This window comes from Kitasatospora sp. NPDC098652 (assembly GCF_044760155.1).
Classification (GTDB): Bacteria; Actinomycetota; Actinomycetes; order Streptomycetales; family Streptomycetaceae; genus Kitasatospora.
In genome coordinates this window covers 98,506-213,848 of record NZ_JBIWAQ010000003.1, presented here as the reverse complement: position 1 = coordinate 213,848, position 115,343 = coordinate 98,506, and the positions used below count along the sequence as shown (strand labels likewise).

Below are 115,343 nucleotides of genomic sequence, written 5' to 3'. Positions count from 1 at the left end.
GCCTGGAACCTCATCGGCGGCAGTGCCAACACCATCAGCAACGCCGCGGACGGCCTGGCCGGCCACACCTGGGGCAGCTCGCGGGACGCCGCGTTCCAGCGCGCGATCGACAACGCCAGCTCGCACTTCAACCGTTGCGCCCGCTGCACCCACTACGTCTGCGGCCGCTGCTTCAACCCGGAGCAGGGCCTGTGCTTCGGCTGCGCCCCGGACACCGCGGCCGAGGCGGCCGCGGCCCAGCGGCGCGGCCTCAACGACATGGTGTCGGACCGGGCGTACCAGGTCGGCCAGGAGTCCGGCGCGAAGTACGACGTGCGGACGCCGCGCCAACTGGTCTGCCCGCAGTGCCACACGGAGACCCACGGCACGCCGTTCTGCCCGGGCTGCGGGTTCAAGCTGGCGCAGCCCGTCCAGTGCGGGCAGTGCCACCAGGATGTGCCCGAGGGGGCGGCGTTCTGCCCGTCCTGTGGGACGAGGCGCTGAGCGGCCGTCAGTCGACGCGACGGGGCGCCCGCCGGCCGGTGAGGTCCGCGGGCGCCCCGTCGGTTCGTCCGGGGGCCGCCGGTTGCGGGACGGCCCCCGGGAGGGCGGCTCAGCCGTACGACACGTTGGCGCACGGGTCGTCGTCGGCCGAGCGGGCGGTTCCGCTGACGCTGCTCGGCAGCGGGGCCGGGGCGGCGGGCGCGCCGGGGGTCGAACCGGTGGCGGGGGCCGGGTTGGCGGCGGCGAAGTCGCGGCCGAGCACCACGCTCAGGCCCTTGCCGCCGGCCTGGACGCTCGCCCCGGGGAAGAGCTTGGCGACGGCCTCGGCGTTGCCGCGCTCGCCCGCGCCGTACTCGACCACGGTGGTGCTGCGGGCCTTGCCGGCCGCGTTGCCGACGGCGGTGACGGTGTAGCCGGCGGCCTTGACGGTCTCCGCGCCCTTGCTGCCGACGCCGCTCTCGCCGGTGCCGTTGAGGACGGCGACCTTGATGTCCGCGTTCTTGGCGGCCGCCGTCGGGGAGGGCGTGGCCTCGGCCGCGGGCGGGGTGCTGGGGGCGGCGGAGCCGGTGGCGGCCGGGCTCTGGGCGCTGGCGTCCTGGCCGTCGATGGTGTGGTCGGCCTTGAGCGCGGCCCAGAGCTGGTCCACGTCGGGGTGGACCAGGGCGACCCGGGGGCCTTCGTAACGCCACGGCGCGGTGAGGAACTTGACGTCGTGCAGGTCGACGTCCTTGATCGACATGGCGAAGGACATCAGCTTGGCGGCCGAGCCGAGGTCGGGGTCGACGGTCAGCGACTTGGTCGCCGCGTCGGCGAGCGGCAGCAGGGTGGTCGGGTCCATGCCGCGGGACTTGACCTCCTTGATGAGGGAGGAGAGGAAGGCCTGCTGGCGCTTGGTGCGGCCGATGTCGGAGCCGTCGCCGATGCCGTGCCGGACCCGGACGAAGTCCAGTGCGGACTGGCCCTCGACCTTCTGCTTGCCCTTGGCGAAGATGACCTTGCCCTTGCGGCCGAGGTTGGGGTTGAGATCCCCCTCGTAGACGTTGTTCGGCAGGCAGACCTCGACTCCGCCGACCGCCTTGGTCATCGCGGCGAAGCCGCCGAAGTCCACCACGATGGTGTGGTCGACGCGCAGGTTGGTGAGCTTCTCGACGGCGTTCTGGGTGCAGGCCGGGTTGCCCTGGTCGGTGTTGCCGACCGAGAACGCGCTGTTGAACATCACATTGGTCTGTTGCTTGCTCCACTTGCCGTTGGGCAGCTTGCACGGCGGGATGTCGACCAGGGAGTCGCGGGGGATCGAGATGCCGACGGCGTGCTTGTGGTCGGCGTAGATGTGCAGCAGGATCGCGGTGTCCGAGCGGGCGCCTTCGTCCCCGCCGCCGCCCAGGTCGCTGTTGCCGTTGCCGCGACTGTCCGAGCCGATCATCAGTACGTTGACCGGGGTGCGCCCCTGGGCGTCCGGGGCGGCCGCCTCGGGGCGGTCCTTGCTGAGGGCGTCGCGGTCGAAGGTGGTGATGTTGCTGTTCAGGCGGTAGTAGACGGCGCCGCCGGCGAGGACCAGCAGGGCGGTGCAGCCGGCCGTCACCCAGAGCACCTTCTGCTTGGTGCTGCGCTTGGGCTTCCGCCTGGCCCGGCCGGCGGGGCGGGCGTCGGGTATCCCCTTGCCCGGGCCGTCCTTGGCCGGGCGGTCCTTGGCCGAACGGTCCTCGGGGGAGCCGTCCCTGCTCGAACCGTCCGCGCCCGTACCGGGTTTGCGGTTCGCCGCTCTGCGTCCACCGGCCCGGTGCGACGAATTCTCGCTCTCGGTGGAACCCCTGCGACCCGACACGGCGTCATCCTCCACAGTTGCCACGGAACCCCGACGGAGCGGTGGCTTGCGTGGTCCTGGGTCGGAGTCGGATCCGGGTCGTCCCGCCGCTAAACTTTTACACCGCTGTAGAACTTCCAGAGGAGCATACTAGGCGCAGATGAGAAAAATACTGGTCAGACCATGAGAGAAGGTCGACCGGGTCTCATCTCCGTCGCTCCGTACCCGTACGAGGAGCACGATGACTCACCGGATCGCACGTTCGATAGCCGGCGTCCTGGTGGCACTGCTGGCCGCCGTCGGCCTCAGCGCCGCGGCATCGAGCGCGACGGCGGTGGCCGCACCCCGGACCGCCGTGAGCGGCACGGCCGTTGCCGGCGGACCGGCGGCCGGGACCGCCGCCGCCCAGGGCGCGCAGGACCGGCAGGTCGCGCAGGTCGCGCAGGTCGCGCACGTCGGGCAGGTCACGCAGGTCGCGCACGTCGCGGCCAAGGAGGAGAAGAAGAAGTCCGGCTTCTTCGCCAAGCTCGGCAAGTTCCTGCTGGTCGTGGTCATTCTGATCATCCTGTTCATCATCCTGGTGATCTGGGGCATCGTTCACCTGGTGCGGAAGCTCTTCCGCCGTCGCTGAGTCGGTTCCGGGGCGGCCCGCCCGGGTGCCGACACGGCGCCGGGGCGGGCCACCCGGCTGTGATTGGCCCTGTCCCGCCCGGCCGCCGCGCCCCAGGATGGGCGGCATGAGCGAATTCCCCCGGAACCCCGCCGCCGACGCGCTGCGCCCCGAGAGCCGGATCGTCCACCCGCCGCTGGCCGGACTCGGCGGCGCCCGGCCGATGGGCATCCCGCTGCACCAGGGCCACCTGTACGCCTTCGAGACCAGCGAGGCGCTCACCGCCTCCTTCACCGGCCCCGACGGCGCGTTCGTCTACAACCGCTACGGCAACCCCACCGTCCGCTCGCTGGAGGACGCCGTCGCCGACCTGGAGGGCGGCACCGGGGCGCTCGCCACCGCCTCCGGAATGGGCGCGATCAGCACCGTGCTGCTCGCCCTGCTGCGCTCCGGCGACCACCTGATCGCCCAACGGAGCCTGTACGGCGGGACGTTCGCGCTGCTGGCCGACCTCGCGCAGCGGTGGGGCGTCGAGGTCACCCACGTCTCCGGCTCCGACCCGGACGAGGTGGCGGCGGCGCTGCGGCCCACCACCCGGCTGCTGCACCTGGAGACCGTCTCCAACCCCACCACCCGGGTCACCGACCTGCCCGGGCTGATCGCCGTCGCCAAGCGGGCCGGGGTGCTCAGCGTGGTCGACAACACCTTCGCCACCCCGCTGCTGTGCCGCCCGATCGAGCACGGCGCGGACGTGGTGGTGCACTCGGCCACCAAGTACCTGGGCGGGCACTCGGACGTGCTGGCCGGGATCGCGGTCTTCGCCGACCCCGAACTGCACCGGAAGGTCTGGCACCACGGGACCGAACTCGGCGCCAGCGCCGACCCCTTCGCCGCCTGGCTGACCCTGCGCGGCCTGCAGACCCTGGCGCTGCGGGTCCGCCGCCACTGCGACACCGCGCTCGACCTGGCCACCCGGCTGGCCAGCCACCCGGCCGTGGACGCCGTCCACTACCCGGGCCTGCCCGACCACCCCGACCACGAACTCGCCCGGCGCCTGCTGCCCGACGGCCACGGCGGCGTGCTGGCCTTCGACCTGGCGGGCGGCCGCGAGGCGGCCCGGGCCTTCACCGAGTCCGTCCGGCTGGCCGCGCTGGCACCCTCGCTGGGCGGCGTCCACACCCTGGTGGTCCACCCCGCCAGCACCTCGCACCGGCAGCTGTCGGACGGGGAGTTGGCGGCGGCGGGCATCGGCCCGGGCACGGTGCGGGTCTCGGTGGGCATCGAGCACCCGGAGGACCTGTGGGCGGACGTCGAGCAGGCCCTCGCGAAGGCCGGGTGAGGCCCGACCTGGTGGGGCGGTAATCCCGGTGGGGCGGTAATCCGGGTGCGGGGATCGTAGCCGGCCGGGCATGATCCGGCCCATGGGAACGGACATCCGGGGCTTCGTGGAGTGCCGCACCTGGGCCCCGGCCTAGGGCGCGTCTTGTGGATCAGGCCAGGCCCGCGACGCCAGGGCACGCACCTCGCCGCGTTGTCGTCGGTCGCCGATGGCCCCCAGCCTTCGGCCGGGAGGTGCCCCCACCGCATGGACTCCCTCCTCCGCCTTGCGATGCACGCACCCTGACGCCGCGGTCTGGTCCGACCTGATCCACAAGACGCGCCCTCAACCCCGGGGAGCGGGCCTGGCAGGCGGCCGTCGACCTGTCCCTGCTCGGCCCGACCAGGGACTACGCCGCCTTCGCCTGCCTCTTCGGGGTACGGGACCCGCACGGCCACTGGCGGCCGGTGGTCGGCGCCCGCGGCCTGCCCGAGGACGCCTCGGCCACCACCCGGGCCGGGCACGCCTCCTGGGGTCCGGCGGCCTTCGGCGCCACCTGGCTGGGCTGGGACGAGGTGCTCGCGGTGGACTGGGACGAGCCGGCGCTGCCCCGGGCGACCAGGATCGCCCGGTACCGGCGGCGGCCCGACGGCTCGCTGGATCCGGTCCGGCGGGAGGACTGGAGCCGGGCCTTCGCCCGGGCCGCCGGGATCGACAGCCGGACCTTCGACTTCGGGCGGCTCGGCGAGCACTGGGCCGAGGGCACCGAGTGGGACACCGGCCCGCTGGTCTTCCGGGCCGAGCGCGACCGGCGCCGCGACGCCGTTCCCGCCGACGGGCCGTGGCGGCCGGTGTGGACGGTGCTTCGCACCCTTGCCGAGGTGCACGGGGAGCAGCACGTCCGGCTGGTGGTCTGGTTCGAGGAGTAGCCCGGCGGGCCGGTGGTCCGGCTCGAGAAGTGGTCCGGTTCGAGAGCTGGGCGGGCGGGCCGTCAGCGGGCCCTGGGCCGGGCGGCGAGCAGGGCGATGTCGTCCTCCGCGGCGGGCGCCGGGGGCGGGGCGAGGGAGTGCAGGACGGCGTCGAGGAGCTCGTCGAGGTCGCCGGTGGCGGGGAGCCTGAGGGCGGCGAGGCGCTCCAGCGAGGTGTCGATGTCCTCGTGCCGACGCTCCACCAGGCCGTCGGTGTAGAGCAGCAGGGTCTGCCGGGGGTCGAGCGGGTGGGTGGACTGCTCGTAGCCGCCGAAACCGGTGCCGAGCGGCGGGCCGGTGGGAACCGGCAGCAGCTCGGTGGGGTGGTCCGGGGTGATCAGGGCGGGCGGCAGGTGCCCGGCGCTGGAGAAGGTCCAGCGGGCGCGGCCGGGGTCGGCGAGGGCCAGCAGGCAGGTCGCCGGGCGGGCGGTGTCGTCGGCGGAGATCACGGTGTCGAGCTGGCGCAGGATCCGGTGCGGGGGCAGGTCCATGGTGGCGATGTCGCGCAGCGCCGAGCGGTAGTGGCTCATGTCGACGGCCGCCTCGACGCCGTGCCCCATCACGTCGCCCATGGCCAGCAGGGTGCGGCCGAAGGGCAGTCGGACCGTCTCGTACCAGTCGCCGCCGACCACCGAGCTGCTGCCGGAGGGCAGGTAGCGGGAGGCCAGTGCGAGGTTCTGGTGCGGGTTGCCGGGCTCGCTCAGCAGGGCTCGCTGGAGTTCCAGGGCGATGCCCTGGGAGCGGGTGTAGCTGCGGGCGTTGTCGATGCCGGTGGCGGCGCGGGCGGCGAGGTCGCCGAGCAGGGTGGCCTCGTCCGGGGTGAAGGCCGGGGTGGCGGCGGTGCGGCCGAGGGTGAGCACCCCGACCAGGCGGCCGCGGGCGGAGAGCGGCAGGACCAGCAGTGAGGCGGTGCCCGCCGGGCAGGCGTCGGCGGGGCCGGGTTCGGTGAGCACGGCGACGCCGCCGGCCAGGCCGCGGGCCGCGGCCGAGCCCTCGCGGTGGCGCACGGACTCGCCGGGGCGGGCCAGTTCGGCGAGGGCGGCGTCGAGTCCGGGTACGGCCCGGACCGCGGCGCGGTGCAGCCGCTGGGCGCCGGCCCGGCCCGGGCGGGCGGGCTCGGCCTCGGGCGGCAGCACGTCGACGACGGCGAGGTCGGCGAGGGCGGGCACGGTGAAGGCGGCGAGTTCCGCGCAGGTGGTGCCGATGTCGAGGGTGGTGCCGATCCGCTCGGCGGCGGCGTCCAGCAGGGCGAGCCGGGCGCGGGCGTGGTCGAGTTCGCGCAGCTGTTCGCGGGCCGGGTCGGGGTCGTCCAGGACCGCGACGATCACGCCGGTGGTCCGCCCGCCGTTCCGCAGCGGCCGGTAGCGCACCCGTAGTCCGGGCGGGACGGGGGCGTCCGGGCCGTCGGGACCGCCGCTGACGTGCTCGCGGTCGCGGCCGTCGGCGAGGACGCGGCGCAGGGTGGCGACGGCACCGGCGAAGGGGGTGGCCGCGGCGGCGCGGCCGAGCAGGTCGGCGCGGCGCAGGCCGGTGACGGTGGTGAACGCCGGGTTGAGGTAGTGCCAGCGCAGCTGGTCGTCGAGCAGGGCGATGCCGACCGGGGCGGTGGCGAGCAGTTCGCGGAGCAGGTCCGGGTCGCTACCGGGGGGCTCGTCGGTGGGGTACTCCATGCCTGGGTTCTGGTTGCCGGGGCTCTGGCTGTCGGGATTCTGGCTGCCGGGGTTCTCGATGTCACGGCCCGGGCGTCCGAGGCGGTCACTGCCGGTGATGGAGGCGAGGCGCGCGGCCAGGGCTGCCGCGGTCGCCGTCAGGGAGCGGGCGTCCGGGGGTGGGGTGCCCTCTGCTCGGGGCCCGTGCCGGAAGTGCATAGCCCCATGATCACGCGCCGGAGCGCGGCACGCCTACAACTGGGTGAAACCTTGACCGCTCGGAGACGGTGTCGTAGCGAAGAGCGAAGAGCGAAGAGCAAGGAGCGCAGCGCGGCCGGTTGCGTGCGCGCACACACACTTGTAGAGTGCGTGCACACGCACACAGTAATCGACCCGCCCGGAACGCCCGGCGGTCGCGAGGAGGGCCCGCATGGCAGTCACCCCGATGAACGGCACCCGGATCGTCCTGATCACCGGCACCTCCTCCGGAATCGGCCTCGCCGCCGCCGTGGCCGCCGCCCGGGCCGGCTTCCGGGTGGTCGCCACCATGCGCGACACCGGCCGGGCCGGGAACCTGCTGCGCGCGGCGGAGGAGGCGGGCGTCGCCGAGCGGATCGAGATCGAGCGGCTGGACGTCACCGACCCGGCCTCCGTCGCGCACTGCCTGGACGTCGTCCTCGACCGGCACGGGCGGCTGGACGCCGTGGTCAACAACGCGGGCGCGGGCTTCGTCGGCACCGTCGAGCAGGACGGCATGGCGCCGGTGCGCGCCGCCATGGAGGTCAACTACTTCGGCGTGGTCGAGGTGACCAGGGCCGCGCTGCCGCACCTGCGCGCCGCCGGCGGCCGGGTGGTCACCGTGACCAGCGTCGGCGGGGTGGTCGGACAGCCCTTCAACGAGGCCTACTGCGCGGCCAAATTCGCCGTCGAGGGCTTCATGGAGTCGCTGGCACCGGTCGCCGCGGCTGTCGGGGTGGCCGTCAGCGTGGTCGAACCGGGCGCGGTGGCCAGCGAGTTCATCGGCAACCAGGGCATCGACGTGCCCGCGCTGGTGGCCGCCGCCGGCCCGTACGGCCCCGCCCTGGAGGCCTACGTCGACCGGACCTTGAAGGCTTTCGGCGGTGCCCAGACGCCCGAGGAGGCGGCCGCGCCGATCGTCGACGTGCTCACCGCCGAGCGGCCGCCGCTGCGGGTGCAGACCTCCGAGGCGGCCCGGGCCTTCGTCGGGGTCAAGCTGGCCGACCTGGACGGGTCGGCGGTGGGGGCGATGACCGGCGGCTGGGTCACGACCGGCGGCGCCTGACCGTCGGGCGTGGGTCGCCGGGCTTGTGTCCGGGCGGCGCGAGCGGGCGTTCGGGCGGCGCGGGTGGTCGTCCGGGTGGGCCTCCCGGCGGGTCCGGGCGGTGGGTCGTGGGTGATCACCGGTCATACTTGGGCGGCGGCGCCGGGGCCGTCGGCGGCGTCGGCCGCGGGCAGCCCCGCCCGTGCAGGACAGCCCGTCAGCAGCCCAGACCGGAGGAACCGATGAGCCCCCACCAGCCGACCAGTCGTCCGGCGGCAGGGGCTCCGGGGGTGCCGTGGAACCGGCAGCGGCAGCGCAGCAACAACGAGTGGCTGCTGCTGGAGCTGCTGCGCACCGGCGGCGGCACCTCGCGCGCCCAACTGGCCCGGGACACCGGCCTGTCCAAGCCCACCGTGTCCGCCGCGCTGGCCGACCTGGAGCAGGCCGGGCTGGTCCGCGAGGCCGGGTGGGTGGCGCCGGAACGGGGCCGCACCGCGGTGCTCTACGAGGTCGACCCGACGGCCGGTCACGTGCTCGGCGTGGACGTCGGCCGGGCCCGGCTCCGGGTCGCCGTGGCGGACCTGGCGGGCACCGTGGTCGCCCGGCGGGACGTGCCCAACCGGGGGCGGACCGCGGACGCCGTCGCGGACGCCGTGGTCGCCGCCGCGTGGGAGGCGACCGCCGAGGCGGGCCTGGCCGCCGGGGACCTCGTGCACGCGGTGATCGGCACGCCCGGGGTGTGGGACGAGGAGCGGCGCGGCCTGCGGTACGCCACCAGCCTGCCCGGCTGGGGCCGGCCGGGGCTGTTCGACCGGATCGGCGAGGGCCTGGGCACGGCCGTGACGGTCGCCAACGACGCCAACCTGGCCGCGCTCGGCGAGTACACCCTGGGGGCCGGGCGCGGCAGCCGGATGTTCGGCTACCTGCTGGTCGGCACCGGCCTCGGCGTGGGGGTGGTGAAGGACGGCGAGCTGCTGCTCGGTGCGCACGGCGCGCTCGGCGAGATCGGCCTGGCGCCGCTGCCCGCCGGCCCGGGCGAGCCGGCCGTGGCCACGCTGGAGCAGGAAGCGGCGGCGGACGCGGTGGTGCGCGCCGCCCGGGAGTTCGGGCTGGCGGGGAAGGGCCGGAGCCGGCTGACGGCCAAGCAGGTCTTCGAGCGGGCCCGGGCCGGGGAGGACGCGGCCCTGCGGGCGGTGGAGTGGGAGGCGGACCGGCTCGCATACGCGGTGGCGGTGCTGTCCGCCGTGCTGGACCCGGACCTGCTGGTGCTCGGTGGGGGAATCGGCAGCAGCGCGGACCTGCTCCTGGAACCGCTGGAGCGGGCCCTGCGCCGCTTCGCGCCGATGCCTCCGACGCTCGCCCCGAGCCTGCTGGGGGAGGAGGCGGTGCTCCTCGGCGCGGTGGCCACGGCGCTGGAGACGGCGCGTCCCGATGTGTTCGAGCGCCGGACGGCGGAGCTGTGAGGGTGGGCGCTGTGAGGGCGGGGGCCGTGAGGTGGGCGCTGTGAGGCGGGGGTTGCGCGGTGGCGGCTGTGAGGCCGGGGCCGGTGGGTGCGGTGGAACCCGCCGGCCCCGGGCGGGTCAGCCGGTGGCCAGGGTCAGGCCGTAGGTGTCGAGGATCGGGTTGACCGGCTGGAAGTAGGTCTCGCCTCCGGAGGTGCAGTCGCCGGAGCCGCCGGAGGTCACGCCCTGGGCCTGGTCGCCGGAGATGAACGAACCGCCGGAGTCGCCCGGTTCGGCGCAGACGTCGGTGCGGGTGAGGCCGTAGACGCTGCCCTCCTGGTAGTTGACGGTGGCGCCCAGCTCCTGGACGGTGCCGCAGTGCCAGCCGGTGGTGGAGCCGGAGCGGCAGACCGAGCCGCCGACCGTCTGCTCGGACGAGCCGCCCACCGTGACCGCGCCGCCGGCGTAGTCGTTCACCTGCGGCTGGGCCGTCCAGTCGGATCCGGCCGCCACCCAGGAGTAGTCGTTGCCCGGGAAGGTCGAGCCCTGGAAGGTGTCGATCGAACTGCCGTCGGAGGCCGTGGCGTTGGAGCCGGGCTGGCCGCAGTGACCGGCGCTGACGAAGCCGGGCTGGCCGTTCTGGGTGACCGGGAAGCCGATCGAGCAGCGGGCGGCGTTGTCGATGTAGTACGCGTCCCCGCCGTGCAGGTCGGCGAGCGGCCGGGGAGCGGCGGTGGCCCGCTCGACCCGGACCAGGGAGCGGTCCACCCCGGCCCGGTCCAGGAAGGCCCCGGTGCGGACGTCGTCGGCGGACCGCACCACGACGGTGTTGGCTCGGACGTCGACGTACCAGAGCGGGGTGGCGTCCGGGGCGGCGGCCCGGGAGGCCCGGTCGAGCGCGTCCTTGGCCCGGTCCAGGGACGCCAGCGAGTGCCGGACGACGGTGGCCCGGCCGCCGTGGGCGGTGATGGTCCGGGCGGCCGAGGCGTCGGTGGTGGCGACCACCAGCTCGGCCTGCGGTCCGTCGATCCAGGCGCCGGCCCAGCGGTCGCCGAGCGTCTGGGTGAGGGCGCGCTGGACGGCGGTGGCGCGGCCCTCGCGGGCGATCCGGTCGGCGGCGGCCTGCGGGGCGAGCCCGAGGTCGCGCTGCATCGCGTGCAGCAGGGGGGTCGGTACGGCCGCGGTGCGGGTGGGGGCGGCGGCCAGGGCGGCGGCTATGGACGGGTCGTCAGCGGGGGCGCTGACGGCGGGTGCTGCGGTGAGCGCGACGGTCGCGAAGGCTGCGGCGACAGCGAGCGCACGGATCCGGAGCATGGGGTCTCCTCGTTCGGCGTGGGGGTTGCCGGAACCGTAGCGAGCTGATTGGCATGTTCGGAACATGTCGTAACGCCCCGCGCTCCGGTGCTATACCCCTGCGGGCGTTCGGGGCGGTGGCCGGTCGCGTCGGGTGGTCGCGTCGGGTGGTCGCGTCGGGTGGCCGCGTCGGGCGGTCGGAAGATCTCGATCCGCCAACGAGTGGGGAAACCGTGCTCACGGCGTGTGCAGGTTCTGCTTGAATCGCACGCCTCACCCGTACGGACCCACGGAACGGAGCGTTCCCCCTTCATGGCTTCACCGATATCCGGGCGTCGCAGGACGGCCGGCCTGGCGGGATTCGCCGGACTCGTCCTCACCGTCGCTCTGGCGCTGGCCGGTTGCGACCCGTCGGCGGCGGACACCACGCCGACCTCCTCCCCGAGCGTCGCGGCCACGCCGAGCGCCGCCGCGCCCACCTCGGCCGCGCCCGCGAGCCCGACGGTCCCGGCGCCGCCGGTGGTCACCCCCTCGGCGCCGCCCGTCGCGACCGCCCCGCCGCCGTCCGCCCCGCCCGCCGCGCACCCGCAGACGCCGTCCGCCAAGCCGCAGCCCAAGGTGACCACCGCCCAGCCGCCGAACGACCCGCAGTCGCAGCACACCCAGGCGGCGGGCGGCACCGAGTGCGAGATCCGTTCCAACGCGGGCAACTGCTACGCGGCCGGGCAGTTCTGCCGCAACGACGACCTGGGCCGGAGCACCCACGACGCGAACGGGCGGATGATCTACTGCCGGATGGTCAGCGGAAAGCCGCACTGGCAGGCGTGAGTCACCCGCCGAGGGTGTCCCAGAACAGGTGCTCGTAGGCCTGGAGCAGCAGGCCGTACTCCCGGGCGGCGGCCAGCGTGCGGTCGTCCAGTGGGTCCGGCCCGAGGGCGTCGGCGGCCTGTTGCTCCAGTTCGGGCGCCGGCTGGGCGAAGAAGTCGAAGAAGGCGCAGGCCTCGTCGGAAAAGCCGTGGTGGCGGCGCAGCGCCGCGGCGATGGTGGCGCAGTAGCCGCCCCAGGCGGCGAAGTTGGCCACCAGGGCGGTGGCCGCGGCCGGCGGCGGGGCGTTCAGGGCGAGCCAGGCGAGGTAGGACGGGTAGGCCTGGCAGCCGGGCAGCGGCACCCGGGCGTCGACCGCCCGGCGGTCCAGGCCGCAGGCCGCGGCGAGGGCGGGCAGGGTGCGCAGTGCGGCGCTCTCGCCCTCGGCGAGGGTGACGAGCCAGGCGCCGAGCGGCCGGTCGGCGCAGCGGGTGGCGAGCAGCAGCAGGCTGCGCCGGTCCGAGGTGATGATCCGCTGTTGCTGGGCGGCGAGTTCGGCCACCGCGGAGAGCGGGGCGGTGCCGTCGGCGAGTGCGGTGACCAGGGCGGGCGCGGTGTCGCCGGGGGCCAACTCGGCGCGCAGGCGGCGGATCTGGTCGAGGATCGGATGGTTCACCGGTGCCTCCGGGGTGCGGTTCGGTCCGGTGCCCATTCCTACCGGTTGCGGGCCTCGGGGCGGTGGCGACAGGCCGGGGCTCCGGGATGGGGGCTCCGGGGGGCTCCAGGGTGCTCGGGCGGTGCGGGTGCCGGGGGCGCCCGGTGGTTCGGCGCCCCCGGTCCGGGTGGCGGGCGGTGCGGGGGTCAGGCTCCGGCGCAGGCCTTGGTCAGCTCGCCGGCGGCGTCGCCGATCGGCCCGAAGTCGGGCTCAGTGCCCTTGGAGACGGCGGTCTGGGCGTTGTCCACGGCCTTGGACAGCTTGTCGGCCGCCGCGTCCACCTTGCCGTCGCCGTCCTGGCGGATCTTCCTGACGTCCTCGACGATCTTCTTGAGGGCCGTGCCGGTGTGTTTGCGCCGGCTCTCGTCGGTGATCTGGCCGACGTTGAGCGCGGAGTCGGTGAGGTCCTGGACGTCACCGGTGAGGCTGATCGCCCGTTTTCCGCAGTCGAGGGCCTGGTCGGTGTTCTTGCACGCGGTGAACAAGGGGGCCGCCACGAGCAGAACGAGCGCGGTGGCGGCCAGGCGGTACGGGTTCTTCGTCATGTCTGTATCCCTCCCGCGTCTAGAACGCCCCGTGCTCGTGCGGCGGTTCCGGTGCGACGGGTGAACGGTCGGGAAAGAGGCAACTACGGATGAGGGGTTGACGGACCGTCAGCTCAGGCGGTTCTGCCGGTGGAACCGGTCCTGCCGGTCCTGCCAGTCCTGCCAGTCCCGCCACGCGGTCGGCGGGAGCAAGGTGCGGCTGCGGGACAGGAGTTCGTACAGGCCGGGCCCGTAGCGGGCGGCCAGCTCGGCGTTGTGGACGAACACGTCGAGCTCGTTGGCGGCCGTGATGGCGAGGAAGGCCCGCAGGTCCTCCTCCGGCGGGGTGTGGTCCTCGCCGGTGAACCGGTCGTGGAACAGCGGCGCTTCGTCCCGGCCCAGGCGCGGGTAGACGGCGGACCGGTCGCAGCTGGCGTACAGGTAGACGATCGCCTCGGCGCGGTCGCCCAGGAGGTCGACCAGGGTGGTCCGTTCGTCCAGGGTGAGCAGGGCGCCGTCGAACCCGTCGGTCCCGTACGCGGCGTGGCAGAGCCCGGCCACCTGGACGGCGGAATCGGTGCCCCAGTCGGCCAACCGGGCCGCCACCCGGGTCAGGTGGTCCAGCAGGGTGCCGCCCGGGTGCGGGATCCGGTCGGCCTCGTGGGAGCGCAGGAACTCCTCCACGTGGCTCCGCGCGGGAGCGGTGCGGCGGTCGGGTGATGTCACCTGACGAGTTCTACTCCTGTGCCGGAGCGCCCCACAACCGGGGCCGACCGTGAGGTCTCTCACGCCCGTCATCGGCCCACGCGGCGTTTCGACGACGGGAGTTCGAGGCGTTTCTAGGCGTTGCGTACCCGCTAGGCCGTTTCTGGTCTAGTGTGCCGTTGACTGACGCGCAGTGGGCGCGGATGGCGAAGACCGTACAGAGCCGTGTTCGCGGCTGCGGTCGACCCTTTTGGCGATCCACGAGGCCGTGTTGGGCCAGCTACTGTTACCGGGGCCATGCTCGTGCGGGAGGCCGCCACCGGTGTTCCGGTGGCGGCCTCCCGGTGTCGGCTCGGGTCAGCGGAGCTGGAAGAGCGCGGTGTGGGTGGTGCCGTCGTTCAGGCCGAGGGTGAAGGTCCGGCAGGTGCCGCTCCAGGCCTTGTCGGTCTTCCAGACATAGGTGTAGGTGCCGCTGGCCGGGTCGTACTGCAGGGTGCTGTTGCCGGCGGTCTGGGCGGGGACGGGTGAGCCGATGGCCGCGCCGGTGGTGCAGTCGGTCTGCTGCACGGTGGGCTGGCCGGTGGCCAGCACGCCGAGGCCGCGGTCGCCGCCGAGGCCGAACTGGATCGGGACGGCGCGTCCGGCCTTGATCGCGTTGACGGCCGGCGGGTTGGCGACCGGCGCCTGGAAGCCGCTGAACGGGTAGACGTAGCCGTACTGCGCGGCGGTGCTGGTGCCGCCCGGGGTGGTGACGGTGACGCCGACCGCACCGACGCCGCTCGCGGCGGGGGCGGTCGCGGTGATCCGGGTGTCGGTGTCGACGGTGAAGGCCGCCGCCGGGGTGGAGCCGAAGGTGACGGCGGTGGCTCCGGTGAAGTTGCTGCCGGTGATGGTCACCGTGTTGCCGCCCGCCAGCGGCCCCTGAGCGGGGGCGACGCCGGTGACGACCGGCGCGGGGGCCTGGTAGGTGTAGGCCCCCGCGGTTGCGGTGCGGCCGCGGGCGGTGAGGGAGACGTTGGCGGTGCCGGCCGCGTGCGCGGGGGCGGTCGCGGTGACAGTGGTGTCGTTGACGACGGTGAAGCTGCCCGCCGGGGCGCCGTCGAAGGAGACGCCGGTGGTGCCGTACAGGTGGCTGCCGGTCAGGGTGACGGTGGTGCCGCCGGTGGTCGGGCCGTGGTCGGGGGCCAGGCCCGTGACGGCGGGCGGGACGGGGGCGTCCAGCGCGATGTCGTAGCCGCCGTAGCCGGCGGGGGCGGTGGCGGCGACGGTGTTCGTCGCGGTGTCGAGCGTGGTCATGACGCCGGCGGAGGGGCTGCTGATGTAGGCGTGGGCGCCGTCCGGGGAGATCGCGATGGCGTACGACCACTTCTTGGTCGGGATGGTGGCGACCACGGTGTTGGTCGCGGTGTCGACCACCGACACCGAGTTGGTCTCGTTGGCGGTGTAGACGTAGTTGCCGTCCGGCGTGACGGCCACGCCCTGCGGGAAGACGCCGACCGTGACCGTCGCGGTGACCGTCGCGGTGGCGGTGTCGATCACCGAGAGGGTGTTCCTCTTGGAGGTGGCGTACACGTGCGCGCCGTCGGGGCTGACCGCCAGCCGCTGCACGTTCTGGACCGGGACGGTGGCGGTGACGGTGTCGCTGGCGGTGTCGACCACCGACACCGTGTTGTTGCGGGAGCTGGTGACATAGAGTCGGCCGCCGTCCGGGGAGATCGCGACGCCTGCCGGGTCGGCGCCGGTCGCGAGGGTGGCGGTGACCGTCCCGGTGGCCGTGTCGACCACCTCCACCCCACCCTCCTGGTAGGTGACGTAGGCGTGGGCGCCGTCCGGGGAGAAGACCACCGGCATCGGAGTGTGGCCCGCGCCGAGCTCGACGGTACCGGTGACGGTGTTGGTGGTGGTGTCGATCACCGAGATGTTGTGGACGAAGCGGCCGCTGACCCACACCTGCTTGCCGTCCGGGGTGACCGCCACGTTCTGCGGCCCGCCGTCGACCGGGATGCTGGCGACCGTCGACCCGGTCGCCGGGTCGAGGGCGGTGACGGTGCCGTACCCGAAGTTGGTGATGTAGAGCAGCGGTGCGGGCTCGGCCGCCGCGTGCGCGGGCACGGCCGGCAGCACCGCGCCGACGGCCCCGAGGACCACGATCGCCAGCGCCGCCCCGGCGCTGCGCCGCAGGCGGCCTTCGGGTACCGGGCGTCGGCCAAGGGCCATGAGCGTGGGTTCCACCTCTCGGAGGGGTCCGATCGGATTCAATCGTTCCGATTCAACTCATGCTATTCACAACCTTTCTGATGTCACATCAGTTGTCATATTCTGTTCATGGCATGGACTTTAATTGATCAAATGAGGCCGATCTTGACTGGCGGGCAGCCGCGGTACCGCGCCCAGGGTCGACCCCGCGCAGTCCACCGCCCCGGCGAGCGTGTACCGCAGTTCCCCGGTGCCACAGGGGATCACCTCGGGTCCGTTGCTCGGCCGGGACGGCGGGTGCCGGCACCCACCCGGGCGCCGGGATTTCGGGGCGGGTCGAAGCAGCCGCTCCGGCCGGGTAGGGGGCCGGTTTGGGTCTGTCAGTCCTGCGGCCTGACCTCGGTCAGGGCCGGCGGCCAGTCGTCGGGGATCTCGTTGGTCTGCGGGGCGTACAGCCGCAGGGTGACGGAGAACTTGCCGCTGGTGGGGATCGGGAGCCAGTTGGTCCTGGGCAGGGAGTCGTCCTCGGGCGCGACGGCACTGAGGTAGAGGGTGGTCGCACCGGTGTCCGGGTCGGAGCACGGCGGGGTGAAGTGGCCGACGGCGTAGATCTCGGCGGGGTTGGCGACGAGGAAGGACTCGGCGTCGTAGGCGGTCAGCGACCAGAAGGCGTTGACGGGCGGCAGTTGGCCGGCGGGGAAGGTGAGGGTGTAGCGGATCGGCTTGCCGGTGCTGTCGGTCGACTGCCCGCCGGTACTGGGGTAGAGGGCGTCCTCGGGCAGGTTGGCGCCCAGGCCGATCAGGGCGACGTAGGCGCGCTGCACGTAGTCGGTGCCGTAGTAGCCGATGTCGGTCTTGGCGAAGGCCCAGCCGTTGATCGGGTCGGGCCCCTGGTGCTGGGTGATGATCGTGAGGCCCTCCTCCTTGGCCCGGTCCAGGACCTGGGCGTCGGGGAGCCTGGCGGGGTCGTAGGGGTAGACGCCCAGCTCGGCCAGGGTGGCGCTCATGACCGGGTCCGCCGGGTTGAGCGGGGTGCTGGGCAGCAGCTCGATCAGCCGGGCGAAGAAGTCGGGGCCGCTGAGGGCGTTGATCAGCTCGGACGGCGGGGCGGTGGAGACGGCGGGGTCGTAGGTGCCGTCCGGTGGAACGTAGGTGCCGTTGTCGGGCCAGGCGCTCAGCGGCAGCAGCCGCATCAGGTCCTGGTACGCGGTGACGGCGCTCACCTGCTCGTCGTCCAGGCCGAACAGCTCGATGCGGCCCAGCAGCCAGACGGTGTCGGTCTCCATGGGCACGTGGTGCACGTCGTCGGGGAGTTCGCCCTCCCAGCCCGGTCCGGTCAGCGCGTAGGCGTAGACCTCGGCACCGGAGGACGGGTCGGTGGTCGGGGTGCCGAGCGGGGCGATGCTGCTGGGCGACTTGAACGAGGTGTTCGACCAGGCGTCCATCAGCTGCATCAGCCAGTAGCGGCCGGGTTCCATCACCGGCACCGCCAGCACCATCGGCTCGGCTGCCAGGTCGATCCATGCCAGCGAGTAGAGCGTGTCCACGTTGGGGCGGACCACGTCCTTCATTTCGGGTGTGGGCGGCGCGGTCCACTGACAGAACTGATTGGTGGGTGCCTGCGTCGCGTTCACCTTGACGGTGTTCGTCTGCAGTTGGCGGGTCAGCTCCATCATGATCAGCGCGTAGCCGAAGACGTAGACGTCCGTTGCCGCGGCCTGATCGCGGTGCTGGTGCTCGGGGTGGGGCGTTGAGGCCATGCCGTCGTCCCTTCCGGTGTGTTGGAGCAGCGACGCTAGTGCCCGGTTCGTGGCAGCCGCAGCGAAGGATCAGGCCAAGGTGAAGGCCCTTCACAATTGGAGTCCAACGCTCCTCACTGCCCGCCAGTCACAGGGGACACAGCCCGGCATCGGGGGCCCGGGGCGTGGCATACGCCGCAGGCCCGTGCCGAACTGCGCAGACGACTGGGCGCCTGACGGAGCGTCCGCTCGGCACACTCCGCCTTTGCCCGGCTGTCGAATGGCGCTATCCGATCGGTGTACGGCGACGCGGAGGGCCGGAGCAGTGGGGGTCCTTGCTACTCCGGCTGGTCGGCCGGCTGCGGGATCACCGTCCGGATATTGCGTCGCCGCAGGTGCTCGCGGATGGCCCGGGACGAGTAGGCACGATCGGCCAGGACCACGATGGGCCGGGTGCGCGGCCTGCCGACCGGCCTCGGCACGAGCAGGGCAGCCATGACGTGCTCGAACGCAGGTGCGTCGCCGGCCTGGCCGGGTGTGAGGAAAAAGCACAGCGGGCGGCAGCGGCTGTCCGCGGCGAGGTGGATCTTGGTGGACAGCCCGCCACGGGAGCGTCCGATGGCGTGGTGGGCAGGCTCGTCGGCCGGTGCCTCTTTTTGCGGGCCCCGGTGGCGTTCTGGCGGGCGCGGACGATCGTGGAGTCCACCGAGACGACCCAGTCCAGGTCGCCCTCGGCGTCGGCCTGGGCGAGCAGGGCGGTGAAGACCCGCTCCCAGGTGCCATCGATCGCCCAGTTCCGCAGCCGGGTGTAGATGCCCTTCCACGAGCCGTACTCAGCGGGCAGGTGAACCCACTGCGAGCCTGTCTGGAACTTCCACGCAATCGCGTCGATCACCTGCCGGTGATCGCGCCACCGCCCGCCCCGTTTCGGCGTCCGGTCCGGCAACAACGGCTCTATTCGCTCCCACTGCGCGTCAGTTAACGGCACACCAGACTAACGATCAGATGATCCGAGAGAAACTGCCCAGGAGAGCTCGCGCACCAGCCGGGCGATGGTCGGGGTGGGGACGGAGTGGGCCTCGGCGGCCCGGAGCACCGCGCCGCCGATCGCGTCGAGCTCGGTGGGCCGGCCCGCCTCGACGTCCCGCTGCATCGAGGACCTCATCCCGGCGGGGACCCGGTCGAAGGCGGCGAGCAGCGCCCGCGCGTCCGCCGGGGCGCCGACCGCGTCGGCGACGGCGGTGATCTCGTCCAGGACGGCGAGCAGTTCGTCCCGGTGCTCGGCGCGCACCACGCCGATGCCGTCGGCGTACCGGGTGGTCAGCAGGGCGAACGGGGCGAGGAAGGAGAGCTTGCTCCAGAGCATCGCGGTCTCGTCCTCGCGGAGCGTGACGTCCAGCCCGGTGTGCCGCAGCCGCTCGGCGAACTCCGCCACCGGACCGGCGAGTTCCACGGCCGCGAACGGGCTGGTGTGCTCGATCCGGCCCGGCGCGGTACGGGTGGCCTCGACCCGGATCGTGCCGGCCACCACCTGCCCGGCCGGGTAGCGCCCGCGCAGCAGCGCCATGTGGTCCAGGCCGTTGAGCAGCGGCACCACGATGCCGGTGCCGAGCGACTTCGGTGGCATCCGGTCGAGTGCGGCGGTCAGGGCCGTCTCCTTGACGGTCACGAAGGCGGCGTCGACCGGTTCGCCGAGCTCGGTCGCGGCCTCGACCCGGGCGGTGAACTCGCCGAACTGGGTGCTGCGCACGTGCAGTCCGTCCCGGGCCAGGACGGCTGCGGTCCGCTCACCGGCCAGGCAGATCACGCGGTGGCCGTCGCGCGCGAGCAGCCCGGCGATCAGGCCGCCGACGCCGCCGGGGCCGAGGACGGCGACGGTGAGGGGGGTGGTGGTCATGCTGACTCCTTCGTGGGGTGGGAGGGGTTGGTGACCGGTGGGTGAGCGGGGTGTTCGGGGGCGGGGGTCGACTCCGGGGAGTTCATCGGGCGGCCTCGGTGGCGGTGGTGCGGTGGAGCGAGACGAAGTCGAAGTGGTAGGGCGCCTCGTGGCGGGCCTTGCGGCCGGGGGCCGGGCGGGGCGGGCGGCCGCCGCTCGCGTGGAGGTAGAGCTCGTGGTGGCGCAGCGTGCCGTGCTCCGGGTCCGGTACCGGCAGGCCCTGGGCGCGCAGAGCTTCGGCCAACTCCCGGGCAGGCCAGCCGAAAACGTCGATCCCGAGGTAGCCGACCGGGCAGGCGGGCCGGTCGTCGTACCGGTTCAGGCCCACCGAGACCCCTTCCAGGCCGCCGTCCTCGCCCCCGGACAGGGTGACGCCCACCCCGGGGAGTCCGAAGCCCAGGGCCCAGCTGGTGCCGCAGACGAAGGTCGGGTGCACCCCGTCCGGCAGCAGCTCGCCGTGCGGGGCCAGCAGCGCGCGCACGGCCTCCTCACCGAGGCCGAAGCGCAGTTCGGGCAGCGGGGCGGGCAGGCGGACGCCTCGGCCGGGCAGCAGGTCGATGGTCACCCGATCATGATTCCTCCTCGGCCCCGCCGACGGGAGTCCGTTCCGCCGTGGCGGGCGTCACGGAGCGCGAGCCGGCTAGGGTCGGTGCGGGGAGGCGGAGGCGGAGGCGGTGCGGGCCCGGGACGCGGAGGCGGTGCGGGCGGTGCTCGGCGCCGGGGCCGACCCCGACGCGCGGGGTGGGGACGGGTTGCCGGCGCTGTGCGCGGCAGTGGCCGGCTTCGACCACGCGGTGGCCCACGGGGCTCACCGTCCGGGCCGGGCAGGGGCCGTGCTGACGGTGCTGGAGTGGAGCTTCCGGATCGTCACCCCGGTCGACGAGCTGGTGGCCAGGGCCGTGCGGCAGCCCGACGACCTCCACGCCGACGGGGCGGAGTGCCGCTACGTCCTCGCGCAGCGGCCCGGCAGGCCGACCTGGGAAGCGGTGACGGCGCACCGCCGGCACCCGGACCCGCGCCACCGCCGGTTCGTGGCCTCCTTCCTGGCGACCAACCGGACGGTGCGGTCGGCCCCGTTCCCCTCCTTCGAGGACGAGGAGGCCGAGCTGCTCGCCGCCTGGACGACGGAGGAGACCGACGGAGAGCAGCTCGCGGAGGTCCTCCAGGCGCTGCTGATGCGCGACCACCCCGGGGGGATGGAGGGCCTGACGCTGCGCCACGCCGACCACCCGGCGCGGGAGGTGCGCACCCTGGTGACGCACTGCCTGGGGGTCGGCGGGCAGCCCTTCCCGGCGGAGGTCACCGCCTGCCTGCTCCGGCTCGGAGGCAGTGGAGCGGGTCGGGGCCGTCCCCTGGCACGAGTACCGGCACGACCATGGGGCCAACGCGATCTGGGCCTGGCGGACACAGGCTGGGGCCGAGGGGGCGTAGCACCACCTCCGGGGTTCGGTTTTCCGAACCCCGGATTGGGGTGCCAGCACAATCGACCCGGTCGTCCCGGATGTCCAGGATTGGGAGCATGAACGGGATCACGACAGCCGCCGACCGGGCGGCGCACAGCGGGGTGACGGAGGCGGCGCTCAGTGGCGAGGGGCTGCACCGCGAGTACGGGCGGGGCGCGGCCGCCGTCCGGGCGCTGCGAGGGGTGTCCGTGGCCTTCGCGCCGGGCACCTTCACGGCGGTGATGGGGCCTTCGGGCTCCGGCAAGACCACCCTGCTGCACTGCCTGGCAGGGATGGACCGCCCCACCCGGGGCACCGTCCGCTGGGGCGGTACGGAGGTGTCCGGCCTGCCCGAACGGCGGCTCGCCGAGCTGCGGCGCACCAGGGTGGGGTTCGTCTTCCAGGCCTTCAACCTGATGCCCGCGATGACGGTCGCGCAGAACGTCGAACTGCCGGGGCGGCTGGCCGGGCACCCGCCGGAGCGGGCCCGGGTACGGGAGGCGCTGGCCCGGGTCGGGCTGGCCGGGCGGGAGCGGGACCGGCCGGGCCGGCTGTCCGGCGGCCAGCAGCAGCGGGTGGCCATCGCCCGCGCGCTGGCCGCCCGGCCCGAGGTGCTGTTCGCCGACGAGCCCACCGGTGCGTTGGACCGCGCGACCGGGCGCGACGTCCTGGACTTGCTGCGCGCGGGCGTGGACGAGGACGGGCGGACGTGCGTGATGGTCACCCACGATCCGGTGGCCGCCGGCTACGCGGACCGGGTGCTGCTGCTGGCGGACGGCCTGCTGGTGGACGAACTGGACCGGCCGACGGCAGCGCAGGTCGGCGAGCGGCTCAGCAGGTTGGGTGGGTGAGGGCGATGCGTGGCGGTTCCGTGCCGACCCTGGCGGTCGGTCAGATCAGGCGTCGGCCGGCGGCCTTCGCCGGGCTCGCGGCGGCGCTGTTCCTGGCGGTGGCGGCGGTGACGCTGTTCGGTTCCCTGGTTGCCGCCCAGGTCACGGCGCCGGCCCCGGTGGCGCGGGCGGCGGTGACCGGGCCCGGGCTGCTGGTGATCGCCGGAGCCTTCGGTGAGATCGCCGTCCTGGTCGCGCTGTTCGTGGTGGTGAATGCGCTCGGGTTCACCCTTCGCCAGCAGCACCGCGACCTCGCCCTGCTGCGCACGGTCGCGGCGACGCCCCGCCAGATCCGGCGGCTGGTGCGCCTCCAGGTCACGGTGACAGTGCTGGCGGCGGCCGTTCCGGGCGGTGCGGCGGGCCACTTCGCCGCCCGGGCCTTCCTCGCCGCGCTGCAGCGGCGCGGGATGGCCGCACCCGGGCTGTGGATACCCGGGACACCGGTGCCGGGGCTGATCGCGCTCGCGGTCGCGCTGCTGGTCGGCCTGGCGGCCACCGGGCTCACGGTCCGGCGGATCACCCGGCCCGCCCCGGCGGCCGCGCTGACCGACAGCGCGGTCGGGCAACGGTGGACGGGCGTGCTGCGGCTGCTGGTCGGCGGGGCGGTGCTGGTGGGCGGCGGCCTGCTGCTGCGGCTGGCCGGCAGCCGACCGGCCGAGCAACTGGACAAGGCGGGGCAGGCGGCCCTGCTCGGCGCTCTGGTGCTGCTGGTCGCGGTCGCCCTGCTGGGGCCGGTGCTGGCCCGGCTGCCGGTGGCGGTGCTCGGTGCCCCGGTCCGGGCGCTGCTGCCCCGGGTCGGCTGGCTGGCGGACGCCAACCTGCGCGGCTACGCGGTCCGGCTCTCCTCGGCGGTGGTCCCGGTCGCGCTGCTGGTGGGGCTCTCGGCCACCATGCTGATCATGACCGGCACGGCGGAGCGGGCGGCCCTGGCGACCGGGGCCACGACCAGCGTCACCAAGGCCAGCGACGTCTGGCTGCGGCAGGCGGAGCTGGGCCTGCTGGCCGGCTTCGCGGCGGTCTCCACGGTCAACACCCTGGTCGCGCTGACCGCCGACCGCCGGCGCGAGTTCGCGCTGCTCCGGCTGGTCGGGGCGACGCGGCGGCAGCTGCTGCGGATGCTCCTCGTCGAGGCCGTCCTGACCACGGCGGTGGGCGTGCTGCTCGGCGCGGCGGTGGCGGCCGCGGCGACCGGGGCGTTCAGTCGGGCGGTCACCGGGTCGCTGCTGCCGGTGGTGCCGGGGGCCGCCTGTGGCTGGGTGGTGGCGGGCGCGGCGGTGCTGACGGTACCGGGGATCGTGGGCACCGGGCTCTGGGCGATCGGCGGGCGCGCGGTGGAGGAGGTGGGCGGTGAGCGGGGGTGAGCGGGGGTGAGCGGGGGTGAGCGGGGGTGAGTGGGGGTGAGTGGGGGTGAGTGGGGAGACGGACGGTTGCGGGCGATCGAGGACGGCTTCGGGCGGCCGAGGAGGGCCGAGGACGGCTGAGGAGGGCCGAGGGCGGATGAGAAGTGCAGAGGTGAGAGGAGGTTCGGGGCCGTGAGGTGGCCTGCGGTGAGGGAGGGTCCGGGCGTGCGGCGGATCCGGTGGCGGCTGAGGGATGCTGGGGGTCGGTTGATCGGTGAACGGTGGGGCACGTGGTGACTCGGTGGCGGCGCGGACTGTCGGTGCGGGGCGGTGAGGTGGCGTTCGCCGTCCTCGGACTGCCGCTCGGAGTACTGGGCGGTGTCTACGCGGTGGCCGTGCTCTACGCGGGCGCCCTGCTCTCGCTCACCGTCCTGGGGCTGCCGTTCGTCGCGGCCGCCCTGGCCGGGGCACGCGGGATCGGCGGGCTGCACCGGCGGCTGGTCGGGCGGCTGTTGGGCGAACGCGTGGCCGCGCCACCGGCGTCGGCGCACCCCTCGGGGCTGCTGGCCCGGGGGCGGGCCGTACTGACCGACCCGGTCGCCTGGCGGGCGCTGCTCTACCTGCTGCTCCGGCTGCCGCTCGGCGTGCTCGGCTTCCTGACCGTGGTCGGACTGCCGCTCAGCTCGGTGTGGCTGGCGGGCTTTCCGCTCTGGGTACGGCTGTTGGAGCCCGGGCCGCGACCGGTCGACTGGCTGGACGTCGCCGGGCCGCCGGTGGGCCTCGCGGTGCTGGCCGTCGTACCGGCCGTACTGCGGGCCCTGAGCCGGGCCAACCGCGCGCTGGCCCGGGCGCTGCTCGGACCGGTGCGCTCGCAGCAGCGGGTGCGTGAGCTGGAGCACGCCCGCGCCACCCTGCTCGCCGAGAACACGGACCGACTGCGGCGGCTCGAACGCGACCTGCACGACGGCACCCAGGCGCAGTTGGTCGCGCTCGCCATCACCCTCTCGCTGGCGGACGACGCCCTCGGTGATCCGGAGGCATCCGGGGTCGGGGTGGGGACCGGTGCCGGTGTCGGTGCCGACCTCGGGCGGCTGCGCACCCTGGTCGACCGGGCGCGCGGGCAGACCGACGACACCATCACCGGGCTGCGCCGGCTGACCCGGGGCATCCACCCGGTGGCGTTGGACGGCGGCCTGGCCGAGGCGCTGCCCGCGCTGACCGCCACCTCGCCGGTGCCGGTGACGCTCCGGCTGGACCTGCGGGAGCGCCCGGCGGAGGTGATCGAGCGCGCGGTCTACTTCTGCGCGGCCGAACTGCTCAGCAACGTGGCCAAGCACAGCGGGGCCCGGGCGGTCGAGTTGACGGCGAGTGCGGTCGACGGCCGGGTCCGGCTGACGGTCCGCGACGACGGGCGCGGGGGCGCCGGGATCGGTGCGGGGACGGGGCTGGCCGGGCTCGCTGAGCGCCTCGCGGCGGTGGACGGGAGGCTGCGGGTGGACAGCCCGCCCGGTGGGCCAACGGTGGTCACCGCGGAGCTGCCGAGCAGGCTGTGAGGCCGCCCGTACGGCGGTGGGACGGGCGGTGTGCCGGGCGGCGCGTCCGGCGGCGTGCCGGGCAGCTCAGGCCCCGGTCTCGGCGAGGTAGGCCAGGACGGCCTTGACCCGGCGGTTGTCCGCGTCCGTCGCGGGCAGGTCGAACTTGCCGAACACGGCGGCCACATGCTTCTCCACGGCGCGCTCGGAGACCACCAGCCGTCCCGCGATCGAGCGGTTGGAGTGGCCCTGGGCCATCAGCTCCAGCACCTCGCGCTCGCGGGGGGTGAGCGAGTCCACCCGGTTGCGCCGTCCGCCGTGCATCAGCCCGTTGACGATCTCCGGGTCGAGCGCCGTGCCGCCCGCGGCGACCCGGTGCAGCGCGTCCACGAACTCGGAGGTGCGGGCCACCCGTTCCTTGAGCAGGTAGCCGATGCCGGCGGCGCCGTCGGCCAACAGCCGGGCGGCCCAGGCGGTCTCCACGTGCTGGGAGAAGACCAGGATGCCGACCCCGGGTGCGGTGGCCCGGATCTCGACTGCGGCCCGGATCCCCTCGTCGGTGTGGGTGGGCGGCATCCGGATGTCCACCACGGCCACGTCCGGCCGGTGCTCGGTGACGGCGGCGACCAGTTCCGGGGCCGTACCCGCGGTGGCGACCACCGCGCACCCGCGGGCGGTCAGGAGCTCGACCATCCCCTCGCGGAGGATCACCGAGTCCTCGGCGAGGACGACGCGGAGCTGCTTGTCGATCATGACGCCATTATCCGGACCGTCCGGGTGGACGGTGGGGCCGGGTGCGGAACAATATCTACAGCAAGGCTGGACAGTTTGGACTGATGAAATTACCGTGGAGTGGTGACCGAGAAACGAACCGCCCCAGCCGTTCCGGAGCCCCCGGCTGTTCCGGAGACCCCAGCCGTTCCGGAGGTCCCGGTCGACACGGCCGCGCTGGCCGCCCGGGAGCTCCGGGCCGTGTTCAGCCGGCTGCGCCGGACCCTCAAGGAGAAGGGGCAGGGCGCCACCGGCCTCACCCCCTCCCAGACCGCGGTGCTCAACCGCCTGATCACCGACGGGCCGGCCTCCGCGAGCGCGCTGGCCGCCGCGGAGCGGGTCCGGCCGCAGTCGATGGCCGCGACGCTGGCCGCGCTGGAGGCGCACGGGCTGATCGCCCGCCGTCCCGACCCCGAGGACGGGCGCCGCCAGGTGGTGGACCTGAGCGTGACCGGGCTGGAGTGGATCGCGGACAGCCGCCGGGCCCGTGAGGAGTGGCTGGCCCAGGCGCTGCAGCAGGAGCTCACCGAGGCCGAGCGCGCCACCGTCCTGGCGGCGCTGCCCCTGCTGGACCGGCTGAACCGGCGATGACCGGCCCGTCGACGTTGCTGGCGCGGCTCCGCTCCCGGCGCCAGGGCACGGAGCGGGCGGCGGAGCCGTCGGCCTCGGCCCGGGCAGGAGCGCCCACCGGGGCCGACGGGCAGGCCGCGCCCGGCGACGGCTTCGACCGCCGACTGCTCGCCCCGATGGTGCTGGGCTCGGTGCTCAACCCGATCAACTCCTCGATGATCGCGGTGGCCCTGGTGCCCGTCGGCACCGCCTTCGGGGCGCCGCCCGCCGAGACGGCCTGGCTGGTGAGCGGTCTCTACCTCGCGACCGCCGTCGGCCAGCCGGTGATCGGCCGGCTGGTGGACACCTACGGGCCGCGCCGGCTCTACCTGGCCGGGACGGCGCTGGTCGGCCTGGCCGGACTGGTCGGCGTGCTCGCGCCCACCCTCGGAGTGCTGGTCGTCGCCCGGGTGCTGCTCGGGATCGGTACCTCCGCCGCGTATCCGGCCGCGATGCACCTCACCCGCAGCGAGGCCGAGCGGACCGGGCGGGACAGTCCCACCGGGGTGCTGACGGTGCTCGCCGTCGCCAACCAGACCATCGCCGTGATCGGGCCGACGCTCGGCGGCCTGCTGATCGGGTTGGGCGGCTGGCGGGCGATCTTCGCGGTCAACGTCCCGCTGTCGCTGGCCTGCCTGGTGCTCGGGGCCGCCCGGTTGCCCGCCGCCGCCCCGCGCCGGGACGCCGGGGAGCGCTTGGACCGGTCCGGGATCGCCCTGTTCGCCGTCCTCCTGCTGGCGCTGATGCTGTTCGTGATGCGGCCCGGGGCGGAGCGCTGGTACCTGCCGGTGCTCGCGGTCCTGGCCGGTGCCGGATTCGTCTTCCGGGAGACCAGGGCCCGCAGCCCGTTCATCGACCTGCGGGCCCTGGCCGGCAACCCTCCGTTGATCGCCACCTACCTGCGCCAGGTGCTCGGCTACACGGCGAGTTACGCCTTCCTCTACGGCTACACCCAGTGGCTGGAGCAGGGGCGGGGTCTGAGTGCCGCGTCCGCCGGGCTGGTGCTGCTCCCGCTCTCGCTCACCGCCCTCACGGTCTCCGGTGTGACCGGTCGCCGTGCGGCGGTGCGCGGAAAGCTGGTGGTCGGCGCGGTGGTCCAGATGGCCGCCTGCGCGGCCCTGTTGACGGCGGGGTCGGCGAGTCCTCCGGTGCTGCTGATCGCAGTCGGGGTGCTGGCGGGCATTCCGCAGGGGCTGATCGGCCTCGGCAACCAGACCGCGCTCTACCACCAGGCCGACCCGGCCGCCATCGCCTCCGCGGCCGGGCTGTTGCGGACCTTCATGTACCTCGGGGCGATGGCCGCCTCGGCCGCCAACGCGGCCTTCTTCCCGCACGGCGCCACCACGGCCGGGCTGCACCACCTCGCGCTGTTCATGTTCGGCGGTGCGGCCCTGCTCTTCCTCCTCGTCCTCCCCGACCGCTCGCTCGGCCGACTCGGAAGCACTGTCTCCCAAGGGAGTTGACGAACAGTCGACCCGTAGGAGCAGGCCTGTCCGGCCCGTCCGATCCGCAGTCGGACGGGCCGGACAGGCCGGACGGGGCGCGCCCGGGCCGTGCCGAGGGCCCGCGGGTCAGGGCCGGTCGGGTCGGCCGGTGAGGATCGTGGTGAAGATCGGCTCGCCGTGCTGGTGCCCGGTCACGGTGGTGGTCAGGGCGTCCGGGTCCTCACCGGGGGTGTGCCGGGCGGTGACGGTGGTGGGCGCGTCGTGCTCGGCGTAGCGGTGGAAGGTGGTGGCCGCGGCGGTGACGGTGACCGGGGCGGCGAGGGCGTTGGCGGCCTGGCGGGCGGCCTCCAGCAGCACCATGCCGGGGATGTGGTCGCCGGCGTGGTCGAACAGGATCGGGTGCCGGAGGTCGGGGGTGAGGTACCAGGCGCCGGGGGTGCCGGTCGGGGTCAGGACGACGTCGCAGGGCCGGGCCCGGCCGACCAGGGCCGGTGGCAGGCGCCGGTCGTCCCCCGCCGCAGCCGCGACCGGTATCGGGCCGCTCGCGGGGCGCGCGCCGCGCAGCCGGCGGTAGGTGGAGTCCGGCACGGTGGTGAAGCGGGCCTCGCCGGTCGCGGCCAGGTGGGGGCCTCGGCGGACGGTTGCGGTGAAGGTGAAGTCGATCGTGCTGCGGGTGCGCCGGGGCCGGGGGAGGAGGCTGGCCTCGATGGTGAGGTCGGTGGGTGTCGCCCCGATGGACAGCCGGTGGGCGCGGGCGGTGTAGTCGAGGTTCCACATCAGGAATCGGTGGTCGAGCGGGATGTCGTACCGGCTGTGGGCGAGGTAGAGCCCGGCTTGGCGAACCGTTTCGGCGGCGAGCATCGGGTCGTACCGGGTTCCGTCCGGGGTGCTGAAGAAGGTGTGCGCCCGCGGCCACTGGGCGGTGACGGTGAACGCGGTGTCGCCGAGCGGCTCGCTGCCGGTGATGAAGACCTCGGCGTGGCAGGCCCGGTGGACGTACTCCTTGGCGACGGTGCTGGTCAATCGGGGTGCCGGGGCGGCCGGAACGGCCGGGCGGCTTGGCTCGGGGGGCGTGCCGAAGGCCGCGGTGGCTGGGGTGAGGACAGCGGCGGCCGGGGTGAGGACACGGGCGGGGTGAGCGAGCAGGGACATGGGGGAGTGCTCCAAGGGACCGGGGTGGGCGGGGCCGGCTGCTCAGGGCTCGTGGGGGTACGCACCTGCCGGTCCGTTCGTCGGGGAGCCGGGACGAAGGTGCGTCGGCGGCCGAGCGCAGCCGTGTCAACGTCGGGGTCGTCCGTCCGCGCCCGACCGCTGACCTAGACGGTCAGCACACGGCCGTTCACCTGCGGTGATGCCGACGACCCGGGTTGACGCCTCCATCATCACAAGCGCTGGGCGCAGGGGCGTCACCGGCTCGGGCGGCGCTTGCGGTGACGGACGCGGGAGCCAGGCCGGCGCCCGACCTGTCACGGGGCCGTCAAACGGCCGATCGGAAAGCCCAGTTGCCGCGCCGTACCACCCGCTCGACGGGTGTGCCGGCGTTCGGGCGCCGGATAGACTTCGGCACTTCCCGCCCCACCTCACGGCCCCGCTGCCACCGAGACGATGCCACCCGGAGAGCAGAGAGCAGAGAGCAGAGAACAGAGGGCATCGAGCAGAGGGCACAGAGCAGAGAGCAGGCCTTCGTGAACCATCCTTCGACCACGTCGCCCGGCGGACTGCTGGTCATCGGCAGCGCCGCCCCGGCCGACGTCTCCGGCGCGGGGCTGTGCACGGTCGGCTACGACGGCACCGGCGCCATGAGCCTCCTCCGCAGACTGCCGCTCGACCACCCTTCCTATGCGGCCGTCGACCCGACACGCGCCGTCGTCCACACCGTCCTGGAACAGGCGGTCGGACGGGTCGTCTCCCTCCGGACGGACTCCGGGGCCGAGGGCGAGGGGCCGCCCGCCGCCGCTGCCAGCGGTGGTGCGGGCCCGTGCCACCTCGCCGTCCACCCCAGCGGTTCGCACGTCTTCGTGGCCCACTACGGCGACGGCGTCCTCTCGGTCGTCCCCATCGGCGCCGACGGCACGGTCGCCACCGACGAGCCGGTGCAGACCATCCGGCACCCGGGCCGGGAGGCCTCCGGGGACCTGCTCACCTCCCCGCACGCCCATATGGCGGCCCCCTCGCCGGACGGGCGGTTCCTGCTGTGCACCGATCTCGGTACCGACCGGGTGTACGTCTACGCCTTCGATCCGGACAACGGCCCGCTCAGCGCCCACCGGACGGTGCAACTGCCGCCGGGCAGGGGCCCCCGGCACCTCGTGTTCCACCCGTCGGCCCGGTACGCCTACGTCCTGAACGAGCTCTCCTCCACCCTCACGGTGTGCACCTGGGACGCGCTCTCCGGCCGCCTCGAACCGTTCGCCGAGGTCGAGACCCGACAGGATCCGGGCGCGCCGAACGCCAACTCCGCCGCCGCTGTCCGGATGTCCGGCGACGGCGGTTTCCTCTACACGACCAACCGCGGCGACGACGCGATCTCGGTCCACGCCGTCCGCGATGACGGCGCCTCCGTGGAGCTGCTCACCGCCGTTCCCTGCGGCGGGACTTGGCCGCGCGACATCGCGCTCACCCCGGACGGCCGGCTGCTCTTCTGCGCCAATCAGCGCTCCGACACGGTCACGGCCTTCCACCGCGACCCGTCCACCGGCCGGCTGAGCCCGGCCGGGGAGCCCCTGGTGGTCACCGAGCCCACGTCCGTCCTGCCGATCGCCCGCTGAGCGGAGGCCCGAGGTGCCCGGCGCGCGTGAGCCGTCGGGCACCGGCAGTTATGTGAGCGTTCCCATGTGAGCGCTCTCAACATCTTGACACCCTCCGGCCGCAAGCCCCAGGATCGCCCTGTGAACCTGTCAGACAGCCAGACAGCAGGGTCGGCCCCCCGGCGCGTGAGCGCGATGGAAGCAGTGTTCGGCCACCTGCGCAGCGCCATCGAGCGCGGCGAGTACGTCGTGGGGGACAAGCTCCCCTCCGAAGCGGAGCTGTGCCGGACCCTGGAGGTCAGCCGGCCCGTGCTGCGGGAGGCGCTCCGGGCGCTCCAGGCCATGGGTCTGACCGTCTCGAAGACCGGCAAGGGCACCTTCGTCGTGGCGAACACGGTCGAGGACCCGACCTTCGGCGACTACGCAGCCAGCGACCTGCTGGAGGTGCGCCGGCACGTCGAGATCCCGGTCGCCGGGTACGCGGCGCTGCGCCGCACCCCGGAGGACCTGGACCAGCTGGCCCACCTGCTCGACCGGATGGAGCGGGAGACCGACACCACCGCGTGGGTCGCCCTGGACACCGTCTTCCACCTGGCGGTGGCCGAGGCCTCCCGCAACCCGGTCTTCCGTCGGGTCATCGAGGAGATCCGCGACGCACTGGCGCGTCAGTCGGCATTCCTCAACGAGCTGGGCGATCGACGCGAGCAGTCCAACTGCGAGCACCGGGCGATCGTCGAGGCGCTGGTCGACGGTTCCGAGCCCGACGCGGTAGCGGCGATGTCGCACCACCTTCACCGCGTCGAGGCGACCCTCACCGACATCGTGCACCCCAGGCGCACGGAGACCCCCATGGAAGGCAGAGCTGAGGCGTGAGCGAGCAGTTCCTCGAAGACGAGAAGCGCCCCACGACCCCCAACGCCCCTACCACCCCCACGGCCCCCACCACCCCCACGGCCCCCACCACCCCCACCACCCCCACCACCCCCACGGCCCGGCACGTCGACGCCGGTGACGCCGGCTACAGCAAGTCCTTGAAGCCCCGGCACGTCAACATGATCGCCATCGGCGGTGCCATCGGCACCGGCCTGTTCCTGGGCGCCGGTGGCCGCCTCGCCGACGCCGGGCCCTCCCTGTTCGTCGCGTACGCCGTCTGCGGCGTCTTCGCCTTCCTCGTCGTGCGCGCGCTCGGCGAGCTCGTCCTGTACCGCCCGTCCTCCGGTGCCTTCGTCTCGTACGCCCGGGAGTTCCTGGGGGAGAAGGGCGCGTACACCGCGGGCTGGATGTACTTCCTCAACTGGGCGACCACCGGCATCGCCGACATCACCGCCGTCGCCACCTACACCCACTACTGGCACCTGTTCTCCGACATCCCGCAGTGGGTGATCGCGCTCATAGCCCTGGCCGTGGTGCTGACGGTGAACCTCATCTCGGTGCGGATCTTCGGCGAACTGGAGTTCTGGTTCGCCATCGTCAAGGTCGGCGCGCTGCTGGTCTTCATGGGCATCGCGATCTTCCTGCTGGTCACCCAACACCCGGTTGACGGCGCCGTTCCCGGCCCGTCCCTGATCACCGACAACGGCGGGATCTTCCCCAACGGCCTGATGCCGATGCTGCTGATCATCCAGGGTGTCGTCTTCGCCTACGCCTCCGTCGAACTGGTCGGCGTCACGGCCGGGGAGACCGAGAACCCCGAGAAGATCATGCCGAAGGCGATCAACTCGATCATGTGGCGGGTGGGCCTGTTCTACGTCGGCTCGGTCGTGCTGCTGTCGATGCTGATGCCCTGGAACCGGTACAGCTCCGGCCAGAGCCCGTTCGTGACGGTGCTGTCCCACATCGGCGTGCCGGCGGCGGGCAGCGTGATGAACCTGGTGGTCCTCACCGCGGCGATGTCCTCGCTCAACTCCGGCCTCTACTCCACCGGCCGCATCCTGCGCTCGATGGCCGTGAGCGGCTCCGCCCCGCGCTTCACCGCCCGGATGAGCCGCAGTCAGGTGCCGTACGGCGGCATCCTGCTGACCAGCGGCATGTGCGTCCTCGGCGTGGGCCTCAACTACGTGGTGCCCGCGGACGCGTTCGAGATCGTGCTCAACTTCGCGGCGATCGGCATCCTCGCCACCTGGGGCATGATCATGGTCTGCCACCTCTTCTTCTGGCGGAAGACCCGGGCCGGCGAACTGGCCCGCCCCTCCTACCGGCTGCCGGGCTCGCCCTGGACCGAGATCGTGACGCTGGCCTTCCTGGCCACCGTCCTGGTCCTGATGTACGCCGACGGCGGCGCCGGACGCACCACCGTGCTCTGCGTACCACTGATCGCCGCCGCGCTGGTGGCCGGCTGGTACGCGCTCCGCCGCCGCCTCGCGCGCGACGGCGCCCGGTCCGACGGCTGACCCGGGGGGCGGCCTTCGGCGCGGGGGCGCCCCCGCGGCTGTCGAGGGCCGCCCGCCCGGCCGGCGGAGCAGCAAGCGAACCACCACCCAGCGAGGCAGTGATGCACAGAACCACCCCCGCGGACGCACCCGCGATCCGCGAGCCCCGGCACGTCCCCGTCGCCCACGTCACCCGCGGCGGCATGGTCGAGGGGGTCCACCACGGCTCGGTCGTCGTCCTCGACGCCGACGGCGAAGTCCGGTTCCGGCTCGGCGACATCGAGGTCGCCTGCTACCCGCGGTCCGCCCTCAAGCCGCTCCAGGCCGTCGCCATGGTGCGGGCCGGGCTGCCGCTCGACGGCGAACTCCTCTCCCTCGCGATGGGCAGCCACTCCGGCGAGGAACGCCACCTCGCCGGAGCCCGGCGGATCCTGGAATTCGCCGGTCTCGGCGAGGACGACCTGCGCAACGTCCCGGACCTCCCGTACGACCCCGCAGTGCGCGACACCTGGATCCGGGAGGGCCGCCCGCCCTCCCGGCTCGCCCAGAACTGCTCGGGCAAGCACGCCGCGATGCTCTACCTCTGCAAGCTCAACGGCTGGCCGCTGACGGACTACGACGATCCCACCCACCCGCTCCAGCGGGTGATCGCCGGGGTCGTAGAGGAACTCACCGGTCAACGCATCGCGCGGGTCAGCGTCGACGGCTGCGGCACCCCGCTGTTCGCCGTCTCGCTGCACGGCCTCGCCCGCGCCGCCGCCCGGATCGCCACCGGCGCGCCCGGGACGCCCGAGTTCCGGGTGGCCGACGCGCTGCGCGCGCACCCGGAGATGGCCTCCGGCGCCGGCCGGGACACGGCCGCGCTGATGCACGCGGTGCCCGGACTGCTGGCCAAGGACGGCTTCGAGGGCGTGCAGGTCGCCGCGCTGCCGGACGGCCGCGCCATCGCGGTGAAGATCGCCGACGGGGCGAACCGGGCGCGCGTCCCGGTGGCGGCGGCCGCGCTCGCCCTGGCGGGAGTCGAACCGCGGCTGCTCACCGGCTTCGCGGGCGAGCCGACGACCGGCGGTGGCCGGCCCGTCGGCGGCGTCCGGCCGGTGGCGGCGCTCGACCCGTCGGCCCTGCCCGCCCCCGTCTGACCCGACCCACCGTTCCACCGAGGAAGAGGACCGCACCCCCATGACCGCCGCCACCCGTAGTGAACACGACCTGCTCGGAGACCGCGACGTCCCCGCCGACGCCTACTGGGGCGTCCACACGCTGCGCGCCACCGAGAACTTCCCCATCACGGGCACGCCCATCTCCACCTACCCGCACCTGATCGACGCCCTCGCCGCCGTCAAGGAGGCCGCCGCCCTCGCCAACGAGGAACTCGGCCTGCTGGAGCCCGCGAAGGCCGCCGCGATCGTCGCCGCCTGCCAGGAGATCCGCGCCGGAAAGCTGCACGAGCAGTTCGTCGTGGACGTCATCCAGGGCGGCGCCGGCACCTCGACCAACATGAACGCCAACGAGGTCATCGCCAACCGGGCGCTGGAGCTGCTGGGGCACGCCAAGGGCGACTACCGGCACCTGCACCCCAACGAGCACGTCAACCTGGGCCAGTCCACCAACGACGTCTACCCGACGGCCGTCCGGATCGCGACCGTCCTCGCCGTGCGCGGCCTGCTCGACGCGATGGCCGTCCTCCAGGACGCCTTCGCCCGTAAGGCCGTCGAGTTCCGCGACGTCCTCAAGATGGGCCGCACCCAGCTGCAGGACGCCGTGCCGATGACGCTCGGCCAGGAGTTCTCGACCTTCGCGGTCATGCTCGACGAGGACCGCAGCCGGCTGGCGGAGGCCGTCGAGCTGATCCTGGAGATCAACCTCGGCGCCACCGCGATCGGCACCGGCCTCAACGCCCCGGCCGGGTACGCCGAGTCCGCCCGCCGGCACCTCGCCGAGCTCACCGGGCTGCCGCTCGTCACGGCGGCCAACCTGGTCGAGGCCACCCAGGACTGCGGGGCGTTCGTCCAGATGTCCGGGGTGCTCAAGCGCATCGCCGTCAAGCTCTCGAAGAGCTGCAACGACCTGCGCCTGCTGTCCTCGGGGCCGCGTGCGGGCCTCGGTGAGATCAACCTGCCGCCGGTGCAGGCCGGTTCGAGCATCATGCCCGGCAAGGTCAACCCGGTGATCCCCGAGGTCGTCAACCAGGTCGCCTTCGAGGTGATCGGCAACGACGTCGCCGTCACCATGGCCGCCGAGGCCGGACAGCTCCAGCTCAACGCCTTCGAGCCGATCATCCTCCACTCGCTCTCGGAGTCGATCACCCACCTGCGCGCCGCCTGCCTCACCCTCGCCGAGCGCTGCGTGGTCGGCATCACCGCCAACACCGAGGTGCTGCGCGCGAGCGTCGAGAACTCCATCGGCCTGGTGACCGCCCTCAACCCGCACATCGGGTACACGGCCGCCACCGACATCGCCAAGGAGGCCCTCGCCAGCGGCCGGGGCGTGGCCGAACTCGTCCTGGAGAAGGGGCTGCTCCCGGCCGAGCGGCTCGCCGCCCTGCTCCGGCCCGAGGTGCTCGCGGGTACCAGTGCTCCGGTGGTCTGACGGCGAGCACCGGCGCTCCGGTGGCCTGACGGCGAGCACCGCGGACGGGGTCAGGTCCGACCGGCCGGCGCCGGGATCAGCCGCACGGCCTCCGGGGCCCGGGCGTTGTGACGCTCGGTCCAGGTGGTCAGTGCGGACTGGCAGGCGTGGTCGAGGTGCCGGAGCCCGGAGAGGTCCAGCTCCACGACGCGGTCGGCGGGCAGCGCTTCCAGGGTGTCCAGGAGCTTGGGCAGCCGGAGGAAGGTGGCGTTGCCCGTCAGTCGGACCCGGACGGTGCCACCGGGCTGCTCCTCCGTCGCCACGTGCAGGCGGGACGTCTCCCAGGCCGACTTGACGACCGACAGGCCCAGGCCGATCAGCACGCCCTCGAACATGTTGACCGTGACGATGGCCACGGCGGTGGCCGCGAGGACGAGCGCCTCCGCCCGGTGCTCGCGCCACAACGGCCCGAACTGCTCGAACGGCAGGAGCTTGAACCCGGCGTGCACCAGCACCCCGGCGAGCGCCGCGACGGGGATGACGCCGAGTGCCGCCGGGAGCAGTGCGGCGAAGAGCAGCAGCCACCCGCCGTGCAGGACGCGGGACGCCTTGGTCCGGGCGCCGGCCTGGACGTTGGCGGCGCTGCGGACGATGACCGCGGTCATCGGCAGGGCGCCCAGGGCGCCGCAGAGCGCGTTGCCCGCGCCCTGCGCCATCAGTTCCCTGTCGTAGTCGGTGCGCGGTCCGTCGTGCAGCCGGTCGACGGCCGCCGCGCTGAACAGGCTCTCGGCCGAGGCGACCAGCGTGAAGGCCACGACCGTCAGGAGCAGGGCCGGGGTGAGCTGCTCGAACACCCCGCTGCCGGGCGGCTGGACGGCGTCGAGGAGGCCCTTGACCTCGACCTTCTTCAGCGGGCGGTGCAGCAGCCAGGCGGCGCCGGTGGCGAGCAGCACGGCCACCAGCGCGCCCGGGACGACCCGCACCCGGGCGGGCAGCCGCTGCCACACCACGATCACCGCGATGGTGCCGGCGCCGACCGCGAAGGAGTGGCCGGCGGCGGGCGAGGAGACGAGCCGGGCGAGCAGGCCGGGAAGGCCCAGGAGCTTGTCGATCCCGCTCGCGGGCGCCGGTTGGTCGGCCATCGCGTAGAGCTGCCCGGCGATGATGACCAGGCCGATGCCGGCCAGCATGCCCTCCACCACGGCGACGGAGATCGCGCGGAACCAGCGGCCCCAGCGCAGCGCGCCCAGCAGCAGTTGGAGCAGGCCGGTGGCGGCGACCACCAGGCCGAGGGCGGGCAGGCCGAACCGTTGCACGGTCTCGGCGACCAGGACGGTCAGCCCGGCCGCCGGGCCGCTGACCTGGAGGCTGCTGCCGGGCAGCGCGCCGGTGACCAGGCCGCCGACGATGCCGGTGATCAGGCCGAGTTCGGCGGGCACGCCCGAGGCGACGGCGACGCCGACGCACAGCGGGAGGGCGACCAGGAACACGACGAGCGAGGCGGTCAGGTCGTACTTGAGTGTGGGGATGCGCATGGGAGCCCTCATCCGGGGAGTTGGGTTGTCGGCCACTGGGTCACTTCGGGACCGTGCAACGCTCGCTCGGTACGGGGGCAGCGCGGAGCGCGGCGGCGCCGGCAGGCGGAAATCACTGCCGTGGGCCGTCGTGGACTGCCGGGATGTGGCGGGGCGGTGGGTCACCCGTCCGGGGTGTCGCCACCGTCGGTGAGCGTGCGCGCGCGGTCGGCGCCGATCAGCAGCGGAACACCTGGAGGACCGCCGCTCCGGGCTGTCTGCGCGCCCCGTACGGCGGGGCGGGGGTGCGGGCGGGCGAGGGGTTGTCGTCGTCGGCGGCTTCCTCGGCGATGGCCGGGTGCAACTCCCTTTGCTGCCGCGGCACTTCGACGGTCCGGTGGCGCGTCCAGCCGAGGCCGGGCGGGCACTCGGGGACCACCGCCTCCTCGACGAGCTTGGCCTCCGCGACCATCCGGGGGCCGGACTCCGCGCGGGTGAGGGCGGATGCGGACTGGGACAGCACCAGCAGGCCCAGCGCGGCCACGAGGGCCACGGCGGCGGCGCCGATCACCCTCCTGACCAAGGACATCGCCGTTCCTTTCCCCGCCCGTGGGAGCGCCCCTGGGAGTGTCCAGGGGACTTGTCGAACCGTCATCACTTCTGACGGATGCGGGCGCGGGACCAGTTCCGGTATGCCGTGAACGGTCGGTGAAGCATTCCGGCCGGGTGGTGGTGATCCATGAACCGGCGGGGCGGAATGCGGGCGACCGGTGAACCGGCTGTGATGTGAACGTTAACGCGTATGAATCCGCTGGTCCTTGGCAGCCGGTCGGACGCAGGACCGCGTGTCGGCCGGGGCCCTCCGCCCGGCGCCGGGTGCGCTCCGACCCGGCGCCGGACGGAAAGCGGTTCAGCGTCCGGAGATCCTCGACAGGACCGTGCGGCGCGCGGTGTCGGCGTCGTCGGCGAGCAGGGCCAGCTCGGCGAGTTCGCGGCACTGCGCGAGGGTGTGGGTGGCCAGTGCCGCGCGCAGCTCGGGGAGCGAGGCGGGCGCGGCGGACAGGCTGGTGATCCCGAGGCCGACCAGGACCAGGGCGAGCGCCGGGTCGGCGGCGGCCTCGCCGCAGACGCCGATCGGACGGCCGTGCTCGGCCGCCGAGGCGGCGGCGGTGGCGACCAGTTCGAGCAGCGCGGGCTGCCACGGGTCGAGCAGCTCGGCGAGGGTGCCGAGCGTCCGGTCGGCCGCGAAGGCGTACTGGGCCAGGTCGTTGGTGCCCACGCTGAAGAAGTCGCAGGACGCGGCCAGTCGGTCGGTCCGCAGAGCGGCTGCCGGGACCTCGATCATCGCGCCGGCCATCGGCAGGCCGTGTGCGCGGACCCGGGCGGCGAACTCGGCGGCCTCGCGCGGGATCGACACCATCGGGGCCATGACCCATACCTGTGCGGTGCTGTCCTGTGCGGCCTCGGCGATCGCGGCGAGCTGGATCTCCAGCAGGTGCGGATCCCGGGTGGCCGTCCGCAGACCGCGGACCCCCAGCGCGGGGTTCTCCTCGTCGGCGGAGCCGGCGAAGGGCAGCGGTTTGTCCGCGCCCGCGTCCAGTGTGCGGACGACCACCCGGCGGCCGGCGAAGGCCGCGAAGACCTGCCGGTAGACGGCGGCCTGTTCGGCCCGGCCCGGCGCCTCGGCGCGGTCCAGGAAGAGGAACTCGGTACGGAACAGGCCCACCCCCTCGGCGTCGACGGCGGCCGCGCCGGCCAGCTCGCGCGGCGCACCGAGGTTGACCAGCAGCGCGACCGGGTGGCCGTCCGCCGTCCGGCCCGGCCCCCGGAATCCGGCCAGCAGCTCGCGGTGCCGGCGCTCGCGCGCGGCGGCCCTCTCGACCGCTTCCGGACTCGGGTCGGGCTCGACCACGCCGTCCGCGCCGTGCACCAGGACCTGCCGGCCGTCCGCCAGGGCCGTGGCGCCGGCGCAGCCGACCACGGCGGGCACGCCGAGGGCCTTGGCGAGGATGGCCGTGTGGCTGGTCGGCCCGCCGCGGACGGTGACGAGGGCCAGGACCCGTTCGGGGTCGAGCAGCGCGGTGTCGGCGGGTGCCAGGTCGTCGGCGACCAGGACGTACGGGTGCCCGGGGTCGGGCAGGCCGGGCACGGGCAGGCCGAGCAGGTGGGCCACCCCGCGGTCGCGCAGGTCGTCCAGGTCGGGGGCGCGTTCCGCGAAGTAGCCGCCGGCGGCGGTCAGGGCGGCGCGGAAGCCGTCGAAGGCGGTGCTGAGCGCATGGGCGCCGTCGGTGCCCTGCTCGGCGAGCTCGGCGGCCCGGTCGGCGAGGACCGGGTCGGCGGCCATCATGGCCTGGGCCGCGAGCACCTCGGCGCCGGGGCCGCTCGCCCGGGCGGCGCGCTGCTCCAGGTCGGTGACGACGGCTCCGAGGGCGGCACGGACCGCGGCCGCCTCGGCCGCCGGGTCGGCGACCGCCCTCGGCGCGGGCAGCGGGACCGGGGGAGCCATCCGGGCGACCGGGCCCGCCGCGCTGCCGGTGCCGACGCCGATCCCGCGGATCGGGACGGTCATGCCGCTGCGTCGAGGTCGGAGGCGAGCAGCTGGGCGAGCGCCTGGAGCGCGTCCTCGGCCCCGTCGCCCGAGGCGGTGAGCTCCAGGACCTCGCCGGAGCGGGCGGCCAGGGCGAGGACGGACAGCAGGCTGCGGGCGTCGACCGGGGCCTGGCCCGGGCGGCCGACGGTGACCTTGACCGGCTGTCGGGCGGCGGCGGCCTGGACGAACAGCGACGCCGGGCGGGCGTGCAGACCGCTGCTGGAGCCGACGGTGACCTGGGTCGAGTGCATGGGAGTCCTTGAGGGAGAGGGTGGATGCGATCGCCGACCCGAGTGGGAGCCGGGTCGGCGGGAGGGTGGGGCACGGTGGCCCGCGCTCAGGGGAAGCGCGGGCCGCCGTGGTGGATGCCTGGTCCGCGCGGTACGGGGGCGGTCGCGGGACCAGGCAGTCTGTGGTTTCACGCCCGTTAAGGCGTTGTTTCGATTGGTTCTACGCCCGATCACGCAGGGATGTCAACACATTCGGGCATCGGCCCACGGAGTGGACGAGAGACGGAACAGCCCCTTGCTTTTCCGTCCGAAGCGCGTATGGTCGGGCTTCACCAGGCGTAAACGGACATGAAACGGACCCAATCCCACATGTACGCACCCGAGCGGCAGCAACAGATCCTCCACCTCGCCCAGGAACAGGGCCGGGTGGACGTGCCGACGCTGGCCGAGGACTTCGGTGTCACCCAGGAGACCATCCGGCGTGACCTGAGCGCCCTGGACCGGGCCGGCCTGCTGCACCGGGTGCACGGCGGCGCGCTGCCCGTCGGCGCCCTGCACCTGGAACCCGGCCTGGCCGAACGGGACTCCCGGGCCGCGGCCGAGAAGGAGCGCATCGCCAGGGCGGCCCTGGCCCTGCTGCCCGGCGAGGGCAGCGTGATCCTGGACGCCGGGACGACCGTCTCCCGGCTCGCCGGACTGCTGCCCCTGGACTGCGCCCTCACCGTCGTCACCAACGCCCTCCCGGTCGCGGCCCGGCTGGCCGACCACCCCTCGCTCGCCCTGCACCTCGTCGGCGGGCGGCTGCGCCATCGCACCCAGGCGGCCGTCGACGCCTGGGCGCTGCGCGACCTGGCCGACATCCACGCGGACGTCGCGGTGGTCGCCACCAACGGCTTCTCCCCGGAGGGCGGGCTGTCGACGCCGGACCTCGCCGAGGCCGCCGTCAAGCGGGCCATGCTCGCCGGTGCGCAACGCGTCGTCCTGGTGGCTGATTCCTCCAAGTACGGCGCCCGCCACTTCGCCCGATTCGGCTCGCTGGACCAGGTCGACGTCCTGGTCACGGACACCGGGCTGACCGACGAGCAGGCCGCCCAGATCGAGAACCACGGACCGGAAGTCATCCGCGCATGATCGTCACCATCACCCCCAACCCCAGCCTGGACCGCACCTACGAGCTGGGAACGCTCGTTCTCGGCGAGGTCAACCGAGCCGGGCAGGACCGGCTCGACCCCGGCGGCAAGGGCGTCAACGTCTCCCGTGCGCTCACCGCCGCGGGCCACCGCACCACCGCCGTCCTGCCGTTGGGCGGCCTCTCCGGCGAGCTGCTCGCCGACCTGCTGCGCCGCCAGGGCATGGACGTCGCGGCGGTCACCATCGCGGGCGACACCCGGATCAACGTCTCGATCGCCGAGGACGGCGGCAGCCTCACGAAGATCAACGCGGCGGGGCCCGAGCTCAGTGCAGCCGAGTCGGCCGCGCTGCTGGCCCTCGTCCGCGACACCCAGAAGACCGGACGGGGCACCGGGAACGGCGTCGACTGGCTGGCCTGCTGCGGCAGCCTGCCGCGCGGCCTCCTGCCCGGCTGGTACGCGGAGTTGGTCGCGCAGGTGCACTCGGGCGGCGCCCGGATCGCGCTGGACACCTCCGGCCCCGCACTGCTCGCCGCGCTCTCGGCCCGCCCCGACGTGGTCAAGCCCAACCGGGAGGAACTCGCCGAGGCCGTGGGCCGCCCGGTCGCCACCGTCGGCGACGCCGTGCACGCGGCCGGGGAACTGCGCGAGCGCGGCGCCCAGCAGGTCCTCGCCAGCCTCGGTGCGGACGGGATGCTGCTGATCGCCGAGGAGGGCAGCTGGTACGGCAGCGCACCGGTCGCCGCCGTCCGCAGCGACGTGGGAGCGGGCGACGCCTCGCTCGCGGGCTTCCTCGGAGCCGGCGGCACCGGCCCCGAGGCCCTGGCGGCGGCCCTGGCGCACGGCGCCGCCGCCGTACAACTGCCGGGGAGCGTCATGCCGACCCCGGCCGATCTGGACCGGGCCGCCGTGGCCGTGACGGCGGACATCCCGCTCGAACGACCGCTCCGCGGTTGAGATTCGCGGTTGGTTCCGCAATCGAGAACAGCCTCCTGCCGGAGGCACCCCGCCCGACCGTGTGGGACGGAACGGCGACCAATCCCGGGGGCAAGGGAACACTGTCAGGCACCAGTTGAAGGATCGACACGATGAGCGACACCAGCGGACTGATCACACCCGCACTCGTTGATCTCCACCTCGCCCCCGCGGACAAGAGCGAGGCTCTCCGCTCCCTCGCCCAGCGGTTGGTCGCCGAGGGCCGGGTGACCGACCTCGACGGCTTCCTCGCCGACGTGGCCGCCCGCGAGGCCCAGGCCCCGACCGGAATGGGGGACGGGATCGGCATCCCGCACTGCAGATCACCCCACGTGACCCAGCCGAGCCTGGCCTTCGGCCGGAGCACCAGGGGCGTGGACTTCGATGCCCCGGACGGCCGGCCCGCCGACCTGATCTTCATGATCGCGGCACCGGCCGGCGCGGACGACACCCACCTGCAGATCCTCGCCGCGCTGGCCGGTCGGCTGATGGACCCCGCCTTCACCGGGGCCCTCCGCGAGGCCGAGAGCCCGGGCGCCGTCGCGGCGCTGGTCAACGGCGAGGAGGCGCCGACCGTTGCTCCGGAGGCGCCCGCTGCTGCGGAGGCGCCCGCTCCTTCGGACCCGGCCGCTGCTCCGGAGACGGCCGCCGGCGGCGCCGGGCTGCGGCTGGTCGCGGTGACCTCCTGCCCGACCGGCATCGCCCACACCTACATGGCCGCCAAGGCCCTCGAACTGGCCGCCGCCCGGGCGGGTGTGCGGATCCAGGTCGAGACCCAGGGGTCGGCCGGGACGACGGTGCTGGCCCCCGAGGTGATCGCGGCCGCCGACGCCGTGATCTTCGCCCATGACGTCGAGGTCCGGGACCGTGCCCGCTTCGCCGGCAAGCCGACCGTCGACGTGGGCGTGAAGGCCGCCGTCAACCGCGCCGATGACCTGATCGCCCAGGCCGCCGGGCTGGTCGCCCAGGCCGGCGGAGGTGCTCGCCCCGCCACCGCACCGGGCGCCGCGGTGAGCGCACCGGCGGGTGAGCACTGGGCCCAGCGGCTGCGCAAGTACCTGATGACGGGCGTCAGTTACATGATCCCGTTCGTCGCGGCGGGCGGTCTGCTGATCGCCCTCGCCTTCGCCATCGGCGGCTACCAGATCGCCTCCGCGCCCTCCGTGCTGGGCCACTTCGACTGGACCTCCTCGCACAGCTGGGCGGCGATGCTGTTCCAGACCGGCAAGACCTCCTTCGGCTTCCTGGTCCCGATCCTCTCCGGGTACATCGCCTGGGCGATCGCGGACCGGGCGGCACTGGCCGCCGGCATCGCGGGCGGCGCCGTCTCGGCGGCGGTCGGCGCGGGCTTCCTCGGCGGCATCGTGTCGGGCCTGGCCGCGGGCTTCCTGGTGCTGTGGATGATCCGCTGGAACGTGCCGCGCGCGGTCAAGGGGATCATGCCGGTGGTGGTGATCCCGCTGCTGTCGGTGGCGGCGGTCGGCTTGCTGATGTTCGTGCTGGTCGGCTCGCCGATCGCCTCGGCGATGAACGGCCTGACCGACTGGCTGAACGGCCTCTCCGGCTCCAACGCGATCCTGCTCGGCGTGCTGCTCGGCGCGATGATGGCCTTTGACATGGGCGGTCCGCTCAACAAGGTCGCCTACACCTTCGCCGCCGGTGCGCTCACCACCGCGGGCACCACCCCGGACGCCGGCAGCCTCAAGGTGATGGCCGCGGTGATGGCCGCCGGCATGACCCCGCCGCTGGGCATGGCCCTGGCCACCGTCGTCCGGCGGCGGCTGTTCAGCCCCGAGGAGCGGGAGAACGGCAAGGCGGCCTGGGTGCTCGGCGCCTCGTTCATCACCGAGGGCGCGATCCCGTTCGCGGCGGCGGACCCGCTGCGGGTCATCCCGGCGAACATCGTCGGCAGCATGACGGCCGGCGGACTGGTGATGGCCTTCGGCTCCACCCTGCGCGCGCCGCACGGCGGGATCTGGGTGCTCCCGCTGATCGGCAGTCCGTTCCTCTACCTGCTCGCGGTCGTGGCGGGCACGGTGGTCACCACGGCCGTGGTCGTGCTGCTCAAGGGGCTGCGGAAGGACGCCGCCCCGGCGGCCGTGGACTCCACCGTCGCCGAGAAGGGGCTGGCCGGCGTCTGATCCGGCGGCCGGACCCGGACGTTGATCCGGCAGCCGGCCCCAGCGCAGCAGGGCGCCCGCTCGATGGAGCGGGCGCCCTGCTGCGCCCAGGCCGTCAGCCCGCCGGGGCGAAGCCTCCCCCGACGGAGGCGGTGCCTCCCGCCGACTGGGCCTCGACGCGGTAGCTGTCGCCGGCGGTCACGCGCACACCGGTGGCGTGGTTGTACTGCCCGGCGAACTCGTGCTGTCCCGCCGGTACGGTACGGCCGGGCTTGAGGACCCAGCGGTAGACCAGCGCGCCCCCGGACTCCTGGACGGTGACCGTGAAGTCGTCGGGCGACAGCGTCCGCCAGTTGCCGGTGTCCCGGACGCCGCCGGTCTGCACGATGCGCAGTTCGACGGTGAGCGCGGTGAGCGGCTGGCCGGTCCTGAGGATCAGGTCGTTCTCGTTCCAGTAGACGGTGCTGTGCGGGCTGATCGATCCCGCCGACCAGAGCGGGCCGTTCTGGGCCCGGGCGCTCGCCGAGGGGCTCGGGTGCGGGCTGGTCGGGGTGGTGGTGGCCGGGGCGGCGGCGGCCGGTCCCCGGGTCCCGGTGGGAGGGGGAGTCGAGGGCTCCGGCGCCGGCGGGACGGTGGGGGAGGAGGGCGCGGCCGGGGCGACCGTGGGCTCCGACGGCAGCGGGAAGTGGGCGAGCTCCGCCATGGCGAGGCTGCCGGTGGCCAGGATGCCGGCGGTGGCCAGCCCGGCGAGGGCGGCCCTGGGCCAGGACCGCAGACCCGACCGGGTGCGGTGACGGGTGGCGGGACCGGCCATGCCGCGCTGGACGCGGGCCAGCATCCTGGCGCGATCGGGCTGATGGGCCTCGGCCGCCTCGCGCAGCTGCCGGGAGATGTGCTCGTTCACCGGTTCCTCGTTCACCGGTTCCTCCTTCCTGTCGTCAGTTCGCCGACGGCTCGTTCGCCGAGCAGCTGCTTCAACTCGGCCATGGCCTTCGAGGTCTGGCTCTTCACCGTACCGACCGATATGCCCAGCGCCGCCGCGGTGTCCTTCTCCGAGAGGTCGAAGGCGTGCCGCATGACCACGCAGGCCCGCTTGCGGAACGGCAACCGGGCGAGTGCCGCGCGGACGTCCAGGACCGCCGCGACGTCGGGGCCCGAGGTCTTCTTCGGGCTGCGGGACCAGAACAGCAGGACCCGGCGGCGCTCACGGACCGCGCTGCGGATCCGCTCCCGGGCCATGTTGGCGACCACTCCCCGGGCGTAGGCGAGCGGGTGGTCGGCCGCGCGGAGCCGGTCCCAGCGTTGCCACAGGGCGACCAGGGCGTCCGAGGCCAGGTCGTCAGCCGCGTCCGTCTCGCCGGTCAGCAGATGGGCGAGACGGGCGAGTTCGGCGTAGTGGCGTTCGAAGAAGTGGTGGAACTCCGCGGACGCGTCATCGAGGAGCATGTCCCTCGGTCGCCCTCTCCCTGCAATGTGAACGTTAACAAGAGGCGTGAGCTTAGCAGGGCCCCGCCCTGGGGCCGCGTCGCGGTCGTCGCCCCGCAGGGTCGTGACCTGCGGCTGCCGGGCCGTCGGTGCGCTCAATGCCGTGCGAACTGGGCGTGGGCGGACTGCACGACGTCCGGCTGCAACGCGATCCCGTCGACGGTCAGCCGCTCGCCGTAGATGTCGGTGACCCTGATCGATCCGCCGCAGCCGCTGCCGTCGGGGGAGAGGAAGTAGTTGTAGTCGGTGCGGCTCAACCTCCGCCAGCCGCCGCCGGCCTGGACCTCCAGCGCCGCCACCGGGTTCCGGTGACCGAGCACCTGGATCCCGCACCACCACTGGCTCGACCCGGTCTTGTACCGGACGGACATGCTGTCCGGCGCCGCCGGGCTCAGCAGCGTCCAGGTGATCGGGAGGCGGCCCACGGAGAGGTCGGCGAGCTCGGCGAAGGCCTCGTGGCTGAGGTCGAGCTGCCCGGGGGCGCAAGGCAGCGGGCACTCGTTGACGATCCGCACCGTGATGCTCGCCCCGCCGGCGGAGCGGACCTGCACGTACGCCCCGCACGCGCCGGACGTCTCGTAGTCGGTGTGGTTCATCGCCGCGACCATGAGGTCGCCGGACGGCCCGAACGAGCAGGCGCCGTTGCCGTCGGCCGCGTCGTAGGAGGTCGCCACGCCCTGGTAGCTCGTACCGGGCCTGATCCGCCCGGCCAGTGATGCCGGGCCGGCGGCCGCACGGCTGCCGGCGGTCGCCGACGCGGACGCAGTCGCGGAGGAGGACGGCTTCGGGGAGGAGGACGGCTGCGCGGAGGAGGAGGCGGAGGTGGTGGCGGAGGGCGACGGCGTTCCGGCCGACGGCGACGGCGACGGCGTCGGGGCGGTGGGGGACGGCAGCGCCTCCGGGGGCGTGGCACCGTCAGGGCCGCCGGAGGCGGTCGGCACGGCCTGCCCGGTGGCTGCGACGGCCGCCGCGACGGGCTGCCCCGAGCCGCTCCCGCCGCCCCCGGTGAGCGCGAAGGCCAGGCACACCACCAGCCCGACGGCCACCAGTGCCAACGGAACACCCATGACCAGCACTCGCCCGCGCCGTGCCCGGGGGACGGCGTGCTTCGTTGCCCTCATGTCCAGAAATCCATTTCGGTAGATCGAGTCGACCTTGCACCGGTCAGTGGCCGCCGCGGGCGGAAAGGTTGCCGCCCGGTCGCCGGTTCCTCCGCGGCCCTCCCCGGCCCTCCGCAGCCCTCCACGCCCCGGGCCGCCGCGGTCAGGACGGGTCGCCGTACACCACACCGCGGCCGTAGCTGCCGAAGTACACGCGCCCGTACACGTCGGGGTCGCCCGTGATGACGTTGATGACCGCCCCGCCGTACTGGTGCTGGTCGTCGTTGATCCGGACCCAGGTCGAGCCGGCGTCGGTGGAGCGGAACAGCCCGGTGACACCCTTGACCGTCCCGCTGAGGTAGAGGGCCTGGTAGCCGGCGCCCGGTGCCGCCTTGCCGAAGCCGAGGCCGCTCGCCGCGTCCACTCCGGCGACCTTGGTGAAGCTCGCCCCGCCGTTGGTGGAGTGCTGGAGCCCGCCGTCCTTGCTCGCGATCCACAGGTCGCCCGCGACGCCCGGGACGGCCTTGAGCTGGCCCCAGGCCACGCCGGTGGCGCGGGTGGTGAAGTGCCTGCCGCCGTCGGTGCTGGCGTAGAGGGTGCCGCCGCTGAGGGCGTAGAAGGTGTTCGCCGCGGAGCGGTCGGCCACCACGGGCGCGTCCTTGGGCAGGCCGGAGACCGCCGTCCAGGACGTGCCGCGGTTGGTCGAGACGAACGGCACCTGGCCCTCCGGGGTCCACACCACGGTGGCCCCGTCCGCCGAGACGGCGGTGGAGCCGGCGGCCGCGTCGGCCGTCGGCGCCGTCGCGAACGGCGACCAGGTCGCTCCGCCGTCGGTCGAGTAGGCGCCGTGCTGCTCGCCACCGGAGCCGACCCGCACGGAGAACGACGGCTTGGCCTGGGCGAAGTCGATGCCCGTGGCGGTGGTGAACTTCGGCCCGACCAGCTGCCGGGTCGGGGACTTGGTCAGGTCGTCGTGCCGGAATCCGCTCTGGTCGCCGAGCGCGCTGACCAGCGGGAAGCCGGACGCCTTGATCAGTCCGTTGGTCGCGGTCTCCTCCACCCCCTTGGGGATGGTCCAGTGGGTGGCGCCCCCGCGGTCCGCCGCGGTCACGTCGGTGCTGCGCCACATGCCCGATCCGGTGCCGTAGAGGACGTGTCCGGAGTCGAACGGGTCGATGGCCAGCGCGCCCATCCAGTGCCCGACGCTGCCGGACCCCACGTAGGGCGCCGCCGAGGCGTCGCGCACGGCGGTCGAGCCCAGCGCCTTCCAGGTCGCGCCGCCGTCGGTCGACCGGTAGAGCTCCTCGTTGGGGTACCAGCGGTTCAGGGTGGTGACCATCACCGTGTCCGGGTGCTCGGCGTCGACCGCGAGACCGGCGAAGCCGTAGTGGCCGCTGGACGGCGAGATGTTCTTCCACGCCCCGGTGGACGGCGTGTACTTCCACACCGATCCGGCCGTCACCGGCTGCGGGCCCGGACCGTCGCTGTACGTCAGGTAGAGCGAGCCGTCGCCGGACAGCACGCCGTGGTGCGGCAACTGACCCGTCGGCTGGCCCTGCACGGCCTGCCAGGAGTTGCCGCCGTCGGTGGAGCGGTACAGGGAGGTGGACTTGTCGGCCACGCCGACGTAGATCGTCCTGCTGCCCGCCGGGCCGAAGGTCACGAAGGACAGGCCGACCCCGCTGCTCGCGCCGTCCTTGACGGGGAAGGCGCCGACCTGGCTCCACGTCGCACCGTAGTCGGTGCTGCGCCACAGGCCGTTCTTGCGGGTGCCCAGGTAGAGCTTGCTGTGATCGGACGGGTCCACCACGAGGCGCTCGCCCATCGACCGGCCGTCCTCGTTGCCGCCCAGTTTGAACGGCAGCTCGGTGCGCTGGAAGGTCCTGCCCTGGTCGGTGGAGCGCAGGATCGAGCCGTTGCCCGCCCAGCCGTTGGTGTACGTGCCGCTCGCCAGGTACAGCCGGTTCGGGTCGACCGGGTCGGTCGCCAGGCTCTCGATGCCCAGCAGGTTCCAGTCGCTGATCCAGTCGGTGATCGAGGTCCACTGGCCGGCGGCCGCGTCCCAGCGGTAGGCGCCGCCGATGTCGGTGCGGGCGTAGAGGAGGTCCTTGCGGCTGGGGTTGAAGACGAACCCGGTGACGAACCCGCCGCCGACGATCTGGGCGTTCTTCCACACGTACGGTCCGGTGGCCTGCGCGCCGTCGGTCGCGGGCATCCGCACCAGCTTCCACTGCTGGTTGGTCCCGCCCCAGCCGGGATACTGGATGACCGCCGCGCCCTGGGCGGTGGAGGCTCCGGAGACGTCCAGGACCTGGCCGCTCCTGCGGGAGGTGAAGGTGACGGCGTCGGAACCGCTCACATCGTCGATCCGCCACTGCTGGGAGGCGGCGGAACGATCCGTCTGCTGCTCGGCGGTGGCCGTCCGGTCGGTCGAATCCCCCGCTGTGCCCAGCACCTTGCCGCTGTTGCGGTTCACCAGCTCGTAGTAGCCGTCCCCGGTGGGCCTCAGCCGCCACTGCTGGTTGGCCGTCGCCTGGTCCGTCCACTGCTGGACACGGGTGCCGTCGGCGGTGGAGAAGGCGTCGACGTCCAGCACCTTGCCGCTGCGCACGGAGACCAGCCGGTAGTAGGCATCGCCGTCGACCGTCGCGGCCTGGGACTCCTCGTGGGTGAACACGAAGTACGACCCGACGGCGACGGGCACGCCGAGCAGCAGAGCGGTCGCGCTCATCGCGCGCCGGCGGTGGCGCCCACGGGCACGCCCTGCGCTGCCGGCCGCCCGGGCGCTCCGGCCGCGGCCCTCCGCCGTGGCATCCGTCTCGTTCATGGGGGCTACTCCTTGCTTCGGCCCCGCCGCCGCACCACACCCGGTCGTACGGGCGGGCGCGCGGCGGCGGCAGGCGGTGGGATCGGACGAACCGTGGGGTGTTCCGCCCTCGGTGTCGCCTGTCAGTTGCCGCCGTCGCGCGGGAGGTTGCCGCCCGCCGAAAAAAAGCTTCGACCTCGGAGGTGGGCTCGACCTCCGGCGCAGCCACCGGCCGTGGAAACCCCCGCCGACGGCCCGCGCGGTGATCGCGCACAATGGCGGTCGTGGAGGAGAGGGAGTCGGTCATGGGTATCGAGAGCCGCCCGGTGACGCTGCGGGTGATCGCCGACCAGCTGGGGCTGGACGTGTCCACCGTCTCCAGGGTCCTGAACGGATCCGAAGGCGACGGGCGGCGGGCCGCCTCGGGAACGACGGCCCGTCGGGTCCGGGACCTGGCCGAGGAGTTGGGCTACCGGCGCGATCCCGCCGCCGTCAGTCTGCGGACCCGGCGCAGCAACCTGATCGGGGTGGTGTTCGCCCGGCTGTCCGAGATCGTCGTCGCGACCATCTACGAGGGCATCGAGGAGGAGGCCGCCCGGCACGGGTTCGCGGCCTTCGTCACCAACACCCAGGACGATCCGGTCCGCCAGCGCGAGCGGATCGCGATGGTCCTCGGCCGGCGGGTGGACGGCCTCATCATCGGTGACGCGCACCTGGACGGCGCCGCCCTGGCGGACCCGGCGCTCCGGGGCACGCCGCACGTCCTGGTCAACCGCCGTACCGACGGCGGGCTTCCGGCCGTCACCTGTGACGACTACCGGGGAGGGCGCCTGGTCGCCGAGCACTTCCTGCGGCTGGGGCACCGCCGGGTCGGCTGCGTGGCGGGGGAGCCGTTCGCCAGCACCGGCACCGACCGCACCGCCGGCTTCGTCGACCGGTACGCGGAGGCCGGTCTGCCGGTGCCGCCCGAACTGGTGCGGCACTGCGCCTTCGACACCGCGGGCGGCCGCGAGGCGGCGACCGCCCTGCTGACCGCCGACGGCCGTCCCACGGCGCTGTTCGCCGTCAACGACCTGGCCGCCATCGGGGTCCTGGGAGCGGCCCGGGACCTCGGCAGGCACCCGGGGCGGGACCTCGCCGTGGCGGGCTTCAACGACACTCCGGTCGCCGCCGAGCTGCCGGTCGCGCTGACCACGGTCCGCTCGCCGATGGCGGAGCAGGGCCGGGTGGCGGTGCGGGAGCTGCTGCGCCGGATCGGCGGCGCGCCCGCCCGCTCCCGGCGGCTCGCGCCCGAGCTGGTGGAGCGGGCCTCCAGCGGAACGGCTTTCGGGCCGTCACTTCACCGGTCCAGCTGAGGAGTTCCGGCCTCTGGCGCCTTCGGTCGAACCTGCCTATCATCCAACCCAAACGATTGGGCCAAACGTTTGGGTTGTGGGGAAGTCATGTCGCAGGCGATGCCCAAGGGTGGCTCTGTGAGCGTTCACCACGTCCGCCGTTACGTTCCGCCGGCGGTCTGGAAGTGGGCCTTCATCGCCCTGGTCCTGCTCTTCTGGTTGCTGATCTACCACGGCATCCTGTGGCAGGGGCTGGTGGTCGACGCGGTCGTGCTGGGCGGCCTGGTGATCATTGGTCAGCTTCCGCCGAGCGTGGGCCTGCGGAGCGTCGAGGTGCGCCCGGAGGGCGTGCGGCTGCGCTTCGCCCGCACGCCGGACCCGATGCTGCTCGGCTGGGCCGACATCCTGGACGTCAGCTACCGCCCCGGCTACGCGGAGACCCACCGCAGCGGCCGCCGGGAGGTGTCGACGTTCCACCACACCACCGTCGCCCTGCTGGTCCGCGGGAGGGAGGAGCCACTGGTCCTGGTGCACGTCCGTCGGTCCAAGCGGCTGGCGCTGCTGATCGCCTCCCACGCGGCCCGGGCGCGCGCCCGGGCGGCCGGGCTGGAGCGCCGGGACGGCGAGGGGGTCTGACCGGCGCGGCGATGCTGTACTCGACGATTGAACAAGAGGCTGAACGCGGCAGGACGGGCACGGTGCCGCCGCACCGTGCCCGTCCTGCCGCGTCGCTCAACGGATTGCCGCGTCGCTCACCGGATCAGGAACCGGCCCGGCGCTTGTTGTAGACGTCGAAGCCCACGGCCGCGAGCAGCACCAGGCCCTTGATCACCTGCTGGTAGTCGGTGCCGACGCCGACCAGCGACATGCCGTTGTTCAGCACGCCGAGCACCAGGCCGCCGATGATCGCGCCCATCACGGTGCCCACGCCGCCGCTGGCGGAGGCGCCGCCGATGAAGGCGGCGGCGATCGCCTCCAGCTCGAAGTTGATGCCGGCCTGCGGGGTGCCGGCGTTGAGCCGTGCGGCGAAGACCAGCCCGGCCAGTGCGGCGAGGACGCCCATGTTGGTGAAGGCGAGGAAGACGACCCGCTTGCTCTTCACGCCGGACAGCTTGGCCGCCGCCTCGTTGCCGCCGATGGCGTAGGTGTGCCGGCCGATGATCGAGTTGCGCATCAGGTAGCCGAAGCCGACCAGCAGGGCGCCGAGGATCAGCAGGACGATCGGCACGCCGTGGTAGCTGGCCAGCAGCAGGGTGAACACGACCACGGCCGCCGTGATCACGGCGAGCTTGGCCAGGAACAGCCCGAGCGGGAGCACCTCCAGCCCGTACGAGGCGGTCTGCCGCCGGCCGCGCAGCTCCTGGAGGACGGCCACGGCCAACACCGCGAGACCGAGCAGCAGGGTGAGGTTGTGGTAGTTGGTGTGCGGGCCCACCTCGGGGAGGAAGCCGCTGCTGATGCTCTGGAAGCCCTTGGGGAACGGCGCCACCGACTGGCCCTGCAGCAGGATCTGGGTGCCGCCGCGGAAGAGCAGCATGCCCGCCAGGGTGACGATGAAGGACGGGATCCCGAGGTAGGCGATCCAGAAGCCCTGCCAGGCGCCGGCGAGGGCGCCGATCACCAGCGCGATCAGCATCGCCACGGGCCACGGCAGGTGGTGTTCGACCATCATCACCGCGGCGGCGGCCCCGACGAAGGCGGCCAGGGAGCCGACCGACAGGTCGATGTGCCCGGCGATGATGACGATCATCATCCCGATCGCCAGGATGAGGATGTAGCCGTTCTGCTGGATCAGGTTGGTGATGTTGAGCGGCTGGAGCAGGATGCCGTCGGTCCAGATCTGGAACAGCAGCACGATCAGCGCCAGGGCGACCAGCATGCCGTACTGGCGCACGTTGCCGCGCAGTGCGCGGGCCAGGGCGGCGCCGACGGACTGGCTCGGGTCGGGCTCGGGCCCGTTCTGGGCGGAGTCCGGGATGATCTCGGTCTGGGCCATGCCTCACACCTGCTCGTTGCTGGATGCGGCGCTCATGGTCATGAGCCGCATGAGGGATTCCTGGGTGGCGTCGGCGCGGGCGACCTCGCCGGTGATCCGGCCTTCGGCCATGGTGTAGATCCGGTCGCACAGGCCGAGGAGTTCGGGGAGTTCGGACGAGATGACGAGTACGGCCTTGCCCTGGGCGGCCAGTTCGGCGATGACGGTGTAGATCTCCGCCTTGGCGCCGATGTCGATGCCGCGGGTCGGCTCGTCGAGGATCAGCACCTCGGGCCCGGCGAAGATCCACTTGCTGAGGACGACCTTCTGCTGGTTGCCGCCGCTGAGCGTGCCGGTCCGGGTGAACACCGTCGGGGCCTTGATGTTCATGGTCCGCCGGAACGATTCGGCGACCTTGGTCTCCTCGTGCCGGTCGACCCGGCCGTACCGGGCGACCTTGCCGAGCGCGCTCAGCGAGATGTTCCGGCTGATGTCGTCGATCAGGTTGAGGCCGAAGTGCTTGCGGTCCTCGGTGACGTAGGCGATCCCGTGGCCGATGGCCTCCGGCACCGTCCGGGTGCGGATCTCCCGGCCGTGCAGCAGCACCCGGCCACCGGCCCAGCGCCCGTAGGAGCGGCCGAAGACGCTCATCGCGAGCTCGGTGCGGCCGGCGCCCATCAGGCCGGCGACGCCGACGATCTCGCCGCGCCGCACGTTCAGCGAGGCGCCGTCCACCACGGTGCGCTGCTGGTCGATCGGGTGCCGAACGGTCCAGCCGTCGATCTCGAAGGCGACCTCGCCGATGTCGGGGGTGCGCTCGGGGTAGCGGTGCTCCAGGTCCCGGCCGACCATGCCGCGGATGATCCGGTCCTCGGAGATGCCCTCCGGGCCGATCGCGATGGTCTCGATGGTCTGCCCGTCGCGCAGGATGGTGACGGCGTCGGCGACCCGGGCGATCTCGTTCAGCTTGTGCGAGATGATGATGCAGGAGATGCCCTGCGCCTTGAGCTCCAGGATCAGGTCGAGGAGCTTGCGGCTGTCCTCGTCGTTCAGCGCGGCGGTCGGCTCGTCGAGGATGAGCAGCTTGACCTTCTTGGCCAACGCCTTGGCGATCTCGACCAGTTGCTGCTTGCCCACGCCGAGGTCGGCGATCCGGGTGTGCGGGCTCTCCGCCAGGCCGACCTGGCGGAGCAGTTCGCCGGCGTGGGTGAGGGTCCGGTGCCAGCTGATGATGCCCCGGGTGGCGTGCTCGTTGCCCAGGAAGACGTTCTCGGCGATGGACAGGTACGGCACCAGGGCGAGTTCCTGGTGGATGATGACGATGCCGCGCTGCTCGCTGGCCCGGATGTCCTTGAACTGGCAGGGCTCGCCCTCGAAGAGGATCTCGCCCTCGTAACTGCCGTGCGGGTAGACCCCGCTGAGCACCTTCATCAGGGTGGACTTGCCGGCGCCGTTCTCGCCGCAGATGGCGTGCACCTCGCCGGCCGCCACGGTCAGGTTGACCTCGGAGAGTGCCTTGACGCCGGGGAACGACTTGCTGATCGACCGCATTTCGAGAACGGGTCCAGCCATGGGTGTGCGTCCGTATCGTTCGGGGCGGTGCGGCCCGTAGGGCGCCCGGGGGAGTCCGGGCGCCGCACCGCCGGTTCGGCGCGGGGCCCGTCGAGCGGGCCCCGCGGGGCTACTTGAGCTGGTCAGCGGTGTACTGGCCGCTGTCGACCAGGACCTTCTGGTAGTTGTCCTTGTCGACGCTCACCGGCTGGAGCAGCTGGGCCGGAACGACCTTCGCGCCGTTGTTGTACTGGGTGGTGTCGTTGACCTCGGGCTTCCCGCCGGTCAGCAGCGCGTCGCCCATCTGGACGGCGACCTTGGCGAGCTGGCGGGTGTCCTTGTAGACGGTCTGGGTCTGCTCGCCCGCGATGATCGACTTCACCGAGGCCAGCTCGGCGTCCTGGCCGGTGACGACGGGCAGGGACTTGGCGCTGCCGTAGCCCACGCCCTTGAGCGAGGAGATGATGCCGATCGAGATGCCGTCGTACGGCGAGAGCACGGCGTCGACGTGGGCCGAGGTGTAGGCCTTGCTGAGCAGGTTGTCCATCCGGGACTGGGCGAGGCCGCCGTCCCAGCGCAGCGTGGCGACCTGGTTGAAGTCGGTCTGGCCGCTCTGCACGACCAGCTTCTTCTGGTCGATGTACGGCTTGAGGACGCTCATCGCGCCGTTGAAGAAGAAGGTCGCGTTGTTGTCGTCCGGCGAGCCGGCGAACAGCTCGATGTTGAACGGCCCCTTGCCGTCCTTGAGTCCGAGCTTGTCGGCGATGTACCCGCCCTGGAGGACACCGACCTTGTAGTTGTCGAAGGTCGCGTAGTAGTCGACGTTCTGGGTGCCCCGGATCAGCCGGTCGTAGGAGATGACCGGAATGTGCGCGTCGGCGGCCTTCTGCAGCACGTTGGTGAGGGAGGAGCCGTCGATGGCGGCGATCACCAGCAGCTTGGCGCCCTTGGTGATCATGTTCTCCACCTGGGAGACCTGGTTCTCCACGACGTTGTCGCCGTACTGGAGGTCGGTCTTGTAGCCCTTGGCCTGGAACTCCTTGACCATGTTGTTGCCGTCGTCGATCCAGCGGGCCGACGACTTGGTCGGCATCGCGATGCCGATGAGCCCTCCCTTGGCGTCGCCCTTGGCCGCCCCGTCGCCGACTCCGTTGGCGCTCTGCCCGCAGGCCGCCAACGAGAGCGTCAGGCCCGCTGCGACGAGGCCCGCTGAAAGCTTCCGCACAGTTCCTCCATGGTGATGTTCCGCGACCGGGACAGCGCGCCCCTGACTGGGCGGCTGGGAGTGGTCGAGCGGGCCGGGGCCGGAGCGGTCCCTCGCGCGGTGGACGTTGGGGTGGCAGTAGCTCTGGCCTGGCGTGAAATGAAGTGTTAACGCTCACAACAGCGTCGTCAAGGGGCCTTGGGTCACCGTTCGGTCGCGGTGTCCCGGGGTCGGGTCCGTCCGGATACGAACGGTTGGACGAGGGTGGATCGAAGGGGCGACAAACAGGCCGTCAATGTCGATCCGGCGTCTGTCCGGAGGGCTTCCTCGTGCGGGGCGAGGACGTCGGTGGGCGTCCGCGCGGGCACGACGCCGAGGCGGCCGCCTCTCGCCGGCGGACGGGGAGCGGGCGCCGTGCGGTCCGGGGTCAGCTGGTGGCGAGGGCCGGGCCGTAGGCGTCGAGGATCGGGCTGACGGGCTGGAAGTAGGGGCGAGAACAGTCTGTTAACGCTAACAGAACATTGCCGGCTAGCTTGGCATGGCCTGGTAAAACAGCAGGTCAGAGGCGGTTTGTGGGCGTGGCGACCTGGTTGACGCGATCACGGTCCGCTCGTACGCTCCGGGGCACCGGATCCCGACGCCGTACTCCGAACGGAGCACACCGATGTCCAAGTCCCGCCTCCGCCATCCCCTCCTCCGCTCCGTCCTCGTGGGCGCGCTCGGCGCGGCTGCCGCGCTGGGCGGCCTGGTCGGCGCGCCCACCGCGCAGGCCGCGCAGGCCGACGCCGGGGGCGGGTCGTTCTCCGTGCTGACGTACAACGTCGCCGGGCTCCCGCAGCCGGTGAACAGCGCCCCCACCGAGCGGCAGAGCAGCACCACCGCCATCGGCCAGCGGCTGGGGCCGTACGACGTCGTGCACGTCCAGGAGGACTTCAACTACCACGCTGCGCTGTACGCCGCCGACGCACACCCGTACCGCACGGCGACCAGCGGCGGGGCGGGCATCGGCAGCGGCCTCAACACCCTGTCCGGACTCGCCTACGACGCCGACGACTTCGAGCGCGTCAAGTGGAACGACTGCCAGCTGGACTCCGGTGACTGCCTCACCCCCAAGGGCTTCACCTTCATGCGGACCCGGATGGCCGAGGGCGTGTACGTGGACTTCTACAACCTCCACGCGAACGCGGGCACGAACCCCGGCGACGAGACCGCGCGTGCCGCCAACCTGGCGCAGCTCACCGGCTACATCAGGACCCACTCGGCCGGGAACGCCGTGGTCGTGATGGGCGACACCAACACGCGCTACACCCGCGCCGACGACACCATCGGCGCCTTCGCCGCCGACAACGGGCTGACCGACGCGTGGGTGCAGCTCGAGCGCGGCGGCGTGGCGCCGGCCCGCGGCGCCGACCCGCTGCTGTGCGACCAGAACGCGCCCACCGACACCTGCGAGATCGTCGACAAGGTCCTGTACCGCAGCAGCCCGCTCGTCTCACTCACCGCCACCTCGTACGCCAACAAGCACGCCGACTTCCTCGACGGCTCCGGCAGGATGCTCAGCGACCACGACCCGGTCGCGGTCGGCTTCACCTGGAGCCGGAACCAGGCCTACCTGGCGAGCGAGCAGTTCGGCGGCCCGCACGGCGACTTCTACGACGACATCGACCGCGTCGCCCCCGGCGCCCGGGCCACCACCGTCAGCCTGCGCTCCGGCGCCCGGGTCGACCAGGTCGGCCTGACCCTCGCCGACGGCACCACCCTCACGCACGGGGGCTCCGGCGGCACCGCCTCCTCCCTCACCCTGGGCAGCGACGAGTACCTGAGCGCGGCCACGCTCTGCCAGGGCTCGCGCGACGGGCACACCCGCATCTTTTACGCCTCCTTCACCACCAACCTGGGCCGCTCCCTGGCCGGCGGCACCACCACCGGCGACTGCGTGACCCGCACCGCGCCCGCCGGCTGGCAGATCGCCGGGTTCCAGGGACGCGCCGGGGACGAGGTCGACAAGCTCGGCTTCCTGCTCACCCGCCGCTGACCGCCCCGAACCTCCCCGGCCCGGGCCGCCGACCGGGCCGGGGACCCTCCGTTCCCGAACACCGCTCCCGAACACCGCTCCTGAACGCGGCTCCTGAACGCGGCTCCCGAACGCCGCTCCCGAACACCGCTTCCGAACCACCGCTCCCGCCCGCCGGGCCCACCACCGCAGGAAGAACCCCATGAACGATCAGCGCACCCTGGACCGCCGCCGCTTCCTGCGCACCTCGGCGGGCACCTCGGCCGCCCTCCTCACCGGGCCCGCGGCCCTGAGCCTGCTGGGCGCACCGCAGCGGGCCGCCGCCGCCCCGGCCGGCCCCGCCCAGGGCGCCGCCTTCGTGGACTCCTACCCGACCAACACGATGGCCGACCTCACCCCGGAGGGGAACGCCGCCGTGCGCATCCTCACCGGGATGAACCGGATCTGGCACACCGGCACGTCCTGGAACGACGGCTCGCCGCTGCTCGCCGACGTCCTGCGCGCCAACGTGGACTACTGCGTGGAGGTCACCACCGAGCGCACCGAGGCCCAGGCCCGCGAGGCGTTCATCTACGACCGCCAGCACCAGAGTTACGCCGTCATCGCCGGCCTCGGCCCGCTCGCCGACCTGTACCGGACCGGCGCGCGCGCCGTCACCTCGATCACCACCGCGCCCGACACCACCCCGCCCGCCAAGGTCGACGACGCCGTCCCCGCCGACGCGCCCGCCGGCTCCGCGCTGGGCCCCGGGGCCGTCGACTCGGAACTGGGGCAGGTGGTCGCCCTCGTCAACACGCTCCGCGGACCGTACGCCTCCGGCAACCCCGCCAAGTACGCCTACCGGTACCCGCGCCCCTGGCGCCTGAACGAGGACAGCGCGGTGGTCGACACCGGCGCCACCGACGCCCTCGGCTTCCCGGTCTACGACTCGGACGTCGTCGTCGCCCCCCAACTGCTGCGCCAGCGCGGCACCTCCCCGGCCGACGACGGCGGCTTCGTGAGCGGTCACACCAACGCCTTCCACCTGGCCGCACTGGCGCTCGCGTACGCGGTGCCCGAGCGCTTCCAGGAGCTGGTCACCCGGGCCTTCGAGCTCAGCCACACCCGGATCACCGCCGGCATGCACTCCCCGCTCGACGTCATCGGGGGCCGCACGCTCGCCACCGCGCTCGCCGCCGCCACCCTCGCCGACCCGCGCAACGCCGCCCTCAAGGCCGCCGCCCGCAGCCAGGCCGCCGCGTACTTCCGGGCGAAGACCGGCACCACCGCCGACACCCTGTACGCCTACGCCCACCGGGCCGCCCCGGCCGAGGACCCGTACGCCGACCGCGAGGTCAACGCCGAACTGGTCACCCCGCGGCTGACGTACGTCCTGCGCCGCAGCGGCCACAGCGTCCCGATGAGCGTGCCCAAGGGCGCCGAAGTCCTGCTGGAGACCCGCCTGCCCTATCTCGACGCCGCCCAGCGCCGCGAGGTGCTGCGCACCACCGCCCTGCCCTCCGGCTACGTCCTGCTGGACGGCCCGGAGATGTGGGGCCGGCTCGACCTGTTCGCCGCGGCCGACGGGTACGGCGCGTTCGAGCAGGACGTGACCGTGGACCTGAACGCCGCCGAGGGCGGGTTCTGCGCGGCCGACTCCTGGCGCAACGACATCGGCGGACCCGGCGGCCTCACCAAGCGCGGCACCGGCACGCTGACCCTGACCGGCACCAACCGCTACACCGGCACCACCGTGGTGACGGCAGGAGTCCTCGCGGCCGGCTCCCGGGACGCCCTCGGCCGCGGCGGCGTCCAGGTCCGCGGCGGCACCCTGCGGGTGGACGCCGAACGGGGGCCCCTCCGGCTGCACGGCGACTATCTGCAGTCGGCCGGCGCACGCCTGGAGTTGACGCTCCACCACTGCCACGCCCCGGCGCTGACGGTCGCGGGCCGGGTGACGATAGGTCAGGGCGCGGAACTTCTCCTGCGGCCGGCGGAGGACCTCGAACTGGACGGGGACGTGGTGCTGCCGGTGCTCAACGCGCGTACCCTGCAAGGCGGGTTCGCCCGCGTCACCGTCGACACGGACGGGTACCGGGCGACGCCGCTGTACACCCGTGACGGCCTCGCGGTGCGCCTGACCCGCTGCTGAACTCACCTCCGTACCCCCGGAATCCGAGGCGGGAGCCCATGGCCGTGGCCGCGACCAGGTCGAGCCGGACGAGCGGGCCGGCGCGGTCACGGTGAGCGCAGCCCTGTTGCCGTAGTGGCGATGGGAAGCGTGTGCGGATGGCGGGTTTGTGCGGTTCCGTACGGACGGGGCGCGTCAGAAGTCTTGACGGGACACCGTCGGTGCGGGCACTGTCGCCGCTCGAGGAACTCTCCATCTCCGGCCCGGGCGGGAGGACTCTGTCCCGGGGCGGATTGTTAGCGCTAACATTCCCTTTGAGCCGCGCTCGACGACGAGCAGGGAGACAGCATGAGTGACACCACCAGGACCACCCGTGGACGGGGCGCGCTGCGCCGCCTCGGCAGGGCCGGGGCGGCTCTCGCCGTCCTCGTCGGCGCGCTGGCCGGCGCCACCGCGACGAGCGGTGCGGCCCAGGCCGCCACGCAGGGGCCGTGCGACATCTACCGCGCCGGCGGCACACCGTGCGTGGCCGCGCACAGCACCACGCGCGCGCTCTACGGCGGCTACGCCGGGCCGCTGTACCAGGTCCGGCGCGCCTCGGACCAGGCGCTGCGCGACATCGGCGTGCTGAGCACCGGCGGCTACGCCGACGCCGCCGCCCAGGACGCCTTCTGCGCGCACACGACGTGCGTGATCACCGTCATCTACGACCAGAGCGAGCGGCACAACCACCTCACCCAGGCGCCCGGCGGCGGGGCCGCGCCCGGCCCGGACAACCTCGCGGACGCCACGCTGGCGCCCACCACGCTCAACGGCCACCGCGCCTACGGTGTGTACGTCGCCCCGGGCACCGGCTACCGCAACAACCACACCTCCGGAGTCGCCACCGGCGACCAGCCCGAGGGGATGTACGCGATCCTCGACGGCACCCACTACAACGGCGGCTGCTGCTTCGACTACGGCAACGCCGAGACCAGCAGCAACGACACCGGAAACGGCCACATGGAGGCCATCTACTTCGGCAACATCAAGGTCTGGGGCTACGGCTCCGGGCCGGGCCCCTGGGTGATGGCCGACCTGGAGAACGGCCTGTTCTCCGGCGCCGACACGCGCTACAACGCCAACGACCCGACGGTGAACCACCGTTACCTCACGGCCATGGTCAAGGGAGCCCCGAACCAGTGGGCGATCCGCGCCGGCGACGCCCAGTCCGGCGGCCTGTCGACCTTCTACTCCGGTCCGCGCCCGAACGCGGCGGGCTACGACCCGATGCACAAGGAGGGCGCGATCATCCTCGGCATCGGCGGCGACAACAGCAAGAGCGCCCGGGGCACCTTCTACGAGGGCGTGATGACCGCCGGCTACCCGTCGGAGGCCACCGAGAACGCCGTCCAGGCAAACATCGTCGCGGCCGGCTACGCCAATTCCCCGGCTGCCGCCTCGGGGGCACTGCGCGGCGCCGGTTCGGGTAAGTGCCTGGACGTTCCCGGCGCCTCCGGCACCCCCGGGCTCCAGACGCAGATCAACGGCTGCTCCGGCGGGGCGAACCAGACGTGGACCCGCACCGCCGACGGCAGGCTCACCGTGGACGTCTCCGGCACCACGCTGTGCCTGGACGCGTACGGCGGCGCGACGGCCGACGGCACCAAGGTGGTGACCTGGCCCTGCAACGGCGGTGCCAACCAGCAGTGGCAGTTCAACGCCGACGGCAGCGTCACCGGCGTCCAGTCCGGCCGCTGCCTGGACGTCGCCGGGGCCGGCACGGCCGACGCCACGCCCGTCCAGCTGTGGAGCTGCTGGGGCGGCGACAACCAGAGGTGGGCGCTCGGGTAGCTCGGGTAGCACCCGCCCCCGACCGAACCCGGCCCCGGCTCCGCGCACCAGCGGGGCCGGGGCCGGCCGTCGTCCCTGTGCCGCGCCGGTGCTGTCGAGTTCGCCGCGTCGCCGGCGTCGCGTTCGCCGTGCCGTCAACCGGACGTCACCCGGTGGTGTGACCGGGACGTGACGGGGGAAGGGCGTGGGGAGCAACGCGATCATGCCCGGCGCCTTCCCCGTTCGACGAGGTCACGCTTTGGCAGTCGGGGCACCTCCGGGAGCGTCAACACGCCGCAATGGCCAGATGTGGGAGGGCCGAAGCGCCTGGTAGGAAGGGATCCGCCCGTCGCGCCGAGGGTGACGAATTGGCCTGGACCTGGTCGCGTACTGTGGTCCACAATCAGGAGGAGGGGACTGCAGTGGCAACGGACAGCACCGGGACGGAACAGCGTCAGCCCGTGATGGCGGACGTGGCGAAACTGGCGGGTGTGTCCCACCAAACGGTGTCCCGGGTGCTCAACGGCGCCCCGCACGTGAAGCCCGACACCCGCGACCGGGTGCTGGCGGCCATACGGGAGCTGGACTACCGCCCCAACTCCGCGGCCCGCGCCCTGGTCACCCGCCGCTCGCAGGCGCTCGGCGTGGTCAGCTTCGACTCGACCCTCTACGGCCCGGCCTCGATGCTGGACGGGATCGAGCGGGCCGCGCGCAGCGCCGGGTACTTCGTGACCGTGACCAGTCTGCGTTCCCTGGACGGCCGTTCGGTCCAGGAGGCCGTCGACCGGCTGCGGGACCAGGGGGTGGAGGGCGTGGTGGTGATCGCGCCGCAGACCTCCTCCGTCAGCGCGGTGGCACGCCTGTCCAGTTCCGTGCCGCTGGTCGCGGTCGGCTCGGGCGACCAGGCGCGCGTGCCCATGGTCTCGGTGGGCAACCGCTACGGCGCCGGCGAGGCCACCGGGCACCTGATCGACCTCGGGCACCGCACCGTGCACCACCTGGCCGGTCCGGTCAACTGGCGGGAGAGCCAGGACCGGGAGGAGGGCTGGCGGCTCACGCTGGAGGCGGCCGGATGCCCGGTGCCGGAGGTGGAGCGCGGCGACTGGAGCGCCCGCTCGGGCTACCAGGCAGGGCTGCGGATCGCCCGGCTGCACGAGGTCACCGCCGTCTTCTGCGCCAACGACCACATGGCCCTCGGCCTGCTGCGGGCCCTCCACGAGGCCGGCCGGGCCGTCCCGGACGAGATCAGCGTGATCGGCTTCGACGACATTCCGGAGGCCGCGTACTTCACCCCGCCGCTGACCACGGTGCGGCAGGACTTCGGCGAACTCGGCAGACGGGCGCTGGAACTGCTCGTCGCCGAGCTGGAGGGCGGCGCGCGCTCCGCACCGACCCAGCTGGAGATCAGCCCGGAGCTGGTGCTGCGGCGCAGCGCGGGACCGGCCGTGCGCCGTTGAGCCGACCCGGCGCCCGGTCCCCGAGCGCCGGGTCCGCAGACTGACCGATGCCGTCCGTCGCCTCCCTTGACATGCTGTTTGTTAGCGCTAACAATCTCTGTGAGCGTTAACAGAAACGCTCCCTTCCACTCCGCCGGCCGGGCCACCGCATCCCGCTTCCGTGAGCCCGGCCGACGGTTCCGCGTTCCGCCGCCTCATGAGGGAAAGGCGGCGGAATGAAGCCTGTCGCCGGTGCGGTCCGCCCTGCCCCGGCCGAGGACCGCACCGGCGACAGACGACGACGCAGACCCCTCCCACGAAGGATGAGCACGTGACCGTGACCCCTCCCGCCCAGGACCCCGACCGGTACGTCGTCGGCGTCGACTTCGGCACCCTCTCCGGCCGCGCAGTGGTGGTCCGCGTCAGGGACGGCGAGGAGGTGGGCACCGCCGTCCACGACTACCCCCACGCCGTGATCGAGAGCGACCTGCCCGGCACCGGCCGACCGCTCCCGCCCGACTGGGCGCTCCAGCACCCGGAGGACTGGCGCGAGGTGCTGCGCACCGCCGTCCCGGCCGCGGTCGCCGCCGCCGGTGTCGACCCCGCGCACGTCATCGGCATCGCCACCGACTTCACCGCCTGCACCGTCCTGCCGGTGCTCGCCGACGGCACCCCGCTGGCCGAGACCTCCGCCTGGTCCGGCCACCCGCACGCCTGGCCCAAGCTCTGGAAGCACCACGCCGCGCAGCCCCAGGCGGACCGGATCAACGAACTGGCCCACGCCCGCGGCGAGAAGTGGATCTCCCGCTACGGCGGGAAGATCTCCGCCGAGTGGCAGTACGCCAAGGCCCTGCAGGTCCTGGAGGAGGACCCGGCCGTCTACGCCGCCTGCGAGCGCTGGATCGAGGCCGCCGACTGGATCGTCTGGCAGCTCACCGGTGCCGAGAGCCGCAACACCTGCACCGCCGGCTACAAGGGCATTCACCAGGACGGGAGTTACCCGAGCGAGGACTACCTCGCCGCGCTCCACCCGCAGTTCGCCGACTTCGCCCGCACCCGCCTGGAGCACCCGCTCTCCCCGCTGGGCTCCAGGGTGGGCGCGCTCACCCCGCAGGCGGCGCAGTGGACCGGCCTGCCCGAGGGGATCGCCGTCGCGGCCGGCAACGTCGACGCCCATGTGGCCGCACCGGCCGCCCGCGCCGTCGACAACGGCCAACTCCTCGCCATCATGGGCACCTCCACCTGCCACGTCGTCAACGGCGCCACCCTCGCCGACGTCCCCGGCATCTGCGGCGTCGTCGAGAACGGCATCGTCACCGGCTCCTACGGCTACGAGGCCGGCCAGAGCGCCGTCGGCGACATCTTCGCCTGGTGGCTGCGCCAGGGCGTGCCCGCCGACTACCTGGCCGAGGCCGAGGCCAACGGCGAGGACCTCCACCAGCTGCTGACCCGCAAGGCCGCCGCCCAACCCGTCGGCGCCCACGGCCTGGTGGCGCTCGACTGGATGAACGGCAACCGCTCCACCCTGGTCGACCACCACCTGTCCGGCGTGATCGCGGGCCTCACCCTGGCCACCCGCCCCGAGGAGGTCTACCGGGCCCTGCTGGAGGCCACCGCCTTCGGCACCCGCGTCATCGTCGAGGCGCTGGAGCAGGGCGGCGTCCCCGTCACCGAGTTCATCGTCACCGGCGGCCTCAAGAAGAACGACCTGCTGATGCGGATCTACGCCGACGTGCTGCGCCGCCCGGTCTCGGTCGCCGAGTCCGAGCAGGGGCCGGCGCTCGGCTCCGCGATCCACGCGGCCGTCGCCGCCGGAGCCTACCCGGACGTGCGCACCGCGGCCGCCGCCATGGGCCGGGTGCGGCAGGGCGCCTACCTGCCCGACCCGGCCGCAGCCGACACCTACGACCTGCTCTTCGCCGAGTACCGCGCGCTGCACGACCACTTCGGCCGCGGCGCCGACAAGCTCCTGCACCGCCTGCGCGACATCCGCAACACCGCCCTCACCACACCGAGCGAGGCCCTGTGAACGCGACCATCGACCGCATCCGCCGCCAGGTCAGCGACCTCCACCAGGAACTGGTCCGCTACAACCTGGTCGTCTGGACGGCCGGCAACGTCTCCGCCCGTGTCCCCGGCGAGGACCTGCTCGTCATCAAGCCGAGCGGCGTCTCCTACGACGAGCTGACGCCCGGGAACATGATCGTCTGCGACCTGGACGGCAAGGTCGTCGAGGGCGAGCACGCGCCCTCCTCCGACACCGCCGCGCACGCCTACGTCTACCGCCACCTGCCCGAGGTCGGCGGCGTGGTCCACACCCACTCCACCTACGCCTGCGCCTGGGCGGCCCGCGCCGAGGCCGTCCCCTGCGTCCTCACCGCGATGGCCGACGAGTTCGGCGCCGAGATCCCCGTCGGCCCGTTCGCCCTGATCGGCGACGACTCGATCGGCCGGGGCATCGTGGACACCCTCAGGGGCCACCGCTCGCCCGCCGTCCTGATGCAGAACCACGGCGTCTTCACCATCGGCAAGGACGCCAAGGCCGCCGTGAAGGCCGCCGTGATGTGCGAGGACGTGGCCCGCACCGTCCACCTCTCCCGCCAGCTCGGCGAGCCCCTGCCCATCGCCCAGGCGGACATCGACAGCCTCAACCACCGCTACCAGAACGTCTACGGCCAGCCCCAGGGCCGGTAAGAAGGAGCCACCCCCGTGAAGAAGCCGCTGAACGGACGCCAGGTCTGGTTCCTGACCGGCAGCCAGGGCCTCTACGGCGAGCAGACGCTGCGCCAGGTCGCCGAGCAGTCCCGGCAGATCGCCGCGGCCCTGGACGGCGCCCCGGCGATGCCCGTCGAGGTGGTCTGGAAGCCCGTCCTCACCGATGCGGACGCCATCCGCCGCATCTGCCTGGAGGCGAACTCCGCGGACGAGTGCATCGGCCTGATCGCCTGGATGCACACCTTCTCCCCGGCGAAGATGTGGATCGCCGGACTCGACGCCCTGCAGAAGCCGCTGCTCCACCTCCACACCCAGGCCAACGTCGAACTGCCCTGGGACTCCATCGACATGGACTTCATGAACCTGAACCAGGCCGCCCACGGCGACCGCGAGTTCGGCTACATCCAGTCCCGCCTGGGCGTCCCCCGCAAGACCGTCGCCGGGCACGTCAGCGACCCGACCGTGGCCGCCCGGGTCGGAGCCTGGGCCCGCGCCGCCGCCGGCCGCGCCGAACTGCGCAGCCTCAAGCTCGCCCGCTTCGGCGACAACATGCGCGACGTCGCCGTCACCGAGGGGGACAAGGTCGAGGCCCAGCGCCGCTTCGGCGTCTCCGTCAACACCTACGGCGTCAACGACCTGGTCGCCGCGGTGGACGCGGCCGAGGACGCCGACGTCACCGCGCTGGCCAAGGAGTACGAGGACAGCTACCGCCTCGCCCCCGAACTGCGGGCCGGCGGGGAGCGCCACGACTCGCTGCGCTACGCGGCGCGCATCGAGCTCGGCCTGCGCGGCTTCCTGGAGCAGGGCGGCTTCAAGGCCTTCACCACCAACTTCGAGGACCTCGGCGGACTGCGCCAGCTGCCCGGCCTCGCCGTCCAGCGGCTGATGGCCGACGGCTACGGCTTCGGCGGCGAGGGCGACTGGAAGACCGCCGCCCTGCTGCGCACCCTCAAGGCGGCCTCCAGCGGCCTGCCCGGCGGGACCTCCTTCATGGAGGACTACACCTACCACCTGGAGTCCGGCTCCGAGCTGATCCTCGGCGCGCACATGCTGGAGGTCTGCCCGAGCATCGCGGCCGGGACCCCCTCCTGCGAGATCCACCCGCTGTCCATCGGCGGCCGGGAGGACCCGGTCCGCCTGGTCTTCGACGCCGAGCCCGGCCCGGCCGTGGTGGTCGGCCTCGCCGACCTCGGCGACCGGTTCCGGCTGGTCGCCAACGAGGTGGACGTGGTCGAGCCGCCGGCGCCGCTGCCGCACCTGCCGGTCGCCCGCGCGGTGTGGAAGCCGCGTCCGGACCTCCACACCTCCACCGAGGCCTGGCTGACGGCCGGCGGGCCGCACCACACCGTGCTCACCCGGGCGCTCGGCGCCGAGGAGCTCGACGACCTCGCCGAGATGCTGGGGGTGGAACTCCTGCTGATCGACGAGGACACGTCCCTGCGCCGGTTCACCAAGGAACTGCGCTGGAACCAGGCGTACCACCGCCTGGCCCAGGGGCTGTGAGGCCCGTGTCCCGAACCGACGACGCCCGCCGACCCGGCGGGCGTCGCCCGTTCACGCCGAGACCCCGCACGGAACGGAGCGGCCGCGTGCCGAGAGAAGCGCTCACATCGACGGGCGCGGTGACCGTCTCCCAGAACGTCACCGCGACGCTGCCGGACGGACGGCCCGTCACCAGCTGGACGCTGGCCGCGCCCCGGGGCTGGAGCGCCGAGGTGCTCGGTCTCGGCGCCCGCCTCCAGGCCCTGTACGCGCCGGACCGCGACGGGGTGCCGGCGAACGTCGTCCTCGGCTGCGACGGCGTCGAGGACCTGCTCGGGGAGGCGGTGTACCTCGGGGCGACCGTCGGCCGCTACGCGAACCGGATCGCGGGCGGGGAGTTCCCGCTCGGCGGTACCACGCACCGCCCGGCGGCCCCGCCCGGCGGCCACGCCCTGCACGGCGGAACGGACGGTTTCGCCTCCCGGCTGTGGGACGGCGTCGCGGTCCGGGAGGGCCGGCGGGCCGGGGTGCGGTTGCGGCTGCACAGCCCCGACGGCGACCAGGGCTTCCCGGGAGCGCTCACGGTCGAGGTCACGTACCTGCTCGACCCGGCGGGTGAGCTGTGGATCGGCTACCGCGCGACCACCGACGCCCCGACGGTCGTCAACCTCACCAACCACGCGTACTTCAACCTGGCCGGCGAGGGCAACGGCACGGTGCTGGACCACCTGCTGCGGGTGGAGGCCGGCGGGTACCTTCCGGTGGACCCGGGACTGATACCGGTCGGACCGGTGGCGCCGGTCGACGGCACGCCCTTCGACCTGCGCGAGGCCCGGCGGATCGGGAACCGCTTCGCCGAGGGGAACCGGCAGATCCTCCGGGCCGGCACGGGCTTCGACCACAACTGGGTCCTGGACGGCAACGGGTTCCGGCAGGTCGCCACCCTGAGCCACCCGGCCAGCGGGCGGCGCCTGGACTGCCTGACGACGGAACCGGGCATCCAGGTCTACACCGGCAACCACTTCGACGGCACCCTGATCGGCCGCTCCGGGCGCCCGTACGGCGCGTACGCGGGCGTCGCGCTGGAGACCCAGCACTTCCCGGACTCGCCGAACCGGCCCGAGTACCCCTCCACCGTCCTGCGCCCGGGGGAGGAGTTCCGCTCGATGACCGTGTACCGCTTCTCGGCCGAGTAGGGGTCACCCGGCCGAGGGGAAGGGGGCGGTGGGGCCGGGTGGGCCCCACCGCCCCCGTGTGGTTTCGACGCTCGCGCGTCCGGGCCTCCGGCCACTCCGGTAGGAAAGTCGGTGCAGCCGTCTTGACGGGCCGGGGCGCGCGGGTATTGACTCCGCTCACACCCAGGATCGGATCCGCCTCCCGGCGGGGCTCGCTTCGGCCTTGAATTGTTAGCGTTAACAATCCTCCGAGGACGAGCGGTGGTCCGACGGGCAGTGTGGTGGCCCACCCGGGATCGCCGCCTCTTGGGTTCCGCCGGGCGACGGTGGGGATTGCTCGCCGGTCGAGCGTAACTCCTGGCGCCCGCCGTCGGGTTGCACACGTGTTAACGACTGCCGAACCGGGTGACGGTTCCCTCCCTCCCAGACAGGAGATCTTGATGCGCAGACGACGTTCCGACCGCAGGCCTCTGACGGTGGTGTTCGCCGCGATGGCCGCGGCCGTGGTGGCGTTGGCGGCGATGCTCGTCGCAGCCCCGGCGCAGGCGGCCACCAGCGGCGCCCTGCGCGGTGCGGGATCCGGCCGGTGTCTCGATGTGCCGGGCGCCAGTCAGAGCGATGGAACGTTCCTGCAGATCTGGGACTGCTCGGGCGGGACCAATCAGCAGTGGACGCTGACCTCCGCCAGCCAGCTGACCGTGTACGGCAACAAGTGCCTGGACGTCCCGGGCCACGCCACCGCGGCCGGTACCCGGGTGGAGATCTGGTCCTGCACCGGCGCGGCGAACCAGCAGTGGCGGGTGAACGCCGACGGCAGCATCGTCGGCACCGAGTCCGGGCTGTGCCTGGACGTGTCGGGCGCCGGTACGGCCAACGGCACGGCGGTACAGCTCTGGAACTGCAGCGGAACGAGCAACCAGCAGTGGAGCGGCCTGTCCGGGACGGGCGGCACCACGTGCGCCCTTCCGTCGACGTACCGGTGGACCTCCACCGGTCCGCTGGCGGACCCGGTGAACGGCGGGGCCGCGCTGAAGGACTTCACCGACGTGGTCTACAACGGCAAGCACCTGGTCTACGCGACCTACTCCGACGGCACGTCGTGGAAGTCGATGGGATTCGCCCCCTTCACGAACTGGTCCGACATGGCCTCGGCCACCCAGACCGTCATGCCCTCGTCCGCGGTGGCGCCCCAGCTGTTCTACTTCGCGCCCAAGAACACCTGGGTGCTGGCCTCGCTGGGGTGGGGCACCGCCTGGCCCTTCACCTACCGCACGTCCAGCGACCCGACCAACCCCAACGGCTGGTCCGCTCCGCAGGCGCTGTTCACCGGCAGCCTCCCCACCGGGGGCCCGATCGACCCGACCCTGATCGCCGACGACCAGAACATGTACCTGTTCTTCGCCGGTGACAACGGCAGCATCTACCGCGCCAGCATGCCGATCGGGAACTTCCCGGGCAACTTCGGCTCCTCGTACACCACGGTCATGAGCGACACGGTGCAGAACCTGTTCGAGGCGCCCCAGGTCTACAAGGTCCAGGGCCAGAACCAGTACCTGATGCTCGTCGAGGCCCGGGACGCGAACGAGCACCGCTACTTCCGCTCGTTCACCGCCACCAGCCTGAACGGCTCCTGGACGGCGCAGGCCGCCACCGCGAGCAACCCCTTCGCCGGCAAGGCCAACAGCGGCGCCACCTGGACCAACGACATCAGCCACGGCGACCTCGTCCGCAACAACCCCGACCAGACCATGACCGTCGACCCCTGCAACCTGCAGCTCCTCTACCAGGGCAGGAACCCCTCCTCGGACGGCGCGCCCTACATCCAACTGCCGTACCGGCCGGGCGTGCTCACCCTGCAGCGCTGACCCGCGCCGTTCCAGCCGGGAACCCGTACCCGACTCCTGAGGAGCCCCGGCCGCCGGAGGTGGCGGCCGGGGCGTGGAGGGGCGGGGGTCAGGAGACGGTTCCGGTCACGCTGTTGCCGGACCTGGTGACGGTGTAGGTGACGGTGTCACCGGTCCAGAATCGGAAGGTGAAGGTCGCCGGGACGCCGTCCTTGAGGGACGTGACGTAGTCGGGCTTCAGGGTGGTGGTGTTGGCGGTGTAGTCGGCACGGACGTTGTCCATCGACTGGTACGTGGTCCAGGAGGCCGGGCCGGCGGCGGTGCCGTCCGCGTAGGTGGACTGGACGTTGGCCACCAGGGCGCCGTTGAAGCCGGTGGGGATGGTGAGCCCGTCGAGCGTCCCGGTGGCGTTGGCCATGGTCGGCTTGTCGTAGGAGCGCACGAAGAGCTTCCACGGGACGCCGTCGGAGTACCGGACCTCGAGGGTGGCGTTGAGCCCGGCGGCGCGGTTCCCGGCGAGGCGGGTGAGGGCGTCGGCGGTCAGGGTGAGCTTGTCGCCGTCGAGGGTGTAGTCGAGGTACGGGATGAGCGGGCGGTCGCCCTGCCAGAGACCGGCGAACCACTGCCCGTTGGGGTTGAGGGTGATGGTCTGCGCGGCGATGGCGCCGGACTTCGGCACGAAGATGTTGTCGGTGGAGGCGGTCCCCGAGCGGGTCCGCCAGGAGGTCTGGATCAGGTCCTTCATCTCGGGGACCATCCATTGCATGGTGTTGCGGTTCAGGAAGTCGTTGGCGGCGTCCCAGACGGCGGAGGTCATGCCGTTGCGGCGCGCCTCGTAGTTGACGTGCTCGAAGTACTTGAGCATCTCGCCGCGCTCGACCACGCCGGAGTAGGGCGAGGTGAGCAGGCCGTACTCGCCGAGGTAGACGGGGATGCCCTTGGCGACGAAGGTGTCGTGCACCCGCTTGAAGCCCTCGGTCAGGTCCGACTGGGCCTTGGCGTCGTACGTCGGGTCGTTCGCGATGTTGACGCTGAACGGGTACCAGCTGTAGTAGTGCACGGTGGCGACCAGGTTGCGGTCGTTCAGCGAGGCCATCGCGGTGGAGAGGTCGTCCAGCCAGTGCTGGGCGTTGTTGGTCTCCTCGGAGGGCAGGACGAGCAGCCGGTCCTTGTTCCCGCCGCCGGTGCCGCGCACGATGTCGCGGAACGAGGTGTTGAGCTCGCGCAGGTACTGGGTCTTCTGGGCGTCGGTCGCGGCGTCGAACTGCGGCTCGTTGATGCTCTCCATGAGCAGGGTGCGCGGCTCGTCCTTGAACGTGGTGGCGATCTGCTGCCAGGTGGCGTTGAACCTGGCCATGATGGTGTCGTGGTCGGTGGACATGTACTTGATCCACTGCCACGAGTCGTGGTGCACGTTGATCTCGACGTACAGGCCGTCCGCGAGGGCGAGGTCGACCACCTCCTTGACCCGGTTCATCCACTTCTGGTCGATGGTGTACGGGGCGGTGGTGGACTGGTGCGGGTACCAGGTGACGGGGATGCGGACGCTACGGAAGCCCTGGGCCTTGAGGCCGTCGAAGGTCGCCTTGGTGGTGAGCGGGTTGCCCCAGGAGGTCTCGTCGGGGATGGCGTCCAGGGTGTTGCCGAGGTTCCAGCTGGGCTGCATCTGTGCGACGGCGGCCATCGGGCTGCTCGGCACCCTGAGCCCGGCGGTCTCGGCTGCGGCCGGGCCCTTGTCGGCGGGGGCGGCGACGGCGGTGCCGCCGCAGAGGGCGCCGGTGGTGACCAGGGCCACCACGAGGCCGGCCGTGCGCAGGAGGCGGCGGTTGCGGGCACGTGCGGTGTGCTGGGCGTCGTTCACGATTGTCCCTCTCGTGCTTGACGGGTGGGGGAGCCCCTGACGGGTGGTCAGGGAAGCGGGAGCGGCTCGTAGTCGAACCGGTCGAAGTGGACGGTGCCGTCGGCGGCGTACATGCCGATGACCCGGCCGGTGAAGCCGCCGGCCACCTCGGTGGAGAGGTAGCGGCCGTCGAGGCTCGCGAGCACGGTGAAGGTGCCGTCGGGCTCCTCGACGCCGAGGACGACGTCGTCGGGGCCGGTGCGCGGGCCTCGCGTCTCGCGCGGCACGACGTCCACACCGAGCACCACGGCCCCGGCGGGCACGGGACGGGAGGCGACCTCGGTGCGGATCGAGCCGATCCGGGCGATCACCTTGACCTCGCCGTCGGCCGCCTCGATCTCGTAGTGGTGGTCCTCGTCCATACGGACGGCCAGGCCGCCGCGTCCCTCGGTGGGGTCGATCAGGATGCGGGCCCGGCAGCCGAGGTGCTGCTGGCGCCGGCCGACGAACACCACGTCGTTCGCGTCGAGGGAGGCGCCGGCGGCGCGCAGGGTGAGCCAGCCGGAACGTTCCTTCGTGGTGACCAGGTGCTCGGGGCGGCTCCGTACCGAGATCCACTGGGGGTGCAACTCGCTCCGGTCGAAGTCGTCCCGGGCCGGGACGGCGGGCACGGGGTGCAACGGCCAGGCGGGGAGGGGGAGTTCGGCCGGGACCCGGCCGACCACCGGCCAGCCGTCCACCCACTCGACCGGGGCGAGGAAGGTCTCCCGGCCGAGCACGTACCAGGCGGGGGTGCCGCCGCGCGGCCGCACGGCGAGCAGCACCATCCACCAGGAGCCGTCGGGCGCCTGGACGAGGTCGGCGTGCCCGGTGTTCTGGACGGGGTGGTTGATCCCGCGGTGGGTCAGCACCGGGTTGGCCGGGCAGGGCTCGAACGGGCCGGAGGGCGAGGTGCCGCGGGCGATGGAGACGGCGTGGCCGCGCTCGGTGCCGCCCTCGGCGATCATCAGGTACCAGTACGCGCCGATCCGGTACAGGTGCGGGGCCTCGGGGGCCGCGGCGTCGGGGCCGCCGGACCAGATCCGCTGCGGCTCGCCGAGGGTCTCGCCGGTGGCCGGGTCGAGGCGGACCTGGGAGACGCCCGCGACGGTGCAGTAACAGGTGCCGTCCTCGTCCCAGGCGAGGTCCGGGTCGATGCCGTGGACGCCGGGCAGCCGGATCGGGTCGGACCAGGGGCCGGCCGGGTCGGTGGCGGTGAAGAGCAGGTTGCCGTCACCGCTGACGTTGGTGACGATCAGCCAGAAGCGGCCGCCGTGGTGGCGCAGCGTCGGGGCGTAGATCCCGCCGGAGGACGGGGACTCGCGCGGCAGGCGCAGTTGGCTCGGGCGGTCCAGGGCGTTGCCGAGCTGCGTCCAGTTCACCAGGTCGCGGCTGTGGAAGACCGGGATGCCGGGGAAGTACTCGAAGCTGGAGCAGGCGAGGTAGTAGTCGTCGCCCACGCGGCAGATGCTGGGGTCGGGGTGGAATCCGGGGATCACCGGGTTGGGGAGGGTGGTCGCGGGCTCGGGCTGGACGGACACGCGGTCGGTTCCTTTCGGTGGTTCGTGGGGCGGGGGTGGTGCCCCGGGATCGCGCGGGGCACCACCGGCTCGGTGGTTCAGCCGATCGCGCAGGAGGCGCCGTTGAACCGGAAGGCGGTCGGGTTGGCGTCGCTGCCGGACCAGGTGGCCCGGAAGCCCCACTGGACGCTGCCGCCCTGCGGGACGGAGGGGTTGTAGGACACGTTCGTGGCGGTGACGTTCGGGCCGCTCTGCGACACCGAGGCGTTCCAGGTGTTGGTGATGCTGTTGTCGCCGGGGAAGGTGAAGCCGAGGGACCAGCCGTTGACCTGGCCCAGGCCGTTGTTGACGACGGTCAGGTTGCCGACCGTGACGCCCGACCACTCGTTCTTGTTGTAGACGACTCGGCAGGGCGCGTCCGTCGGGTGCATCTGGACGACCGTGATGCCGTAGGCGGGCACGGTCTGGGTGCCGGGGCTGCCGCTCTGGGCGGTGCCGATCCCGTGGGCGTTCTTCAGGTACGAGTGGACGGTCGGGGTGGCGGAGGAGGGGGTGAACCCGGTGTAGGAGAGGTTCACCGTGGCGTCGTTGTTCGGGTCCTTGTTGATCAGCATGACGTCCACGTCGCCGTCGGCGCGGCGGACGGCGTGCGCGGTGAGCAGCGAGGACGAGCTGGCGGCCTTGACCAGGGCGTCCCCGGGCCCGCCGAGCCTGCCGATCATCTGGATGCCGTAGTAGGCGGGGAAGGGCGTGTTGGCGGCGGGCTCGCAGGGGGAGCCGCTGGAGACCAGGCCGCCGTCGTTGTAGTCGGTGGCGCCCTCGACGGTGGTCACCTTGGTGCAGTCGGTGCCGTTGCGCAGGTCCCACCAGTCGACGTTGAACGCGCCGTTCTCCAGCCAGGTGAGGTAGTTGTCCGGGGCGAACAGTCCGTTGGGCGAGGTGTCCAGGTAGGCCTGGGCGTTCGCCTCGGTGACGGCGATGCCGACGTTGGGGGCGTTGGAGCCGGCGTACTGGTTGATCAGCGCGCGCACGGCGGAGGTGATGGCGGGGTTCTGGGCCTGCGGCTTGGTGAGCAGGTCGGCGGGGCTGGTGCTGGTGGGGTAGGCGTGCACGATGGCGAAGTCGATCTTCGAGCCGGCGATCGACAGGACGGTGTGGTTCCAGTCCATGCTGTCGCCCGGGCCGACCATGCCGTCCGGCCAGTAGCCGGGAGTGGTCAGGACGGCGCCGATCTTGACGTTCGGGTCGGCCGCCTTCATCGCCGAGACGTACTGCACGACGTTGTTGGCGTAGGTCGTGGCGCTCTTGCTGCTGTGGGTGTCGTACTCCCACTTGGCGCCGTACTCGCCGTTGCCGTAGACCTCGTTGCCGATCTCCCAGTACTTGACGCCGTAGCCCTTGGTGACGTTGGCGTACCGGACCCAGGCGGCGGCCTCCTGGGGGGTGCCGGAGCCGTAGTTGGCGGTGATGATCGGCTGCGCCCCGGCGGTGCGCACGGTGCCCATGAAGGCGTCGAAGCCGGTGTTCGGGGCGACGTACGCACCGTCGTCGGCCGTGCCGGTCTGCCAGTGGTAGACGTCGGAGTGGCTGCCGCCGGGGTAGCGGACGGTGTTGATGCCGGCCGTGCTGAGCAGGCCGGGGGTGGCGCCGGAGTTCATGGCGGCGTCGTAGACCGGGATGTTGACGCCGACTCCGGTGGCGGGGATGTCGGCGAGGTTCAGGGCGGCGTCGACCGACACCGACACCGAGCTCGCGCTGACGGCGGGCGGTGCGGCGGTGGCGTGCGGCGCCACGGCGGCGATCGCGCCGGTGAACGCCAGCGCCAGGGCTGCCGCAGCAGCTATGGCGCGATCATGACACGTACGGGCTGACCATTTCATGTGCGTCCCTCCAGGGGGTGGGGGTGCGAGGGTTCGAGTGGGGGTGCGAACTCCCGCGGTCTGGACGGCAGGGGCCCGTGCGGCTACAGCGGACCGGGCCCGGACGCGGTACTGCTCCGTCGGATCGCGGGTCGGCGCGGCGGACCGCGCGCGATCGACTGACGCATCGTCAACTCCACTCGTTCAGAGATGTGGTGAGGCGCAGCAGGACGGCCGACGGGGCCGCCGGCAGGGTCACGGTCAGCGCGGCGGCCTCGGGGCGCCAGACGGTCGACGCCTTGCTGTTGGACGGGTAGAGCACCTCGGTGCGGACCTCGGCGCCGCGCAGGTGGGGCAGGGCGAGGTCCCTGACGGCCTCCTCCCCGCCGCGCCTCCAGGCGGTGACGTACGTGGTGGCCGGGGTGTGCAGCGCCAGGGCGATCCACGGGTCCTCCCAGCCCGGGAGCCCCAGCGGCCAGGCGGGCACCGCCTGCGGCAGGTCGGCGCGGATCGCCTTGTGGACGGCCACCGCCTCGTGGACCAGCTCCCGGGAGCGCGGGGGGAGTTCGGTGAGCCGCCCGGAGAGGTGGATGCGGCCCAGCAGCGCGTTGGCCATCGTGAGGGCCACCTCGTCGGGGGTGTCCTCGGGCAGCGGGTAGGCCCAGACGGCGCCCTGCTCCGGGGTGACGGCGGTGGGGGCCGACGCCGCGATGGGCACGTAGCGCAGCAGGTCCTGCTGGTCGCTGGTGGAGTGCAACTGCAGCCGGGAGAGCAGGGCGTGGTCCATCCGCATGCCACCGGAGGCGCAGTTCTCGATCACCAGCTCCGGGTGGCGGTCCAGGAGCCCGTCGAGCCAGTCGAGGTGGGCCCGGTTGTGGCCGAGCAGGCCGGCCGCCGGAACCTCTCCCGGGTGGGCGCTGGTGCCGGGGCCCGGGTCGGTGTTGTGGTCGAGTTTGAGGTAGCCGACGCCCCACTCGCCGACCAGGCGGTCCACCACCCGGTCCAGGTGGGCGCGGGCGGCCGGGTGGCGCAGGTCCAGGTGGTAGCGGCCGCCGCCCTCCTCCACCCGCAGGCCGTCGCGGCGGAAGAACGCCTCCTCCGGAAGGGACGCGGCCACCGGGCTGTCCACCCCGACCGCCTCCGGCTCCAGCCACAGGCCGGGGACCATGCCGCGCTCCCGGATGCGGTTGAGGACCTCGTGGATGCCCTCCGGCCCGGGGAAGCGGGAGGCGGAGGGCTCCCAGGCCCCGACGGAGCTCCACCAGTTGCCCCCGTCGTCGTACCAGCCGGCGTCGATGACGAAGTACTCCGCGCCGGCCTCGGCGGCGGCGTCGACCAGCGGCAGCAGCTTGGCCGTGGTCGGGTCGCCCATCAGGCAGTTCATGTAGTCATTGAATATGATCGGCAGCTGCTCGTGGTCGGGGTGCGGGCGGCGGGTGGCGCGCCGGTAGCGAGTGAGGGCGGCGAAGGCGGCGTCCGGGCCGCCCTCCGCGGCCAGCGCGAGCGCCACGGGCACGGTGCGGAACTCGGCGCCGGGCTCCAGCGGGTGCCGCCAGCCGTGGTCGGCGGCCTCGGGCCCGTACAGCGCCGCGTACGCGGTGTCGTCCCGAACCCCGCACTCCCAGCGCCAGCCCCCGCCGTTGTGCTCGATCTGCCACAGCCAGGTCCGGCCGGAGCGGCGGTCCGTCAGGCCGCCCATCGGCAGGTGCCCGCAGCTGGACCACACGCCCTGCCCGGCCAGGACCTGGGTGCTGCGCCCGGCGGTGGTGTGGAAGCGGCCGCTGCGCTCGGGCGAGGAGGCCCGCAGCGGCCGGCGCTGCCAGCGGCACTCGGCGAACCACTCGTTCTCCGCCCACAGCAGGTCGGCGGCGTCCAGGGCCTCGGCGCCGCCCTCGGTGAGGCAGCCCGCCACGAGGGAGGAGACGGACTCCAGGTGCAGCGTGCGCGGCCCGTCGTTGCGCAGCAGCACCTCGCTGCGCAGTACCGGCAGGCCGTCCGGGGACCGGTGGACCACCACGGCGGTCAGGCCGGTCTCCGGCTCGTGGAGTTCGACGGTGAGCACGTGCCGGTTGCCGTCCCGGCCCGCGTGGTGGGAGCGGTGGCGCAGCCGTGAGCCGAGGACGGTGTTGACGAGGTGGCGGCCCGACCAGGAACGGCCGAGGCCGGCGGTCGTCACCTCCACCAGCGGCAGCGGTGCGCAGGGGCGCGCGGCGGTGGACTTCTCGCCGGGCGCGCCGAGGCGCACCAGGCGGGCGGCGCCCTGCTCGTCCAGGGCGATCTCCAGCTCCAGGGCGTCGTGGCCCCAGCGGATCGTCTCGTGCGGGTCGGTCATGGTGCTGCCCTCCTGGGAAGGGAGACGCGGCGGGGTCAGCGTGCGCGCAGGACCGCGCAGCCGCCGGGCGGCAGTTCGCCGAGCGTGGTGCCGGTGAGCAGGTCGTGGCCGGGCCGCGGTAGCGGTACGGCCTCGGGGCGGTGGTTGAGCAGCAGGTGCCAGGCGCGGCCGTCCGGGGCGTGCCGGGTGACGGCCTCCACGCCCCGGGGCAGTCCCGGCAGTTCGGGGGCGGCCCCGGCCGCCGCGAGGAGCCGCTCGACCAGGGCGGCGTAGCCGGCGTCGTCGAGGCGGGTGGACAGGTACCAGCCGTGGCCGGAGCCGAAGGCGTGGCGGGTGAGCGCCGGGCTTCCGGCGAGCGGGCCGTGGGTGTAGGCGGCGAGCGCCTCAGCGCCCTCGGTGCGCAGGGACTCCGTCCAGGAGGTGGCCGTGGAGCCGTCGGAGAGGGTGATCTCCTCGTCCTGCCGCAGCGGGCGGTACTCCTCGGCCCGGATGCCGAGCGCCTCGCGCAGTGGTGCGGCCGGGTACCCGCCGAGCCGGGAGTGGAGGTGTTCGTCGACCACGCCGCTGAAGTGCTGGACGAGCAGGGTGCCGCCGTCGGCGACGTAGCGGCGCAGGTTCTCCGCACCGGCGTCGGTGAGCAGGAACAGCGCCGGGGCGAGGACCAGCCGGTAGCGGCTCAGGTCGTGCTCGGGGTGGGCGAGGTCGACCGTCCGGCCGGCGTCCCACAGCGCGCGGTGGGCGCGGCGCAGGGCGGCGTAGTAGTCGAGTTCGGGCGAGGGGAGGCCGTCGACGCCCAGGGCCCACCAGGCGTCGGAGTCGTGCAGGACGGCGACCTCGGCGCGGACGGTGGAGCCGGCGAGCTCGCCGAGCCGGGCGAGGGCCTCGCCGGTGTCCGTGACCTCGCGGAAGATCCGGCTGTCCGGCCCGGCGTGCGGGACCATCGCCGAGTGCCACTGCTCAGCACCGGCCCGGGACTGGCGCCACTGGAAGAACAGGGCGCCCTCGGAGCCGCGGGCGATGTGGGCGAGCGAGTGGCGCAGGATGTCCCCGGGCTCCTTGGCGAGGACGCGCCCGTCGGCGTGGACGGTGTTGGTGCCCTGTTCCATCAGCAGCCAGGGGGCGCCGCCGGCGATCGAGCGGGCCCGGTCGGCGTCGAAGGCGGCGTGGGCGGCGGCTTCGAGGCCGGGGGCGCTGGGGTAGTGGTTGACGGTCACCACGTCGACCTCGCGGCCGAAGGCCCACAGGTCGAGGTTCTGGTAGCCGGGCAGCATGAGGTTGGTGGTGACGGGGCGGTCGCTGTGGGCGCGGATCGCGTCGCGCTGCTCGCGGTAGGCGGCGAGGGTCTCGTCGGACCAGAAGCGGCTGAAGTCCAGGCTCTGGCCCGGGTTGTGGTGCCACTGGGTGGTGCGGGGCGGCAGGATCTGCTCCCACGAGGTGTAGTGCTGGCTCCAGAAGTCCGTTCCCCAGGCCTCGTTGAGGGCGTCGAGCGATCCGTGGCGCTCGCGCAGCCACACGCGGAAGGCGGCGGCGGTGTGGTCGCAGTGGCAGAGGGTCACGTACTCGTTGTGGACGTGCCACAGGGCCAGCGCCGGGTGGTCGCCGTAGCGTTCGGCGAGGGCGGTGGCGATGCGGCGCGCGGCCCGGCGGTAGGCCGGGGCGGTGAGGCAGTAGGTGTCCCGGCTGCCGTGGGTCAGCCGGGTGCCGTCGGGGCGCAACGGCAGGGCTTCCGGGTGGGCCAGGGTGAACCAGGGCGGCGGGGAGGCGCTGGGTGTGGCCAGGTCGACGGCGACGCCGGCCGCGTGGAGGCGGTCGAGGTGGGCGTCGAGCCACGCGAAGTCGTACCGGCCCTCCTCGGGTTCCAGCAGGGCCCAGGAGAAGACCCCGACGGTGGCGAGGTTGACGTGGGCCCGGCGCATCAGCTCGTCGTCCTCCTTCCAGACCTGGGCGTCCCACTGCTCGGGGTTGTAGTCCCCGCCGTAGGCGAGGGCGCCGAGGCGGTCGGTGAGCCGTTGCGGATCCATCCGGGGGCCGTCCTTCCAGGAGTGCGGTCAACTGCGGTGCGGGGCGGGGGCGGTGCTCTCGCGGACCACCAGTTCCGGAGGCATCAGCAGGAGTTGGTCCGGCGGCTGTTCGCCTGCGGCGGTCGCGGTGATCCTCGCCATGACCTGCTCGACGGCGACCTGGCCGAGGTCCTTCTTGGGGCTGGTGACGGAGGTGAGCCGGGGGGAGTGCTGCTCGGCCAGCGGGTCGGGGCAGATGGCGATGACGGAGGCGTCCTCCGGTACGGTCCGCCCGCTGGCGCGCAGCAGGCTGAGCAGCGGGCCGATCGCGGCCTCGTTCTGCACCACGAAGCCGGTGGTGTCGGGGCGGTCCGCGAGGATGCGGGCCAGGGTGCCGGCGGTGCTCTCGTAGGTGCCCTCGCAGGGGCGGTGCAGGAAGCGCAGGCCGCGCCGTTCGGCGCGGGCGCGGAAGCCGTTGAGGGTGCGCTCGGCGTAGCCGGCGTGGCGCCGGTAGACGCGGTTGCTGTAGCCGATGAAGGCGATGTCGCGGTGGCCGAGGTCGGCCAGGTGGTCGGCGCACAGGGTGCCGGCGGTGGCGAAGTCGTGGTCGACGCAGGAGAGTCCGGCGGGGTCGTCGGGCAGTCCGATGAGGGCGGCGGGGATGTCCTCGGCGCGCAGGACGGGGATGCGGTCGTCGTCGAGCCGGACGTCCATCAGGATGACGCCGTCGGCGAGCCCGGTGGCGGCGACCCGGCGGACGCCGTCGGGCCCTTCGTCGTTGGTGAGCAGCAGGACGTCGTAGCCGTGTTCGCGGGCCGCGACGGTGACGGCGATGGCGATCTCCATCATGGTGGGCACGTGCACCTCGGGGTGCAGCGGCACCACCAGGGCGATGATGTGCGAACGCTTGCCGGCCAGGGCCCGGGCACCCGCGTGCGGGTGGTAGCCGAGGTCGGTGATGGCCCTCTCGATGCGGGTCCTGGTCTCGTCGGAGATCGGGCGCTTGCCGCTGAGGGCGTAGCTGACCGTGCTGGACGAGACGCCGGCGTGCCTGGCCACATCGGCGAGTGTCACCATCGTTGTGCTTCCTTCGGGTCGGTTCCGGTGGGAGCGGTCCCGGTCGTGCGACGGGGAGGTCCGCGGGGACCGCTCCCGGTCCTTGGGGCCCGCGGGGCCCGGGGCGGACGGCTCAGCCCTTGATCGCGCCGGTGAGGACACCGGTACGCAGGTGCTTCTGCACGAACGGGTACACGATCACCAGTGGTACCAGGGTCAGGACCACGACCGCCATCTGCAGGGAGAGCGGTGCGGTCTGCGCGTGGGTCTGCCCGAAGCCGGAGTTGACGGAACCCGGCAGGCCGTTGGCGCGGTTGACGTAGGTGAGCAGGACGTACTGCAGGGGCCATTTCTGACTGTCCGTCGGCATGTAGAGCATGACGTTGAAGAACGAGTTCCAGTACCCGACGGCGTAGAACAGCGCGGTGACGGCGGTGACGGCGCGCGAGGTGGGCAGGACGACGGACCACAGGATCCGCCAGTGCCCGGCGCCGTCCACCCGGGCCGCGTCGATCAGCTCGGAGGAGGTGTCCTGGTAGAAGGCGCGCAGCACCAGGATGTTGAACACGGAGACCGCGCTCGGCAGGACCAGCGCCCACCACTGGCCGTAGCCGCCGAGGCCGGTGACGACCAGGAAGCTCGGGATCAGGCCGCCGCCGACGAACATGGTGACGATCAGCAGCAGCAGGACGAAGCGCTGCCCGAACGACCGGGGCCGGGAGAGGCCGTAGGCGCACAGGACCGAGACGGCCATGGACACCGCGGTGCCGACCACGGTGATGCCCAGGCTCACCCCCAGCGCGGTGACGATCGTCGGGTCGCCGAGCATCTGGCGGTACGTCTCGGTGGTCAGGCCGTCCGGCCAGATCACCAGGCCGCCGGCCCGGTTGATGGCACCGGGGGTGGAGAAGCTCGTCAGGAGGATGATCCAGAGCGGGACCAGGATGACGGCGAGCGTTCCGCCGAGCGTGAGCCCCTTGGCGGCCTGGCCGACGGCCGTCGGTGGTTCCTCCCAGGGCGGGCGGGCGGAGCGGCGCTTGGCGGCGGCCGCCGTGCGGCGCTTCTCGCGGCGGGAACCCATGGTGAGTGCGTTCGTCATTTCCGGTACAGCCCGTCCTCGCCGAAGGCGTGCGCCAGTTTGTTGGCACCCCAGATGAGCAGGAGCGAGACCACACTCTTGAAGAGCCCGGCCGCCGCGCCGTAGCTGTAGCCGCCGGTGGCGATGCCGTAGTAGAAGGAGAAGGTGTCCAGGACGTCCGCGGCCTCGTGGCCGACGGCGTTGCGCTGGACGAGGAACTGCTCGAAGCCGACGGACAGCGCGTTGCCCAGGCGCAGGACCAGCATGAGGACGATCACCCCGCGCAGTCCCGGCAGCGTGATGTGCCACATCCGCCGGAACCGGCCGGCGCCGTCCGCCGCCGCGGCCTCGTACAGTTCGCTGTTGATCGCGCTCAGCGCGGCGAGGAAGACGATGATCCCCCAGCCCGCCTCCTTCCAGATCGCCTGGGAGGTGACCAGCAGCGCGAAGGTGTGCGGGTTGGTCATGATGTCCCAGGTGCCGATGTCGTGCTGGCGCAGGAACTGGTTGAGGATGCCGGCGCCGCCGAGCATCTGCTGGAAGATCGTGATCGCCAGCACCCAGGAGAAGAAGTGCGGCAGGTAGACCACGGACTGGAAGAAGTTGCGCAGCCGTTCGCTCATGACCGAGTTGAGCAGGAGGGCCAGGGCGATCGGGACGGGGAAGAAGAGGACCAGCTGCACGAAGCTCAGGTACAGCGTGTTCTCCATCGCGGCCCAGAACGCCGAGTCGTGGAACAGCTGCTGGAACTGGTCGAAGCCGACCCACTCGCTGTGCCGGACCCCGACCAGGGGGTCGTACTCCTGGAAGGCGGTGACGATGCCGAACAGCGGGACGTAGTTGAACACCAGCAGCAGGAGGACGGCGGGCACCGTCATCAGCAGGAGGGCCTTGTCGCGCCGCAGCCTCGTCCGCCAGCCGAGCCGTGCCTGGCCGGCCGGGCGGGCGGGGGCCGACCCCCCTGCCCCGCCCGCCTCGTCGGCCTCGTCGCCATCGCCGGCGCGGGCGGCCGGGCGCTCGTGTGCCGCGGTGCTCACTGGCCGGTGCCGAACTTGTCGAGGACGTTGTCGGTCATCCAGGCCTTGAGTCGCTCCCCGGGGCCGTTGCGCCAGCCGGCGATGACGTCCTGCACCTCGGAGACCTTCTTCTTGCCGTGGTAGCAGTCCGCGATGGCGTCGTTGACGTTCTGCGCGGCCGCTGCCTGGGCGATCGACTGGGGCATGCTGAGGTTCATGCCCCAGAAGGGCGGCTTGGTGAGGTACGTGACGTTGGCGGCCGACCAGCTCGCGTAGTCCTTGGTGATCTGCTCGCCGCCCGGGTTGCTGATCACGGAGCCGGAGGCGGCGAGGAAGTTGTAGGTCGTCACCTGGACGTCCTTCTTGCCCTCCTCCGTGAAGGTCGGCATGCCGTTCACCCGGGTGTGGTGGACGCCCTCGACGCCGAAGTTCACCATGGTGTACTCGGCCGTGCCGTAGGGGGCCGCGAGGTAGTTCGCGACGGCGAGCAGTTCCTGGATCTGCTCCGGCTTCAGGTTGACGTTGAGGTAGCTGATCATGCTGGCGGCGGCGCCCATGTAGATCACCGGAGTGCCCTTGCCACTGGCGGTGATGGCGTTGAACGCGCCGCGCCGGTAGTTCGGGTCGGCGGCGGTGCCGGACTGGTGGTCGCCCAGGTTCCAGGAACCGAGTCCGCCGCCCCCGATGAGTGTCTTGCCGCTGTAGAAGCGGGTGGCCGAGTTCGAGACGTCGCCGGCGAGCGCGTCCGGGTGCATGGAGCCCGAGGTGGCCAGGCGGTAGTGCCAGTCGAGGGCCTCCAGGAACTCCTGGGTCTCGGTGGGGTGGACCAGCTTGCCGTTGTCGATCCGCCAGTTCATGGGGACGCCCCAGGAGAACTGGAGGTAGGTCCACACGTCGTCGAAGGCCCACACGCCCCGTTTGGCGTCGGTCAGTTCCTTGCCGAGTTTCATCAGGTCGTCGGCGGACTTGATCTGGTCGGCGGTGATGCCCCGGGCCTCCAGGACGTCCCGGCGGTAGAAGGTGGCGCCGGGGATGCCGAAGCTGGTGGAGAAGCAGGGGATGCCGTAGAGCTTGTCGCCCCAGATGCCGTGCTGCCAGGCGCCGGTGGGCAGCGCGGCGAGGTTGGGGTACTTCTTGATGTTGTCACCGGACAGGTACGGGGTCAGGTCCGCGAGCTGGGAGCCGGCCAGCCCGCCGGTGTTGAAGGCGTTGTTCATCCAGGCCGGCAGGTTGATCCAGTCCGGCAGCTTCTTGGCGGCGGTCATCGTCGGGATGATCGTGTTGTAGTTGATCCCGTCAGTCGGCTTGACGGTGAGGTCGACCCCGAGCGCCTTGTTCATCGCCTGGTAGAAGGAGTTGCCGACCGGTGGGGCCGTGCCCCACAGCGGGGTGACCGCGGTGTAGCTGCCGCCCTTGCCCGGGACACCGGAGACGCTGGTGGGCGGCGAGGCCGGATAGGAGAGGTAGCCCGGGTCGGTCGCGGCGTCGCCAGAGCCCTGCACGGGGGCGATGTCCGGCTTGACCGCGCCCGCGTTCGGCACGAAGGCCGGCAGGGCGGCCTTGAGGCCCTCCTTGGTGTTCGCCCCGGCCTTCTTGGTCGAGCCGCCTCCGCAGGCGGACAGCAGGGGCACCATCGCGGCGGCCCCCGCGACCGTGGCGGCGCTGGTCAGGAAGCTCCTGCGGTTCATCCCGGATCTCATGGTGGCGTGGCCCCTCTCCGTCGAAGCGCGGCTGGACACCGAAGCGTCGACGCGTCTGGGCGTCGAAGCGCTTGGATGTTTCGGTGACACTAACGACGCGTTACGGGTTGGGCAAGAGTCTGAACAAAGGCAAAATCCTTTGTGTGCAGGGGACTTGACGCGGTGAATGGAGCGTGTCAGCGTCGAAGCGCTTCGATCAACGATCTCCGAGCCGAACCCGCCCGAGGGGTGTTCCACGTGAGTTCCGTGCCCGATTCCGCCGCCGGTGTGCCCGGTTTCCGCAATCCCGCGCTTCCCCTGCGGGAGCGCGTCGACGACCTGCTGAACCGGCTCACGCCGGCCGAGCGGCTCGCGATGCTGCACCAGTACGCACCGGCCGTCCCGCGTCTCGGGGTCGCCGCCTTCCGTACCGGCAGCGAGGGCCTCCACGGCGTCTCCTGGCTCGGCGAGGCGACCGTCTTCCCCCAGGCCGTCGGCCTCGGCGCCAGCTGGGACGAGGACCTGGTGCGCGAGGTCGGCGAGGCGGTCTCGACCGAGCTGCGGGCCTTCCACCACCACCGCCCGCCGGCGATCGGCTCCCCCGAGCGCGGGCCCAACTCCCTCCAGGCCTGGGCCCCCGTGCTCAACCTGCTGCGCGACCCCCGGTGGGGGCGCAACGAGGAGGGGTACTCCGAGGACCCGGTGCACACCGCACGCGTCGGCGAGGCGTACTGCCGTGGCCTCTCCGGCGACCACCCCACCTACCTGCGCGCCGCCCCGGTGCTCAAGCACTTCCTCGCCTACAACAACGAGGACGACCGCTGCACCACCTCCTCCGCACTGCGCCCGCGCGTGCTCCAGGAGTACGACCTGGCCGCCTTCCGCCCCGTCATCGCCTCCGGCGCCGCGACGGGCGCGATGGCCGCCTACAACCTGGTCAACGGCCGCCCCTGCCACGTGAGTCCGCTGCTCGAAGTGGAACTGCGCCGCTGGGCCCGCCCGACCGGCCACGAGATCTTCGTGGTCAGCGACGCCGAGGCCCCCTCCAACCTGGTCGACCCGGAGCACTACTTCGACGACCACGCCGAGTCCCACGCGGCCGCGCTCAAGGCCGGCATCGACAGCTTCACCGACCACGGCGAGGACTCGGAGGTCGTGGTCGGCCGGCTGCGCGAGGCGCTGCAACGCGGCCTGATCGACCAGGCCGACGTGGACCGGGCCGTCCGCCGCCAGCTCGAACTGCGCTTCCGGCTCGGCGAGTTCGACCCCGAGCTGGACCCGTACGCCGGCACCGGCCCGGAGGTGATCGACCGCCCCGAGCACCGCGCCCTGGCCCGCAGGGCCGCGACCGAGTCGGCCGTCCTACTCAAGAACGACGGCCTGCTGCCGATCGACCCGGCCCGCACGGCCCGGATCGCCGTCGTCGGCCCGCTCGCCGACACCCTCTTCGAGGACTGGTACAGCGGCACCCTGCCGTACCGGGTCAGCGCCGCCGCCGGTCTGGCCGCGGCCCTCGGCGCCCACGGCGGCGAGGTCGTCCACGTCGAGGGCTCCGACCGGATCACCCTGCGCTCGCGGACCACGGGCGACCTGCTCGGCAAGTCCGCCTTCGACGTCACCGACTGGGGCGGCGGCGCCTCCACCCTGCGCGACGCCGAGACCGGCCGCTACCTGTGCCTCCAGGACGACGACACCCTGGCCCCCGGCCAGGAGATCATCAAGAGCTGGTTCGTCAAGGAGACCTTCCGGATCGAACCGGCCGGCCCGGACAGCCCGGACACCGTGCTGCTGCGCAGCGTCTTCACCGGGCGCTACGCCACCGTGGACCCGACCGACGGGCGGGTCAGCGTCACCGCCGGGACCGCGCAGGAGGCCGAGCACTGGCAGCGCGAGGTGGTGCGCGACGGCGCCGCCGAGGCCCGCGCGGCCGCCGCGGCGGCCGACCTCGCCGTCGTCGTCCTCGGCAACCACCCGCTGATCAACGGCCGCGAGACCGAGGACCGCGCGGACATCGCCCTGCCCGAGGGGCAGGAGAAGCTGCTGCGTGCCGTCGCGGCCGTCCGCCCGGACACCGCCCTGGTCGTGATGAGCAGCTACCCCTACGCCCTCGACTGGGCCGACGAGCACCTGCCCGCCGTGGTGTGGACCTCCCACGGCGGGCAGGAGACAGGACACGCGCTGGCCGCCGTACTGCTCGGCGCGGCCGAGCCCGCCGGGCGGCTGGCGCAGACCTGGTACCGGGGTGACGACCCGCTGCCCGACCCGCTCGACTACGACGTCATCAAGGCCGGCTGGACCTACCAGTACCACCGCTCCACGCCGCTCTACCCCTTCGGCCACGGGCTCTCCTACACCGACTTCGCCCACCGCGACCTGCGGCTGTCGCAGCCCTCGATCGGCCCGGACGGATCGGTCGGGCTCGCCGTGACCCTGGAGAACACCGGCGCGCGGCCGGGCAGCGAGGTGGTCCAGGTCTACGTCCGCGCCCTGGACGCCCGGTACGAGGCGCCCCGCCTGCGCCTGGCGGACTTCCGCAAGGTCACGCTGGAACCGGGGGAGAGCCGAGACCTGGCCTTCCGGCTCTCGGCCGAGCAACTCGCCCACTGGTCCGTCGCCACCGGTGGCTTCACCGTCGACCCCGGCGGCTACGAGGTGATCGTCGCCCGCAGCGCCGACCACCCGGTGCTCACCGCCCCGCTGACCGTGACCGGGAAGCGCCCCGGCCCCAGGGCGGGCACCGGACACCGGGTCCTGGCCGTCGACTTCGACGACTACGAGAACGCCGCCATCGTCGACGCCACCCGCTCCGACGGAGACGCCGTCACGCCCGCCGACCCCGCACGCCCCGCGACGCTGCACTTCCGCGAGGTCGACCTCGCCGGCGCCGCCCTGATCGAGGTCGAGACGGCCCGCGAGGGCGCCGGCGGGGCGCGGCTCGACGTCCGGGTGGACGGCCGGGTGCTGGCCGAGATCGAGGTGCCCGTGACCGGCGGCCGCTACGCCTGGACGAGCACCACCGCCCGCCTCACCGCCCCGCCGGCCGGTGTCCACGACCTGCGCCTGACCCTGCACGGCGACTTCCGGCTCACCGCCTTCCGCTTCGCCGCGGCGGGCTGAGACCGGCCGACCCACAGACCGGCGGTCCGCTCGGGGGGCGGACCGCCGTCCCCTGCCCGGCCCGGGCAGGGGACCCCGATCGTCCGAGCCGTGCCCGTCCACCACCGCCCGGAGGCGGCCGCATGTCACCTCTCACGCCCTACTCCGTCACCTCGAACTCGCAGCACCCGGAGGAAGCCCCCGTGCCGCCACCCGACTTCGGAACCGGCTTCGGAACCGACGAACTCGCCGCCTACCGGCCCGAGTCGACCACCCCACAGGACTTCGACGAGTTCTGGCGGCGCACCCTCGCCGAGGCCCGCGCGCACGGCGGCACTGTCAAGGCCGAACGCGTCACCGAGACGTACGGCCTGCGCACCGTCGAGGTCGACGACGTGCGCTTCCCCGGCTGGAACGGCGAGCCGGTGGCCGCCTGGCTGCTGCGCCCGCGCGGCGCGGCGGGCCCGCTGCCGGTCGTCGTCACCTACATCGGCTACACCGGCGGCCGCGGACTGCCCACCGAGCACCTGTTCTGGTCCGCCGTCGGCTACGCCCAGCTCGTCGTGGACAACCGCGGCCAGGGCCACGACACCCCGGACCGGGGCACGGGCGACGGCACCCAGTGGGTCGAGGGCTTCATGACCCGCGGCATCGAGTCCCCGGAGCACCACTACTTCCGGCGACTGATGACCGACTGCGTGCGCGCCGTGGACGCCGTCGCGCAGCTGCCCGGCCTCGACGCCGAGCGGATCGTCCTGGCCGGCGGCAGCCAGGGCGGCGGCCTGGCCCTCGCCGTCGCCGGACTCACCGGGGGCGGGGTGGCCGCGGTGATGCCCGACATCCCGTTCCTGTGCCACTACCGCGAGGGCGCCCGAACCGCCCTGGACGGGCCCTACCAGGAGCTCGTCAAGTACCTGCGCTGGCACAGCCCGGGGCGGGTGCGGCCGACCTTCGACACCCTCGCCTACTTCGACGGTGTCCACTTCGCGCAGCGGGCCACCGTGCCGGCCCTGTTCAGCGTCGGTCTGATGGATCCGGTCTGCCCGCCCCGGACGGTCTACGCCGCCTTCAACCACTACGCGGGGGAGGACCGCACCATGACGGCGTGGCCCTTCGCCGACCACGCGGGCGGCTGCGGCTCCAACCCGCCCGTCCAGCTGGCCTGGCTGCGCGAACGCGGGCTGGCACCGCGGCCGTGACGCCGGCGCCCGATCGCCGCCCGATCGCCGGCCGACCGAACCCGACCGAACCCGACCGATGAGGAGCGCCGCATGAGTGCCCCGGGATTCCCGCAGCTGCCCCCCGGCTTCCGGTTCGGCGCCGCCACCGCCGCTTACCAGATCGAGGGCGCCCACGACGAGGACGGCCGGGGCCCGTCCATCTGGGACACCTTCAGCCACACCCCCGGCCGCACCCTCGGCGGCGCCACCGGCGACACCGCCTGCGACCACTACCACCGCCACCGCGAGGACGTCGCCCTGCTGCGCGGGCTCGGCGTCGACGGCTACCGCTTCTCGATCTCCTGGCCGCGCCTGCTGCCGCAGGGCACCGGTGCGGTCAACCGGAAGGGCCTCGACTTCTACGACCGGCTGATCGACGACCTGCTGGCCGCCGGGATCGCGCCCGCCGTCACCCTCTACCACTGGGACCTGCCGCAGGCCCTGGAGACTCCGTCGAACGGCGGCTCCGCCGCGGCGGGCGGCTGGCGGGTGCGCCGGACGGCCGAGGCGTTCGCCGAGTACGCGAACGTGGCGGCCGACCGCTACGGGGACCGGGTCGAGCGCTGGATCACCCTCAACGAGCCGTTCTGCTCCGCCTTCGTCGGCCACGCCGAGGGCCGGCACGCGCCCGGTGCCCGGGAGGGCCGGGGCGCACTCGTGGCCGCCCACCACCTGCTGGTCGCCCACGGCCTGGCCGTCCGGGAGCTGCGCGCCGCAGGCGCCCGCGAGGTCGGCATCACGCTCAACCTCGACCGCCTGCACGCCGCCTCCGACCGCCCCGAGGACCTCGCCGCCCTGCGCCGGGCCGAGGTGCTCCACAACGAGGTGTGGACCGAGCCGCTGTTCGCCGGGCGCTACCCCGAGCACGAGGCCGAGACCTGGCAGGGCCTGGCCGACGGCCCGTGGCGCCGGCCCGGCGACCTCGAACTCATCGGCGCCCCGCTGGACTTCCTCGGCGTCAACTTCTACCGGCCGGTCACCGTCACGGCCGCCCCCCACCGCCAGGAGGATCCCGCCCTGCGCACCGCCGTGGACATCGGCGTCGCCGAGACCGACCCGTACGGCACCCGGCAGACCACCATGGGCTGGCCCGTCGTCCCGTCCGCGTTCACCGAGCTGCTCACCGGGCTGCACGCCCGCTACCCGCGGCTCCCGCCCGTGTGGATCACCGAGAACGGCTCCGCCGAGGCCGACAGCCTCACCCCCGACGGCCGGGTCCACGACCCGGAACGGATCGACTACCTGGCCGGCCACCTCGCCGCCGTCGCCGACGCCGTCACCGCCGGGGTCGACGTACGCGGCTACTACGTGTGGTCCCTGCTGGACAACTTCGAGTGGGCCCGCGGCTACGACCAGCGCTTCGGCCTCGTCCACGTCGACTACCACACCCTGACCCGAACCCCCAAGGACAGCTACCACTGGTACCGGGGCCTGATCACCGCGCACCGCGCGCGGACGGAGGAAACCGCCCGATGAAGTTCACCGACGGCTACTGGCTGATGCGTCCGGGCGTCACCGCGCGCTACGCCACCGAGGTCGCCGACGTCCGCACCGGCGAGGACCGGATGACCCTCTACGCGCCCGTCCGGCACGTGCGAGGCCGCGGTGACACCCTCAACAGCCCGCTGCTGACCGTCGAGTGCTGGTCCCCGGCCGAGGGCGTGATCGGGGTGCGCGCCACCCACCACGCCGGTTCGGTGCAACGGGGCCCGGAGTTCGCGCTGCCCGGCTCCGCACCGGGCAGCGGCAAGGTCCACCGGGACGGCGACGTGGTGGAACTGAGCTCCGGCGAACTGACGCTGAGGGTGAACACGGCGGGGCCCTGGCAGCTGGAGTTCTCCGCCGGCGGCCGGGTGCTCACCACGGCGGGCGAGCGCGGCACCGGCTTCGTCACCGACGCCGAAGGCCGTCACCACATGCTCGGACAGCTCGCGCTGGGCGTCGGCGAGCTGGTCTACGGCCTGGGGGAGCGGTTCACCCCGTTCACCCGCAACGGCCAGGTGGTGGACGTCTGGCAGGCGGACGGCGGCACCAGCAGCGAGCAGGCGTACAAGAACGTCCCGTTCCATCTGACCAACCGGGGCTACGGCGTCTTCGTCAACCACCCCGGCAGGGTCAGCTACGAGATCGGCTCCGAAGCCGTCGGCCAGGTGCAGTTCAGCGTCGAGGACCAGTCCCTGGAGTACTTCGTCGTCCACGGCCCGACCCCCAAGCAGATCCTGGAGCGCTACACCGCCCTCACCGGCCGCCCCGCGCTGCCGCCGGCCTGGGCGCTCGGCCTGTGGCTGACCACCTCCTTCACCACCGACTACGACGAGGCCACCGTCAACCGCTTCGTCGGCGGCATGGCCGAACGCGGCATCCCGCTGAGCGTCTTCCACTTCGACTGCTTCTGGATGCGCGGGTACCAGTGGAGCGACTTCCGCTGGGACCAGGACACCTTCCCGGACCCGGCGGGCATGCTCGCCAGGCTCAAGGAACAGGGGCTGCGGATCAGCCTGTGGATCAACCCGTACATCGCGCAGAAGTCGGAGCTGTTCGCCGAGGGCGTGCGCGAGGGCCACCTGGTGCGCCGCCCGGACGGCAGCGTCTGGCAGTGGGACCTGTGGCAGCCCGGCATGGCCCTGGTGGACTTCACCAGCCCCGCCGCCCGCGACTGGTACACCGGCAAGCTGCGCGCCCTGCTGGACATCGGCGTGGACTGCTTCAAGACCGACTTCGGCGAGCGCATCCCCACCGACGTGGTGTGGCACGACGGCTCCGACCCGGAGCGGATGCACAACTACTACACCCAGCTGTACAACCGGGCGGTCTTCGACCTGCTCCGCGAGGTGCGCGGAGAGGGGGAGGCGCTGCTGTTCGCCCGCTCCGCCACCGTGGGCGGCCAGCAGTACCCGGTGCACTGGGGCGGCGACTGCGAATCGCACTTCAACGCCATGGCGGAGTCGCTGCGCGGCGGACTCTCGCTGGGCCTGTCCGGCTTCGGCTTCTGGAGCCACGACATCGGCGGCTTCGAGGGCACCCCGACCCCGGCGGTCTTCAAGCGCTGGGCGCAGTTCGGCCTGCTCTCCTCGCACAGCCGGCTGCACGGCAGCAAGTCCTACCGGGTGCCGTGGGAGTTCGGCGAGGAGGCCGTCGAGGTCACCCGGGAGTTCACCCTGCTCAAGCACCGGCTGGCGCCCTACCTCCAGCGCGCCGCCCAGCAGGCGCACGCCACCGGTGTCCCGGTGATGCGCGCGATGGTGCTGGAGTTCCCGGACGACCCGGCCGCGGCCGCGCTCGACCGGCAGTACCTGCTCGGCGACGACCTGCTCGTCGCCCCGGTGTTCACCGAGGACGGCACGGTCGAGTACTACGTGCCCGAGGGGATCTGGACCAACGTCCTGACCGGCGACCGGATCACCGGCCCGCGCTGGGTGCGCGAGCACCACGGCTTCCACACCCTGCCGCTGCTCGCCCGCCCCGACTCCGTCATCCCGTTCGGCGCGGAGGACCGGCACCCGGTCTCCGCCTGGGCCGAGGGCGTGGAACTTCGCGTCCACGCCTTCGCCGACGGCGCCGAGCGCACCGTCGTCATCCCCCGCTCCGACGGCGTCGGCGAGACGGCCCGCTTCCACGTGTGCCGCACCGGCGACCGCCTGCGGGTGACCACCGACAGCCCGCACCCCTGGCAGCTGCGCCTCGGCGGCCCGGACGGCGCCCTGCACGTCAGCCCGGCCGGAACCCGTGAGGCCGAACTGCCCTACCCGGCCTGAGGCCGAACTGCCCTACCCGGCCTGAGGCCGAACCGCCCTACCCGGCCCGGTCGCCGGGACAGCCGCCGCGGCCGTTCCCGGAAGCACCACCCCGGGCGTCCGCCCGCACCCGTCGGCCACATGAACGGAGGAACCACCCATGTCCTACCGCATCCGCGCGGGCGGCCTGGAACGGCACACCGGCGCAGAGGTCCTGCGCATCGAGCCCTGGGGGCCGGACGCCCTGCGGGTGCGCGCCGCGTCCGGGACGATCGACCCCGCCGCCCCCGGCGCCCTGGAGGCCCCGTCGCCGTGCCCGCCGGCCGAGCCGTCCGTCTCGGAGGACGGCGGCGCCCGCCTGGTCAACGGCCGCATCGCCGTCGAGGCCACGGCGGACGGCCGCCTGAGGTTCCTGGACACCGCCTCGGGCCGCGAGCTCCTCGCCGAGCGGAGCCCGTTCGCGCACCACACCGGCGCCCGCGTCCACGCACCGGGCGGCCGGACGGAGCAGTCCTTCGCGGCGTACGACGGCGAACGGCTGCACGGCCTGGGGCAGCACCTGCACGGGCGCCTGGACCAGAAGGGATGCGTGGTCGACCTCGTCCAGTCCAACACCGTGGCGGCCGTGCCCTTCCTGCACTCCTCGCGCGGCTACGGACTGCTGTGGAACAACCCCGCCACGGGCCGCGTCGAACTCGGCGCCGACGCCACCCGGTGGACCGCCGACGCCGGCGGGCGCATCGACTACTGGATCACGGCCGGCGCCACCCCGGCCGAGGTCCTGGACTCCTACACCCGGGCCACCGGCCGCCCGCCCCTGCTCCCCGACTGGGCCTCGGGCTTCTGGCAGTCCAGGCTGCGCTACCGCACCCAGGACGAACTCCTGTCCGTGGCACGGGAGTACAGGCGGCGGGGCCTGCCGCTGTCCGTCATCGTCTGCGACTTCTTCCACTGGCCGAGGATGGGCGACTGGCTCTTCGAGGAGAGCGAGTGGCCCGACCCGGCCGCCATGGTCAAGGAGCTGTCGGACCTCGGGGTGCAGCTCGCCGTCTCGGTGTGGCCCACCGTCGAGCCCGACAGCGACGCCTTCGACGGGCTGCGCTCGGCCGGGCACCTCGTCCGGGACGCGGACGGCGGCCTGCTCACCTTCCCCTGGCCGTCCCGGTTCAGCGGGCAGGAACGCGGGAGCCGTCCGATGGCGTACTACGACGCCACCCACCCCGGGGCCCGCGCCGAGCTGTGGCGGCGGCTGGACGCCAACTACCGTGCGCTGGGCGTGGCCTGCTTCTGGCTGGACGCCTGCGAACCCGACCTCCCCCCGGGCATCGCCGAGCGCGCCGTCTACGCGGCCGGGTCGGCGGCCGAGGCCGCGAACCTCTACCCGCTGGAGCACGTCCGTGGCGTGGCCGAGGGACTGCGCGCGGCGGGGGAGGACCGGCCGCTGTCGCTGGTCCGCTCCGCCTGGGCGGGCAGCCAGCGCCACGGGGCCCTGCTCTGGTCCGGCGACATCCCCACGACCTTCGACTCCCTCGGGCGCCAGATCAGGGCGGGGCTGAACGTCGCGATGAGCGGCATCCCGTGGTGGACCACCGACATCGGCGGCTTCTTCGGCGGCGACCCGCAGGACCCGGCCTACCGCGAACTGCTGATCCGGTGGTTCCAGTACGGCACCTTCTGCCCCGTCATGCGGCTGCACGGGGACCGCGTGCCCAACTTCCCGGCCTTCTCCACCGACATGACCGGCGGGCCCAACGAGGTCTGGTCGTACGGGGAGGAGGCGTACGGCATCCTGCGCGCCCACCTGGCCCTGCGCGAACGCCTGCGCCCCTACCTGAGGACGCTCTCCGAGGACGCCCACCGCACCGGCGCCCCGCCGATGCGCCCGCTGTTCTTCGACTTCCCCGGGGACGAACGCGCCTGGGGCGTGGACGACCAGTTCCTGCTCGGCCCCGACGTGCTGGTGGCACCCGTGTACCAGGCCGGCGCCCGCTCCCGCCGGGTGTACCTGCCCTCCGGCGCCCGCTGGCTCGACCCGGCCACCGGCCGCGCCGCCGAGGGCGGGACGACGCTCGACGCGGACGCCCCGCTGGAACGCCTCCCGGTCTTCGTCCGGGAAGGGGCCGAGGTCGGGGGCCTGCTCCGCTGACCCCGGCCGGGGCCGGTCAGCTCCCGCCCATGCCGCCCTGGGCGGCGACGACGGTCAGGTTCAGCCCGTGCACTGCCCGCGCCAGGCCCGGGGTTCCCTCGGCGAGCCGGGCGGTGAGCGCGGCGATCCGCTCGCGGTGGGACCGGCGGTCGTGGCCCGAGAGCACCAGCCGCAGGTGTCCGTGGGCGGCCAGCGCCGCGAGGACCGCGTCGCCGAACGGCACCGCGGCGACCGGGGCGCCGCCCCGGACGACCTCGGCCACCCGCAGCTGGAGGTCCAGGGCCTCGCGCGGATCGTCCACCGTCACCGCCCGGTGCGGCGCGACCGGGCCGTAGGGGTCGCGGTCGGCCATCGTCACCGCACCGAGCACCGCGAGCAGCTCCTCGACGGCCTCCAGGGTGTCCTCGCGTCCGCGCCTGATCCACGCCTTCCAGGAGCGCGGCCGCTCGGCCACCTCCGCGATCAGGGCGTCCAGCACTGGGTCCCCCGTGGCAGCGGCGGAGACGATCCGTACCCGGCCCGCCCCGTCCTCGTCGACGGCGCCCCGGTGCGCGAGCTCGGCCAGCGCGGCGGCCCGCACCAGGAACCCGGCCCGGGCGCGGTCCTGCAACGACTGCGCCCGGGTGTCGAAGGCCAGCAGATAGGCGTCCAGATGGAGTCCTCGGCTCATGGGACCGACGATACGGCGCGCCGCCCCGCTCGCCGTCGCTCCGCGGGAGGACCCGCCCTCCACCTGCGGGAGCACGCCCGGCCCGCCTCGGAGACGCCGGGTACGTCTACGCCACCCTCGACAGTGCCGGGACCGGGAGGCTAGGCTCGCGCGCAGGCAAGCTATTCAATTTGTTGACTATGGAGCCCGCCCGTGCACCCCTTCCGCGCAGCCGTCGAGGCCGACGACCACGACGCCATCGAGGCCCTCCTGGCCGAGGACGTCGTCTTCACCAGCCCCGTCGCCTTCAAGCCCTACCCGGGCAAGGCCATGACCGCCGCGATCCTGCGCGCCGTCGGCCGGGTCTTCGAGGACTTCCACTACGTCCGCGAGATCAACGACCCCGAAGGCCGCGACCACGCCCTCGTCTTCAAGGCCACCGTCGACGGCCGCGAGGTGCACGGCTGCGACTTCCTCCACCTCGACGAGGACGGCCTGATCGACGAGTTCACGGTGATGGTCCGCCCGCTCTCCGGCGCGCAGGCGCTCGCCACCGCGATGGGCGCGCAGTTCGAGCGGATCGCCGCCGAGGCGCTGGGTGCGTCCGAGGCGTGAGCGCGACGACGGGCCCGTACCGCTACGTCGCGGTCGGCGACAGCCAGACCGAGGGGCTGGGCGACGGTGACGAGACGGCCGGATGGCGCGGCTGGGCGGACCGACTGGCCGAGACGATCGCCGCACACGAACCCGGCCTGCGCTACGCCAACCTCGCCGTCCGCGGCCGGCTCGCCGGCCAGGTGCGGGCCGAACAGCTTGCCCCCGCCCTCGCGCTGCGGCCGGACCTGGTCAGCGTGGTCGCCGGGATGAACGACCTGATGCGGCCGGGCTTCGACGCGGCCGAGACCGTGGCGGAGCTGGACGCGATGTTCGCCGCCTTCACGGCGAGCGGGGCACGGGTGCTCACCTTCACCTTCCCCGACATCGGCCGGATCGCGCCCCCGGCCCGCGCACTGCGCCCCCGGGTGCTGGACCTGAACGCGCGCATCCGGGCCACGGCCGAGCACCGCGGGGTCGTGGTCGTCGACTTCTTCCGGCACGAGGTGACGAGCGATCCGCGCATGTGGAGCGCGGACCGGCTGCACGCCAGCCCGCTCGGCCACGCCGGCATCGCCGCCGCGGCGGCCGAGGCGCTGGCGCTGCCCGGCAGTGACGGCGGGTGGGCCGAGCCGCTGCCGCCGCTCCCGGCGACGGGGGCCGGGCGGCGAGCGGCCCAGGAGGCCGCCTGGATCGGCACCTTCCTCGGGCCGTGGCTGATGCGCCGCCTGCGCGGCCGCTCCTCCGGCGACGGGCGGGTGGCGAAGCGCCCGGACCTGCGGCCCGTCGAGGCACCCCGGCCCGTCGAGGCACCGCGGCCCGTCGAGGCACCCCGGCCCGCGCACTGAGCGGGCGGGGCCCCGGGATTCGTCAGACCGGGCCCTGCGCCGGCCCCTGAGCGGCAGGGGCCGGCGCGGTGGCCCGCCTCCGGTCCAGGACGGCGAGCGCCTGCTCGCACCAGCGCTGGTTCTCGCGCTCGAACGACAGCCCGCGCATCAGCGTCAGATACGGCCCGATCCGCTCGGCCGTGGCGAGGTACTCGTCCTCGAAACGCCCGTCCAGCAGCCGCGCCCGCAGGCGCTCGTAGCGGGCCACCTTGGCCTGCGCCCACACCAGGCGTTCGAGCAGCGCCGCGCGCACGGCCTCCGGGTCGCCCGCGTCCACGGCCTGCACCTGGACGAGCAGCTCGTCCCGGATCGCGGACGGCCGGGGCGGCGTGGCCGTGAACGCCCGCAGGGCGGCGCGGCCCGCCTCGGTGAGCGAGAACAGCCGCTTGTTCGGCCGCCGTTCCTGCTCGACGACCCGGGCGCTGACCAGCCCCTCGGCCTTCATTCGGTCCAGCTCCCGGTAGAGCTGCTGCGGGGTGGCCATCCAGAAGTTCGCCGCCGACGCGTCGAAGGCTTTCGTCAGGTCGTAACCGGACGCCTCGCCCTCCAGGAGGGTCGACATGATCGCGTTGCGCAGGGCCATGCCGACAGCCTAGCGAGCGCCGGGGACAGCGGCCACCGATGCGATTAGTCAACAAGTTGCGTATTCCTACCGGCCTCCGCCACGCCGGCCGGGTCGTACGGCCTGCACGACCCGGCCGGCGCACCCGTTCCGGTCAGCGGGCGCCGAGGAGGTGCTCCAGGGCGAGCTGGTCCAGCTGCTCGAAGGCCATGCCGCGGCGGGCGGCGGCGTCGACGTCGAACTCCTCGAAGGCGGAGCGGTCCGCCAGCAGCCCGGCCAGGCCGTCCTCGGCCGTGGGGAGGGCGAGTTCGGGCAGACGGGACGCGGCGAGCGCGGCCCGGACCTCCGGGTCGGCCCGGAAGGCGCGCGAACGCTCCGCCAGCAGCAGGTAGTTGCGCATGCAGCCGGCCGCCGAGGCCCAGACGCCGTCGAAGTCCTCGGTGCGCGGCGGCTTGAAGTCGAAGTGCCGCGGGCCGTCGTAGCCGGCCGACTCCAGCAGGTCGACCAGCCAGAACGCCTGGCGCAGGTCGCCCGCGCCGAAGCGCAGGTCCTGGTCGTACTTGATGCCGGACTGGCCGTTGAGGTCGATGTGGAACAGCTTGCCGTGCCACAGGGCCTGGGCGATGCCGTGCGGGAAGTTGAGCCCGGCCATCTGCTCGTGGCCGACCTCCGGGTTGAGGCCGACCCGCTCGGGGCGCTCCAGCGCGTTGATGAACGCCAGGGCGTGGCCCACGGTGGGCAGCAGGATGTCCCCGCGCGGCTCGTTGGGCTTGGGCTCGATCGCGAACCGCAGGTCGTAGCCCTGCTGCTCGACGTACTCGCCGAGCAGGTCGAAGGCCTCCTTCAACCGGTCCAGCGCGGTGCGCACGTCCTTGGCCGCGCCGGACTCGGCGCCCTCGCGCCCGCCCCAGGCGACGTAGACCGAGGCGCCGAGTTCGGCGGCCAGGTCGATGTTGCGGATGGTCTTGCGCAGGGCGTAGCGCCGGACGTCGCGGTCGTTGGCGGTGAAGGCGCCGTCCTTGAAGACCGGGTGGGTGAACAGGTTGGTGGTCGCCATCGGGACCTTCAGCCCGGCGGAGTCCAGGGCGCTGCGGAAGCGCTTGACGGTCTCCTCGCGGGTGGCGTCGCCCGCGCCGAAGGGGATCAGGTCGTCGTCGTGGAAGGTGACGCCGTAGGCGCCGAGTCCGGCCAGCCGCTGCACGGTCTCGACCGGGTCGAGGGCGGGGCGGGTCGCGTCGCCGAAGGGGTCGCGCCCCTGCCAGCCGACGGTCCACAGGCCGAAGGTGAACTTGTGCGCGGGGGTGGGGACGAGCGGGTCACTGGACATGGAACGGCTCCCGATGAGTGCCAGGGGTGTTTGTCAGGACTCTCAACAAATTAGTATGCCGGGACGTCGGAAGGAACCCCCGTACCGGAGGAACGCATGGCTGAGCAACGCGTCGTGATCGGCTTCGACAGCTCGACCCAGTCCACCAAGGCCCTCGCCGTCGACATCGACACCGGCACCGTCCTCGGCCAGGGGCGCGCCCCGCACACCGTCAGCACGGGAGCCGGCCGCGAGAGCGACCCCGAGCAGTGGTGGCGGGCGCTCGGCGAGGCCGCCGCCGCGACGGGCTGGGCCGACCGCGCCGCCGCCGTCTCGGTCGCCGGCCAGCAGCACGGCCTCGTCACCCTCGACGCCGCCGGGGCGCCGGTCCGCCCGGCGCTGCTCTGGAACGACGTCCGCTCCGCGCCCCAGGCCGCCGAACTCGCCGCCGCGATCGGCGCGGCGGACCTCGCGCGCCGCACCGGCAGCGTCCCCACCGCCGCCTTCACCGCCCCCAAGTGGGCCTGGCTGCGCGCCAACGAGCCCGCCGCCGCCGAGCGGACCGCCGCCGTCCGCCTCCCGCACGACTTCCTGACCGAGCGTCTGACCGGAGCGGCGGTCACCGACCGGGGCGACGCCTCCGGCACCGGCTGGTGGGGCCCGGACGGCTACGACCACGACCTGCTCGCCCGCATCGGGCTCGACCCGGCCCTGCTGCCCCGGGTCCTCGCGCCGGGTGCCCGCGCCGGTACCGTCCGCCCCGGCACGCCGCTGCGGGAGGGCGCCGCCGTGGCCACCGGCACCGGGGACAACATGGCCGCCGCCCTCGGGCTCGGCCTGCCGCCCGGTCAGCCGGTGCTCAGCCTCGGCACCTCCGGCACCGTCTACGCCGTCGGCCGCACCCGGCCAGCCGACCCGAGCGGCACCGTAGCCGGCTTCGCCGACGCCCTCGGCCACTGGCTGCCGCTCGCCTGCACGCTCAACTGCACCCTCGCCGTCGACCGCTTCGCCGCCCTCCTCGGGCGAGGCCGCGAGGAGGTCGAGGAGGGCGGCACCGCCGTCGTCCTGCCCTACCTGGACGGCGAGCGCACCCCCGACCTCCCGGGCGCCTCCGGCCTCGTCCACGGGCTGCGCCACGACACCACCCCGGGCCAGCTGCTCCAGGCCGCCTACGACGGCGCCGCCCACGCCCTGCTCGCCGCCCTGGACGGCGTGCTGAGCGCCGGCGGCGCCGACCCGGCGGGCGAGGAGCCGTTGCTGCTCATCGGCGGCGGCGCCCGGGGCCGGGCCTGGCAGCGGACCGTGCTGCGGCTCTCCGGCCGGGCCGTCCAGGTGCCCGAGGCCCGGGAACTGGTCGCACTCGGCGCGGCCGCCCAGGCCGCCGCGCTGCTCACCGGCGAGCAGGCCGACGAAGTGGCGCGCCGCTGGCGGACGGCCCGGGGCCCGGTGCTGGAGCCGGTGAAGCGGGACGAGGACGCGCTCGCGCGGATCGGCGATACCCTGCGACGGGCCGGGGCCTTGCAGGGCGCCCCGGCCGAGGACCGGTAGGAGGGGCAGCGCGTGACGGCGGTCGGCAGGGCGGCGAGCAGGGGAGCGGAGCACGGGCCCGCCTCGCTGCAGGACATGCGGCGGCAGAACCTCTCGGTCGTCCTCGCCGCCGTCGCCGCACACAGCCCGCTCTCCCGGGCGGACGTCTCCGGGCGCGTCGGACTGACCAGGGCCGCCGTCTCCTCGCTCGTCGACGAGCTGATCGGCCGCGGAGCGGTGACCGAGGCCGCGGCCACCGCCAGCGGACGGGTCGGCCGGCCCGGACGCGCCCTCACCATGGCCGACGACGGCCCGGCGGGCCTCGGACTGGAGATCGGCGTCACCCACCTCGGCGCCTGCGTGGCCGACCTGCGCGGCGAACCGCGGGTGTGGCGCCGGGTGGAACGGGCCAACGCGGGCCGGCCCGCCGAAGCCGTCCTGGCGGACCTCGCCGCACTGGCCGACGAGGCCCAGGCCGAGGCCGCCGCCCTCGGACTGCGCGTCGCGGGCCGCGTCCTGGCCGTCCCCGGGGTGGTCCCCAACACGCCGCGCGGACTGCTGGAGCGCGCGCCCAACCTCGGCTGGCACGGCGTCCGGCTCGCCGACCACTGGCCGGACCCGGACACCGTGCCTGAGCCGGAGAACGAGGCCAACCTCGGGGCGCTGGCCGAGTACTGGAACGCCGGGAACCCGGTGGAGACCTTCGTCCACGTCTCCGCCGGGGCCGGGATCGGCGCCGCCCTGGTCATCGACGGGCGGCTGTTCCGGGGCGCCCGCGGCTTCGCCGGGGAACTCGGCCACATCCCCGTCCACCCGGACGGCCCCCGCTGCCCCTGCGGCGCCCGGGGCTGCCTGGAGCAGTACGCGGGCGAGGCGGCCGTGCTGCGCGAGGCCGGCCTCGCACAGCACGACGGCGCGGGCACCGGCGACCCGGTCGCGCTGCTCGCCGAACGGGCGGCGGCCGGGCACCCGCCGACCCTGGCGGCGCTGGAGCGCGCGGGCCGCGCCCTCGGCCTGGCCCTCACCTCCGCCGTCGACCTCATCGACCCGGACCGCCTCGTCCTCGGCGGCGCCTACGCCGAACTCGCCGGATGGCTGCTGCCCGCCGTCCGCGCCGAGCTGGCCGAGCGCGTCACCGTACGGCCCTGGGCCGAGGAGGCGCTGCGCCCGGCCGCCCTGGGGCGGCGCGGGCCCCTGCTCGGCGCGGCGCTGACGACGGTCCGGCGCATCATGGCCGATCCGACGCTGCTCCCCGCCGCCTGACCAGGAGCCCGCGCGGCACGGGTCAGTCGTGCTCGACCACGACCATCGCGTGCCCGTCCGCGGTGGTGACCCGCACGTGGACGTACCCGCCGTCGTGCTCCCAGGCCAGCTCCTGCCCGGCGGGCTGCAGCCGCACCGAGCGCGGCGCCGCGGCGAGCCGGAGGGAGACGGGCACGTCGACCAGCGGGAACGGGTCGTGCACCAGGTCCAGTTCGGGGGTCTCCCGGGACGGGACGAAGCTGGTCAGGTGCACCACCGTGGCGGTGTCGGTCCGTACCACGGTGGTCTCCAGGTGGACCGGCCCGCCCGCGCGGACCAGCGGGTCCGGCAGGAGCCGGTCCAGGGCGGCGCCGAGCAGCCGGCGGTACGGTTCCAGGCCGTGGTCGTGGAACGCCTCCAGCAGCGGGACGGCCACCGCGGCCACCCCGCCGCCGACGGCGAGGGCCACCTCCTCGGTCGGGTCGGCCGGCGGCGTGTAGGAGTGGCCGCAGAAGCGGTCCCAGGAGCGCGGGAAGTACGGCGCGACGACCCGGGCCAGCACCTCGGCGCCGGGCATCGCGCGGGCGGTCAGCCGGGAGCCGTGGCTGATCACCGGGAAGTCCTCCGGGACACCGGGGACGCCCTCGCAGGCGAGGAACACCTCACCGGCCGGGGCCGGGGCCAAGCCCTCCACCGGGAGGCCGGGCAGCGCGGGCTCCGTGCCGCCCCGCAGCAGCGCGGGCTCCGTGCCGCCCCGCAGCAGCGCGGGCTCCGTGCCGCCCCGCAGCAGCGCGGGCCCGACCAGCACCACCGCCCCGCCGGCCCGGCGGTACGCGGCCAGGCGCTCGGAGAGGTCGTCGTCGACGGGGGTGCTCTCCGGCACCACGACGGCCCGGTACCCGGCCAGGTCGGCCGTCGGCGGGACGACGTCGAACTGGACCCGCAGCTGCTGGAGCGCCCGGACGGCGCCGATGTTGCTCGCGCCGGGGCGGTCCCCCAGGCCGGGGTCGACGACCAGGGCGACCTCGCTGACGACCCGTCCGCCCTCGACGAACGGCTCGCACCGCGCGATGTGGCCGTAGACCGAGCCGATCAGCTCGTACACGGCCGGGGCCGGCACGCCCCGCGGATGCAGCACGTCGCCCACGCCGCTGGTCAGGCCGTGGCTCAGCATCTGGCTGTTCTCGTAGAGCAGCGCCGCCCGTGGCTTGAGGGCGGCGTTGTCGCCCCAGCTCTCGTGGAAGCGCCCGGTGTGGCTGAGGGTCGGCATCCCCAGCGGGCGGACGAAGCGGGCCACGTACGGGAGGAAGGCGTAGCCCCAGCCTCCGGTGGGCAGGCCCTCGATCTCGACGTGCCGCAGGAACTGCCGCTCCTTCGGCAGCCCGGTCTTCGGGCGGCCGTTGTAGTAGACGCCCTGGACGGCCTCCGGCGGCAGGGCCTTCTCCACCATCGCGGTGTAGCGGGCCATGTAGCGGTGGGCCACCAGGTCCGCGTAGCGCATGCGGTGGTCGGCGTCGGCCGGGTCCAGGCCCTCCCTGCGCATCCCGTCGACGGCCCAGCGGCTCAGGCTCGGCTGGCTCCAGCACATGTCGACGAAGATCCCGTCGACGGGGGCGAAGCGCCGCAGCACCTCGTCCAACTGGTCGGCGAAGTAGTCGGCGTAGGGGCTGGACAGGTCGAGGATGTTCCAGCCCGCCTCGAGGGCGGAAGGGGTCCAGCGGGCGATCTTGAGGTTCTCGTCGTGGGCGACCCACTCAGGGTGTTCGCGGGCCGCGTACTCGTCGACCTGGAGGGACAGGTAGATCGGCGCGCGGATGCCGGCCGCGTGCAGGGCGTCGACCTGTTCGGCGAGCAGGTCCAGGTCGGGGGAGAGGCCGGGGTGGCGCTCGGGACGGTCGGTCCCGTAGTAGAGGTGGCCGTGGTGGCACTTGGCGAAGACGGTGACGCTGTCGACGTGGGCGTCGCGGAAGGGCTGCGCGAAGGTCGCCGGGTCGAAGTCCCGGCCGACGTCGGGGACATCGGGGCCGGTGTGGAAGTCCAGGTGTACGGTGCGCCGGGGGAAGCGAGCAGGGTTGAGAGCGTTCACATGTCCCTGGGTCATGGGATGGATTTATAGGAGCCAGGTGTGGCAGAGTCCAGGGGTTTTGCAGAATGAGGCTCAAAATCCATGACGGAGAAGGGGACTTGGGCCGGGCTCCGGCCTCTCGCCGGTGAGCCGGGTTCTTCCGTTCCCCTCTCGGACATGGGATCTCTTGCCAGCTCGGCGCCGAGCCGCCGGCCCCATCTCTGGAGCGCCCGCATGCCCCTCGACCCCTTTCTCGCCGACAAGGTGCACCTTCTCGACGGCCTCGACTGGCCGCAGGTCCAGAGCGACCCGCAGGCCGCGGCGCGGCTGGGGGAGTACCTCCGCGATCCCGGCGAGTGGACCGCCCCGGACGTCTCGGTGGAGGACCGCACGGTGCCGGGCCCCCACGGGCGGATCCCGATCCGGATCTACACCCCCGCCACCGAGCCCGGCCGCGCGCTGCTGTGGCTGCACGGGGGCGGGTTCCAGGGCGGCGACCTCGACATGCCCGAAGCGCACCAGGTGTCCGCCGAACTCTCCACCCGGGCAAGCGCGTTGGTGGTGTCGGTCGACTACCGCCGGGCCGTGGACGGTACGCACTACCCGGTCCCCGTCGACGACGCCCACGCCGCATGGCGCTGGCTCGGCGAAACCCTGCGGCTGCGCTCCGGCTCCGCGACCTGGGCCAACGCCGCCCGGACGCCCTGCTGCTCGCCTATCCCTTCGCGCACTTCCCGAACCCGGCGCTGGACGCGGACACCCGGGTCGAGATGGAGGCGCTTCCGCCGCTCCTGCGGTTCACCACCGAGGGGATCGAGTCCATGGTGCGGAACTACGTGGGGCGCCTGAGCGACCTGCCCCCGTCGGCGATGCCCGGAGCCGCGGACCTGCGTGGTCTTCCCGCGACGGCCATCGTGGTCGCCGAGTACGACGACCTGAGGCCCTCGGGTGAACTCCTGGAACGACAGCTGGCCGAGGTGGGCGTCGGCGTACGGTCCTACCTGGCCGCGGGCATGACGCACGGTCACCTCAACCGCAACTCGTCGCTTGGAGAGGTCGACCGCTCGCTCGACTTCCTCGCCGCCGTGCTCGCCGACGGCGCCGCGGCCCCGGCGGAGCACCCCACCCATAAGGGATGAATGCCCCACCATCGGCCTCACGTAGCAGGCTCCCGGTAGGCCCTCCCCGGCACGCTTCCCCAGTGGCCCCTGCCCGGATCTGGCCGTCGGACCGGTTCTGCGGCTACCGTGAAGGCAGCATGGGAGCGCTCCCAAGGCGGTGGCCGGAAGGGCGCGGTCCGGCGCGGTAATGTGTCGAGGGGGTGGCGCCGGCCGAGCGGGTCTCGCGCCGGAACCCCCGCGGAGCTCGGGAGGACCGGGCAGAACAGGACGGGACGTCAGAATGAACGACAGCGCGGGGCGACCCGCCGGCGGACCGGCCGCCCGGCCGACCCTGGAGGAGGTCGCCGCGCTGGCCGGGGTCGGCCGGGGCACGGCCTCCCGGGTGATCAACGGATCGCCGCGGGTCAGCGAGAAGGCGCGCACGGCGGTGGAGCGGGCCGTGGCGGAGCTGGGGTACGTGCCCAACCGGGCGGCCCGCGCACTGGCGACCTCGCGTACCGACGCGATCGCCCTGGTGGTGCCGGAGGCCGAGACGCGGCTGTTCTCGGAGCCGTACTTCGCCGACATCATCAGCGGGGTCTCCGCCGAACTCTCCTCCACCCAGCTCCAGTTGCTCCTGGTCCTGGTACGCGACCAGCGCGAGCACGAGCGCCTGTCGGCCTATCTGCGGGCCGACCGGGTGGACGGCGTGCTGCTGGTCGCCGTGCACCAGGACGACCCCCTGCCGGTCATGCTGGAGGAGCTCGGCATCCCCGCCGTACTCGCCGGCCGCCGCGGCGAGCACGAGCCGCTCAGCTACGTGGCGGCCGACAACGCGGGCGGCGCCCGGATGGCCGTGCGCCACCTGCTGCGCCGCGGCTGCCGCCGGATCGCGACCGTCACCGGCCCGCTGGACATGGAGGGCGCGCAGGCCCGCCTCGCGGGGTACCGGGCGGCGCTCGCCGAGAGCGAGGCCGGGACGCTGCCGGAACTCGTCGCGGTGGCCGACTTCACCGAGAGCGGGGGCCGCGCCGCGATGGCCGAACTCCTGGAGCGCGAGCCCGGGGTGGACGCGGTCTTCTGCGCCTCGGACGTCCTGGCCGCGGGGGCCCTGCAGGCGCTCAGGGCGGCGGGCCGCCGGGTGCCGCAGGACGTCGCGGTGGTCGGCTTCGACGACTCGATCGTGGCCCGGCACACCGATCCGCCGCTGACCACCGTGCGGCAGCCGACCCAGGAGATGGGGCGGGCGATGGTCCGCCAGCTGCTGGAGCAGATCGCCGAACCGGGCAGGGCGCGGCGCCAGCTGGTCATGGCGACCGAGCTGGTGGTGCGCGACTCGGCCTGACCGGGGAACAGCCCGGTGCCGGGGCCCTTGGCGGGCCCCGGCACCGTTGCGGTAGGAGCTCAGCCGGCCGCGAGGTGGGCCCGGTAGCCCGCCCCGTACGCGGTCGGGGTGCCGTCGTAGGCCGAGATCAGCGAGGGGCCGTTGGAGCAGTCCCAGGTGTTCCAGGTCCACGCCAGGTACGAGATCCCGTGCCGGTCCAGCCAGGGCAGCAGGGTGTCCAGGTACCCGGAGGCGCAGTCGTTCTCGCCCAGCTCCCCGGCGACCACCGGGACGGCCGCCGCCACCGGGGCCACCTGAACGTCCCAACAGCTCGACGAGGCACAGGCGTTGAAGTTGTACGAGTGCCAGGAGGCCGCCAGCTGGTGCAGCGGGTCCGTCGGCCGGTGGCTGAGCCACCCGGTGAGGTCGTTGGCGTACTCCATCCCGCCGAGCATCAGGACGTTGTCCGCGCCGGTGCCGCGCACGGCGTCCACCAGGGACTGCATCCCGGCCACCGGGTAGTCGATGCCCGGGCAGGTGCCGCCGTCCCGCCAGCAGGCCCAGCCGCTGTCCGTGCCGCCGGTGGCGCGGGAGGGGTAGGGCTCGTTGAACAGGTCGAGGACGGTGGCGCCGTCCCCCTTGAAGGCGGTGGCCACCGAGCGCCAGAACGGGACGGCGTTCGCGGCGTCCGGCATGGGCTTCTGGCAGGTGGCGGTCGCGGTGGAGCAGGCCGAGGAGTTGCCGGTGTAGACGCCGTCGGTCCAGTGCAGGTCGAGGACGGTGTTCAGCCCGTTGCGGTGCAGCAGCGCAACGTAGGACTTGACCGCCTCGATGTAGGTGCTTCCCGCGTAGGCGGCCGGGACGTTCGGCAGGCCGAGCCAGCAGTCCTCGTTGAGCGGGACGCGGACGGCGGTGACGTGCCAGGCGCGCATCGCGTCGATCGACGTCTGGTCCACGGGCCCGTCGAAGAGGCCCTTGCCCTGGACGCAGGCGAACTCGGCGCCGGAGCGGTTGACGCCGCGCAGGGTGACGGTGCGCCCGCTCGGGTCCTGGAGCTGGTTGCCCGCCACGTGCAGGGCCGGGGCCGGACCGCCCGGCGGCGGGGTGGTCGGGGGCGGGGACGTCGGCGGTGTGGTCGGCGGGGTGCTGGGTGGTGTGGTCGGCGGCGTGGTCGGAGGGCCGGACGGCCCGCGGCAGACGGTGCCGTTGAGGGTGAAGGTGGTGGGGGCGGTGTTGGTGCCGGTGTAGGTGAAGTTGGCGCTGGTGGTGTACGTGGCGCCGGGGTTGATGGTGGGGGCGTAGCTGGGGTTGGTGGCGGTGACGGTGTGGCCGGTCTGGGTCCAGGTGCCGTTCCAGCCGTTGGTGAGGGTCTGGGTGCCGGTGTAGTCGTAGCTGAGGGTCCAGCCGTTGACGGGGGTGGTGCCGGTGTCGGTGATGGCGAGGTTGGCGGTGAATCCGCTGCCCCAGTCGTTGGCGGTGTAGCTGACGCCGCAGGACACCCCGGCGGTGGCGGCGGACGTGGCACCGGGCGGTAGCAGCAGGGCGCCGGCCAGCGCGCCGGCGGCGACGGCCGCCGTCGCGAACAGGGAGGCGTGCGGGCGGTGAGGGGCACGGGAGGCGCGTACGGCTCGGGCAATCATGGGGCGGCTCCGGTGGAAGCCGGGCCGGCCGGCGGGTGGGACCGGCCGGCCCGGGTGGGGGAGGGGTGCGGGTCAGCCCGCGGTGCAGCTGAGGGTCGGAGCGGTGTTGGCGCCCGAGTAGCTGCCCTGGAATCCGAAGCCGGTGCTGCCGCCGGCCGCGATCGTGCCGTTGTAGCCCGCGTTGACGGCGGAGACGGCGGCGCCGCTCTGGGTCACGGTGGCGTTCCAGCCGTTGGTCACCTGCTGGTTGCCCGGCCAGGTCCAGGTGACCTTCCAGGACGTGGTGGGCGTGCTGCCGGTGTTGGTCACCGTGACGTTGGCACCGAAGCCGGAGCCCCAGTCGTTGGCCACGGAGTAGCTCGCGGTGCAGCCACTGCCGGTCCCGCCGCCGGTGCTCGCGGTGGTGGCGGTGACGGCCGCGGAGACCGGTGAGGTGTTGCCGGCGGCGTCGAAGGCGTCGACGGTGTAGCGGTAGGCGGTGGCGGGTGACAGGCCGGTGTCGGAGTAGGTGGTGCCGGTGCCGGTGCCCACCTTGGCGCCGTCGCGGTAGACGTGGTAGCCGACGACGCCGACGTTGTCGGTGGCGGCCGTCCAGGAGAGCGAGGCGCCGGTCGCGGTGGTGCCGGTGACGGTCAGCCCGGCCGGGGTGCTCGGCGGGGTGGTGTCACCGCCGCCGGTGGAGGCGCCGAGGGCCGGGTAGGCGTTCTGCACCAGCTGCCGGAACTGGGCGCCGAACCACTGGCCGGCCTTGACGTTGTCGCCGGGGAAGGAGTTGGTCGGGTAGGTGTTGCCGTTGCCGTCGCTCTGCGTCCCGGCCGGGTCGCAGTGCGGGTCGCCGTGCGGGTGCGTCGCCGAGGGGTAGTCGCCGTCCGACTCGCCCGGCGGCTTCACCCACAGGAAGGCGATGATCGGGCTGGCCGACCCGAAGGGCTGCGCCTGCGGACGGGCGCCGATGCCCGCGCCGTAGACGTTGCACCAGTTGCCCCGGAAGACGCGCTGGTCCACCTTGTTGGCGGCGACGTAGCCGTCGACCGTGGTCGGCGTGCTGTTGACCCCGGTGGGCCGGGCGCTGCCGCCCCAGCCGTTGCGCGAGGTGTCCACCAGGAAGCCGACGGTGCTCGGGAAGCCGTTGGAGACCATGGTCGAGTACATCTGGCCGGCGTAGTTGTACTCGTCGAAGTCCGGGTTCCACTGGTAGAAGTTGGCGGACCTCAGCGGCTGCCCGCCGACCTGGAGGTTCTGGTCGGGCAGGTACGGCTCGTTGAGCGGGGTGTAGTTGGCGGTGTTGCTGATGAAGCCGTCCACGCTGGCGAATCCGCCGGTGGTGGCCTTGGCGACCTTGGCGTACTCCTGGCCCGCCGGGACCATGTTGGTGGGCCAGCCGAGCCAGCCCGAGTGGCCGATGTCCAGGTAGTTGTAGACGTTGCCGATCGGGTGCAGCTTGTTCAGCGCGTACTCGATGCCGGCCTCGTAGAGCGGGGTCGCGGTGGCACAGGCCGGCTTGCTCTGGTTGGTGACGGCGTTCGGCAGCGAGTCCGGCTCGATGATCGCGGCGATCCGCAGCGAGGCGTACTTCGGGTCGGCGAGGACGGCCGCGATCGGGTCGATGTACTGGCTCTGGTACGTCGCCAGGCCGGCGGCGGTGGCGGGGAGTTCGCCGTTGGAGGCGATGGCGGCGCAGTCCCGGCCGGGCAGGTCGTACACGACGACCTGGAGGACCACGGGGGTGCTGCCGGCGGCGGCCTGGGCCAGGGCCCGGTCGAGGTGGCCGCGCAGGCCGAGCCGGCCGTTGTCGCCGGCGATGGCGCCGATGTGGTCCATCCAGACGGCGGTGGAGTTGTTCGCCACCTGCGCCTCGGCGGCACCCAGGGTGCCGCCGTCGGCGGCGGCCTGGGCGCTGACCTGGGCGGTGTAGTCCGGGTTGAGGTAGCCGGTCGCGCCGACGAACGGGTTGACCGGGCGGGCGGTGGCGGCGTGCGCGGCCTGCGCGCCGGCGACCGGGACGAGGGCGGAGACGCCGAGCGCGGTCGCGACGGCCGCTGTTCGGAGTCGGCGGAGGGCGGAGAGTGGCACGGTCGGGTCCCTTCGGGTGGGGTGGTGGGCCCGGGGGTTGGGTGCCGGGTCGGACGCTGCGGTCGGGGTCCGGGGCGCCCGGGCCTGCAGCCGGGACGGAGCGTGTGATGGGAGCGCTTCCATATTCCGGCAGACGGCTTTCGCCGCTGCCTGAGTCACATGAAGCCAGGCCGCAGCTGGCCCGTCAAGAGCTCCGACGCGCAGGCCCGAGGGTTAAATGGGTGCGCTCCCACGGGAGTTGGCAGGGCCGTGAAACTTTCCCGCCGACGCCCCGACCCGGGTACGGACGTCCCCGCTGGTCGGCGGCGGGGTGGCGGACGGGGGCCGGACCGGGCGGCGCGCGGCGGGGTTTGCCGGGCCGTTCACCCGCGGAACCCTGCGCCACGCGGGGCCGGAGGACGCCGGCCCCTGCTTCCTCCCACCCGATCCGGAGGCCCGTGCATGCCACGCAAGACCCTGCGCTCCCGCGCGCCCGTTCCCACCGTCGCCGCACTCAGCGCCCTCGCCCTGGCGGCGGCGACCGGCGGCGCGCTCACCGCCCCGGCGTCCGCCGCCACCGCCGGGGTGTCCTGCGGCGTCAGCTACACCGCCAACGACTGGGGCAGCGGATTCACCGCCAACCTCGCCATCACCGACACCGGCACCACCCCCGTCAACGGCTGGACCCTCAGCTACGACTACACCGGCACCCAGACCCTCACCAACGGCTGGAACGGCACCTGGACCCAGACCGGCCACACCGTCACCGCCATCAACCCCAGCTACGCCCCCACCATCAACCCCGGCGCCACCTACACCACCAGCGCCAACTTCACCTACACCGGCACCAACACCGCCCCCACCACCTTCACCCTCAACGGCACCGTCTGCCGCGGGCCGAACCAGCCGCCGACGGTCTCGCTCACCTCCCCGGCGGCGGGCACGACCTTCACCCCCGGCTCGACCGTGCCGCTCGCGGCGACCGCCGCGGACGCGGACGGCACCGTGGCCAAGGTGGACTTCTACGCCAGCACCGGCCCCGGCGACAACAGCCCGGTCGGCACCGCCACCACCGCGCCCTACACGCTGAACTGGGCGAACGTGCCGGCCGGCGACTACTCGCTGACCGCCGTCGCGACCGACAACCTGGGCGCGACCACCACCTCGGCCCCGGTCGCGGTCAAGGTGGCCGGACCGAGCCTGCTGGTCAACCCGAGCACCCTGGCGGTCCAGCAGGGCTCCAGCGGCGCCTTCACGGTGGCCCTCTCCCAGGCCCCGGCCGCCCCCGTCACGGTGACGGTGACCCGCTCCGGCGCCGACACCGACCTGTCGGTCACCTCGGGCGGAAGCCTCACCTTCACCCCGGCCACCTGGAACACCCCGCAGACGGTGACCGTCGCGGCCGGTACGGACGCCACCCAGGCGGGCGGCAGCGCCACCTTCACCGCGACCGCCACCGGCTACGGCTCGTCGGCCGTCACCGTCACCGAGGCGGCGAAGAGCTCGGGGTACGACCAGTACTTCCTCGACCTCTACAGCAAGATGAAGAACCCGGCGAACGGCTACTTCAGCCCGCTCGGCATCCCGTACCACTCGGTGGAGACGCTGATGGTCGAGGCGCCCGACTACGGCCACGAGACCACGTCGGAGACCTACAGCTACTGGCTCTGGCTGGAGGCCGACTACGGCCGGGTGACCGGCGACTGGACCGGGTTCAACAACGCCTGGACCAGCCTGGAGACGTACATGATCCCCGGGCACGCCGACCAGCCCGGCCAGGGCACCTACAACCCGTCCAAGCCGGCCACCTACGGCCCGGAGAAGGCCCAGCCGGACCAGTACCCGGTGAAGCTGAACTCCTCCGTCCCGGTCGGCACGGACCCGCTGGCCGGTGAACTCTCCACCGCCTACGGCAGCCCGGACGTGTACGCGCCCGCCTGGATCATGGACACCGACAACAAGTACGGCTTCGGCCGCTGCGAGGACGGCACCACCAAGCCGAGCCTGATCAACACCTACCAGCGCGGCCCGCAGGAGTCGGTCTGGGAGACCGTCCCGCAGCCCGACTGCGACGTGCTGAAGTACGGCGCCTCCGGCTCGGGCTTCCTCAGCCTCTTCAACGACGGCGGCGGGAACTACTCCAAGCAGTACAAGTACACCGACGCGCCGGACGCGGACGCCCGCCTGGTCCAGGTCGCCTACTGGGCCCGGACCTTCGCCACGGCGCAGAACAGGAGCGCGGCGATCAGCGGCACCGTCGCCAAGGCGTCCAAGCTCGGGGACTTCCTGCGCTACTCGCTCTACGACAAGTACTTCAAGCGCGCCGGCAACTGCAACGGGTCGAGCACCTGCCCGGCCGGCACCGGCAAGGCCGACGAGCAACTCGGCCTGCTGACCTGGTACTTCGCCTGGGGCGGCGACACCGGCGGGTCCTGGTCCTGGCGGATCTCCGGCTCGGCCGCGCACCAGGGCTACCAGAACCCGATGGCGGCCTGGGCGCTGTCCACCGACCCGGCGCTCACGCCCAAGTCGCCCAGCGCGGCGGCGGACTGGTCCGGCAGCCTGGACAAGCAGCTCCAGTTCTACCAGTGGCTGCAGTCCACCGAGGGCGGGATCGCGGGCGGCGCCACCAACAGCTGGGGCGGGAACTACGGCGACGACGGCGCGCCGCCGGCCGGCAACCCGACGTTCTACGGCCTCGCCTACGACTGGCAGCCGGAGTACCACGACCCGCCCAGCAACCAGTGGTTCGGCTTCCAGACCTGGTCGATGGAGCGGGTGGCCGAGTACTACTACGCCACCGGCGACGCCAGGGCCAAGGGCGTGCTGGCCAAGTGGGTCCCGTGGGCGATCTCGGTCAGCAAGGCGGACCCGGCCACCGGCACCCTGACCACGCCCGACGTCCTCACCTGGACCGGCGCTCCGGACACCTGGAACGCCACCGCACCGGGCGCCAACACCGGCCTGCACGTGAAGGCCACCGGCGCGCTCACCGACCTCGGGGTGGCCGGCTCGCTGGCCAAGACCCTCTCGTACTACGCGGCGAAGGCCGGCGACGGCACCGCGCAGAGGTTCGCCCAGAACATCCTGGACATCATCCACGCCAAGTACGCCGACCCGCTCGGCTACTCGGCCCCGGAGACCCGCACCGACTACAGCCGCTTCACCCAGGCGTACGACCCCGCCACCCACCAGGGGGTCTACCTCCCGCCGGGCTGGAGCGGGACGTACCCGGACGGCACGAAGCTCAGCTCGGCCACCAACACCTTCCTGTCCATCCGGCCCTGGTACACCGGCGACCCGCAGTGGTCGAAGGTCCAGTCCTACCTGAACGGCGGCCCGGCGCCGGTGTTCAACTACCACCGGTTCTGGGCCGAGGCGGACATCGCCACGGCGTTCGACACCTTCGCCCAGCTCTTCCCGACGGTGAACCCGGGCGGCTGACGCCCGCACCCGCACCGCGGTGGTGGGGGGGGGCGGGCGCCCCCCGCCCCCCCCCCCCCCCCCCCCCCCCCCCCCCCCCCCCGCCCGGCCCCCCCCCCGGGGGGGGGGGCGCCCCCCCGCCCCGCCCCCCCGCCCGGGGGGGCCCCGGGGGGGGCCCCCCCCCCCCCCCCCCGGGGGGGGGGGCGGGCCCCCCCCCCCCCGCCCCCCCCCCCACCACGCCCGGCCCCTCAGCCCGCCGAGTCGCGCAGCACCAGGGTGGTCGGCAGCACCAGGGACGCCGAGCGGTCCGGGCGGGTCAGCAGCATCTCCAGGGCCCGGGCGCCGAGTTGCTCGACCGGCTGGCGCACCGTGGACAGCCGGGCCCGGGCCGCGGCCGGGGCGTCGTCGAAACCGATCACCGCGACCTGCTCGGGCACCCGGTGCCCGAGCCGTTTCAGCACGCGCAGGGCGCCCAGGGCCATCGGGTCGGAGGCGGCGAACACCGCGTCCAGGGCCGGGCGCCGGCGCAGCAGCCGCAGCATAGCGTGCTCGCCGGAGGCACCGGAGAAGTCCCCGTAGGCCACCTCGGGCCCCACCGCCGTCTCGGCCTGGGCGAGCGCCTGCCGGTAGCCCGCCAGGCGGTCCGCGCCCACGGCGGTGTCCGGCGGTCCGGCGATGGTCACCACCGACCGCCGTCCGGACGCGCACAGCCGCAGCACGGCGTCGCGGGCGCCGCACAGGTTGTCCGCGTCCACGTACGCCACCGTGCCCGCGCCCGGCGGACGGCCGACGGACACCGCCGGCACGCCCGCGGCCCGCAGCAGGCGCGGCAACTCCAGCGTCTCCCACGCGCCGACGAGCAGCACGCCGTCCACGTGCCCGCCGCACAGGTGCCGCAGCAGGGCGGGCCGCTGCGCGCTCCCGGGGACGGTGAAGACCGCCACCTCGAGTTCCAGCCCCGCCGCGGCCTCCCGCAGCCCCGCCAGCAGCCGGAGGTGGAACGGGTCGGTGTGGTAGCGCACCGGATCGGCGAAGGCCACCACGGCCACCACGCCGGTGCCCCGCCCGCGCGGAGCACGGCGCCGCACGTACGCCAGCTCCCGTGCGGCGGCCATCACCCGGGCGGACACGGGCGGCGAGACGGGCGCCGAGCGGTTCAGCACCCGGGAGGCGGTCGCGGTGGAGACGCCGGCCCGCCGGGCGACCTCGGCCAGGGTGGCGGGCGCGGCTGCGGCAGGGGCTGTGGCGGGGGCTGCGGCGGGGGCGGACAGGTCGGAGGCGGGCTTCGGCATGGGAGGGGTCCTCACCGGTCGGGTGGAGGGGTGGGGGAAGGGCGCGTCGCCCGCTACGCCGCGTCAGGTCACCATCGCGCACGGCCCGGACGCCGTCAAGAAGCGCGTCACCGGATGCTCCACCGACCGGGAACGGCCCCGGAACCGCCCTTGGAGGGCGGTTCCGGGGCCGGCCGCAGGGCTCTCGGGCCCGTCAGGGAACGATGACCAGCTTCCCGCGGGTGTGGCCGGTGCGGCTGGCGTCGAAGGCGTCGGCCGTCCGCTCCAGCGGGAAGGTCTGCGCGACCTCCACGGTCAGGGCGCCGCGGTCCGCCAGCGCGGCCAGCTCGGCGAGCGCGGCGCCGTCCGGGCGCACCCAGATCCACGCGCCGCCGTGCTGGGTCACCGAGGGATCGGCGACGGAGACATGACGGCCGCCGTCGGCGAGCACGGCGAGCGTCGTCTCCAGCTGGCCGCCGACGAAGTCCGCGACGGTGGAGACGCCGCCGGGTGCCAGCGCGCGCACCCGTTCGGCCAGCCCCTCTCCGTAGGTCACCGGCTCGGCGCCGAGCTTGCGCACGAAGTCGTGGTTGCGCTCCGAGGCGGTGCCGATCACCCGGGCCCCGCGGTCGCGGCCGAGCTGCACGGCGAGGCTGCCCACCCCGCCCGCCGCGCCGTGCACCAGGAGCACGTCGGCGGGGCCGACCTCCAGGCGTTGCAGGCTGCGCAGCGCGGTCAGGCCCGCCAGCGGCAGGCCGCCCGCCTGCTCCCAGCTGAGCGAGGCGGGCTTGCGCGCCACCGCGGGCGCGGAGACCGCGACGTACTCGGCGAAGGTGCCGGCCTGCACCACGTCCTTGCGGGCGTACGCCATCACCTCGTCCCCGGGCGCGAACTCGGGCGTGTCCGGGCCGGTGCGGGTGACCACGCCCGCCACGTCCCAGCCGGGGACGGCGGGGAAGACGGTGTCCATCATCGGGTCCAGTCCGCCCGCCATGACCTTCCAGTCGACGGGGTTGACGGAGGCGGCCCGGACCTGGATCAGCACCTGGCCGGGGCCGACCTTGGGATCGGGCACCTCGCCGTACCGGAGCCGGGAGTTGTCCGGGGCGTAGGAGTCGTAGGTCACCGCGCGCATGTACGGACCTCCAGGGGGGCGATGGGCCGGCCCCGTGCACCCCGGGGCGGGTGCGGCGGGGGCCCGGGGGCCCCCCATGGCCGCCCCCCCCCGCCCCGCCGCGGGGGGGGGGCCGGCGGGGGGGGCCCGCCCCCCCCCCCCCGCCCCACCACCCCGCCGGGCGGCCCT

84 protein-coding genes and 2 pseudogenes (1 of these 86 running past the window's edge) are annotated in these 115,343 nt (G+C 73.4%); 45 read left to right on the top strand and 41 right to left on the bottom strand.

What is annotated here, in order from left to right:
* A protein-coding gene (locus tag ACIQWA_RS08900; protein ID WP_402480073.1) for a zinc ribbon domain-containing protein crosses the window boundary here: on the top strand, positions 1-483 show its 3' portion. The gene continues 177 nt to the left of window position 1, outside the view; only the last 483 of its 660 coding nucleotides appear in the window; its start codon lies off the left edge, out of view; its stop codon occupies positions 481-483.
* Between the two features lie 109 nt (positions 484-592).
* On the opposite strand, the gene ACIQWA_RS08895 is transcribed toward ACIQWA_RS08900, so the two are convergent.
* Positions 593-2,308, bottom strand: a complete 1,716-nt coding sequence (locus ACIQWA_RS08895) for an LCP family protein (protein ID WP_402480070.1) — start codon at positions 2,306-2,308, stop codon at positions 593-595.
* A 220-nt stretch (positions 2,309-2,528) separates the two neighbouring features.
* Between ACIQWA_RS08895 and ACIQWA_RS08890 the strand changes: the two genes are divergently transcribed.
* The 3 genes from ACIQWA_RS08890 (at position 2,529) to ACIQWA_RS08880 (ending at position 5,144) form a co-directional block, all read left to right on the top strand.
* Positions 2,529-2,918: a hypothetical protein gene (locus tag ACIQWA_RS08890; protein WP_402480069.1), complete on the top strand. Its 390-nt coding sequence runs from the start codon at positions 2,529-2,531 to the stop codon at positions 2,916-2,918.
* Positions 2,919-3,024: 106 nt separating this feature from the next.
* Positions 3,025-4,236: a trans-sulfuration enzyme family protein gene (locus ACIQWA_RS08885; RefSeq protein WP_402480066.1), complete on the top strand. Its 1,212-nt coding sequence runs from the start codon at positions 3,025-3,027 to the stop codon at positions 4,234-4,236.
* A gap of 446 nt (positions 4,237-4,682) precedes the next feature.
* Positions 4,683-5,144, top strand: a complete 462-nt coding sequence (locus tag ACIQWA_RS08880; protein ID WP_402480063.1) for a hypothetical protein — start codon at positions 4,683-4,685, stop codon at positions 5,142-5,144.
* Between the two features lie 62 nt (positions 5,145-5,206).
* Here ACIQWA_RS08880 and ACIQWA_RS08875 read toward each other — a convergent pair whose 3' ends face one another.
* Positions 5,207-7,051, bottom strand: a complete 1,845-nt coding sequence (locus ACIQWA_RS08875; protein WP_402480062.1) for a SpoIIE family protein phosphatase — start codon at positions 7,049-7,051, stop codon at positions 5,207-5,209.
* 211 nt (positions 7,052-7,262) lie between these two features.
* Here ACIQWA_RS08875 and ACIQWA_RS08870 point away from each other — a divergent pair, with 211 nt between their 5' ends.
* Positions 7,263-8,135: an SDR family NAD(P)-dependent oxidoreductase gene (locus ACIQWA_RS08870; RefSeq protein ID WP_402480060.1), complete on the top strand. Its 873-nt coding sequence runs from the start codon at positions 7,263-7,265 to the stop codon at positions 8,133-8,135.
* A 221-nt stretch (positions 8,136-8,356) separates the two neighbouring features.
* A complete protein-coding gene (locus ACIQWA_RS08865) occupies positions 8,357-9,577 on the top strand; it encodes an ROK family protein (protein ID WP_402480057.1) in 1,221 nt (406 codons plus the stop codon).
* 117 nt (positions 9,578-9,694) lie between these two features.
* Here ACIQWA_RS08865 and ACIQWA_RS08860 read toward each other — a convergent pair whose 3' ends face one another.
* The gene (locus ACIQWA_RS08860; protein ID WP_402480055.1) at positions 9,695-10,870 is read right to left on the bottom strand and encodes a S1 family peptidase; all 1,176 of its coding nucleotides are present in this window, start codon (positions 10,868-10,870) and stop codon (positions 9,695-9,697) included.
* Between the two features lie 291 nt (positions 10,871-11,161).
* Here ACIQWA_RS08860 and ACIQWA_RS08855 point away from each other — a divergent pair, with 291 nt between their 5' ends.
* On the top strand, positions 11,162-11,677 hold the full coding sequence (locus ACIQWA_RS08855) for a hypothetical protein (protein WP_402480053.1): 516 nt from the start codon (positions 11,162-11,164) through the stop codon (positions 11,675-11,677).
* A 1-nt stretch (position 11,678) separates the two neighbouring features.
* On the opposite strand, the gene ACIQWA_RS08850 is transcribed toward ACIQWA_RS08855, so the two are convergent.
* The 8 genes and pseudogenes from ACIQWA_RS08850 to ACIQWA_RS08815 all read right to left on the bottom strand — a co-directional run bounded on the left by ACIQWA_RS08850 (position 11,679) and on the right by ACIQWA_RS08815 (position 20,033).
* Entirely contained in the window at positions 11,679-12,329 is a 651-nt protein-coding gene (locus ACIQWA_RS08850) for a transcriptional regulator (protein ID WP_402480051.1), read from the bottom strand.
* 185 nt (positions 12,330-12,514) lie between these two features.
* On the bottom strand, positions 12,515-12,913 hold the full coding sequence (locus ACIQWA_RS08845; protein WP_402480048.1) for a hypothetical protein: 399 nt from the start codon (positions 12,911-12,913) through the stop codon (positions 12,515-12,517).
* A 108-nt stretch (positions 12,914-13,021) separates the two neighbouring features.
* Positions 13,022-13,618: a DUF6817 domain-containing protein gene (locus tag ACIQWA_RS08840; RefSeq protein ID WP_402480046.1), complete on the bottom strand. Its 597-nt coding sequence runs from the start codon at positions 13,616-13,618 to the stop codon at positions 13,022-13,024.
* A 336-nt stretch (positions 13,619-13,954) separates the two neighbouring features.
* Positions 13,955-15,814, bottom strand: a complete 1,860-nt coding sequence (locus ACIQWA_RS08835) for a PxKF domain-containing protein (protein WP_402480044.1) — start codon at positions 15,812-15,814, stop codon at positions 13,955-13,957.
* A 359-nt stretch (positions 15,815-16,173) separates the two neighbouring features.
* A complete protein-coding gene (locus ACIQWA_RS08830) occupies positions 16,174-17,553 on the bottom strand; it encodes a DUF1254 domain-containing protein (RefSeq protein WP_402480042.1) in 1,380 nt (459 codons plus the stop codon).
* A gap of 326 nt (positions 17,554-17,879) precedes the next feature.
* Positions 17,880-18,520: pseudogene (locus tag ACIQWA_RS08825) on the bottom strand (IS5 family transposase); the annotation flags it as partial.
* 6 nt (positions 18,521-18,526) lie between these two features.
* Complete coding sequence (locus tag ACIQWA_RS08820; RefSeq protein ID WP_402480039.1) at positions 18,527-19,429, bottom strand: ketopantoate reductase family protein; 903 nt, start codon at positions 19,427-19,429, stop codon at positions 18,527-18,529.
* An 82-nt stretch (positions 19,430-19,511) separates the two neighbouring features.
* Positions 19,512-20,033, bottom strand: coding sequence for a hypothetical protein (locus ACIQWA_RS08815; protein WP_402480036.1), 522 nt, complete (start codon positions 20,031-20,033; stop codon positions 19,512-19,514).
* A gap of 109 nt (positions 20,034-20,142) precedes the next feature.
* On the opposite strand from ACIQWA_RS08815, the gene ACIQWA_RS08810 reads away from it, so the two are divergent.
* From ACIQWA_RS08810 to ACIQWA_RS08795, 4 genes are all read left to right on the top strand, one after another.
* Complete coding sequence (locus ACIQWA_RS08810; protein WP_402480034.1) at positions 20,143-20,991, top strand: hypothetical protein; 849 nt, start codon at positions 20,143-20,145, stop codon at positions 20,989-20,991.
* The gene (locus ACIQWA_RS08805; RefSeq protein WP_402480031.1) at positions 20,988-21,761 is read left to right on the top strand and encodes an ABC transporter ATP-binding protein; all 774 of its coding nucleotides are present in this window, start codon (positions 20,988-20,990) and stop codon (positions 21,759-21,761) included. Before ACIQWA_RS08810 ends, ACIQWA_RS08805 begins: the two co-directional genes overlap by 4 nt.
* Positions 21,762-21,766: 5 nt before the next feature.
* Complete coding sequence (locus ACIQWA_RS08800; protein ID WP_402480029.1) at positions 21,767-23,161, top strand: FtsX-like permease family protein; 1,395 nt, start codon at positions 21,767-21,769, stop codon at positions 23,159-23,161.
* A 269-nt stretch (positions 23,162-23,430) separates the two neighbouring features.
* Complete coding sequence (locus ACIQWA_RS08795; RefSeq protein WP_402480027.1) at positions 23,431-24,693, top strand: sensor histidine kinase; 1,263 nt, start codon at positions 23,431-23,433, stop codon at positions 24,691-24,693.
* Between the two features lie 66 nt (positions 24,694-24,759).
* Here ACIQWA_RS08795 and ACIQWA_RS08790 read toward each other — a convergent pair whose 3' ends face one another.
* Positions 24,760-25,425 carry a response regulator gene (locus tag ACIQWA_RS08790; protein ID WP_402480024.1) on the bottom strand — a complete coding sequence of 222 codons (666 nt, stop codon included), beginning with the start codon at positions 25,423-25,425 and terminating at the stop codon, positions 24,760-24,762.
* 195 nt (positions 25,426-25,620) lie between these two features.
* Here ACIQWA_RS08790 and ACIQWA_RS08785 point away from each other — a divergent pair, with 195 nt between their 5' ends.
* On the top strand, positions 25,621-26,034 hold the full coding sequence (locus ACIQWA_RS08785; RefSeq protein WP_402480867.1) for a MarR family winged helix-turn-helix transcriptional regulator: 414 nt from the start codon (positions 25,621-25,623) through the stop codon (positions 26,032-26,034).
* Positions 26,031-27,515, top strand: a complete 1,485-nt coding sequence (locus ACIQWA_RS08780) for an MFS transporter (protein ID WP_402480021.1) — start codon at positions 26,031-26,033, stop codon at positions 27,513-27,515. The genes ACIQWA_RS08785 and ACIQWA_RS08780 overlap by 4 nt, the downstream gene beginning before the upstream one ends.
* Positions 27,516-27,623: 108 nt before the next feature.
* Here ACIQWA_RS08780 and ACIQWA_RS08775 read toward each other — a convergent pair whose 3' ends face one another.
* Positions 27,624-28,649 carry a ScbA/BarX family gamma-butyrolactone biosynthesis protein gene (locus ACIQWA_RS08775; protein ID WP_402480019.1) on the bottom strand — a complete coding sequence of 342 codons (1,026 nt, stop codon included), beginning with the start codon at positions 28,647-28,649 and terminating at the stop codon, positions 27,624-27,626.
* A 533-nt stretch (positions 28,650-29,182) separates the two neighbouring features.
* Here ACIQWA_RS08775 and ACIQWA_RS08770 point away from each other — a divergent pair.
* The 5 genes from ACIQWA_RS08770 to aspA all read left to right on the top strand — a co-directional run bounded on the left by ACIQWA_RS08770 (position 29,183) and on the right by aspA (position 35,202).
* Positions 29,183-30,265 (top strand): lactonase family protein, encoded by a 1,083-nt coding sequence (locus tag ACIQWA_RS08770; RefSeq protein WP_402480017.1) that lies wholly within the window; start codon positions 29,183-29,185, stop codon positions 30,263-30,265.
* A 174-nt stretch (positions 30,266-30,439) separates the two neighbouring features.
* Entirely contained in the window at positions 30,440-31,117 is a 678-nt protein-coding gene (locus tag ACIQWA_RS08765; RefSeq protein WP_360229148.1) for a FadR/GntR family transcriptional regulator, read from the top strand.
* On the top strand, positions 31,114-32,634 hold the full coding sequence (locus ACIQWA_RS08760) for an amino acid permease (RefSeq protein ID WP_402480014.1): 1,521 nt from the start codon (positions 31,114-31,116) through the stop codon (positions 32,632-32,634). The genes ACIQWA_RS08765 and ACIQWA_RS08760 overlap by 4 nt, the downstream gene beginning before the upstream one ends.
* A gap of 101 nt (positions 32,635-32,735) precedes the next feature.
* Positions 32,736-33,752: an asparaginase gene (locus ACIQWA_RS08755; protein WP_402480011.1), complete on the top strand. Its 1,017-nt coding sequence runs from the start codon at positions 32,736-32,738 to the stop codon at positions 33,750-33,752.
* Between the two features lie 40 nt (positions 33,753-33,792).
* Positions 33,793-35,202, top strand: a complete 1,410-nt coding sequence (aspA, locus tag ACIQWA_RS08750) for an aspartate ammonia-lyase (protein WP_402480008.1) — start codon at positions 33,793-33,795, stop codon at positions 35,200-35,202.
* A gap of 50 nt (positions 35,203-35,252) precedes the next feature.
* Here the strand turns inward: aspA and ACIQWA_RS08745 are convergent, their stop codons facing one another.
* The 4 genes from ACIQWA_RS08745 to ACIQWA_RS08730 form a co-directional block, all read right to left on the bottom strand.
* Positions 35,253-36,716, bottom strand: coding sequence for a SulP family inorganic anion transporter (locus ACIQWA_RS08745; protein WP_402480005.1), 1,464 nt, complete (start codon positions 36,714-36,716; stop codon positions 35,253-35,255).
* Between the two features lie 217 nt (positions 36,717-36,933).
* Positions 36,934-37,284: a hypothetical protein gene (locus ACIQWA_RS08740; RefSeq protein WP_402480003.1), complete on the bottom strand. Its 351-nt coding sequence runs from the start codon at positions 37,282-37,284 to the stop codon at positions 36,934-36,936.
* A 321-nt stretch (positions 37,285-37,605) separates the two neighbouring features.
* Positions 37,606-39,264 (bottom strand): phosphoenolpyruvate--protein phosphotransferase, encoded by a 1,659-nt coding sequence (ptsP, locus tag ACIQWA_RS08735; RefSeq protein WP_402480001.1) that lies wholly within the window; start codon positions 39,262-39,264, stop codon positions 37,606-37,608.
* Complete coding sequence (locus ACIQWA_RS08730) at positions 39,261-39,536, bottom strand: HPr family phosphocarrier protein (protein WP_350503014.1); 276 nt, start codon at positions 39,534-39,536, stop codon at positions 39,261-39,263. Before ACIQWA_RS08730 ends, ptsP begins: the two co-directional genes overlap by 4 nt.
* 348 nt (positions 39,537-39,884) lie before the next feature.
* On the opposite strand from ACIQWA_RS08730, the gene ACIQWA_RS08725 reads away from it, so the two are divergent.
* The 3 genes from ACIQWA_RS08725 to ACIQWA_RS08715 all read left to right on the top strand — a co-directional run bounded on the left by ACIQWA_RS08725 (position 39,885) and on the right by ACIQWA_RS08715 (position 43,761).
* Entirely contained in the window at positions 39,885-40,646 is a 762-nt protein-coding gene (locus ACIQWA_RS08725) for a DeoR/GlpR family DNA-binding transcription regulator (RefSeq protein WP_360229170.1), read from the top strand.
* Positions 40,643-41,602 (top strand): 1-phosphofructokinase, encoded by a 960-nt coding sequence (gene pfkB / locus ACIQWA_RS08720; RefSeq protein WP_402479998.1) that lies wholly within the window; start codon positions 40,643-40,645, stop codon positions 41,600-41,602. The genes ACIQWA_RS08725 and pfkB overlap by 4 nt, the downstream gene beginning before the upstream one ends.
* Positions 41,603-41,733: 131 nt before the next feature.
* Complete coding sequence (locus tag ACIQWA_RS08715) at positions 41,734-43,761, top strand: fructose-specific PTS transporter subunit EIIC (protein ID WP_402479995.1); 2,028 nt, start codon at positions 41,734-41,736, stop codon at positions 43,759-43,761.
* A gap of 94 nt (positions 43,762-43,855) precedes the next feature.
* On the opposite strand, the gene ACIQWA_RS08710 is transcribed toward ACIQWA_RS08715, so the two are convergent.
* The 4 genes from ACIQWA_RS08710 to ACIQWA_RS08695 all read right to left on the bottom strand — a co-directional run bounded on the left by ACIQWA_RS08710 (position 43,856) and on the right by ACIQWA_RS08695 (position 49,056).
* Positions 43,856-44,644, bottom strand: a complete 789-nt coding sequence (locus tag ACIQWA_RS08710; RefSeq protein WP_402480864.1) for a hypothetical protein — start codon at positions 44,642-44,644, stop codon at positions 43,856-43,858.
* An 11-nt stretch (positions 44,645-44,655) separates the two neighbouring features.
* Positions 44,656-45,186, bottom strand: coding sequence for a SigE family RNA polymerase sigma factor (locus ACIQWA_RS08705; RefSeq protein ID WP_360229182.1), 531 nt, complete (start codon positions 45,184-45,186; stop codon positions 44,656-44,658).
* Between the two features lie 134 nt (positions 45,187-45,320).
* Positions 45,321-46,346 (bottom strand): expansin EXLX1 family cellulose-binding protein, encoded by a 1,026-nt coding sequence (locus ACIQWA_RS08700; RefSeq protein ID WP_402479992.1) that lies wholly within the window; start codon positions 46,344-46,346, stop codon positions 45,321-45,323.
* A gap of 142 nt (positions 46,347-46,488) precedes the next feature.
* Positions 46,489-49,056: an RICIN domain-containing protein gene (locus tag ACIQWA_RS08695; protein ID WP_402480861.1), complete on the bottom strand. Its 2,568-nt coding sequence runs from the start codon at positions 49,054-49,056 to the stop codon at positions 46,489-46,491.
* 380 nt (positions 49,057-49,436) lie between these two features.
* Here ACIQWA_RS08695 and ACIQWA_RS08690 point away from each other — a divergent pair, with 380 nt between their 5' ends.
* The gene (locus ACIQWA_RS08690) at positions 49,437-50,486 is read left to right on the top strand and encodes a LacI family DNA-binding transcriptional regulator (protein WP_402479989.1); all 1,050 of its coding nucleotides are present in this window, start codon (positions 49,437-49,439) and stop codon (positions 50,484-50,486) included.
* Positions 50,487-50,603: 117 nt separating this feature from the next.
* Positions 50,604-51,101, top strand: coding sequence for a hypothetical protein (locus ACIQWA_RS08685; RefSeq protein ID WP_402479986.1), 498 nt, complete (start codon positions 50,604-50,606; stop codon positions 51,099-51,101).
* 124 nt (positions 51,102-51,225) lie between these two features.
* Here ACIQWA_RS08685 and mmsB read toward each other — a convergent pair whose 3' ends face one another.
* From mmsB to chvE, 3 genes are all read right to left on the bottom strand, one after another.
* Entirely contained in the window at positions 51,226-52,461 is a 1,236-nt protein-coding gene (gene mmsB, locus ACIQWA_RS08680; protein ID WP_402479984.1) for a multiple monosaccharide ABC transporter permease, read from the bottom strand.
* A gap of 3 nt (positions 52,462-52,464) precedes the next feature.
* Positions 52,465-54,012, bottom strand: coding sequence for a multiple monosaccharide ABC transporter ATP-binding protein (mmsA, locus tag ACIQWA_RS08675; protein ID WP_402479981.1), 1,548 nt, complete (start codon positions 54,010-54,012; stop codon positions 52,465-52,467).
* A gap of 109 nt (positions 54,013-54,121) precedes the next feature.
* Positions 54,122-55,216: a multiple monosaccharide ABC transporter substrate-binding protein gene (gene chvE / locus ACIQWA_RS08670; protein WP_360229200.1), complete on the bottom strand. Its 1,095-nt coding sequence runs from the start codon at positions 55,214-55,216 to the stop codon at positions 54,122-54,124.
* 643 nt (positions 55,217-55,859) lie between these two features.
* On the opposite strand from chvE, the gene ACIQWA_RS08665 reads away from it, so the two are divergent.
* The 9 genes from ACIQWA_RS08665 to ACIQWA_RS08625 all read left to right on the top strand — a co-directional run bounded on the left by ACIQWA_RS08665 (position 55,860) and on the right by ACIQWA_RS08625 (position 69,804).
* Entirely contained in the window at positions 55,860-57,230 is a 1,371-nt protein-coding gene (locus ACIQWA_RS08665) for a jacalin-like lectin (protein WP_402479977.1), read from the top strand.
* 181 nt (positions 57,231-57,411) lie between these two features.
* The gene (locus ACIQWA_RS08660; protein WP_402479974.1) at positions 57,412-59,340 is read left to right on the top strand and encodes a phosphatase PAP2 family protein; all 1,929 of its coding nucleotides are present in this window, start codon (positions 57,412-57,414) and stop codon (positions 59,338-59,340) included.
* 327 nt (positions 59,341-59,667) lie between these two features.
* Entirely contained in the window at positions 59,668-61,152 is a 1,485-nt protein-coding gene (locus tag ACIQWA_RS08655) for an arabinofuranosidase catalytic domain-containing protein (RefSeq protein ID WP_402479973.1), read from the top strand.
* Between the two features lie 443 nt (positions 61,153-61,595).
* Complete coding sequence (locus ACIQWA_RS08650) at positions 61,596-62,588, top strand: LacI family DNA-binding transcriptional regulator (RefSeq protein WP_402480859.1); 993 nt, start codon at positions 61,596-61,598, stop codon at positions 62,586-62,588.
* Between the two features lie 310 nt (positions 62,589-62,898).
* Positions 62,899-64,596, top strand: a complete 1,698-nt coding sequence (locus ACIQWA_RS08645; protein WP_402479970.1) for a ribulokinase — start codon at positions 62,899-62,901, stop codon at positions 64,594-64,596.
* Entirely contained in the window at positions 64,593-65,261 is a 669-nt protein-coding gene (locus ACIQWA_RS08640) for an L-ribulose-5-phosphate 4-epimerase (RefSeq protein ID WP_402479969.1), read from the top strand. Before ACIQWA_RS08645 ends, ACIQWA_RS08640 begins: the two co-directional genes overlap by 4 nt.
* A gap of 15 nt (positions 65,262-65,276) precedes the next feature.
* Positions 65,277-66,785 carry an L-arabinose isomerase gene (gene araA, locus ACIQWA_RS08635; protein WP_402479967.1) on the top strand — a complete coding sequence of 503 codons (1,509 nt, stop codon included), beginning with the start codon at positions 65,277-65,279 and terminating at the stop codon, positions 66,783-66,785.
* Positions 66,786-66,904: 119 nt separating this feature from the next.
* Positions 66,905-67,960, top strand: coding sequence for an aldose epimerase family protein (locus ACIQWA_RS08630; RefSeq protein ID WP_402479965.1), 1,056 nt, complete (start codon positions 66,905-66,907; stop codon positions 67,958-67,960).
* A gap of 419 nt (positions 67,961-68,379) precedes the next feature.
* A complete protein-coding gene (locus ACIQWA_RS08625; RefSeq protein ID WP_402479962.1) occupies positions 68,380-69,804 on the top strand; it encodes a non-reducing end alpha-L-arabinofuranosidase family hydrolase in 1,425 nt (474 codons plus the stop codon).
* 88 nt (positions 69,805-69,892) lie between these two features.
* On the opposite strand, the gene ACIQWA_RS08620 is transcribed toward ACIQWA_RS08625, so the two are convergent.
* The 9 genes from ACIQWA_RS08620 to ACIQWA_RS08580 form a co-directional block, all read right to left on the bottom strand.
* Entirely contained in the window at positions 69,893-71,644 is a 1,752-nt protein-coding gene (locus ACIQWA_RS08620) for a cellulase family glycosylhydrolase (RefSeq protein ID WP_402479959.1), read from the bottom strand.
* Positions 71,645-71,691: 47 nt separating this feature from the next.
* Positions 71,692-73,203 (bottom strand): glycoside hydrolase family 43 protein, encoded by a 1,512-nt coding sequence (locus ACIQWA_RS08615; RefSeq protein WP_402479957.1) that lies wholly within the window; start codon positions 73,201-73,203, stop codon positions 71,692-71,694.
* A gap of 77 nt (positions 73,204-73,280) precedes the next feature.
* Positions 73,281-75,062 carry a cellulose binding domain-containing protein gene (locus ACIQWA_RS08610; RefSeq protein ID WP_402479955.1) on the bottom strand — a complete coding sequence of 594 codons (1,782 nt, stop codon included), beginning with the start codon at positions 75,060-75,062 and terminating at the stop codon, positions 73,281-73,283.
* A gap of 169 nt (positions 75,063-75,231) precedes the next feature.
* On the bottom strand, positions 75,232-77,373 hold the full coding sequence (locus ACIQWA_RS08605; protein WP_402479953.1) for an alpha-galactosidase: 2,142 nt from the start codon (positions 77,371-77,373) through the stop codon (positions 75,232-75,234).
* A gap of 35 nt (positions 77,374-77,408) precedes the next feature.
* Complete coding sequence (locus tag ACIQWA_RS08600) at positions 77,409-79,394, bottom strand: beta-galactosidase (protein WP_402479951.1); 1,986 nt, start codon at positions 79,392-79,394, stop codon at positions 77,409-77,411.
* A gap of 27 nt (positions 79,395-79,421) precedes the next feature.
* Positions 79,422-80,450 (bottom strand): LacI family DNA-binding transcriptional regulator, encoded by a 1,029-nt coding sequence (locus tag ACIQWA_RS08595; RefSeq protein WP_402479949.1) that lies wholly within the window; start codon positions 80,448-80,450, stop codon positions 79,422-79,424.
* 112 nt (positions 80,451-80,562) lie between these two features.
* A complete protein-coding gene (locus tag ACIQWA_RS08590; RefSeq protein WP_402479946.1) occupies positions 80,563-81,528 on the bottom strand; it encodes a carbohydrate ABC transporter permease in 966 nt (321 codons plus the stop codon).
* Positions 81,525-82,544: an ABC transporter permease gene (locus ACIQWA_RS08585; RefSeq protein ID WP_402479944.1), complete on the bottom strand. Its 1,020-nt coding sequence runs from the start codon at positions 82,542-82,544 to the stop codon at positions 81,525-81,527. The genes ACIQWA_RS08590 and ACIQWA_RS08585 overlap by 4 nt, the downstream gene beginning before the upstream one ends.
* Positions 82,541-84,211: an ABC transporter substrate-binding protein gene (locus ACIQWA_RS08580; RefSeq protein ID WP_402479942.1), complete on the bottom strand. Its 1,671-nt coding sequence runs from the start codon at positions 84,209-84,211 to the stop codon at positions 82,541-82,543. Before ACIQWA_RS08580 ends, ACIQWA_RS08585 begins: the two co-directional genes overlap by 4 nt.
* 249 nt (positions 84,212-84,460) lie before the next feature.
* Between ACIQWA_RS08580 and ACIQWA_RS08575 the strand changes: the two genes are divergently transcribed.
* From ACIQWA_RS08575 to ACIQWA_RS08555, 5 genes are all read left to right on the top strand, one after another.
* The gene (locus ACIQWA_RS08575) at positions 84,461-87,319 is read left to right on the top strand and encodes a glycoside hydrolase family 3 C-terminal domain-containing protein (RefSeq protein WP_402479939.1); all 2,859 of its coding nucleotides are present in this window, start codon (positions 84,461-84,463) and stop codon (positions 87,317-87,319) included.
* A gap of 122 nt (positions 87,320-87,441) precedes the next feature.
* On the top strand, positions 87,442-88,497 hold the full coding sequence (locus ACIQWA_RS08570) for an acetylxylan esterase (protein WP_402479937.1): 1,056 nt from the start codon (positions 87,442-87,444) through the stop codon (positions 88,495-88,497).
* A gap of 72 nt (positions 88,498-88,569) precedes the next feature.
* A complete protein-coding gene (locus ACIQWA_RS08565) occupies positions 88,570-89,994 on the top strand; it encodes a GH1 family beta-glucosidase (protein WP_402479935.1) in 1,425 nt (474 codons plus the stop codon).
* Positions 89,991-92,273 (top strand): alpha-xylosidase, encoded by a 2,283-nt coding sequence (gene yicI / locus ACIQWA_RS08560; protein ID WP_402479932.1) that lies wholly within the window; start codon positions 89,991-89,993, stop codon positions 92,271-92,273. Before ACIQWA_RS08565 ends, yicI begins: the two co-directional genes overlap by 4 nt.
* A gap of 139 nt (positions 92,274-92,412) precedes the next feature.
* Positions 92,413-94,398, top strand: a complete 1,986-nt coding sequence (locus ACIQWA_RS08555; RefSeq protein WP_402479930.1) for a TIM-barrel domain-containing protein — start codon at positions 92,413-92,415, stop codon at positions 94,396-94,398.
* Positions 94,399-94,414: 16 nt separating this feature from the next.
* Here ACIQWA_RS08555 and ACIQWA_RS08550 read toward each other — a convergent pair whose 3' ends face one another.
* Positions 94,415-95,068: a GPP34 family phosphoprotein gene (locus ACIQWA_RS08550; RefSeq protein ID WP_402479927.1), complete on the bottom strand. Its 654-nt coding sequence runs from the start codon at positions 95,066-95,068 to the stop codon at positions 94,415-94,417.
* Positions 95,069-95,260: 192 nt separating this feature from the next.
* Between ACIQWA_RS08550 and ACIQWA_RS08545 the strand changes: the two genes are divergently transcribed.
* Together ACIQWA_RS08545 and ACIQWA_RS08540 are read left to right on the top strand one after the other, a co-directional pair.
* Positions 95,261-95,662, top strand: coding sequence for a nuclear transport factor 2 family protein (locus tag ACIQWA_RS08545; RefSeq protein WP_402479924.1), 402 nt, complete (start codon positions 95,261-95,263; stop codon positions 95,660-95,662).
* A complete protein-coding gene (locus ACIQWA_RS08540) occupies positions 95,659-96,489 on the top strand; it encodes an SGNH/GDSL hydrolase family protein (protein WP_402479922.1) in 831 nt (276 codons plus the stop codon). The genes ACIQWA_RS08545 and ACIQWA_RS08540 overlap by 4 nt, the downstream gene beginning before the upstream one ends.
* Before the next feature lie 22 nt (positions 96,490-96,511).
* Here ACIQWA_RS08540 and ACIQWA_RS08535 read toward each other — a convergent pair whose 3' ends face one another.
* Together ACIQWA_RS08535 and xylA are read right to left on the bottom strand one after the other, a co-directional pair.
* Positions 96,512-97,111: a PadR family transcriptional regulator gene (locus ACIQWA_RS08535; RefSeq protein ID WP_402479919.1), complete on the bottom strand. Its 600-nt coding sequence runs from the start codon at positions 97,109-97,111 to the stop codon at positions 96,512-96,514.
* A 133-nt stretch (positions 97,112-97,244) separates the two neighbouring features.
* Entirely contained in the window at positions 97,245-98,417 is a 1,173-nt protein-coding gene (gene xylA, locus ACIQWA_RS08530) for a xylose isomerase (protein ID WP_402479916.1), read from the bottom strand.
* A gap of 96 nt (positions 98,418-98,513) precedes the next feature.
* On the opposite strand from xylA, the gene xylB reads away from it, so the two are divergent.
* The gene (xylB, locus tag ACIQWA_RS08525) at positions 98,514-99,944 is read left to right on the top strand and encodes a xylulokinase (RefSeq protein ID WP_402479913.1); all 1,431 of its coding nucleotides are present in this window, start codon (positions 98,514-98,516) and stop codon (positions 99,942-99,944) included.
* 12 nt (positions 99,945-99,956) lie between these two features.
* Positions 99,957-101,186 (top strand): ROK family protein, encoded by a 1,230-nt coding sequence (locus ACIQWA_RS08520; RefSeq protein ID WP_402479912.1) that lies wholly within the window; start codon positions 99,957-99,959, stop codon positions 101,184-101,186.
* Between the two features lie 22 nt (positions 101,187-101,208).
* On the opposite strand, the gene ACIQWA_RS08515 is transcribed toward ACIQWA_RS08520, so the two are convergent.
* Entirely contained in the window at positions 101,209-103,266 is a 2,058-nt protein-coding gene (locus ACIQWA_RS08515; protein WP_402479909.1) for a beta-galactosidase trimerization domain-containing protein, read from the bottom strand.
* Between the two features lie 66 nt (positions 103,267-103,332).
* Here ACIQWA_RS08515 and ACIQWA_RS08510 point away from each other — a divergent pair.
* The 3 genes and pseudogenes from ACIQWA_RS08510 to ACIQWA_RS08500 all read left to right on the top strand — a co-directional run.
* Positions 103,333-103,824 (top strand): annotated as a pseudogene (locus ACIQWA_RS08510) (alpha/beta hydrolase fold domain-containing protein); the annotation flags it as partial.
* Positions 103,825-103,862: 38 nt separating this feature from the next.
* Positions 103,863-104,369 (top strand): alpha/beta hydrolase fold domain-containing protein, encoded by a 507-nt coding sequence (locus ACIQWA_RS08505; protein WP_402479906.1) that lies wholly within the window; start codon positions 103,863-103,865, stop codon positions 104,367-104,369.
* Positions 104,370-104,631: 262 nt separating this feature from the next.
* Complete coding sequence (locus ACIQWA_RS08500; protein WP_402479905.1) at positions 104,632-105,675, top strand: LacI family DNA-binding transcriptional regulator; 1,044 nt, start codon at positions 104,632-104,634, stop codon at positions 105,673-105,675.
* A 59-nt stretch (positions 105,676-105,734) separates the two neighbouring features.
* Here ACIQWA_RS08500 and ACIQWA_RS08495 read toward each other — a convergent pair whose 3' ends face one another.
* Together ACIQWA_RS08495 and ACIQWA_RS08490 are read right to left on the bottom strand one after the other, a co-directional pair.
* Entirely contained in the window at positions 105,735-107,294 is a 1,560-nt protein-coding gene (locus ACIQWA_RS08495; protein WP_402479902.1) for a cellulase family glycosylhydrolase, read from the bottom strand.
* A gap of 72 nt (positions 107,295-107,366) precedes the next feature.
* A complete protein-coding gene (locus ACIQWA_RS08490; RefSeq protein WP_402479899.1) occupies positions 107,367-109,367 on the bottom strand; it encodes a glycoside hydrolase family 6 protein in 2,001 nt (666 codons plus the stop codon).
* Between the two features lie 441 nt (positions 109,368-109,808).
* Here ACIQWA_RS08490 and ACIQWA_RS08485 point away from each other — a divergent pair, with 441 nt between their 5' ends.
* A complete protein-coding gene (locus ACIQWA_RS08485; protein WP_402479896.1) occupies positions 109,809-112,790 on the top strand; it encodes a glycoside hydrolase family 48 protein in 2,982 nt (993 codons plus the stop codon).
* 227 nt (positions 112,791-113,017) lie between these two features.
* Here the strand turns inward: ACIQWA_RS08485 and ACIQWA_RS08480 are convergent, their stop codons facing one another.
* Both ACIQWA_RS08480 and ACIQWA_RS08475 read right to left on the bottom strand, forming a co-directional pair.
* A complete protein-coding gene (locus tag ACIQWA_RS08480; RefSeq protein WP_402479893.1) occupies positions 113,018-114,061 on the bottom strand; it encodes a LacI family DNA-binding transcriptional regulator in 1,044 nt (347 codons plus the stop codon).
* 193 nt (positions 114,062-114,254) lie between these two features.
* Positions 114,255-115,175: an NADP-dependent oxidoreductase gene (locus ACIQWA_RS08475; RefSeq protein ID WP_402479891.1), complete on the bottom strand. Its 921-nt coding sequence runs from the start codon at positions 115,173-115,175 to the stop codon at positions 114,255-114,257.
* Positions 115,176-115,343 lie beyond the last annotated feature (168 nt).

Coding starts and splice junctions, on each gene's coding strand:
- ACIQWA_RS08890 (WP_402480069.1), top strand. CDS start 2,529: ATGACTCACCGGATCGCACGTTCGATAGCCGGCGTCCTGGTGGCACTG.
- ACIQWA_RS08885 (WP_402480066.1), top strand. CDS start 3,025: ATGAGCGAATTCCCCCGGAACCCCGCCGCCGACGCGCTGCGCCCCGAG.
- ACIQWA_RS08875 (WP_402480062.1), bottom strand. CDS start 7,051: ATGCACTTCCGGCACGGGCCCCGAGCAGAGGGCACCCCACCCCCGGAC.
- ACIQWA_RS08870 (WP_402480060.1), top strand. CDS start 7,263: ATGGCAGTCACCCCGATGAACGGCACCCGGATCGTCCTGATCACCGGC.
- ACIQWA_RS08865 (WP_402480057.1), top strand. CDS start 8,357: ATGAGCCCCCACCAGCCGACCAGTCGTCCGGCGGCAGGGGCTCCGGGG.
- ACIQWA_RS08860 (WP_402480055.1), bottom strand. CDS start 10,870: ATGCTCCGGATCCGTGCGCTCGCTGTCGCCGCAGCCTTCGCGACCGTC.
- ACIQWA_RS08855 (WP_402480053.1), top strand. CDS start 11,162: ATGGCTTCACCGATATCCGGGCGTCGCAGGACGGCCGGCCTGGCGGGA.
- ACIQWA_RS08845 (WP_402480048.1), bottom strand. CDS start 12,913: ATGACGAAGAACCCGTACCGCCTGGCCGCCACCGCGCTCGTTCTGCTC.
- ACIQWA_RS08835 (WP_402480044.1), bottom strand. CDS start 15,814: ATGGCCCTTGGCCGACGCCCGGTACCCGAAGGCCGCCTGCGGCGCAGC.
- ACIQWA_RS08830 (WP_402480042.1), bottom strand. CDS start 17,553: ATGGCCTCAACGCCCCACCCCGAGCACCAGCACCGCGATCAGGCCGCG.
- ACIQWA_RS08820 (WP_402480039.1), bottom strand. CDS start 19,429: ATGACCACCACCCCCCTCACCGTCGCCGTCCTCGGCCCCGGCGGCGTC.
- ACIQWA_RS08805 (WP_402480031.1), top strand. CDS start 20,988: ATGAACGGGATCACGACAGCCGCCGACCGGGCGGCGCACAGCGGGGTG.
- ACIQWA_RS08800 (WP_402480029.1), top strand. CDS start 21,767: ATGCGTGGCGGTTCCGTGCCGACCCTGGCGGTCGGTCAGATCAGGCGT.
- ACIQWA_RS08790 (WP_402480024.1), bottom strand. CDS start 25,425: ATGATCGACAAGCAGCTCCGCGTCGTCCTCGCCGAGGACTCGGTGATC.
- ACIQWA_RS08780 (WP_402480021.1), top strand. CDS start 26,031: ATGACCGGCCCGTCGACGTTGCTGGCGCGGCTCCGCTCCCGGCGCCAG.
- ACIQWA_RS08775 (WP_402480019.1), bottom strand. CDS start 28,649: ATGTCCCTGCTCGCTCACCCCGCCCGTGTCCTCACCCCGGCCGCCGCT.
- ACIQWA_RS08765 (WP_360229148.1), top strand. CDS start 30,440: ATGGAAGCAGTGTTCGGCCACCTGCGCAGCGCCATCGAGCGCGGCGAG.
- ACIQWA_RS08755 (WP_402480011.1), top strand. CDS start 32,736: ATGCACAGAACCACCCCCGCGGACGCACCCGCGATCCGCGAGCCCCGG.
- aspA (WP_402480008.1), top strand. CDS start 33,793: ATGACCGCCGCCACCCGTAGTGAACACGACCTGCTCGGAGACCGCGAC.
- ACIQWA_RS08745 (WP_402480005.1), bottom strand. CDS start 36,716: ATGCGCATCCCCACACTCAAGTACGACCTGACCGCCTCGCTCGTCGTG.
- ACIQWA_RS08740 (WP_402480003.1), bottom strand. CDS start 37,284: ATGTCCTTGGTCAGGAGGGTGATCGGCGCCGCCGCCGTGGCCCTCGTG.
- ptsP (WP_402480001.1), bottom strand. CDS start 39,264: ATGACCGTCCCGATCCGCGGGATCGGCGTCGGCACCGGCAGCGCGGCG.
- ACIQWA_RS08730 (WP_350503014.1), bottom strand. CDS start 39,536: ATGCACTCGACCCAGGTCACCGTCGGCTCCAGCAGCGGTCTGCACGCC.
- ACIQWA_RS08725 (WP_360229170.1), top strand. CDS start 39,885: ATGTACGCACCCGAGCGGCAGCAACAGATCCTCCACCTCGCCCAGGAA.
- pfkB (WP_402479998.1), top strand. CDS start 40,643: ATGATCGTCACCATCACCCCCAACCCCAGCCTGGACCGCACCTACGAG.
- ACIQWA_RS08715 (WP_402479995.1), top strand. CDS start 41,734: ATGAGCGACACCAGCGGACTGATCACACCCGCACTCGTTGATCTCCAC.
- ACIQWA_RS08705 (WP_360229182.1), bottom strand. CDS start 45,186: ATGCTCCTCGATGACGCGTCCGCGGAGTTCCACCACTTCTTCGAACGC.
- ACIQWA_RS08700 (WP_402479992.1), bottom strand. CDS start 46,346: ATGAGGGCAACGAAGCACGCCGTCCCCCGGGCACGGCGCGGGCGAGTG.
- ACIQWA_RS08695 (WP_402480861.1), bottom strand. CDS start 49,056: ATGAGCGCGACCGCTCTGCTGCTCGGCGTGCCCGTCGCCGTCGGGTCG.
- ACIQWA_RS08690 (WP_402479989.1), top strand. CDS start 49,437: ATGGGTATCGAGAGCCGCCCGGTGACGCTGCGGGTGATCGCCGACCAG.
- mmsB (WP_402479984.1), bottom strand. CDS start 52,461: ATGGCCCAGACCGAGATCATCCCGGACTCCGCCCAGAACGGGCCCGAG.
- mmsA (WP_402479981.1), bottom strand. CDS start 54,012: ATGGCTGGACCCGTTCTCGAAATGCGGTCGATCAGCAAGTCGTTCCCC.
- ACIQWA_RS08665 (WP_402479977.1), top strand. CDS start 55,860: ATGTCCAAGTCCCGCCTCCGCCATCCCCTCCTCCGCTCCGTCCTCGTG.
- ACIQWA_RS08660 (WP_402479974.1), top strand. CDS start 57,412: ATGAACGATCAGCGCACCCTGGACCGCCGCCGCTTCCTGCGCACCTCG.
- ACIQWA_RS08655 (WP_402479973.1), top strand. CDS start 59,668: ATGAGTGACACCACCAGGACCACCCGTGGACGGGGCGCGCTGCGCCGC.
- ACIQWA_RS08650 (WP_402480859.1), top strand. CDS start 61,596: ATGGCGGACGTGGCGAAACTGGCGGGTGTGTCCCACCAAACGGTGTCC.
- ACIQWA_RS08625 (WP_402479962.1), top strand. CDS start 68,380: ATGCGCAGACGACGTTCCGACCGCAGGCCTCTGACGGTGGTGTTCGCC.
- ACIQWA_RS08610 (WP_402479955.1), bottom strand. CDS start 75,062: ATGAAATGGTCAGCCCGTACGTGTCATGATCGCGCCATAGCTGCTGCG.
- ACIQWA_RS08605 (WP_402479953.1), bottom strand. CDS start 77,373: ATGACCGACCCGCACGAGACGATCCGCTGGGGCCACGACGCCCTGGAG.
- ACIQWA_RS08600 (WP_402479951.1), bottom strand. CDS start 79,394: ATGGATCCGCAACGGCTCACCGACCGCCTCGGCGCCCTCGCCTACGGC.
- ACIQWA_RS08595 (WP_402479949.1), bottom strand. CDS start 80,450: ATGGTGACACTCGCCGATGTGGCCAGGCACGCCGGCGTCTCGTCCAGC.
- ACIQWA_RS08590 (WP_402479946.1), bottom strand. CDS start 81,528: ATGACGAACGCACTCACCATGGGTTCCCGCCGCGAGAAGCGCCGCACG.
- ACIQWA_RS08580 (WP_402479942.1), bottom strand. CDS start 84,211: ATGAACCGCAGGAGCTTCCTGACCAGCGCCGCCACGGTCGCGGGGGCC.
- ACIQWA_RS08570 (WP_402479937.1), top strand. CDS start 87,442: ATGTCACCTCTCACGCCCTACTCCGTCACCTCGAACTCGCAGCACCCG.
- ACIQWA_RS08565 (WP_402479935.1), top strand. CDS start 88,570: ATGAGTGCCCCGGGATTCCCGCAGCTGCCCCCCGGCTTCCGGTTCGGC.
- yicI (WP_402479932.1), top strand. CDS start 89,991: ATGAAGTTCACCGACGGCTACTGGCTGATGCGTCCGGGCGTCACCGCG.
- ACIQWA_RS08555 (WP_402479930.1), top strand. CDS start 92,413: ATGTCCTACCGCATCCGCGCGGGCGGCCTGGAACGGCACACCGGCGCA.
- ACIQWA_RS08550 (WP_402479927.1), bottom strand. CDS start 95,068: ATGAGCCGAGGACTCCATCTGGACGCCTATCTGCTGGCCTTCGACACC.
- ACIQWA_RS08535 (WP_402479919.1), bottom strand. CDS start 97,111: ATGGCCCTGCGCAACGCGATCATGTCGACCCTCCTGGAGGGCGAGGCG.
- xylA (WP_402479916.1), bottom strand. CDS start 98,417: ATGTCCAGTGACCCGCTCGTCCCCACCCCCGCGCACAAGTTCACCTTC.
- xylB (WP_402479913.1), top strand. CDS start 98,514: ATGGCTGAGCAACGCGTCGTGATCGGCTTCGACAGCTCGACCCAGTCC.
- ACIQWA_RS08515 (WP_402479909.1), bottom strand. CDS start 103,266: ATGACCCAGGGACATGTGAACGCTCTCAACCCTGCTCGCTTCCCCCGG.
- ACIQWA_RS08505 (WP_402479906.1), top strand. CDS start 103,863: ATGGCGCTGGCTCGGCGAAACCCTGCGGCTGCGCTCCGGCTCCGCGAC.
- ACIQWA_RS08500 (WP_402479905.1), top strand. CDS start 104,632: ATGAACGACAGCGCGGGGCGACCCGCCGGCGGACCGGCCGCCCGGCCG.
- ACIQWA_RS08495 (WP_402479902.1), bottom strand. CDS start 107,294: ATGATTGCCCGAGCCGTACGCGCCTCCCGTGCCCCTCACCGCCCGCAC.
- ACIQWA_RS08485 (WP_402479896.1), top strand. CDS start 109,809: ATGCCACGCAAGACCCTGCGCTCCCGCGCGCCCGTTCCCACCGTCGCC.
- ACIQWA_RS08480 (WP_402479893.1), bottom strand. CDS start 114,061: ATGCCGAAGCCCGCCTCCGACCTGTCCGCCCCCGCCGCAGCCCCCGCC.
- ACIQWA_RS08475 (WP_402479891.1), bottom strand. CDS start 115,175: ATGCGCGCGGTGACCTACGACTCCTACGCCCCGGACAACTCCCGGCTC.